General features: G+C 72.6%; 96 protein-coding genes and 1 pseudogene (1 of these 97 cut by a window edge). 46 read left to right on the forward strand and 51 right to left on the reverse strand.

Annotated elements, in window-relative coordinates; all coding sequences use genetic code 11:
* From ACZ6S0_RS30320 to ACZ6S0_RS30335, 4 genes are all read left to right on the forward strand, one after another.
* A protein-coding gene (locus ACZ6S0_RS30320) for a MarR family winged helix-turn-helix transcriptional regulator (protein ID WP_465922722.1) crosses the window boundary here: on the forward strand, positions 1 to 234 show its end. Its footprint begins 249 nt before the window's first position; the window shows 234 of its 483 coding nt (coding positions 250-483); the start codon falls outside the window, past its left edge; it ends in the stop codon at positions 232 to 234.
* A gap of 258 nt (positions 235 to 492) precedes the next feature.
* On the forward strand, positions 493 to 1923 hold the full coding sequence (locus ACZ6S0_RS30325) for a sensor histidine kinase (RefSeq protein ID WP_465922723.1): 1431 nt from the start codon (positions 493 to 495) through the stop codon (positions 1921 to 1923).
* Positions 1924 to 2155: 232 nt separating this feature from the next.
* Positions 2156 to 3040, forward strand: coding sequence for a helix-turn-helix domain-containing protein (locus ACZ6S0_RS30330; RefSeq protein ID WP_465922724.1), 885 nt, complete (start codon positions 2156 to 2158; stop codon positions 3038 to 3040).
* A 135-nt stretch (positions 3041 to 3175) separates the two neighbouring features.
* The gene (locus tag ACZ6S0_RS30335) at positions 3176 to 4435 is read left to right on the forward strand and encodes a cytochrome P450 (protein WP_465922725.1); all 1260 of its coding nucleotides are present in this window, start codon (positions 3176 to 3178) and stop codon (positions 4433 to 4435) included.
* A 6-nt stretch (positions 4436 to 4441) separates the two neighbouring features.
* On the opposite strand, the gene ACZ6S0_RS30340 is transcribed toward ACZ6S0_RS30335, so the two are convergent.
* The 9 genes from ACZ6S0_RS30340 to ACZ6S0_RS30380 form a co-directional block, all read right to left on the reverse strand.
* On the reverse strand, positions 4442 to 5836 hold the full coding sequence (locus tag ACZ6S0_RS30340; protein WP_465922726.1) for a dihydrolipoyl dehydrogenase family protein: 1395 nt from the start codon (positions 5834 to 5836) through the stop codon (positions 4442 to 4444).
* 78 nt (positions 5837 to 5914) lie between these two features.
* Positions 5915 to 6841, reverse strand: coding sequence for an alpha/beta hydrolase (locus tag ACZ6S0_RS30345; protein WP_465922727.1), 927 nt, complete (start codon positions 6839 to 6841; stop codon positions 5915 to 5917).
* Between the two features lie 197 nt (positions 6842 to 7038).
* Entirely contained in the window at positions 7039 to 8043 is a 1005-nt protein-coding gene (locus ACZ6S0_RS30350) for a cytochrome P450 (RefSeq protein WP_465922728.1), read from the reverse strand.
* 258 nt (positions 8044 to 8301) lie between these two features.
* Positions 8302 to 9972: an FAD-dependent oxidoreductase gene (locus ACZ6S0_RS30355; RefSeq protein WP_465922729.1), complete on the reverse strand. Its 1671-nt coding sequence runs from the start codon at positions 9970 to 9972 to the stop codon at positions 8302 to 8304.
* A 97-nt stretch (positions 9973 to 10069) separates the two neighbouring features.
* Positions 10070 to 10591, reverse strand: coding sequence for a phospholipase (locus ACZ6S0_RS30360; protein ID WP_465922730.1), 522 nt, complete (start codon positions 10589 to 10591; stop codon positions 10070 to 10072).
* 173 nt (positions 10592 to 10764) lie between these two features.
* The gene (locus tag ACZ6S0_RS30365; RefSeq protein WP_465922731.1) at positions 10765 to 11250 is read right to left on the reverse strand and encodes a MarR family transcriptional regulator; all 486 of its coding nucleotides are present in this window, start codon (positions 11248 to 11250) and stop codon (positions 10765 to 10767) included.
* Between the two features lie 254 nt (positions 11251 to 11504).
* Positions 11505 to 11906, reverse strand: coding sequence for a hypothetical protein (locus ACZ6S0_RS30370; protein ID WP_465922732.1), 402 nt, complete (start codon positions 11904 to 11906; stop codon positions 11505 to 11507).
* 277 nt (positions 11907 to 12183) lie between these two features.
* A complete protein-coding gene (locus ACZ6S0_RS30375; RefSeq protein WP_465922733.1) occupies positions 12184 to 12750 on the reverse strand; it encodes a TetR/AcrR family transcriptional regulator in 567 nt (188 codons plus the stop codon).
* Positions 12751 to 12967: 217 nt separating this feature from the next.
* The gene (locus tag ACZ6S0_RS30380) at positions 12968 to 15250 is read right to left on the reverse strand and encodes an esterase-like activity of phytase family protein (RefSeq protein ID WP_465922734.1); all 2283 of its coding nucleotides are present in this window, start codon (positions 15248 to 15250) and stop codon (positions 12968 to 12970) included.
* A 353-nt stretch (positions 15251 to 15603) separates the two neighbouring features.
* On the opposite strand from ACZ6S0_RS30380, the gene ACZ6S0_RS30385 reads away from it, so the two are divergent.
* Together ACZ6S0_RS30385 and ACZ6S0_RS30390 are read left to right on the forward strand one after the other, a co-directional pair.
* On the forward strand, positions 15604 to 15990 hold the full coding sequence (locus ACZ6S0_RS30385) for a hypothetical protein (RefSeq protein WP_465922735.1): 387 nt from the start codon (positions 15604 to 15606) through the stop codon (positions 15988 to 15990).
* Positions 15991 to 16013: 23 nt separating this feature from the next.
* On the forward strand, positions 16014 to 16406 hold the full coding sequence (locus tag ACZ6S0_RS30390; protein WP_465922736.1) for a hypothetical protein: 393 nt from the start codon (positions 16014 to 16016) through the stop codon (positions 16404 to 16406).
* A gap of 88 nt (positions 16407 to 16494) precedes the next feature.
* Here ACZ6S0_RS30390 and ACZ6S0_RS30395 read toward each other — a convergent pair whose 3' ends face one another.
* The 5 genes from ACZ6S0_RS30395 to aroQ form a co-directional block, all read right to left on the reverse strand.
* The gene (locus ACZ6S0_RS30395; RefSeq protein ID WP_465922737.1) at positions 16495 to 17154 is read right to left on the reverse strand and encodes a hypothetical protein; all 660 of its coding nucleotides are present in this window, start codon (positions 17152 to 17154) and stop codon (positions 16495 to 16497) included.
* On the reverse strand, positions 17151 to 17846 hold the full coding sequence (locus ACZ6S0_RS30400) for an ABC transporter ATP-binding protein (RefSeq protein ID WP_465922738.1): 696 nt from the start codon (positions 17844 to 17846) through the stop codon (positions 17151 to 17153). The genes ACZ6S0_RS30395 and ACZ6S0_RS30400 overlap by 4 nt, the downstream gene beginning before the upstream one ends.
* On the reverse strand, positions 17843 to 18328 hold the full coding sequence (locus ACZ6S0_RS30405; protein WP_465922739.1) for a hypothetical protein: 486 nt from the start codon (positions 18326 to 18328) through the stop codon (positions 17843 to 17845). Before ACZ6S0_RS30405 ends, ACZ6S0_RS30400 begins: the two co-directional genes overlap by 4 nt.
* Positions 18325 to 18864, reverse strand: coding sequence for an RNA polymerase sigma factor (locus ACZ6S0_RS30410; RefSeq protein ID WP_465922740.1), 540 nt, complete (start codon positions 18862 to 18864; stop codon positions 18325 to 18327). The genes ACZ6S0_RS30405 and ACZ6S0_RS30410 overlap by 4 nt, the downstream gene beginning before the upstream one ends.
* Positions 18865 to 19002: 138 nt before the next feature.
* Entirely contained in the window at positions 19003 to 19659 is a 657-nt protein-coding gene (gene aroQ, locus ACZ6S0_RS30415) for a gamma subclass chorismate mutase AroQ (protein WP_465922741.1), read from the reverse strand.
* A gap of 172 nt (positions 19660 to 19831) precedes the next feature.
* Between aroQ and ACZ6S0_RS30420 the strand changes: the two genes are divergently transcribed.
* From ACZ6S0_RS30420 to ACZ6S0_RS30440, 5 genes are all read left to right on the forward strand, one after another.
* Complete coding sequence (locus tag ACZ6S0_RS30420; RefSeq protein WP_465922742.1) at positions 19832 to 20245, forward strand: ribonuclease domain-containing protein; 414 nt, start codon at positions 19832 to 19834, stop codon at positions 20243 to 20245.
* 8 nt (positions 20246 to 20253) lie between these two features.
* Positions 20254 to 20613, forward strand: a complete 360-nt coding sequence (locus ACZ6S0_RS30425; protein WP_465922743.1) for a barstar family protein — start codon at positions 20254 to 20256, stop codon at positions 20611 to 20613.
* Positions 20614 to 20736: 123 nt separating this feature from the next.
* Entirely contained in the window at positions 20737 to 21564 is an 828-nt protein-coding gene (locus ACZ6S0_RS30430; RefSeq protein WP_465922744.1) for an ABC transporter ATP-binding protein, read from the forward strand.
* A complete protein-coding gene (locus ACZ6S0_RS30435; RefSeq protein ID WP_465922745.1) occupies positions 21561 to 22556 on the forward strand; it encodes an ABC transporter substrate-binding protein in 996 nt (331 codons plus the stop codon). The genes ACZ6S0_RS30430 and ACZ6S0_RS30435 overlap by 4 nt, the downstream gene beginning before the upstream one ends.
* The gene (locus tag ACZ6S0_RS30440; RefSeq protein ID WP_465922746.1) at positions 22553 to 24640 is read left to right on the forward strand and encodes an iron ABC transporter permease; all 2088 of its coding nucleotides are present in this window, start codon (positions 22553 to 22555) and stop codon (positions 24638 to 24640) included. The genes ACZ6S0_RS30435 and ACZ6S0_RS30440 overlap by 4 nt, the downstream gene beginning before the upstream one ends.
* 2 nt (positions 24641 to 24642) lie before the next feature.
* Here the strand turns inward: ACZ6S0_RS30440 and ACZ6S0_RS30445 are convergent, their stop codons facing one another.
* Positions 24643 to 25326 carry a class I SAM-dependent methyltransferase gene (locus tag ACZ6S0_RS30445; RefSeq protein WP_465922747.1) on the reverse strand — a complete coding sequence of 228 codons (684 nt, stop codon included), beginning with the start codon at positions 25324 to 25326 and terminating at the stop codon, positions 24643 to 24645.
* A gap of 298 nt (positions 25327 to 25624) precedes the next feature.
* Positions 25625 to 25903: pseudogene (locus ACZ6S0_RS30450) on the reverse strand (response regulator); the annotation flags it as partial.
* 223 nt (positions 25904 to 26126) lie between these two features.
* Between ACZ6S0_RS30450 and ACZ6S0_RS30455 the strand changes: the two are divergent.
* From ACZ6S0_RS30455 to ACZ6S0_RS30470, 4 genes are all read left to right on the forward strand, one after another.
* Complete coding sequence (locus tag ACZ6S0_RS30455) at positions 26127 to 26822, forward strand: helix-turn-helix domain-containing protein (RefSeq protein ID WP_465922748.1); 696 nt, start codon at positions 26127 to 26129, stop codon at positions 26820 to 26822.
* Positions 26823 to 27048: 226 nt separating this feature from the next.
* On the forward strand, positions 27049 to 28617 hold the full coding sequence (locus ACZ6S0_RS30460) for a phosphodiester glycosidase family protein (protein WP_465922749.1): 1569 nt from the start codon (positions 27049 to 27051) through the stop codon (positions 28615 to 28617).
* Between the two features lie 233 nt (positions 28618 to 28850).
* The gene (locus tag ACZ6S0_RS30465; RefSeq protein WP_465922750.1) at positions 28851 to 33599 is read left to right on the forward strand and encodes a GH92 family glycosyl hydrolase; all 4749 of its coding nucleotides are present in this window, start codon (positions 28851 to 28853) and stop codon (positions 33597 to 33599) included.
* Positions 33600 to 34051: 452 nt separating this feature from the next.
* Positions 34052 to 34981, forward strand: coding sequence for a hypothetical protein (locus ACZ6S0_RS30470; protein ID WP_465922751.1), 930 nt, complete (start codon positions 34052 to 34054; stop codon positions 34979 to 34981).
* Positions 34982 to 34987: 6 nt separating this feature from the next.
* Here the strand turns inward: ACZ6S0_RS30470 and ACZ6S0_RS30475 are convergent, their stop codons facing one another.
* Positions 34988 to 35824 (reverse strand): SDR family NAD(P)-dependent oxidoreductase, encoded by an 837-nt coding sequence (locus tag ACZ6S0_RS30475; protein WP_465922752.1) that lies wholly within the window; start codon positions 35822 to 35824, stop codon positions 34988 to 34990.
* Between the two features lie 148 nt (positions 35825 to 35972).
* Between ACZ6S0_RS30475 and ACZ6S0_RS30480 the strand changes: the two genes are divergently transcribed.
* The 6 genes from ACZ6S0_RS30480 (at position 35973) to ACZ6S0_RS30505 (ending at position 42132) form a co-directional block, all read left to right on the forward strand.
* Complete coding sequence (locus ACZ6S0_RS30480) at positions 35973 to 36971, forward strand: LacI family DNA-binding transcriptional regulator (protein ID WP_465922753.1); 999 nt, start codon at positions 35973 to 35975, stop codon at positions 36969 to 36971.
* Between the two features lie 138 nt (positions 36972 to 37109).
* Complete coding sequence (locus tag ACZ6S0_RS30485) at positions 37110 to 37610, forward strand: SigE family RNA polymerase sigma factor (protein WP_465922754.1); 501 nt, start codon at positions 37110 to 37112, stop codon at positions 37608 to 37610.
* The gene (locus ACZ6S0_RS30490; protein WP_465922755.1) at positions 37607 to 38494 is read left to right on the forward strand and encodes a PASTA domain-containing protein; all 888 of its coding nucleotides are present in this window, start codon (positions 37607 to 37609) and stop codon (positions 38492 to 38494) included. Before ACZ6S0_RS30485 ends, ACZ6S0_RS30490 begins: the two co-directional genes overlap by 4 nt.
* 190 nt (positions 38495 to 38684) lie before the next feature.
* Complete coding sequence (locus ACZ6S0_RS30495) at positions 38685 to 40283, forward strand: aminotransferase class V-fold PLP-dependent enzyme (RefSeq protein ID WP_465922756.1); 1599 nt, start codon at positions 38685 to 38687, stop codon at positions 40281 to 40283.
* 54 nt (positions 40284 to 40337) lie between these two features.
* Positions 40338 to 40826 (forward strand): RidA family protein, encoded by a 489-nt coding sequence (locus ACZ6S0_RS30500; RefSeq protein ID WP_465922757.1) that lies wholly within the window; start codon positions 40338 to 40340, stop codon positions 40824 to 40826.
* Positions 40827 to 40836: 10 nt separating this feature from the next.
* Positions 40837 to 42132 carry an amidohydrolase/deacetylase family metallohydrolase gene (locus tag ACZ6S0_RS30505; protein WP_465922758.1) on the forward strand — a complete coding sequence of 432 codons (1296 nt, stop codon included), beginning with the start codon at positions 40837 to 40839 and terminating at the stop codon, positions 42130 to 42132.
* Positions 42133 to 42217: 85 nt separating this feature from the next.
* On the opposite strand, the gene ACZ6S0_RS30510 is transcribed toward ACZ6S0_RS30505, so the two are convergent.
* The 5 genes from ACZ6S0_RS30510 to ACZ6S0_RS30530 all read right to left on the reverse strand — a co-directional run bounded on the left by ACZ6S0_RS30510 (position 42218) and on the right by ACZ6S0_RS30530 (position 46803).
* A complete protein-coding gene (locus ACZ6S0_RS30510) occupies positions 42218 to 43159 on the reverse strand; it encodes a LysR family transcriptional regulator (RefSeq protein ID WP_465922759.1) in 942 nt (313 codons plus the stop codon).
* A 153-nt stretch (positions 43160 to 43312) separates the two neighbouring features.
* A complete protein-coding gene (locus tag ACZ6S0_RS30515) occupies positions 43313 to 43816 on the reverse strand; it encodes a 2,4'-dihydroxyacetophenone dioxygenase family protein (protein WP_465922760.1) in 504 nt (167 codons plus the stop codon).
* Positions 43817 to 43845: 29 nt separating this feature from the next.
* A complete protein-coding gene (locus tag ACZ6S0_RS30520; protein WP_465922761.1) occupies positions 43846 to 44583 on the reverse strand; it encodes an SDR family NAD(P)-dependent oxidoreductase in 738 nt (245 codons plus the stop codon).
* A 244-nt stretch (positions 44584 to 44827) separates the two neighbouring features.
* Positions 44828 to 45478 carry an RraA family protein gene (locus ACZ6S0_RS30525; RefSeq protein ID WP_465922762.1) on the reverse strand — a complete coding sequence of 217 codons (651 nt, stop codon included), beginning with the start codon at positions 45476 to 45478 and terminating at the stop codon, positions 44828 to 44830.
* A 14-nt stretch (positions 45479 to 45492) separates the two neighbouring features.
* On the reverse strand, positions 45493 to 46803 hold the full coding sequence (locus ACZ6S0_RS30530; protein ID WP_465922763.1) for an MFS transporter: 1311 nt from the start codon (positions 46801 to 46803) through the stop codon (positions 45493 to 45495).
* Between the two features lie 218 nt (positions 46804 to 47021).
* On the opposite strand from ACZ6S0_RS30530, the gene ACZ6S0_RS30535 reads away from it, so the two are divergent.
* Positions 47022 to 47960 (forward strand): LysR family transcriptional regulator, encoded by a 939-nt coding sequence (locus tag ACZ6S0_RS30535; RefSeq protein ID WP_465922764.1) that lies wholly within the window; start codon positions 47022 to 47024, stop codon positions 47958 to 47960.
* Positions 47961 to 48060: 100 nt separating this feature from the next.
* On the opposite strand, the gene ACZ6S0_RS30540 is transcribed toward ACZ6S0_RS30535, so the two are convergent.
* Positions 48061 to 48513 (reverse strand): winged helix-turn-helix transcriptional regulator, encoded by a 453-nt coding sequence (locus ACZ6S0_RS30540; RefSeq protein WP_465922765.1) that lies wholly within the window; start codon positions 48511 to 48513, stop codon positions 48061 to 48063.
* A gap of 85 nt (positions 48514 to 48598) precedes the next feature.
* Between ACZ6S0_RS30540 and ACZ6S0_RS30545 the strand changes: the two genes are divergently transcribed.
* From ACZ6S0_RS30545 to ACZ6S0_RS30555, 3 genes are all read left to right on the forward strand, one after another.
* Positions 48599 to 49834 carry an MFS transporter gene (locus ACZ6S0_RS30545; protein WP_465922766.1) on the forward strand — a complete coding sequence of 412 codons (1236 nt, stop codon included), beginning with the start codon at positions 48599 to 48601 and terminating at the stop codon, positions 49832 to 49834.
* Between the two features lie 10 nt (positions 49835 to 49844).
* Positions 49845 to 51119, forward strand: coding sequence for a serine hydrolase domain-containing protein (locus tag ACZ6S0_RS30550; RefSeq protein WP_465922767.1), 1275 nt, complete (start codon positions 49845 to 49847; stop codon positions 51117 to 51119).
* 225 nt (positions 51120 to 51344) lie between these two features.
* On the forward strand, positions 51345 to 52571 hold the full coding sequence (locus ACZ6S0_RS30555; RefSeq protein ID WP_465922768.1) for a cytochrome P450: 1227 nt from the start codon (positions 51345 to 51347) through the stop codon (positions 52569 to 52571).
* Positions 52572 to 53128: 557 nt separating this feature from the next.
* Here ACZ6S0_RS30555 and ACZ6S0_RS30560 read toward each other — a convergent pair.
* Positions 53129 to 53944 carry an NmrA family NAD(P)-binding protein gene (locus ACZ6S0_RS30560; RefSeq protein ID WP_465922769.1) on the reverse strand — a complete coding sequence of 272 codons (816 nt, stop codon included), beginning with the start codon at positions 53942 to 53944 and terminating at the stop codon, positions 53129 to 53131.
* Positions 53945 to 54127: 183 nt separating this feature from the next.
* On the opposite strand from ACZ6S0_RS30560, the gene ACZ6S0_RS30565 reads away from it, so the two are divergent.
* Positions 54128 to 54997: an AraC family transcriptional regulator gene (locus ACZ6S0_RS30565; RefSeq protein WP_465922770.1), complete on the forward strand. Its 870-nt coding sequence runs from the start codon at positions 54128 to 54130 to the stop codon at positions 54995 to 54997.
* Positions 54998 to 55032: 35 nt separating this feature from the next.
* On the opposite strand, the gene ACZ6S0_RS30570 is transcribed toward ACZ6S0_RS30565, so the two are convergent.
* Entirely contained in the window at positions 55033 to 55365 is a 333-nt protein-coding gene (locus ACZ6S0_RS30570; RefSeq protein ID WP_465922771.1) for a hypothetical protein, read from the reverse strand.
* Between the two features lie 219 nt (positions 55366 to 55584).
* Here ACZ6S0_RS30570 and ACZ6S0_RS30575 point away from each other — a divergent pair, with 219 nt between their 5' ends.
* The 3 genes from ACZ6S0_RS30575 (at position 55585) to ACZ6S0_RS30585 (ending at position 57768) form a co-directional block, all read left to right on the forward strand.
* Positions 55585 to 56763 (forward strand): FAD-dependent monooxygenase, encoded by a 1179-nt coding sequence (locus tag ACZ6S0_RS30575; RefSeq protein WP_465922772.1) that lies wholly within the window; start codon positions 55585 to 55587, stop codon positions 56761 to 56763.
* A gap of 74 nt (positions 56764 to 56837) precedes the next feature.
* Entirely contained in the window at positions 56838 to 57476 is a 639-nt protein-coding gene (locus ACZ6S0_RS30580) for a TetR/AcrR family transcriptional regulator (RefSeq protein WP_465922773.1), read from the forward strand.
* A gap of 61 nt (positions 57477 to 57537) precedes the next feature.
* On the forward strand, positions 57538 to 57768 hold the full coding sequence (locus ACZ6S0_RS30585; RefSeq protein ID WP_465922774.1) for a hypothetical protein: 231 nt from the start codon (positions 57538 to 57540) through the stop codon (positions 57766 to 57768).
* 152 nt (positions 57769 to 57920) lie between these two features.
* Here the strand turns inward: ACZ6S0_RS30585 and ACZ6S0_RS30590 are convergent, their stop codons facing one another.
* Both ACZ6S0_RS30590 and ACZ6S0_RS30595 read right to left on the reverse strand, forming a co-directional pair.
* The gene (locus ACZ6S0_RS30590; RefSeq protein WP_465922775.1) at positions 57921 to 58769 is read right to left on the reverse strand and encodes an HpcH/HpaI aldolase/citrate lyase family protein; all 849 of its coding nucleotides are present in this window, start codon (positions 58767 to 58769) and stop codon (positions 57921 to 57923) included.
* Positions 58766 to 59953 (reverse strand): CaiB/BaiF CoA transferase family protein, encoded by a 1188-nt coding sequence (locus tag ACZ6S0_RS30595; protein WP_465922776.1) that lies wholly within the window; start codon positions 59951 to 59953, stop codon positions 58766 to 58768. Before ACZ6S0_RS30595 ends, ACZ6S0_RS30590 begins: the two co-directional genes overlap by 4 nt.
* Before the next feature lie 68 nt (positions 59954 to 60021).
* Between ACZ6S0_RS30595 and ACZ6S0_RS30600 the strand changes: the two genes are divergently transcribed.
* Positions 60022 to 60675 carry a GntR family transcriptional regulator gene (locus ACZ6S0_RS30600; protein ID WP_465922777.1) on the forward strand — a complete coding sequence of 218 codons (654 nt, stop codon included), beginning with the start codon at positions 60022 to 60024 and terminating at the stop codon, positions 60673 to 60675.
* A 16-nt stretch (positions 60676 to 60691) separates the two neighbouring features.
* Here the strand turns inward: ACZ6S0_RS30600 and ACZ6S0_RS30605 are convergent, their stop codons facing one another.
* The gene (locus ACZ6S0_RS30605; RefSeq protein WP_465922778.1) at positions 60692 to 61540 is read right to left on the reverse strand and encodes a helix-turn-helix domain-containing protein; all 849 of its coding nucleotides are present in this window, start codon (positions 61538 to 61540) and stop codon (positions 60692 to 60694) included.
* A gap of 134 nt (positions 61541 to 61674) precedes the next feature.
* Between ACZ6S0_RS30605 and ACZ6S0_RS30610 the strand changes: the two genes are divergently transcribed.
* Positions 61675 to 62403, forward strand: coding sequence for a hypothetical protein (locus tag ACZ6S0_RS30610; protein WP_465922779.1), 729 nt, complete (start codon positions 61675 to 61677; stop codon positions 62401 to 62403).
* The gene (locus ACZ6S0_RS30615; RefSeq protein WP_465922780.1) at positions 62400 to 63110 is read left to right on the forward strand and encodes an HAD family hydrolase; all 711 of its coding nucleotides are present in this window, start codon (positions 62400 to 62402) and stop codon (positions 63108 to 63110) included. Before ACZ6S0_RS30610 ends, ACZ6S0_RS30615 begins: the two co-directional genes overlap by 4 nt.
* A gap of 31 nt (positions 63111 to 63141) precedes the next feature.
* Here the strand turns inward: ACZ6S0_RS30615 and ACZ6S0_RS30620 are convergent, their stop codons facing one another.
* Positions 63142 to 65808: an ATP-binding protein gene (locus tag ACZ6S0_RS30620; protein WP_465922781.1), complete on the reverse strand. Its 2667-nt coding sequence runs from the start codon at positions 65806 to 65808 to the stop codon at positions 63142 to 63144.
* A 139-nt stretch (positions 65809 to 65947) separates the two neighbouring features.
* On the opposite strand from ACZ6S0_RS30620, the gene ACZ6S0_RS30625 reads away from it, so the two are divergent.
* From ACZ6S0_RS30625 to ACZ6S0_RS30640, 4 genes are all read left to right on the forward strand, one after another.
* On the forward strand, positions 65948 to 67033 hold the full coding sequence (locus ACZ6S0_RS30625; protein ID WP_465922782.1) for an alkene reductase: 1086 nt from the start codon (positions 65948 to 65950) through the stop codon (positions 67031 to 67033).
* On the forward strand, positions 67030 to 68343 hold the full coding sequence (locus ACZ6S0_RS30630; protein ID WP_465922783.1) for an MFS transporter: 1314 nt from the start codon (positions 67030 to 67032) through the stop codon (positions 68341 to 68343). The genes ACZ6S0_RS30625 and ACZ6S0_RS30630 overlap by 4 nt, the downstream gene beginning before the upstream one ends.
* Before the next feature lie 150 nt (positions 68344 to 68493).
* The gene (locus ACZ6S0_RS30635) at positions 68494 to 69048 is read left to right on the forward strand and encodes an EF-hand domain-containing protein (protein ID WP_465922784.1); all 555 of its coding nucleotides are present in this window, start codon (positions 68494 to 68496) and stop codon (positions 69046 to 69048) included.
* A 77-nt stretch (positions 69049 to 69125) separates the two neighbouring features.
* On the forward strand, positions 69126 to 70079 hold the full coding sequence (locus ACZ6S0_RS30640) for a terpene synthase family protein (protein WP_465922785.1): 954 nt from the start codon (positions 69126 to 69128) through the stop codon (positions 70077 to 70079).
* A gap of 24 nt (positions 70080 to 70103) precedes the next feature.
* Here ACZ6S0_RS30640 and ACZ6S0_RS30645 read toward each other — a convergent pair whose 3' ends face one another.
* From ACZ6S0_RS30645 to ACZ6S0_RS30660, 4 genes are all read right to left on the reverse strand, one after another.
* On the reverse strand, positions 70104 to 70262 hold the full coding sequence (locus tag ACZ6S0_RS30645; RefSeq protein ID WP_465922786.1) for a hypothetical protein: 159 nt from the start codon (positions 70260 to 70262) through the stop codon (positions 70104 to 70106).
* Between the two features lie 24 nt (positions 70263 to 70286).
* Positions 70287 to 71618, reverse strand: a complete 1332-nt coding sequence (locus tag ACZ6S0_RS30650) for a hypothetical protein (protein WP_465922787.1) — start codon at positions 71616 to 71618, stop codon at positions 70287 to 70289.
* A gap of 1 nt (position 71619) precedes the next feature.
* Entirely contained in the window at positions 71620 to 72540 is a 921-nt protein-coding gene (locus ACZ6S0_RS30655) for an LLM class flavin-dependent oxidoreductase (RefSeq protein ID WP_465922788.1), read from the reverse strand.
* Between the two features lie 155 nt (positions 72541 to 72695).
* Positions 72696 to 73385 (reverse strand): TetR/AcrR family transcriptional regulator, encoded by a 690-nt coding sequence (locus tag ACZ6S0_RS30660; RefSeq protein ID WP_465922789.1) that lies wholly within the window; start codon positions 73383 to 73385, stop codon positions 72696 to 72698.
* 44 nt (positions 73386 to 73429) lie between these two features.
* Here ACZ6S0_RS30660 and ACZ6S0_RS30665 point away from each other — a divergent pair, with 44 nt between their 5' ends.
* A complete protein-coding gene (locus ACZ6S0_RS30665; RefSeq protein WP_465922790.1) occupies positions 73430 to 74785 on the forward strand; it encodes a DHA2 family efflux MFS transporter permease subunit in 1356 nt (451 codons plus the stop codon).
* Between the two features lie 79 nt (positions 74786 to 74864).
* On the opposite strand, the gene ACZ6S0_RS30670 is transcribed toward ACZ6S0_RS30665, so the two are convergent.
* Complete coding sequence (locus ACZ6S0_RS30670) at positions 74865 to 75638, reverse strand: inositol monophosphatase family protein (RefSeq protein WP_465922791.1); 774 nt, start codon at positions 75636 to 75638, stop codon at positions 74865 to 74867.
* A 97-nt stretch (positions 75639 to 75735) separates the two neighbouring features.
* Between ACZ6S0_RS30670 and ACZ6S0_RS30675 the strand changes: the two genes are divergently transcribed.
* From ACZ6S0_RS30675 to ACZ6S0_RS30695, 5 genes are all read left to right on the forward strand, one after another.
* A complete protein-coding gene (locus ACZ6S0_RS30675) occupies positions 75736 to 76476 on the forward strand; it encodes a GntR family transcriptional regulator (RefSeq protein WP_465922792.1) in 741 nt (246 codons plus the stop codon).
* Positions 76477 to 76637: 161 nt separating this feature from the next.
* Positions 76638 to 77720 (forward strand): hypothetical protein, encoded by a 1083-nt coding sequence (locus ACZ6S0_RS30680; protein WP_465922793.1) that lies wholly within the window; start codon positions 76638 to 76640, stop codon positions 77718 to 77720.
* A gap of 17 nt (positions 77721 to 77737) precedes the next feature.
* Positions 77738 to 78880 (forward strand): toxic anion resistance protein, encoded by a 1143-nt coding sequence (locus ACZ6S0_RS30685; RefSeq protein ID WP_465922794.1) that lies wholly within the window; start codon positions 77738 to 77740, stop codon positions 78878 to 78880.
* Positions 78877 to 80466 carry a vWA domain-containing protein gene (locus ACZ6S0_RS30690; protein ID WP_465922795.1) on the forward strand — a complete coding sequence of 530 codons (1590 nt, stop codon included), beginning with the start codon at positions 78877 to 78879 and terminating at the stop codon, positions 80464 to 80466. The genes ACZ6S0_RS30685 and ACZ6S0_RS30690 overlap by 4 nt, the downstream gene beginning before the upstream one ends.
* A complete protein-coding gene (locus tag ACZ6S0_RS30695; RefSeq protein ID WP_465922796.1) occupies positions 80453 to 81073 on the forward strand; it encodes a hypothetical protein in 621 nt (206 codons plus the stop codon). Before ACZ6S0_RS30690 ends, ACZ6S0_RS30695 begins: the two co-directional genes overlap by 14 nt.
* A 52-nt stretch (positions 81074 to 81125) precedes the next feature.
* Here the strand turns inward: ACZ6S0_RS30695 and ACZ6S0_RS30700 are convergent, their stop codons facing one another.
* Complete coding sequence (locus ACZ6S0_RS30700) at positions 81126 to 83234, reverse strand: alpha-galactosidase (RefSeq protein WP_465922957.1); 2109 nt, start codon at positions 83232 to 83234, stop codon at positions 81126 to 81128.
* A gap of 167 nt (positions 83235 to 83401) precedes the next feature.
* Between ACZ6S0_RS30700 and ACZ6S0_RS30705 the strand changes: the two genes are divergently transcribed.
* Positions 83402 to 84304, forward strand: coding sequence for a siderophore-interacting protein (locus ACZ6S0_RS30705; RefSeq protein ID WP_465922797.1), 903 nt, complete (start codon positions 83402 to 83404; stop codon positions 84302 to 84304).
* Between the two features lie 99 nt (positions 84305 to 84403).
* On the opposite strand, the gene ACZ6S0_RS30710 is transcribed toward ACZ6S0_RS30705, so the two are convergent.
* The gene (locus ACZ6S0_RS30710) at positions 84404 to 85258 is read right to left on the reverse strand and encodes a hypothetical protein (protein WP_465922798.1); all 855 of its coding nucleotides are present in this window, start codon (positions 85256 to 85258) and stop codon (positions 84404 to 84406) included.
* Positions 85259 to 85573: 315 nt separating this feature from the next.
* Between ACZ6S0_RS30710 and ACZ6S0_RS30715 the strand changes: the two genes are divergently transcribed.
* Positions 85574 to 85897 carry an STAS domain-containing protein gene (locus ACZ6S0_RS30715; protein WP_344873518.1) on the forward strand — a complete coding sequence of 108 codons (324 nt, stop codon included), beginning with the start codon at positions 85574 to 85576 and terminating at the stop codon, positions 85895 to 85897.
* A gap of 291 nt (positions 85898 to 86188) precedes the next feature.
* A complete protein-coding gene (locus ACZ6S0_RS30720; protein WP_465922799.1) occupies positions 86189 to 87610 on the forward strand; it encodes an RNB domain-containing ribonuclease in 1422 nt (473 codons plus the stop codon).
* A 43-nt stretch (positions 87611 to 87653) separates the two neighbouring features.
* Here the strand turns inward: ACZ6S0_RS30720 and ACZ6S0_RS30725 are convergent, their stop codons facing one another.
* From ACZ6S0_RS30725 to ACZ6S0_RS30765, 9 genes are all read right to left on the reverse strand, one after another.
* Positions 87654 to 88241: a TetR/AcrR family transcriptional regulator gene (locus ACZ6S0_RS30725; RefSeq protein ID WP_465922800.1), complete on the reverse strand. Its 588-nt coding sequence runs from the start codon at positions 88239 to 88241 to the stop codon at positions 87654 to 87656.
* Positions 88242 to 88393: 152 nt separating this feature from the next.
* Positions 88394 to 90289, reverse strand: coding sequence for an ABC transporter ATP-binding protein (locus ACZ6S0_RS30730; protein WP_465922801.1), 1896 nt, complete (start codon positions 90287 to 90289; stop codon positions 88394 to 88396).
* 746 nt (positions 90290 to 91035) lie between these two features.
* Positions 91036 to 93759 (reverse strand): DEAD/DEAH box helicase, encoded by a 2724-nt coding sequence (locus ACZ6S0_RS30735; protein ID WP_465922802.1) that lies wholly within the window; start codon positions 93757 to 93759, stop codon positions 91036 to 91038.
* A gap of 235 nt (positions 93760 to 93994) precedes the next feature.
* Positions 93995 to 94930, reverse strand: a complete 936-nt coding sequence (locus ACZ6S0_RS30740; RefSeq protein ID WP_465922803.1) for a diacylglycerol/lipid kinase family protein — start codon at positions 94928 to 94930, stop codon at positions 93995 to 93997.
* Between the two features lie 83 nt (positions 94931 to 95013).
* Positions 95014 to 95949 (reverse strand): twin-arginine translocase subunit TatC, encoded by a 936-nt coding sequence (tatC, locus tag ACZ6S0_RS30745; RefSeq protein ID WP_465922804.1) that lies wholly within the window; start codon positions 95947 to 95949, stop codon positions 95014 to 95016.
* Positions 95950 to 96046: 97 nt separating this feature from the next.
* Complete coding sequence (gene tatA, locus ACZ6S0_RS30750; RefSeq protein ID WP_465922805.1) at positions 96047 to 96412, reverse strand: Sec-independent protein translocase subunit TatA; 366 nt, start codon at positions 96410 to 96412, stop codon at positions 96047 to 96049.
* A gap of 29 nt (positions 96413 to 96441) precedes the next feature.
* Positions 96442 to 96642: a hypothetical protein gene (locus ACZ6S0_RS30755; protein WP_344873534.1), complete on the reverse strand. Its 201-nt coding sequence runs from the start codon at positions 96640 to 96642 to the stop codon at positions 96442 to 96444.
* Positions 96639 to 97604 (reverse strand): helix-turn-helix transcriptional regulator, encoded by a 966-nt coding sequence (locus ACZ6S0_RS30760; RefSeq protein WP_465922806.1) that lies wholly within the window; start codon positions 97602 to 97604, stop codon positions 96639 to 96641. The genes ACZ6S0_RS30755 and ACZ6S0_RS30760 overlap by 4 nt, the downstream gene beginning before the upstream one ends.
* Positions 97605 to 97671: 67 nt before the next feature.
* Positions 97672 to 98634, reverse strand: coding sequence for a helix-turn-helix transcriptional regulator (locus tag ACZ6S0_RS30765; protein WP_465922807.1), 963 nt, complete (start codon positions 98632 to 98634; stop codon positions 97672 to 97674).
* Positions 98635 to 98672: 38 nt separating this feature from the next.
* On the opposite strand from ACZ6S0_RS30765, the gene ACZ6S0_RS30770 reads away from it, so the two are divergent.
* On the forward strand, positions 98673 to 99740 hold the full coding sequence (locus ACZ6S0_RS30770; protein ID WP_465922808.1) for a DUF3866 family protein: 1068 nt from the start codon (positions 98673 to 98675) through the stop codon (positions 99738 to 99740).
* On the opposite strand, the gene ACZ6S0_RS30775 is transcribed toward ACZ6S0_RS30770, so the two are convergent.
* The 6 genes from ACZ6S0_RS30775 to ACZ6S0_RS30800 all read right to left on the reverse strand — a co-directional run bounded on the left by ACZ6S0_RS30775 (position 99686) and on the right by ACZ6S0_RS30800 (position 105405).
* Positions 99686 to 100207 carry a DUF3291 domain-containing protein gene (locus tag ACZ6S0_RS30775; RefSeq protein WP_465922809.1) on the reverse strand — a complete coding sequence of 174 codons (522 nt, stop codon included), beginning with the start codon at positions 100205 to 100207 and terminating at the stop codon, positions 99686 to 99688. The two genes, ACZ6S0_RS30770 and ACZ6S0_RS30775, sit on opposite strands and share 55 nt — an antisense overlap.
* A complete protein-coding gene (locus ACZ6S0_RS30780; protein ID WP_465922810.1) occupies positions 100200 to 100871 on the reverse strand; it encodes a helix-turn-helix transcriptional regulator in 672 nt (223 codons plus the stop codon). Before ACZ6S0_RS30780 ends, ACZ6S0_RS30775 begins: the two co-directional genes overlap by 8 nt.
* A 42-nt stretch (positions 100872 to 100913) precedes the next feature.
* The gene (locus ACZ6S0_RS30785; protein ID WP_465922811.1) at positions 100914 to 101834 is read right to left on the reverse strand and encodes an FKBP-type peptidyl-prolyl cis-trans isomerase; all 921 of its coding nucleotides are present in this window, start codon (positions 101832 to 101834) and stop codon (positions 100914 to 100916) included.
* A gap of 169 nt (positions 101835 to 102003) precedes the next feature.
* Complete coding sequence (locus ACZ6S0_RS30790; RefSeq protein WP_465922812.1) at positions 102004 to 102942, reverse strand: FKBP-type peptidyl-prolyl cis-trans isomerase; 939 nt, start codon at positions 102940 to 102942, stop codon at positions 102004 to 102006.
* A gap of 238 nt (positions 102943 to 103180) precedes the next feature.
* A complete protein-coding gene (gene pafA, locus ACZ6S0_RS30795) occupies positions 103181 to 104539 on the reverse strand; it encodes a Pup--protein ligase (RefSeq protein WP_344873549.1) in 1359 nt (452 codons plus the stop codon).
* 242 nt (positions 104540 to 104781) lie between these two features.
* Positions 104782 to 105405 carry a hypothetical protein gene (locus ACZ6S0_RS30800; protein ID WP_465922813.1) on the reverse strand — a complete coding sequence of 208 codons (624 nt, stop codon included), beginning with the start codon at positions 105403 to 105405 and terminating at the stop codon, positions 104782 to 104784.
* Positions 105406 to 105861: the final 456 nt, after the last annotated feature.

Consider the following 105861-nt stretch of genomic DNA (forward strand, 5'->3'; position numbering starts at 1 on the left):
GACAAGGGCCTGGTCGACCGCCACCCCGACGCGGGCAACCGGCGGGTCATCCTCGCCGTGCTGACCGAGAAGGGGCGGCGGCAGACGGCCGAGGCGAAAGACCTCCAGTGCGCCGTCTACGACGAGCTCATCGGCTCCCGCCTCGACGGCCAGGACATCTCGGCGCTGCGCCGCATCCTCGGCAAGACCGGCCGCCCCGACCTCCAGCGAGCCGACCCGGCCGAGGGCCCCTGAGGCCGGGCGACGGCAGGCCGCACCGACGGCAGGCCATGGCGGGCGGCACGACCACGCCGACAGCGGGCCCACCGCGACAGCCACCACGACGGCCACGGCGACGGCCACGGCGACGCGGCCGCTGCGGCGCGGCGAGGAGGGCGCTGCGGCGCGGTGAGGAGGGCGCTGCTCGGGCGGGGTGAATCGTGGCTGCGGCTTGCGTGTGGCTTTCCGGCCCAACGAGCAGGTTTCTAGACCTGTGGTCGGGGGGAGGCCGACGTGGACGTGTGGCGGGACTGGACCGTCCGAACACGCATGACGGCGCTGTCGACGGCGGTGATGGCCCTGACCTGCGTGGGGCTGGTCGTGCTCGGCCTGGGTCTGCTGCGGGCCCACGACATGAGTCATCGCGTCTACTCGGCGTACCACAGGCTCGGCGAGGTGGTGTTCGAACACGCGCACCGGTCGGTGCCCCCGGTGATCGAGCGGGCGCCGGGGCTGTCGGCCGTTCAGGTGGTCGACTCGTCCGGACGAGTGGTGGCGGCGAGCCCGTCGCTGGTCGGCAGGCCGCGGCTGGCCTCGTTCCACCCGCCGGAGCGCTCCCGGGGCGGCGCGGACAGGGTCCTGTGCCAGGTGCCGGGTCTGGACGGATGCGTGATCGTCAACGCCCTGTGGTTGCCCGACGGCGGCCATCAGGAGCTGCTCATCTACGGGTTCACCCCCGCGACCCCCTGGTACGTGAACCCCTTCACCCTGCTCGTGCTCCTGGGCTCGGCCGGGACGATCGTGGCCCTCGTGGGGTTCGGCATCTCCCATGTGGTCGGCCGTACCCTGCGACCGGTCCAGGCCATCCGCACGGCGCTGGCCGAGATCACCACGACCGACCCGGAGCAGCGGGTGCCCGTGCCCGCCCGCCACGACGAGATCTGGCATCTCGCGGTGACCGTCAACCAGACCCTGGCGCTGCTGGAGGCCGCGTTCCAGCGCGAGCGGCAGTTCACCTCCGACGCCTCCCACGACCTGCGCACCCCCATCGCCGCGATGCGGCTGCGGGTGGAGGAGGCGATGCTGAGCCGCGAACCGGCCGACTGGTCCCGCGTGGGAGAGTCCCTGCTGGCCGGCCTGGAACGGCTGCAGGCCATCGTGACCGACCTGCTCGTCATCAGCAGGCTCGACGCCGCCGCCGTCAAGCCCACCGAGGTCGTGAACCTGAGCGAGCTGGTGACCGACGAGGTGTCGAGCCGGGCCGCGCGACAGCGGCTCATCTCCGTGATCGAGCCGGGCATCATGATCGCCGCGGACGCCGTGGAGTGCCGGCGCCTGCTGGCCAACCTCCTCGACAACGCCGAACGCCACGCCGCCTCCGCCGTCACCGTCCGGGTCACCCGCGACAACCGCGACGCCGTGCTCGAGGTCGCCGACGACGGCCCCGGCGTCCCGCCGGACCAGAGGGAGAAGATCTTCCGTCGGTTCGTCCGCCTGGCGGACTCCCGCGCCAAGGACGCCGGCGGCACCGGGCTCGGCCTGGCCATCGCCCGCCAGATCGCCGAGAGCCATCACGGCGCCCTCACCCTCGCCGACTCCGACGAGGGGGCGCGCTTCGTGGCGGCCTTTCCCCTGTACCGGGCCGCCGAGGAGGACGAGCGGGAAGGCGATCCCGCCGCCCCGGACGCCTCCCACCCGCGCCGGACGGCCCACGACGTCTCGTGAGCCGTCTCGAGACCTGGGCATGACGAAGCCGCCGCGGACGTGGTGGGAGTCGGCGACGGTTGCGGAAGAGGCGACACGTACGAGGTTCGGTGCCGGTGTGTTCCTGACCTGGGCCGCCTGCCGGGCATGTCTTCACGTTCGCGCCTGTCCCCGGTGGGCGACAGAGGCGAGTTCTTGCCTGGGAAGGAACCTGCCCTCTCACCTCCGTACGGGGCGGCGGGAGAATGAGGGCATGAGTTCGGAATCTCTCCCCAGCGAGTTCGGGGCCTTCCTGAGGGCCCGCCGGGCGCAACTGGCGCCCGAGGACTTCGGCCTGGCCGGGTCCGACTCCCCGCGCAAGGTGGCCGGGTTGCGGCGCGAGGAGGTCGCCCAGCTCGCGGCGATCAGCGTCGACTACTACACCCGGCTGGAACAGGGCCGGGTCCAGGCGTCCGCCACGGTGCTCGCCACCCTGGCCCGCGCCCTGCGGCTCGACGACGACCAGCAGAGCTACCTGTACGAGCTGGCCGGAAAGACCGACGCGCGGCCCCGCCGCCGACGGCCCGCGCAACGCGTACGGCCCGCCATGCGCCGCCTGCTCAACCAGCTCACCGAGACGCCCGCGCTCGTCCTGGGCAAGCGGCTGGACATCCTGCAGTGGAACCCGGCCGCGACCGCCCTCTACATCGACTTCTCCGAGATCCCGGCGGCGCGGCGCAACTACGTCCGCCTGCTGTTCACCCATCCGGTCATCCGCGGCATGCACCGGAACTGGGCGCACGACGCCCGTGACGCCGTCGCCGCCCTGCGCATGGAGGCCGGGCCGGACGCCGACGACCCCGAGCTGGCCCGGCTCGTCGGCGAGCTGTCGGTGCAGGACGCCGACTTCCGCACCTGGTGGGCCGAGCACCGCGTGACCAGCGCCGGTTACGGCACCAAGCAGTACCGCCACCGGCTGGTCGGTGACCTCACGCTCGACTGCGACACCTGGAGCAGCCCCGACGGATCGGGGCAGCGCCTGATGGTGCTCACCGCCGACCCCGGCACCCCCTCGTACGACGGGCTGCGCATCCTCACCTCGTGGACGAGCGACCAGTCGAGCGAGGGCGGCGTGGAGCGCGGGGCCACGCGGCGGTAGCGTCGATGTCCGGCGCGTACGAGGCGGCGTTTGGGTACGGGCCGGGCGGGCAGAAGACCGCGGTGCGCCACCGCCGATCCGACCCGGCGGCGCGCCTGCCGACCGCGCCGGGTGGGAGCCACGAAAGGTACCGCCATGGCATCGCCCAGCGTCTACGAGCAGATCCTCGACCCCGCGAGCCGGGCCGACCCGTACCCGCTGTACGCGGAGCTGCGCAGGACCCCGGTGGCACGGCAGGCGGACGGCACCTACGTGGTCAGCACGTACGACGAGGTCGTCGCGCTGCTGCACGATCCCCGGATCAGCTCCGACCCCCGCAGCCACCCCGGCATGGCGGGGGCCGCGCCCGAGGAGCCGGGGCTGCCGCTCGACTTCATCCGGCGTGACCCGCCCGAGCACGACCGGCTGCGGGAGCTGGCCAACCGGCCGTTCGGGCCGCCCCACAGCCCAGGCCGGGTCGAGGGGATGCGTCCCTGGCTGGCCGAGGTCACCGACGCGCTGATCGACGACCTGGAGGGCGGGCACCGGGCCGATCTCGTGGACGACTTCGCGTACCCGCTGCCCGTGACGGCGATCTGCCGCCTGCTGGGCGTGCCGCGCGAGGACGAGCCGCGCTTCCACCACTGGGCCGACGCGATCATCGAGACCGGTGACCCGACCACCGGCCCGTTCGCGGAACGCCAGCGCAGGCGCCGCCGGATCGGCGCCGAGGTCGGCGGGTATCTCGGCCGCCTCGCCGACGCCCACGCCCGGCGGCCTGGCGACGACCTGATGTCCGCGTTGCTCACCGGCACGGGCCCCGGCGCGCCGATGTCCCGCGCCGACGTGCTGAGCACCGGGGTGCTGCTGCTGGTCGCCGGGCACGAGACGACCGTCAACCTCATCGCCAACGGCATGCTGACCCTCCTGCGCCACCCCGACGTGCTCGACCGGCTGCGCCACGAACCCGGCCTGATCACCCCGCTGGTCGAGGAACTGCTGCGCTACGAGCCACCCGTGCAGATGCTGACCAGCCGGAGCACCCTGGCCGACATCGACCTCGCGGGGACCGTCATCCCCAAGGGCTCGCCGGTGACGCTCGCCCTCGCCGCCGCCGACCGCGACCCCGGCCGTTTCCCCGACCCCGACCGTTTCGATCCCGACCGCGCCGACAACCGGCACCTCGGGTTCGGCAGCGGCGTCCACTACTGCTACGGCGCCCCGCTCGCCCGGGTCGAGGCCCAGATCGCCCTGTCGGCGCTGGCCCGCCGGCTGGTGAACCCCCGGCTGGTCACCGACCCGCCGCCGTACCGGCCCAGCCCGACCCTGCGCGGCCCCCGCCACCTCCTCGTCGACTACGACGCCGTCGTCCCCGCCGCAGGGGCGGCCTCCGGAACGACGCGGCGTTGGGCCTAGAGGGGCCTAGAGTCCGTACGCTTCGAGCAGGCGCAACCAGACCTCGCTGACCGTGGGGAACGGCGGCACCGCCTGCCACAGGGTGGCGAGCGGCAGTTCGCCGACGATCGCGATGGTGGCCGAGTGCAGCAGCTCCTGCATGCCGGGCCCGACGAAGGTGGCGCCCACCAGCACCTTGCGGTCGTCGTCGACGACGAGCTTGCACGTGCCGGTGATCCCCACGCCCAGCACGTGAGCCCCGTCGACGTCGCCGGTGCCGGTGGTCACGGTCCGCACCGGCAGGCCGCGCTCGCGGGCCTGCCGCTCGGTCAGCCCGACCGCGCAGACCTGGGGGTCGGTGAAGGTCACGCGCGGCACGACGGTGGTCGACTCGGGCACGTCCTTGCCCATGATCACGTCGGCGGCGAGCCTGCCCTGGTACTTGCCCATGTGGGTGAGCAGCGCGCGGCCGTTGCAGTCGCCGACCGCGTACAGCCAGCCGCCCGGCACGCCGGTGGCCCGCATCCAGCCGTCCACCTCGACGAACCCGCCGGGCGTCAGGCCGATGGCCTCCAGGCCGAGTCCCTCGGTCTCGGCCCGTCGGCCGACCGCGACGAGGATCTCGTCGGCGGTGACCCGGCGGCCGTCGCCGAGGGTCGCGGTCAGGGGCCCGTCGGTGTCCTGCTGTTCGACGGCGGTCACGCGGACGCCCGTCACGACGTCGACGCCCTCCGCCTCGAACGCCTCCCGCACCTGCTCACCAGCGAACGGCTCCTCCGCCACCAGCAACCGCTCGGCCTCCTCCACCACGGTCACCTGGGTGCAGCCCAGCCGCCGGAACGCCTGCGTCATCTCCGCGCCGATGAACCCGCCGCCGATCACCAGCAGGCGCTCGGGCAGCTCCTTGACCGCGGTGGCGTCCTGGTTGTCCCACACCTGGCCGCGGCGCAGTCCGTCGATGGGCGGGATGGCCGGGCTCGTGCCCGTGGCCAGCACCACCGCCCGGCGCGCGGTCAGCCGCCGCGTCCCTCCGCCGGAGGTGGAGACGTCGACCACCCGGTCATCGGCGATCCTGCCCGGCCCGCGGACGAACAGGACGCCCTTCTCCTCGAAGGCGGGGAGCTGCGCCGCGTCGTCCCACGCGCCGACCAGCTCGTCACGGCGGGCGAACGCCTCCCGGGCGTCCAGCCTGCCCGTGAGCGCCTGCGCCGCGCCCGGCACCCGGCGGGCGGCGGCCAGGACGTCCCCCGGCCGGATCAGCGCCTTGCTCGGAATGCACCCGTAGTACAGGCACTCGCCCCCCACCAGCCGCTGCTCCACCAGCGCCACCGACAGCCCGCCGTCGGCGCACCTGGCGGCGGCCGACTCCCCCGCGGGCCCCGCGCCGATCACGATCACATCGATCTCGTCCAATGACCACACCCCTCGCGGGACCTACCCGCCGGCCAAGGGACGACACCCGGCCCCCACGCGCGCGGGGAGGGCGCGGCCGTCGTGTCCTCAGGCGGCCTCGACCAGGCTCTTCGTGAAGAACTCGGCCAGCTTCTCGACCGCGGGGCCCACGTACTGGGGCTTGTCGTAGAGGTCGTTGTGGCTGGCGCCCTCGATCCACACGAACTCCTTGGGCCCGACGGCGCGCTGGAAGGCGTCGACGGTCATCCACCTGGTGACGGCGCGGGTCCCGGCGATCATCAGCAGCGGTCGCCGCCCGATCAGCGGGATGGGGGCGAACGCGTCGAACATCGCGATCTTGTCGACGCTGGTCCAGTCGAAGAACCGGGCGCACCTCGGGTGCTCGGCCCGGGGGGTGCGGTAGTACTCGAACCCCTCGGCGGCGTACTCGCCACCGATCGCGCGGGCCTGCTCCAGCGTGTCGGGGATGATCTGCAGGCCCGGGGTCCGCTCGCCGTGCGCCGAGGCCGTACGGGCCTGCGCGGCCCGCTCCAGCAGCGCCTCGAACGCGGCCGGGTCATGCGTGCCGTCGGCGCCCAGCCGGAAGTGCCGGGAGATGTCGACCGCGCACACCGTGCCCAGGGCCTTCACCCGGTGGTCGGTGGCCGTGGCCGGCAGCGAGTAGCCGCCCGAGGCGCAGATGCCGAGAATGCCGATCCGGTCGGGGTCGACCTCCTCGCGCGTGGTGAGGAAGGACACGGCGGCCTTGAAGTCCTCGACCCGTTGCGCGGGGTCTTCGAGGCCGCGCGGCTCGCCGCCGCTCTCGCCCTGGTGAGCCGCGTCGTAGGCGAGCGCGACGAGGCCCTTCTCGGCCAGGAGCCGCGCGTACAGGCCGGACGCCTGTTCCTTGACCGCGCCGCCCTGGTGACCGACCACGATCGCCGGGCGCGGACCCGGGACGGCGTCGTCGGGGACGTAGAGGTGGCCGGCGAGCGTGATGCCGGCGCTGTCGAAGGTGACGTTGATCATGGGCATGGGGATTCTCCATCTGCGGGATCTGTCTGTGGGGCCCGCCGCTGTGGCGGGCCCCGGGGCCCGGCCCGGTTCCGGGCACACCTCCACGATCTCCGTGATCAAGGACGCGCATAAGAGTCAGGTTCCTGGCTGGGAAAGAACCTGCCCCCTCCACGTCTCCCCCGCCCCCGCGGAACCCGGCTGACCGGTCCTCGGGATCAGAGCTGCCCGGTGGCGGGGGCGAGGTCGTCGTACTCGATCAGGAGGTGGCGGGGGCCGCGCAGCTCCGGGTTGGGCCGGTACGGCGGCGGGTCGGCGACCAGCCGGGGGTTCACCAGCCGGCGGGCCAGCGCCGACAGGGCGATCTGGGCCTCGACCCGGGCGAGCGGGGCGCCCAGGCAGTAGTGGATGCCGCTGTTGAAGCTGAGGTGCGCGTTGCCGGTGCGGTCGGGGTCGAAGCGGTCGGGGTCGGGGAAGCGGCGGGGGTCACGGTTGGCGGCGGCCAGCATCAGGGCCAGCGGCGCGCCCCTCGGAATGATGGTGCCGGCGAGGTCGATGTCGGCGACGGTGCTGCGGTTCGTCCGCATCTGCACTGGTGGCTCGTAGCGCAGCAGTTCCTCGACCAGAGGGGTGATCAGGCCGGGTTCGTGGCGCAGCCGTTCCAGCACGTCGGGGTGGCGCAGGAGGGTGAGCACGCCGTTGGCGATGAGGTTGACGGTCGTCTCGTGCCCGGCGACCAGCAGCAGCACCCCGGTGCTCAGCACGTCGGCGCGCGACATCAGCCCGTACGGGCCCGGATCGGTGAGCAGCCCGGAGATCAGGTCGTCCCCCGGCCGGGCGGCGTGGGCGTCGGCGAGCGTGCCGAGGTACTCGCTCGTCTCGGCGAAGATCTGGTCTCTGCGCCGCCTGCGCTCCGCGAACGTTCCGGTGTTCGGGTCGATGGTCTCGACGACGCCGTCGGCCCACTGGTGGAAGCGCGGCTCGTCCTCGCGCGGCACGCCGAGCACGTGGCAGATCGCGGTCACCGGCAGCGGGTAGCTGAACTCGTCGACGAGGTCGACCCGGTTCCTGCCGGAGAAGCCGTCGATCAGGCCGTTGGCGACCCCGGTCAGCCAGGGGCGCAGGCCCTCGACGCGGCCGGGGGCGTGCGGCGGGCCGAAGCACCACATGGCCTGCTCGCGCAGCCGGTCGTGGTCGGGCGGGTCGAGGTTGAGGAAGGACACGGGCGCTTCTGGGCAGGCTTCCGAGGGCGGGGTGGCGCTGGGGGTCGGAGCTGACCCGCGGGTCGTGCAGCAGAGCGACGACCTCGTGGTACGTGCTGACCACGTAGGTGCCGTCGGCCTCCCGCGTCACCGGTGTCCTGCGCAGCTCGGCGTAGAGCGGGTAGGGGTCGGCGCGGTTGGCCGGGTCGAGGATCTGCTGGTAGATGCTGGCCGGTGCCATGAGCCTGCCTTTCGCCTTTCGTGGCCGCCGCGGGCGGATCAGTGGTGGTGGATCAGCTCGGCGCGGCGTTCGCTCGGGTCGTGGCCGGTCACCCGGACGGTGGCGTGCAGGTTGAGCAGGCGCTGTTCGGGGAACCGCGCCGGCCTGGGCCGCCGGTCGGCCGGCTGGTCGACGCCGTTCAGCTCGGGTGGGAACGGCGCGGCGGCCTCGATCAGACGCTGGTAGAGCTCCAGCCACTTGCCCTGGTCGAAGGCGACGGCGGCGGTGATGCGGCCGTCGCGGCCGTAGGCGGCCACGAAGCGGCGCTCGGCGAGCGAGCCCTGGGCGATGACGATCTCGTCGGCGAAGGTGGGCACGCCCACCGACTTGATGTTGACGCCGAACTGCGCCGACCAGAAGACCGGGCTGGACAGGTGCGGCCGGCGGTCGATCGGATCGCTGATCATGTTGTGCGCGGCGACCTGGGCCTGGGTGACGGCGTTGCCCCAGTGCTCCAGCGACAGGAACTGGTAGCCGTACAGCGGGTGGGGGAAGCGGGCCACGTCACCTGCGACGAAGACGTCGTCGGTGACCACCCCGTTGCTGTCGAACGCCCGGCAACCGGCGTCGCAGCCGACCCCGAACGCTCCGGCGGCCAGGCCCGAGCCCTTCAGCCATTCGGTGTTGCGGACCGCGCCCAGCGCCACCACGGCCACCTCGGCCTCGACCACGTCGCCGTCGGACAGGTGGGCGCGGCGCAGCCGTCCGGAGGCGTCGCCCTCCAGGCGGGTCACGGTGGTGCCGCAGCGCAGGTCGACGCCGTACTCGCGCTGCAGGTCGGCGGCCACCTCACCGATCACGCCGCCGAGGGCGCCGACCAGGGGCGCCTGGCCGCGTTCGACGACGGTCACCGCGAGGCCCCTCTGGCGGCAGGCCCAGGCCACCTCCGAGCCGGTGAACCCGCTACCGATGATCAATACCCGCCCTGGCCGGTCGACGAGCAGGCGCAGCAGTTCGGCGGCGTCGTCGCGGGTACGCAGCCCGACCACCCCCTCGAGGGCGGCCTCCTCCTCGTCGAACCAGGCGCGGGCGCGGGTTCCGGTCGCGATCAGCAGCCGGTCGTACTCCACCACGCCGCCGTCGCCGAGCAGGACCCGCTTGTTGACCGGGTCCAGGCCGGTCGCCGGGACGCCGAGCAGCCACCGCGCGTCGATCTCCTCGGTGTACGGCAGTCCCGTGCGGTCGGCGGGGATCCACCCGTCGAGCACCTGCTTGGACAGCGGCGGCCGGTCGTACGCCCGGTACGGCTCGTCCCCGATCATCGTCAGCGAGCCGGTGAAACCCTCCATGCGCAAGGTCGCCCCGGCGGCCAGCCCCGCCAGCGACGCGCCCACGACCACGATGCGCCCCTCGCACCGCAGCCGCTCCACCACCGCGTCCGCCTCGCCCGCCGCGCCCGCCCGACGGGACCTCTCCCGCGCCTGGACGGGCCGCTGGGTGGCCATCAATCCCGAGGGCGCGTCGGCGGGGTCGCGGGTCTCGATCCGGTCCACCCGGATGGCCTGCACCGGGCAGGCCGCCGCGGCCCGCAGCACGTGGTCGCGTTGCGCCTCGTCGGGGTCGGGGTCGTACAGCAGCGCCTCCGCGCCGTGCATCCGGAACACCTCGGGGGCGAGGAAGGCGCACTGCGCGTACGCCTGGCAGCGCGTCAGGTCCACCACAACTCTCATGACCTGCGACTTCCCGGCCCTGGTCGGCTTACGCGTCCCGCCGCCCGTCGCGGCGGTCCGGGGGCGGGGCCGCGACGGCGGCCCCGCCCCGCGGTGTTCAGGACCCGGAGTTCTGGGCGTTCAGCTCGGCCTGCCGCTGGACCTGCCGGATCTGCTCCTCCGTGACGCGGAGGTCGCCGAACTGGCGGACCGCCTGGTAGTACGTCCAGGCGAGGCCGTCACAGGTGGACTTGGGGATCCCCGAGTATCCGGCGCAGACCTGCCGCATGTCGAAGTAGAAGGCGTCGTCGATGCGGTCCTTGTTCGCCGGGAACTGGCTCACGGCCTTGTAGTTCCGGTAGCCGAAGTCGTGCCGGCGGCAGGACGTACGGAAATCGAAGCCGAGCGGTTGGTCGGGGCTGCTCGAGCACAGGTCGGTGGACCAGTCAAAGGCGTAGTCGGCCCAGGACGCCTGGTTCTGCCAGGCGCTGCGCCAGGCGGCGGCGCTCGGGGCGGTGGGCTGGGAGAAGGTGGAGAGCGCGGCGAGTTTCTGCTCCAGGGTCACCGCGTAGGCCGGTAAGGCGAACGCGATGACGCCGAGGACGACGGGGATCAGCACCGCCAGGGATCGTCTGACCATGAGAACCTGCCTCTGTTGCCCGGGAACGGGAAAACCTGTCGCGGCAAGGTTCCCCCGATTTCCTGACGCCGAAGCGAAATCTCGGGAAACAGGAATGCAGCTCTCGCTCAATCTCGCCGGTAATTGACGAAGCGTGGATTTTACCTGAGTCAGCTATTCTGTCAATGGTGTTGTCATGGCGTCGGCGGGCCGGTCCGTCCGTCGCGGGGCGTCGTGCCCGGCTGCTCGGCGGCCGCGTCGGCGAACGTGGTCAGCGCCGCCACTGCCGCGCTCCGCTGCTCAGGGGTGAGTTCGGCCAGGATGCGGGCCAGGTGCGCGTTGCGCCGCTCCGTCACGCCGTCCACCAGCGCCCGCGCTTCGGGGGTGAGGGCGATGCGCACCGTACGCCGGTCGGCGGACAGGCGGGTCCGGCGCAGGAGGCCCTTGGCCACCAGGCGGTCACACATGCGGGTCGCCGTCGACCTGTTCACGTCGAGGACCTGCGCCAGGTCGACGAGCCGCTGCGGGCCCCGGGCGCCGATCAGGACGAGTGCGCGATACTGCGACAGGGTCACGTCGGCGCCGGTCGCGTTGATGGAGCGGACCGCGACCCCCACGAGCGCCCTGCTGGCCGATTGCACCGCCTCCGCCAGCGGTTCGGCCTCCGGACGCGCACCCATCGGCAACTCGTTCACGCTGCGCCGCTTCCTCCCGTCGCGAATGGCCCCTGCGGAGGTTAGACGTACGGACCGGTCTCGACCGATGTGTGGTTCCGCTATGGCAACCTTCAGCACCAGGTAAACCCGCCAAAGGAGGAACAGCCGAGAAAGCTGAAATATGCGGATATTTCGACAAGGCGCGGAGACGCCGGAAGCCGTACCTCGCTGTTCGACGGGTACGGCCCCCGGCGGTCGTCGTGGGATACGCCCGACGGTCAGAGGACCAGCAGGTCGAAGCCACTGTCTGCGAGGCGTCCTGTCTGGATCTCGTAGACGGCGATCGTGAGGGTGTTCTGCCGCGAGCAGGTCTCCGACGGATTGCGGTACGCGATGTACGGCACGCGCCGCGCGACCCGCGGCGTGACCTGGATCAGCGACCTGGTGGCGTCCACGCGGGGAGCGAGCTGGACGCAGTACCGGCCGACGCCCGCCCGCCAGGAGGTGATGACGTTCCTGCCGGTGTTCAGCTTGCCGTCGAAGTCGACGATCGCCGCGGCGGCGTCGTCGTAGTCCGACGCGGCGCGGAAGTGCACAGAGGCGTCCGCGACGGGCGTCGCCGCCGTGACGAGACCGGCGACCGCCACCGCGAACGCACCTGAAAGAGCACGACGGAGCATTTGACTCCCTTTCGGTCGTGTCCAGAAAAGAACCACGATCGAAAGTAATTCCGCCAGGGCCGCCCAGCTCGTACGCCACCCCGGCACGGACACTCAAGAAAGGTTCATCGATCGCACTCGAAATCGTCACCATAAAGAGTGCGCGACCGCGGCCGGACAACCGGGCCGCCGTATTGGGCAAATGTACAAGCCATTCGCCCAGTTCAATGAAAAGGCCGGGCCGGGCGCCTCCGGAATGCATTGTCGGCGGTCGGCCCGGCAGTGCGGAAAGCGGGGCTCACCCCTTTCGCAGCATTCTCCGTATCGGTCCGGCCAGCGCGGCGACGTCCAGACCGCGGTCGAGGTGGCGGTGCAGGATGAGGCCGTCGATCGCGGCCCCGAGCAGCGCGGCCACCGCCTCGGCGTCGGAGCAGCCGCGCTCGGCCAGCCAGGCGGCCAGGCTCCGGCGGAAGCCGAGGACGAGCGCGGCCAGTTCGTCGTGCAGGCGCGGGATCCGGGTCGCGGCCAGGTACGTCTCCACCATGAGCAGCGACGCGGAGTCGTCGTCCGGGTAGGCCGCCACCTCCCGCAGCAGCCAGTCGACGCCGGTGTCGAGATCGGACTGCCCGGCCAGCCGCTCCAACAGCCGGCCCATCAGGTCACGGATCGACTCCAGAGAGGCGGCGATCAGCAGGTCGGTCACCGAACTGAAGTGGTAGTGCACCACGCCCGGCGCCACCCGCGCCCGCTCGGCGGCCATCCGCGTGGTCACCCGGTTCCAGCCGACCTCCCCGATCAGCGACACGGCGGCCCCCAGCAGCCGCTCCCTGGTCGCCCGGCCTCGGACGAGGGCCGTCTCCGCCATCCAGATCTCCTCGTACGTCCGCCCTGGGCAACGGCCCACAGGAAGCCGCGCTTCGTCGCGCGCAGCAGTTGCGCACGGCAAATGTTGCCATCGGCGCACGCGGCCGGCGTGCGTACCGCGTGCGGGCACGGCGCGTCGCCCGGCGCTGCCCAGATGACGAGGTCCGTGCGGCCCGGTTTCCCTCGGGCCGCACAGACCTCGGTCAGGCGGAACGGTGTCAGTCGCGCAGGCCGGGCACGTCGATGACGATCACCTCGGTGTCGTCGGCCCGCCCCGGGATGCGCCCGTCGTTGCCCGGGAAGTTGTTGTCGTTGGCCACCACGACCCGGTCACCGCTCAACGGCAGCACCGACTCCACCGACTGCAGCGGGAACGAGAACAGCGGCCCGACCCCGTACTCGCCCGGCCGGGCCGGGGTGGAGACGCCCTTCGGGTCGGCCAGCCGCATCAGGTCCACGGCCGTGCGGCGGGGCAGCACGCCGTCCGGGCCCGCCTCGTCCAGGTCGGTCACCACCAGGCGCTTGACCTGGGACGACGGTCCCATCGCGCTGTCCCGCTCGATCAGCAGCAACCGGCGGTCGTCGAGCACCGCCGCGTCGCCGACCAGCAGCCCCGGATCGTCGACCAGGAACGACCAGGTGCGCCCGGTGTAGGCGTTCGCGCGCACGTCGAACTCGTAGACCACGCGCCGGCGCTGGTCGGCGTCGCCGGTCCTGGCGCCCTCCAGGATCGGGTACAGGGTCCAGCCGTCCTCGCTCACCGCCATGGCCTCGAACCCGCGGCTGGCCGGCAGCGTCGGGCTCTCCCCCGGGACCAGGTCGGGCGACTGCGGCGACTTCGTGCCGTCCGGGAGCGGGATCGGCGCCTGCAGCACCTTGCCGGTCCCGTCGGTACGCACCAGGTACGGCCCGAACTCCTCACCGATCCACAGGTCGCCGCGGGCGTCCCTGGCCAGCGACTCGACGTCGAAGTCGGCCCCGGTCAGCAGCCGGTCGCGAGTGTCCTGGTTGACGATCGGGAACGGCACCCTGCGGTCAGGGTCGCGGAAGTCGAGGTGGTCGCGTACCCGGATCCGGTGGTCGCGGTAGTCGGGCTCGATGAAGTAGGCCCGCAGCAGGAAGTCGGGCGAGTTGTCCTTCGAGCCGAACCCGTTGTCCGGCATGGCGAGCAGCCGGTCGGCGGAGCGGGAGCGCGCGCCGGCCGTGATGACGGCCGAGAAGCCGGGGATGGGCTGTCCGGCGAACGGCGGGGTGACGCCGTTGACGGTGTCAGGCGGCAGCTTCGTGCCCGACGTGGGGCCCGGCTGGTAGGCGGTCGCGGACAGCAGGGCGCGGGCGGTCAGCCGGGCCTCGTCGGGGAGCCGGACGCTCAGCGCGTACAGGCGGGTGGTCTGCGTGGCGTTGTTGTTGTCGTCGGACAGCAGGTAGAGGGCGTGCCGGTCGCCGGACAGCCGGCCGCCGAGCGCCATGCCCTCGATGTTGTCCAGCAGCGGGTTCGGCTGGGGCTGCTTGCTGGTGGCACCGGACGGCGGGCAGTCGGCGACGTCGGCCAGCAGTCGCTTGCCGAGCCAGGCGCGCTGATCGGTGAGGGTGGCCAGCGAGCCGACGCCGGAGACGTCGGTCGCGCCGGTGGCCGAGACCCGGTAGACGCGTACGGTGTTGCCCACCCCCGGGGTGAAGCCGCGTTCCAGGGAGAGGAACTGGTCGTCACCGAGTGCCACCAGCTCGACCAGGCCGAGGCCGGGGTCGGTGCGGTAGGCGTACTGGGCGGCGGGCCGGTAGGCGCCGCCGGGCCTGCCGTCGTAGCGCAGGATCCGCTGCAGGCCACGGCCCTCGGCGTCACGGCCGTCGGCCGACAGCGGCCCCTCCATGCCCGCGTACAGGGCGCGGCCGTCGGGGGTGGCGGCCAGCGCCTCGAACGTCTGGTTGGCCGTCGCCTGCCCGGCCGGGGCGACCCGGAAGCGCTGCGGCACCTCGAGGTCGGCGACCTGGCGGCCGTCGGAGAGCCGGAAGCGCCGGATCGACGGCTCGCTCTCGGAACCGGCCAGCACGCTGCCTCCGCCGCGCTCGGCGACGAGTCCCTCGCCGTCGAAGTCGGCGCCCGTGTACGGGACGCCGTCCGGCCGCCGCAGCGTCGTCATGCCGCGTACCTCGGCGGACAGGTGTTTGTTCCGGCCGTCGATGACGGCCAGGTCGTAGAGGCGGGCGGGGGTGGTCCCGACGTTGTCCACGAGCGCGAGGGCCCGCGAGTTCCCGGTGAACGCCAGCGCGGACAGGCCGGCCGCGGGCGTGTCCTCGAAGGTGGTTTTGTCCAGGGCGTCGGTGAAGCCCAGCAGGGACGCGTCCGGCGAGCAGCGCCCGCCGGACTCGCGGGCACCGGCCGCACCGGCCGCGCCGGCCGCCGGGACGGCGACGCCGAACATGACGACGGGCATGGCGCCTGACATGACGATGGCGGCCGCGGCGGCGAGGGCCGGGATGGACCGCCTGGTGCTGCGCACGAGGACCTCCTGAAGAACGATGGGAGCGGAGCGCCTGCCCCACGGGGGTGATCGAAGTCCGCACGGCCCGCCGGGGGCGAACGGGACGTGGAACACCCCGTGAAGAGCAGCCGTATGACTGGCGACGCCCGGCCGCACGAACCACCGCGGCCAACCCACGGGGACGCGCCCCGGCGCGCTCTCCAGCATGCTCTCCGGACGGCCGCGGCGCCGCCCGTCCGGGCAGGTCCGGGCGGCGGAGGGTCAAGATTCCTTGAACGTCGTGGTGCGGGGTGGTTCATGGCGTCGGCGCCTCCCCTGACTTACTTTTTCCGCTGCAGATCACTTCTGCGGGTAAACCGAAGGGGGTTTCCATGCTGCGTCACATCCTGGCCGGCGCGCTCGTCCTGGCCGCCGCCGGCGGCGTCATGGCCGCTGGGTCCACCGCGCACGCCGAGATCTACGCGCCCTACGCGCGGGCGGGCGCCATCGTCGACTCCGACGGCCGGCTGAACCTGTTCAAGAACGTCATCTCCTCCCAACGGGTCTCCACCGGCCGGTACTGCGTCCGCGTCGCGGACTTCGTGGACGTGACGAAGGCGCTCATCCAGATCACCCCGCGCCGCGAGCTGCGTCTCCCGTACATCGCTTTCCGGAACCCGTCGTCCACCTGTCATGAGCGCAACACGCTCGCCGTCCACGTCACCAACCCCCACACGGGGGAACTGGCCGACGGCGGCTTCGACCTGACCATCGCCTGAGTCGGACCGAGAGAGGACACGCCATGAACACCATCAAGCACCTGACGGCCGCCACGCTCACCGCGGCCGCCGTCCTGGCCCCGGCCGCCGTCGCGCAGGCCGACACCCCGTACGCCCAGGCGTCGGTCGTGGTGCAGGAGAACGGTTCGGCCCACGGCATCAGCAAGAACGTCGAGCGGACGTGGCGGGTCAAGGAGGGGCTCTACTGCATCACCCTCAACGACAACGTCAACCTGGAGGGGCCCGTGGGGGCCCACGTGACGCCGGTGGGCCATTACCGGCACCCGCGGTGGGTGTCGATCTCCCGGAACGTGTGGGACTGCGGCCACTCCGACCACGCGGCCACCATCGCCGTCCGCAGCATCGACACCGACGGCCAGCCGCGCAACGTGGCCTTCATCCTGACCGTTTCCTGAACGATCCCAGCACACCCTCTGCAGCCGCCATTCACGGCTGCAGGGGTTCCCTCCGTGACCTCGCCTCCGTGACCTCACCGCCGTGACCTCATGCGTGCCGCCGTACCGCCAGCAGGGCCAGGGCGGCAAGAGCGAGGGCCAGGACCAGGTAGAGGGCCGTCTCGGCCCGCTGGACGACCCAGTACGACGCGTCCGCCCGCTCCCTCAGCATCCGCCCGCCGAGCTGGACGACCCCGGTGAGCAGCATCGACAGCGGCACGGCGATCCGGGTGTGACCGCTCACCGCGCCCACCGCGACGCCGAGCATCAGCGCGAACACCACCCGGGCGTACGGGACCAGCCCGTGGCTCTCGTAGTACGCCCAGGCCATCGGGTCACCCCGGTACGCCGGGAGCGCCCAGGCCAGCAGCACCCCCAGCGCGCCGGTCGCGGCCAGGGCGCCGGTCGCCGCGACCGCCACGGCGGCGGCCAGCCACCGGCCCCGTGACAGGCTCTGGGTCCAGGCCAGCCGGTGGGTGCCGGTCTCGAACTCGCGGGCGACCAGCGGAGCGCCCCACAGCAGGCAGACCGCCCCGGGCAGGAACCCGGCGAGCTGGACGGTCAGCCCGCTCAGCCCTGGGTCGAGTCGTTCGGCCGCGGCGCAGGCGGCGTACAGCGGGATCAGGGCGGCGACGGCGGCGGCCTGCGCGCGCTGCCCGCGCCACGCCGCCCACAGCGCGCCCCTCGTGATGGACAGTGCCCCGCTCATGAGACGGGCTCGGGGCCGCGCAGGTGGTCGAGCACGAGGTCCTCCAGGGTGGCGGCGGAGTGGGCGCCCAGCAGCGCGGCGAAGCCGCCGCACAGCCGGACGCGGCCCGCGCGCAGCAGGATCAGGTGATCGCACACCCCCACCAGGTCGGCCAGGATGTGGGACGACAGCAGCACGGTCGCCTCCAGCTCGCGCACCACCCCCATCACCTGCACCCGGGCCAGCGGGTCCAGCTCGGCCAGCGGCTCGTCCAGCACCACCAGGTCGGCGCGCTTGCCGACCGCCAGCGCGAGCGCGAGCAGCGTACGCTGGCCGCCCGACAACCGCCCGGCCCGCTCGCCGGGGTCGATGTCGTACGCCGCCAGCAGCGACCTGGCCCGGCCGCCGTCCCAGCGCGGGTTGGTGGCCGCGCCGAAACGCAGCAGGTCGGCCACGCTCCAGCGGCGATAGAGCGGTTTGTCCTGGGCCACGAAGGCGACCCCGGCCAGCTCCAGTGGCCGCCCGAAGACGCGTACCGTGCCGGTGGTCGGCCGCAGCAGCCCGGTCACGACGCTCAGCAAGGTCGACTTGCCCGCCCCGTTCGGGCCGACGAGCGCCGCCCGCGCCCCGGCGGGCACCTCGACGGCGGCCTCGCGCAGCGCCCAGCGGCGCCGGTAGCGTTTGCCGAGCGCCTCGGTCTCCAGCGCGTTCACTCCTCCTCCCCGCCCATCAGCTCCCGCTTGCGGCGCAGGAGCGCGGCCCGGCGGTGGTGCGCCCGTACGGTCAGGGCCAGCGCCGCCGCCACGAACAGCCCGCCGACCGCCAGCGCGGGGCCCACACCCGCGCCCCGCTGGACGGTGACGACGGCCACCAGGCCGGTCGTGACCGCCGAGGCCACCAGCGCGATCCAGGCGGCGATCACCCGGTCGGTCGCGAACAACGGCACCCGGCGGGTCAGCAGCCATCCGCCGTACCCGGCCCAGGCCAGGCAGAACACGGTGAACATCCCGAACGCCAGATGCGTACGGAGGGGCAGCGGCCCCGGCTCGCCACCCCACAGCGCGGTCACGAACACCGTGCCCGCCAGCCCGGCCACCAGCGCCGCCAGCGCCCGCACCCGCCTGCGCGGCGACAGCTCGGGCTCCAGTCGTTCGATCAGCTCGCGCGCCGACAGGCGCGGCTCGTCCTCGGTCATGGCCGGTACCCCTTCTCCTCCAGGTGCTGACGCAGCAGGCGACGGGCCCGGTCGAGTCGCGACTTGACCGTGCCCTCGGGGATGCCGCAGATCTGCGCGCAGTCCTCCACCGGCAGGTCCTCCAGGTAGTACAGGACGATGATCTCCCGCTCCCGCACCGGCAGGCGCGACAGGGCGGCGGCCAGCTCGGCGCGGTCCATTGCGGCCTCGACCGGGTCGTCCGCCGCCGGGCCGCCCTGGTCGAGCGCGTCCTCCTCGCGGGCGTACTCCTCGCGGGCGTACTCGGTGCGCAGGCGGTCGGTCACCGACCGGCGGGCGATCGTGAACAGCCAGGGCGCGAACCGGGCGGGCTCCCGCAACCTGGGCAGGCCGCGTACGACGGCCAGCCACACCTCCTGGCTCACGTCGTCGGCCCGCTCGGCGTCCAGCATGCGCCGCACGTACGTCCACACCGGCGCCCGCCAGCGGGTCACGAGCTCGGCCAGGGCGGCCCGCTCACCCAGTTGCGCGCGGACCACCAGCAGCTCATCGGTCATCTCGTCCTCCCGTCACCCAGCACAGTCGGACGAGAAGCCGCTCAGGTTCACGCCTTCCCGCCTTCGCCCCTTCCAGGATCGCCGGACCACCTATGGAACGGGCGGTCTCCGGGACGGACGGTCATGGGGACGGGTGGTCTATGGGGACGGCGGGCAGACGGGGGTGAGGGCCAGCTCCAGGGCGTGGCGGTGCAGCCGGTCGAGGCGGGTGCGGGACTCGGCGGCCTGCCGGGCCGTGGTGAGGTCCGCCTGGCAGCGGGCGGGCGTCGCGCGCAGCGGCTCGGCCTGCTTGAGCAGGCGCAGGAGCTGCGGGGTGAGCCGGTCGAGTCGCGGGCGCACCTCGGTGGCCAGGTCGGGCTGTCGGCTGGGGCGCAGGTCCGGGCGTATCCGCCAGCGGGCGTGCAACCCGCGTTGCACGAGCTTGCCCGCCGCGATCTGGACCCGGAAGAAGCGCACGCCGGTCTGCGGGAGCAGGCCGGCCTCGGACGACTGGGTGGCCACGGAGTCGAGCAGGGCGCGTTCGCGTTCGAGGTCGGTGATGGGGCTGCCGTCGGCGTACTTGGCCGCCGCCACCTCGTCGGCCAGCAGCAGCCGCCGCGCCGCCAGCTCGGCCAGCTCGGACATCGCCTGCCGGGCGGCCGGTGACGCCACGCTCGCGGAGGGGCGGGCGGGCACGGCCGCCAGGGCGGACGTTCCGGCGAGGACGGGCAGGGTACAGGTAGACACGCCACAGGTGGGCAGGGTGACGGCGAGCAGGAGTGCGGCGGCCGTGGTGGCGCGGCGGGCCAAGGACATGAGGACGACTCCGGTGTGTGACGATGAAATGACCATCCGTACGTGCCCGTTCCGGCCGGTGGGTAGCCGTGCGCGAAGAGTTCACCGTTCTTTTGACCCCGTTTGCCTTCCTTTGACGGGAAATCAGCGGCGATCATGACAACGTCGGTCACATCCCCCGCAAGGAGGCTTCGTGCACGCTCTGCCGCACTCCCGGCCGTCGTGGGCCGTACGGCTCGCCGCGGTCCTCGCCGCCGCCATCTCCCTCGTCGCGCTGACCGGCGTCGTCCCCGCCGACGCCGCGGTCTACAACTCCTGCACCATCTCCCGGTGCGCCGACGCCCGCAACGCCCGCTCGGTCTGGGCCGGCAAGGGCTTCCCCACCTCCGCCGGCTGGTACACCTGGCCCGACGGCCGCTACAACTACACCGGCGGTCGCCACTACAACCGCGAGGGCCAGTTGCCCACCAACGCCACCTACTACGAGTACGACGTCTACTCCCGCACACAGGGCGCCGCCCGCGACGCGTACCGGATCGTGGTCAACCGCAGCACCGGCGTGACCTGGTTCTCGCCCAACCACTACACCGACTTCTACCGGCTCTAGGGGCTTCCATGACCGCCGCCGCGCGTCCGCTGCCGCACTGGCTGACCGTGTCCACCGGCCCGGCGCCGGCGGTGGTGGACGGCCGGGCCGGCCGGACCCGTGCCGCCTTCTTCGAGGAGGTGGCGCGGGCCCTGCGCCTGCCCGGATACTTCGGCCGCAACTGGGACGCGCTCACCGACTGCCTGCGCGACCTCGACCCCCCGCCGCCCCTCTTCTTCGAGCACGCCGAGGAGTTGCTGGTCGACGAGCCCGACCGGCAGTTCGCCATCCTGCTGGAGGTGCTCGGCGACGCCGCCGCGGCCGGGATGACCGTGACGCTGTGCACCGACCCCGCCCACGAGGCCGAACTCCGCGCCCGGCTGCCTTGAGCCCTGCCGCCTTCCACCAGGCCGCCTTCGACCCGCCGCCGACGCCCGCCGTCTTGGGTCCGGCATGACCCGGCCGTGACCCCGCCATGGCGTTGACGACAAGGTTAGCCTAACCTTAGTGCCATGACCGAGGAGATCTCTCTCCGCGGCGCGGAGCTTTGCCTCAGCTACCACGGCACCACCGTGGTCGAGGACGGTCGCATCACCCTGCGGCCGGGCCACGTGACCGCCCTGGTGGGCCCGAACGGCAGCGGCAAGTCCACGCTGCTGCGCGCCCTGGCCAGGCTGCACCGCCCCGACCGCGGTGCCGTGACCCTGGGAGACGGCGCCGACGCGCTGAGCCTGTCGGCCCGTGACTTCGCCCGCCGGGTGACGCTGCTGGCCCAGAGCCGTCCCACCCCCGGCGGCGTACAGGTGCGCGACGTCGTCGGCTACGGCCGCCACCCCTACCGGCGGCGCTGGAAGTCCGGCGACCCCGAGGGCGCCGCCGCCGTCGCCAGGGCGATGGAGCTGACCGGCGTGAGCGACATGGCCGAGCGGCCGGTGGACGAGCTGTCCGGCGGCGAACTGCAGCGCGTCTGGCTGGCCACCTGCCTGGCCCAGGACACCGGCGTCCTGCTGCTGGACGAGCCCACCACGTTCCTCGACCTGCGCTACCAGGTCGAGCTGCTGGAGCTGATCCGCGATCTGGCCGACGAGCACGACGTGGCGATCGGCGTGGTCCTGCACGACCTCAACCAGGCCGCCGAGATCGCCGACCACGTCGTGCTGCTGCACCGGGGCCGGGTACGCGCCGACGGCCCGCCCGCCCAGGTGCTCACCGAGAGCCTGCTCTGCGACACCTACGGTCTCCGCATCGAGGTCGGCCACGACCCCCGTACGGGAATCGTGACCACCCGCCCGATCGGCCGCCACACCCGACGCGACACCAGCGTCACCGTAACGACATGACAGGAACCACCATGCGCAGTGCCCTGACGGCCATCGCCGCCCTCGTCGTCCTCGCCGCCTGCGGCACGACCGAGGCGCCCGTACCCGAGGCCGCCTCCGGCAGCGCCGCGCCGCCCTCCGCCGCGCCCGTGACCGTCACCGACAGCCGCGGCAAGCAGATCACGCTCGACCGCCCGGCCACCCGGGTCGTCAGCCTGGAGTGGGGCGAGACCGAGATGCTGGCCGGACTCGGCGTCATGCCGGTGGGCGCGGCCGACGTCAAGGGGTACGCCACCTGGGTCACCGCCGCCAAGCTCGACCCCTCGGTCAAGGACGTCGGCACCCGGCAGGAGCCCAGCGTCGACTCCATCAGCGCCCTGCAGCCCGACCTGGTCGTCATGGAGACCGGGCGGGACGCGGCGCTGGTGGCGCAACTGGAGAAGTTCGTGCCGGTGCTGGTGGCCAAGGGCAGCGACGCGGCCGACAACCTCAAGCGCATGCGCGACGACCTCAACATGATCGCCGCGGCGGTGGGCAAGACCGACGCGGCCACCAAGCAGCTCGCCGACTTCGACGCGGCCCTCGCCGCCGGCAAGCAGAAGATCGCCGACGCGGGCGCGGCCGGCCGGCCGTTCGTGATGGCCGACGGGTGGAAGCAGGGCAGCACGATCTCGGTCCGCCTGTTCGGCAAGGGCTCGCTGGTCTCGGAGGTCGCCGGGCAGCTCGGCCTGGAGAACGCCTGGACCGGCGAGGTCGACCCCGAGTGGGGTCTGGGCAACACCGACGTCGAGGGCTTGACCGCGCTGAAGGACCCCGACCTCCGCTTCTTCTACAACGCCTCGGACGGCGACGACGTCTTCGCCGAAGGGCTGGCCGGCAACGCCATCTGGAAGTCGCTGCCGTTCGTCGAGAAGCAGCAGGTGACCAAGCTGCCCGACGGCATCTGGACGTTCGGCGGGCCGCTGTCGTCCCTGCAGTACGCCGACGCGCTGGTCAAGGCGTACACGGGTTGAGCACGGACGTCCTGGCCCCGGCCCCGCCCGCGACGCCGCTGCGGCGGCTGGGCACCGCCGGGGTCCTCCTCCTCGCGCTGGCGGCCACCGTCCTGGTGGCCGCGGTGCACGTGACGCAGGGCACGTCGTCGGTCGGCGCGTTCGACCTGCTGGCGCTGCCGTTCGGCGGCAGCGACGAGGCGGCCCGCGTGCTGCTGGCCTCCCGCCTGCCCCGGCTGCTGGCCGGGGCCTGCGTGGGCGTCGCGCTGGGCGTGGCGGGCGCGCTGCTGCAGGCGGTGGCCCGCAACGCGATGGCCTCGCCGGACACGCTGGCCGTGAGCGCGGGCGCGTACCTGGCGGTCGCGGCGGCGGCGGCCTTCGGGCTGGTGCTGCCGGTGCCGGTGACGGGCGGGCTGGCGCTGTTCGGCGGGCTGGCCGCGGCCGCACTGGTGCTGGCGCTGTCGGCGGGCGGGCGCAGCGGCACCACCCGGCTGATCCTGGCCGGGTCGGCCACGGCCCTGGCGCTCAGCTCGCTGACCAACCTGTTCATGATCCTCTTCGAGCAGGAGACGACCGGGCTGTTCGCCTGGGGCAGCGGCTCGCTCGTGCAGAGCGACCTGGACGCCGTCGCCAGGTTCGGCCCGGTGATCGCGCTGGCCCTGGGCGCGGCGGTGCTGGCCGGGCCCCGGCTGGACATCCTCGGCCTGGGCGACGACACCGCGACCGTGCTCGGCGTGAACGTGCGGCGGCTGCGCCTGTGGCTGACGCTGCTGGCGGTGCTGCTGTCGGCCGCGGCGGTGACGATCGCGGGGCCCATCGGGTTCGTCGGGCTGTGCGCGCCGGTGATCGTACGGCTGCTCCCCCGGTCGATTCCCGGCCTGCACCGGCACCGCGTGCTGCTGCCCCTGACGGGGCTGGCCGGGGTGCTGGTCGTGCTGGGCTCCGACATCGCGCTGCGGGCCGTGCTGGGCGGGGGCGCGGGCGTCGAGGTGCCGCCCGGCGTGGTGACGACGGTGCTCGGCGCCGCGGTCATGGTGTGGCTGGCCCGCCGTTACCGCGACGCGGGCCCGACCCGGCAGCCGCCGGCCGTGCGCACGGGCGCGACCCGTTCGCGGGCCGCCTTCCTGGCCGTCGTCGCCGTCTGCGCGGCCCTGCTGGCGGGCGCGCTGGTGCTGGGCATGCTCGGCGGTGACCGGTGGCTGATGACCGGCGACGTGGCCAACTGGCTCCAGGGCCGCAGCGGGCGGGCGCTGACGTTCGTGCTCGACCAGCGCTGGCCGCGCGTGCTGGCCGCCGCGCTGGCGGGTACGGCGCTGGCCGTGGCTGGCGCGGCGGTGCAGGCCGTGTGCCGCAACCCGCTCGCGGAGCCTGGCGTGCTGGGCGTCACGGCCGGGGCGGGGGTCGGCGCGGTCGGGCTGCTCACGCTGGCGCCGCTGGCGGGCGTCTGGCCGATGTCCGCGGCGGCGGGGCTGGGTGCGCTGGTCGCGTTCGCGCTGGTCTATGGGCTGTCGTGGCGCGGCGGGCTCAGTTCCGACCGGCTGGTCCTCATCGGGGTCGCCGTACAGGCCGCCTGTACGGCCGTCACCGTCCTGATCATCGTGCTGTCCGACCCGTGGAACACCGCCAAGGCCCTGACCTGGCTGTCCGGCTCCACGTACGGCCGTGTCCCTGCGCAGCTCGTCCCGGTCACGCTGGCGCTGCTGGCCGTCGTCCCGCTGCTGGCCTGGCTGCGCCGCGACCTCGACCTGCTCTCCCTGGACGAGGACACCCCGCGCGTCCTCGGCGTCCCCCTGGAGCCGGTACGCCTGGGCGCGCTGGCCGGGGCCGTCCTCCTGACCTCCACGGCGGTGTCGGCGGTCGGGGTCGTCGGCTTCGTCGGCCTGGTGGCCCCGCACGCCGCCCGCGCGCTGGTCGGCGCCCACCACACGCGGGTGCTGCCGGTGGCCGCGCTGCTCGGCGCGCTGCTGGTCAGCCTGGCTGACACGCTGGGGCGTACGGTGATCGCGCCCGCGCAGGTGCCGGCCGGGCTGGTGACGGCGCTGCTCGGCACGCCGTACTTCGTCTACCTGCTGTGGCGGGCCCGCGCCCGCGGCGAGTCGGGCTGACGCTACGGCTGCCCAGCGGCGTCGGGGCCGGGCCGCGACTGGAAGACGGTGACCGAGAAGGGGCGGTGCGCGTCTTCGTCGACGTGGTGCAGCAACCGGGTCATGGGGTCGCCGAGGTAGGTGTAGAGGCGGTCGGCCTCCGGCCACGGGTGCACGAGGAGCAGCAGGCCGCCGGGCCGGACGAGCTCGACGAGGCGGGCAGAGGCCAGGCGGAGGCGGTCGTCGCGGCCCAGGTAGTAGAGGGTCTCGGCGCACACGACCAGGTCGAACTCGCCAGGCTGCCCGTAGGCGATCAGGTCGGCGCGGGTGAAGTTCAGCAGCGGCGGCCCCGGGCGGGCGCGGGCCCGGTTGAGCGCGCGTTCGGAGATGTCCACGCCGGTGACCTGCGCCTCGGGGTACTGGGCGGCGATCAGGTGGGTGAAGGCGCCCTCGGCGCAGCCCACGTCGAGGATGCGGCGGTAGGGACGGTCGGGCAGCATCTGCAGCGTGGTGGCGTATTTGCGCTGCTCGTACGCGTCGGTCTGCAGCCGCCACGGGTCGGGCGAGCGGTGCCACCAGTCGAAGTAGCGGCGCAGCACCACCGCCTGCCCGCCGGGCGGGAGCAGGGAGACCCCCTTGAACAGGGCTCGGTGGAGCAGCTCGGGGATGGGCTGCGGGCCGGTTTCTCGACGAGGCTGGCGGAGCATGATCACAATCTACGCAGTGCGCGGCACATCCGTCATGGGTCTCAAGACGTAAAGACGCGCTCATACTCAGGTAGTAGTGAGCGGGGACAGGGCCGTTCGTCAGCACCTCCACCTCGCGCTCGCTCAGCTCCCCGACGTGCCTGGCGGCCGGGACGGGCGCCCTGAGCCGGGCGAACTCGTCGATCAGCCGGCGCGTCACCGACGGCGCGAGCAGCGCCTCGCCGGCCGCCACGACCCGCACCGCGTCGCCCAGCTCGCGGGCGCCGGCCTTCTTCAGCAGGAAGCCGCTGGCGCCCGCGTGCAGCGCCTGGTAGACGTACTCGTCCAGGTCGAACGTGGTGAGCACGACGACCTTGGTCCGCCCGGCGACCTGCCGGGTGGCCTCCAGCCCGTCGAGCACCGGCATGCGCACGTCCATCAGCACGACGTCGGGCCTCAGCTCGTCGACCATGGCCACGGCCTCGCCGCCGTCGGCCGCCTGCCCCACCACCTCGATGTCGGGCTGCGCGTTGAGCAGCACCACGAGGCCCTCGCGGACCATGGCCTGATCGTCGGCGATCAGCACCCGGATCGTCATCCCTCTTCCCTCCCCGCCAGCGGCAGCCGGGCCAGGACCCGGTAGGTGGTCGGTTCAGGCGCGAGACGGGCCCTGCCGCCCGTCTACCAGCGAGCCTGCCGTATGGGGATACCAGCGAGCCTGCCGCATACGGACGCCGAACGCGCCCGTCCGCCGCGGCCTAAGCTGGTCCACGGGCACTTCGGACGTCTTGCATCAAATGGGAGGAATGACCCTTATGGGGTTGGAAGTCGAGAGCCGGCCGTCCGACTCTCCGTACATCGAGCGGGTGTGGCGCAGCCGCAGCGACGGCGTCGGCCGGATGACGGCGGTCGCGGCCTCCCGCTGGGACCTGGTCTTCTGGCAGCACCGCGGGCAGGTGAGCGCAGCCGTGGCCGGGCCGGAGACGAAGGCGAGCCAGGCTCCGGTGCCCGAAGACGCCACGTTCTTCGGCATCACCTTCGTCCACGGCGCGCTGATGCCTCACCTGCCGGTCGAGCAGGTCGTCGACAGGCAGGTGGAGCTCCCGGGCGCGACCAGCCGATCGTTCCGGCTGCACGGCTCGTCCTGGCACCTGCCGGGCTACGAGGACGCGGAGGCATTCGTCGCGCGGCTGGTGCGCGAGGAGATCCTGGTCCGCGACCCGATCGTGCCGGCGGTGCTGGACGGGGCGGCGCCGGAGGTGTCCGTACGCACGCTCCAGCGGCGTTTCCTGGCGGCGACCGGGCTGACCAGGGCCGCCATCCGGCAGATCGACCGCGTCAGGAGCGCGGCGGTGCTGCTCCAGGAGGGCGTGCCGGCCCACGACGTGATCCACCGGCTCGGCTACTACGACCAGCCGCATCTGGCGCGGTCGCTGACCCGCTACGTCGGGCGCACCGCCACGCAGCTCACCGACCCCGGCCCGGCGGAGCCGCTGTCGCTGCTGTACCAACCCTGAGCCACCGGCTTCCGCGACCCGAGCCGTCTCCCGGCCTCGGGCGTTCGTACGAGACTTGAGCCGTCCCGTTCCCCCGGCGGCGGCGGTGGACCGGGCGGGAGCTGTCGCACCGGCCCGGTGCTGTTCACCTGGCTGCTCCGCGCACAGCGCCCGCCGTTCGGCCCGACGCCATCCGCAGGTCCTTGACTGCCGGGGCACACAATTCGCTGGCGAATCAAGGATGTACATGCACCGCAACACCCTCTCCGCCGTCGCGGCGGCCGCGATCCTGCTGGCCGGGAGCGCGCCCGCGGTGGCGGCCACCCCGCAGGACTCGTTCTTCGGCGGACGGCTGCCGCTGAGCGCCCCGCCGGTGACCTCGACCGTGGCGCCGGGCGTGACGCTGACCACCATGTCGCTCGGGGCCAAGGACGACGGCGACTACTGGACCGTACACGTCTACCTGCCCGGCACGCCCGACGGGCCGCTCAACACGGCCGGCACCGCGCTGGGGGCCAGGGAGATCGCCGACCGGGTGGCCAGAGCGGCCCGGGAGAAGGGCTTCGAGCCGCGGATCGAGGAGGTCACCGCGCCCGCGTACGCCGACCGTCCGGCGGGCACGCTCGGCTGGACCGTCAGGGTCGGCCGGTACGCCACCTCCGCCGAGGCGTCCGCCGCGCTCTCCAAGCTCAGGGCGGCGGGTTTCGCCGGCGGCACCCGCTACACCGCGCAGGACGGCACCGACCCCAGTGCCCCGCAGAAGGTGCACGTGCTGCGGGTGGACTTCCGCGAGTTCGGCGGCACGGTCGGCACCGACTTCGGCGCGACGCTGAACGGCACGGAGAAGCTGACCGACCTCGCCGCCGCGGCCGGTGCGGTCGCCGGGATCAACGCGCAGTGGTTCTACAACAGCGCCCCCGGCGGCATGTACGTCAAGGACGGCAAGCTGATCGGCTCGGCCACCCAGGGCAGGGGCGGCATCAAGATCACCAAGGGCGGGCGCTCCGTCGACGTGGACGCCTACACCGCCCACGTCACCCTGCGCGCCGGCCGGGAGAACGTGGAGATCGACGGCGTCAACCGGGTGCCGGGCGAGATCTACAACTGCGGCGGCGTGGGCGGCGACCAGCCCACCGAGAAGCCGCAGCACGACCTGAAGTGCACCGACGACAGTGAGCTGGTGCTGTTCACCCCCGAATGGGGCACCCCGCCGTCCGGCGCGGGCGCCGAGGCGGTGCTGGACGCGCGCGGCACGGTGACGGCGGTCAACGCCTCGCGCGGCGCGGCGGTGCCCGCCGGCGGGTCCACGATCCAGGCCATCGGCGACAGCGCCGCCTGGCTGCTCGAACACGCCAAGGCGGGCGAGCGGCTGCGGGTCGGCGAGCGGGTCGAGGACAGCAGGGGCCGGCGGGTCGCGCTGACCAAGGACACCACGATCCTCCAGGTCGGGCCCACGCTCGTACGGGACGGCCGGGTGTCGGTGAACGCGGCGGCCGACGGCCTCGTCCGCGAGGGCACCGACCAGACGTTCACCTACAACTGGACCCTGCGCGCCAACCCCCGGTCGATGATCGGCATGGACGACCGCGGCCGCCTCATGCTGGTGGTCGTCGACGGGCGGCAGGACGGCTACAGCGAGGGCCTGGGGATCGCCCAGACGGCCGAGCTGATGAAGCTGCTCGGGGCGCGCGAGGCGATGAACCTCGACGGCGGCGGCTCCAGCGTCATGGTCACCTCGGGGACCGGCATCGTGAACCGGCCCTCGGACGCGACCGGCCAGCGCTCGCTCGGCAACGTCTTCCTGGTCCGCCCGTAGCGAAGGCACTCCTCACCGCTCTCCTCGCCAGGGCCCGGCCCGCGACCACCACCGCGCGCCGGGCCCTGGCGCGTGCGCCGGGCCCGTCGGGTGGGCCAGGCGCTGGCGTCGGCGGGACCGCCGGATGACAACGCTGTCTTGACAGCGCGCCCCCGGCTTGAAACTTTCGTAGCAAATCGGGGTGACAACGTTGTCAAATCATCGGCCACCGACGTACGAAAGGCACCCCCCGAGTGAAACGCCCTATCCTGACGGCGGTCTTATGCCCCGTCGTCGCGCTCCTGCTCGCCACCCCCGCCGCCTACGCCCTCACCTCCAGCTCCGGATCGGATCCCGTGCAAAATCCCGGCCCGTCGGGCACCCCCGCCCCCGGCCCCTCCTCCAGCCCGCCACCCGACCCCGGCCCGGCCGAGCCCGCCCCCTCGACCGAGGAGCTGCGGCGGGCCGCCCTCGACGGCCAGTCGCTGGCCAAGTCGGAGGGGGCGGCCTTCGCCACCTCCTTCGAGCCCGGCGATCCCCAGCCGACCTGGCTCAACACCGCCGAGAGGTCCCGTGACACCACCGGCACGCTGCCCGGCGGCATCGAGGGCGGCATCTCCGACCAGGTCGCCCGGGTCTCCGCCAGCGGCGAGTACGCCTCCGCGGGCGAGGTGAAGGAGAACCTGGCCGACGGCGACGCCAACACCAAGTGGCTGGTCTTCACCGCCACGGGCTGGGCCCAGTACACCCTGCACGCCCCCGTCGCGGTCGTCCACTACGCGCTGACCTCCGCCGACGACTCCCCCGAACGCGACCCCCGCGACTGGCAGCTCCAGGGCTCGCAGGACGGGCAGACCTGGACCACCCTGGACACCCGCACCGGCGAGACGTTCACCGCGCGCCACCAGCGCAAGGAGTACCGCTTCCCCGGCACCACCGCCTACGCCCACTACCGGCTGAACGTCACCCGCATCGGCGGCGGCTCCACCCTGCAACTGGCCGAGTGGGAGCTGTCGGACGGCCGGAGCGGCCCCCGTCCGCCCAGCGACATGCGCAGCCAGGTGGGCACGGGACCGACCGGCGGCTTCGTCTCCAAGCCCCGCGCCGGCTTCACGGGACTGCGCGCGCTCCAGTACGCCGGCAGCACCACCGGCCAGAACGGCGGCCACTCCTGGAACAAGGTGTTCGAGGTGGACCTCCCCGTCACGTCCGCCACGGAGCTGTCCTACGTGGTCTTCCCCGAGTTCACCGCGGCCGACCCGCGCTATCCCAGCACGTACGTCTCGGTGGACCTGGCCTTCGCGGACGGCACCTACCTGAGCGACCTGAAGGCGGTCGACCAGCACGGAGTGCGGCTGTCCCCGCGCGCGCAGGGCGAGTCCAAGACCCTCTACGCCGACCAGTGGAACTACAAGCACGCCAGGATCGGCGAGGTGGCCAAGGGCAAGCGGATCACCCGCGTCCTGGTGGCCTACGACAGCCCCGCCGGGCAGGCCGGGTTCCGCGGCTGGGTGGACGACATCAAGATCGTCTCGGAGCGGAGGCGGGAGCCGTACGAGGGCCGCGAGGAGCGGCGGGCCGGGCTGACGCAGTACGTGTCGACGACCCGCGGCACGCACTCCACGGGCGGCTTCTCGCGCGGGAACAACTTCCCCGCCACGGCCGTGCCGCACGGGTTCAACTTCTGGACGCCGATGACCAACGCCGGCTCGACGAGCTGGCTGTACGAGTACCACCGGGCCAACAACGCGGCCAACCAGCCTGAGATCCAGGCGTTCACGGCGAGCCACGAGCCCAGCCCGTGGATGGGCGACCGGCAGACGTTCCAGTTCATGCCCTCGGCCGCCGAGGGGACGCCGGACCCGTCGCGCACGGCGCGGGCGCTGGCCTTCCGCCACGAGCGGGAGATCGCCCGGCCGCACCTGTACGCCGTCACCTTCGACAACGGGCTCACCACCGAGATCGCGCCCACGGACCACGCGGCGCTGGCCCGCTTCACCTTCCCCGGTGACGCGGCCAAGCTGGTCTTCGACAACGTCGACAACAACGGCGGCCTCACGCTCGACATCGCGAACGGCGTGGTCACCGGCTACTCCGACGTCCGCAGCGACCTGTCCACCGGGGCCACGCGGATGTTCTACCACGCCGTCTTCGACCGCCCGGTCACCGGCGGCGGCAGGCTCACCGGCCAGGGCCGCGACAACGTGCTGGGCTACCTGTCCTTCGACGCCGGCCAGAGCCGCACGGTGAGCATGCGCATCGCGTCCTCGCTGATCAGCGTGGAGCAGGCCAGGCGGAACCTGGAGCTGGAGATCGCCGCCTCCGACACGCTGGAGACGGTCGGCGAGCGGGCCCGCCGGGCGTGGGAGGCCAAGCTGGGCGTCATCGAGGTCGAGGGCGCCACCCGCGACCAGCTCGTCACCCTCTACTCCAACCTCTACCGGCTGTTCCTCTATCCCAACTCCGGCTTCGAGAACACCGGCACCGCCGCCGCCCCCGTCTTCCGGCACGCCGTGCAGTCGTCCACGACCACCCCGCCCAGCACGCCCACCCACACGGGGGCGCCGGTGGCCGACGGGAAGGTGTACGTCAACAACGGCTTCTGGGACACCTATCGCACCACGTGGCCCGCGTACGCGCTGCTCACGCCGGAGGCGGCCGGTGAGATGGCGGACGGGTTCGTCCGGCAGTACGAGGACGGCGGCTGGATCGCCCGCTGGTCCTCTCCCGGCTACGCCGACCTGATGGTCGGCACCAGCTCCGACGTAGCCTTCGCCGACGCCTACCTGAAGGGCGTGGGCGGCTTCGACGCCGAGAAGGCGTACGAGGCCGCGGTCAAGAACGCCACCGTCGCCGCGCCCACCCGCCACGTGGGCCGCAAGGGCCTGCCGACCTCGGTCTTCCTCGGCTACACCAGCGTCGAGTCGACCGGCGAGGCCATGTCGTGGGCGCTGGACGGCTACATCAACGACTTCGGCATCGCGAACATGGCCAAGGCCCTGGCCGAACGCGCCACGGGCGCCGAGCGGGCCCGTTACCTGGAGGAGCACGAATACTTCAGGAACCGGGCGCTCAACTACGTGCACCTGTTCGACCCGGCGGCCGGCTTCTTCCAGGGCCGCGCCGCCGACGGCTCCTTCCGCCGCACGCCCGGCGCGTACGACCCGCGTACGTGGGGCTTCGACTACACCGAGACCAACGGCTGGAACATGGCCTTCCACGTCCCGCAGGACGGCCGCGGCCTGGCCAACCTCTACGGCGGCGCGGACGCGCTGGCGGCCAAGCTGGACGCGTTCTTCGCCACGCGGGAGACGGCGCTGTTCCCCGGCTCGTACGGCGGGATCATCCACGAGATGCGCGAGGCCCGCGACGTCCGGATGGGCCAGTACGGGCACAGCAACCAGCCCTCGCACCACATCCCCTACATGTACGACTACGCGGGGCAGCCGTGGAAGACCCAGGCCAAGGTGCGCGAGGCGCTCTCCCGGCTGTACCTGGGCAGCGAGATCGGCCAGGGCTACGCGGGCGACGAGGACAACGGGGAGATGTCGGCCTGGCAGATCTTCGGCGCGCTGGGCTTCTACCCGCTGCAGATGGGCAGCCCGGCCTACGCGATCGGCTCGCCGCTGTTCGACAAGGCGACGGTGCGGCTGGAGAACGGGAAGAAACTCGTGATCAGGGCGCGGGACAACAGCGCGCGCAACGTGTACGTCCAAGGGCTGAAGGTCAACGGCAAGGCGTACGGGAAGACGTACCTGCCGCACGAGCTGATCGCCAAGGGCGGCGAGCTGGAGTTCGAGATGGGGCCGCGGCCGTCGCGCTGGGGCACCGGCAAGGACGCCGCGCCGCCCTCGATCACCCGTGACGACCGCGTGCCCGCGCCGCTGCACGACCTCACCGGGCCGGGGCGCGGCACGGCGACGGGGGCGGGCGGCGCCGACGTGAGCGCGTTGTTCGACGACGACTCGGCCACCCGGGCGGCGCTGCCCTCCTGGGTCGGGTACTCGTTCCCCGGCGAGCGGGAGGCGCGCTTCTACACGCTCACGTCCGGCGCGGGGCAGCCGGGCGAGGATCCGACCGGCTGGGTCCTGGAGGGCTCCGCCGACGGCGCCTCGTGGACGGCGCTGGACGAGCGGTCGGGGCAGGGCTTCGCGTGGCGGTCGCAGACCCGGCCGTTCAAGATCGCCACGCCGGGTGCGTACGCCCACTACCGGATCCGGTTCACCGGCGGGACGTCGCTGGCGGAGATCGAGCTGCTCGCGCCCGCGCCGCCGGAGACCTCGCCGCTGGTCGTCGAGGCCGCCCCGGCTCTCGCGGGGGCGGGCGAGACCGTGCCGATCCCGGTGAAGGTGTCCAACCACGGCGCCCGTCCGGCCGACGGGCGGCTGACCGCCACCGGGCCCGAGGGCTGGACGGTCCGGCCCGCCGCCGCGGACTTCGGGCCCGTCGCGCCGGGCGCGTCGCAGACGGTGACGTTCGAGGTGGCGGTGCCGGGCACGGCCGCTCCCGGCGCCTACCCCGTACGGTTCTCGGCGGCCTCCGGCCAGGGCCCGGCCACCGAGCAGGCGACGGTCACCGTGCTCGGCGACACCGTGCAGTTCACCCCGGGCACCGCCGCCGAGGAGCCCTGGCTGCTGGAGGAGGGCGGGTCCCAGCTCGACGGCGAGGTGTTCGACGGGCGGGCCCGCTTCACCGACGGCGACCGCCACGCCGTCTACCGGTTCGCGCTGCCGGGGCAGGTGAGCGGGGGCTCGCTGACCCTGGACCTCGGCAACCAGTTCCTCGTCCAGGTCTCGGCCGACAACCAGACCTGGCGGACGGTGCTGGAGGAGACCGAGAACGTCCGCGACCTGTCCAACCGGGGGCCGCGCACGCTCGACCTGGCCGACCTGCGGGGTCAGGGAGGCACGTTCTACCTGCGCCTCGGCGACAGCCGGCCGGCGGACGGCTGGGGGGCCTGGCTGGCCAGGGTCCGCCTCGACCTGCGCCGCGCCCCGGCCTAGCTGTGGCGACCGGCGGAGGCGCCCGGGGCCGCGCTCGCCCCGGGCACCTCCGCAGGTGCTGGAGTGCGGGGGTTCATCGAGACCACCGTCCATGGACGGGACCGCCCAGCCTCTTGATCGTGATCTCCCGAGAAGAGGACGCGATGAACATGCGGAGCGATCACGACCTGCCGCCGGGCGTGCCGTGCGCGATGAGCCCGAGTGCCCCGTACCACCTCGGCTACGTGGTGCCGGACATCGAGCGTCGGGTCCTGGGCCGACGGGATCGACGCCTGCGCACGGCGTCTCGCCGAGGACGGCTACCCGCTGGACTTCGACGCCCGGCCGTACGGCCGCCCCTGGGCCGCTGATCGTCCCTCGGACGAAGGCCGGTGGCCCGCACCGCGTCCCGGCCGAAAGCCCGTCCCGCCTAGTCTGTTCACATCCCGATCGCACAGGGCACCGGAGGGACGATGAGCCTGGCCAGCCTGGGGCTGACCGCCACGCAGGAGCGGCTGTACCGCTACCTGCTGCGCACCGCGCGCGCCGACCTCGACACCGCCGCCGCCGAGCTGCCCATGCCCGGCGTCCGGGAGGTGGCCGGCGAACTGCGCGCGCTCGGCCTGGTGGACCACGCGCTCACCGCGGTCACCCCCGCGGCGGCCGTGGACCTCCTGGTACGGCGGCGCATCGAGCACACACAGCGCCAGCTCACCGAGCTGACCCTCGCCTGGGACGTGCTCACCGAGCTGTCCGAGGAGCACCGCAGCGGCCGTCCCGTCCAGATGGTCGAGCACATGCCCGACGGCCCGTCCGTGACCCGCCGCATGGCGGGGCTCCTGGCCGACGACCCGGGTGAGCTGATGCACCTGAAGGCGAAGGCCCTGTTCAGCGGGAGGGGGTACCAGGTCAACCGGTTCAAGGGGTTGCTGGCTCGCGGGTTGCGCAGCCGTACCCTGTTCTCCGCGCACGCCCTGGACGACCCCGAGCAGGAGCCGTACGCGCGGTCCCTGAACGAGCTGGGCGACCTGCACCGGGTGACGACCGAACCGGTCCGGCACCTGGCCGTCGTCAACCGGTCGATCGCCTTCGTCCAGGCCGATCCCGCCGACGCGACGGCGGGCGCGCTGCAGATCCGCCAGCCGGGGGCGGTCGCGATGCTGGCGGACGTGTTCGACGGCATGTGGGCCCGCGCCCGAGACCTGGACGACCTGCCCCTGTCCCCCATCGAGCAGCAGGTGCTGCACGCCCTCACCTCTCACGACACCGACGAGGCCGCCGCCCGCTCGCTGAACGTCTCCGTACGCAAGTTCCGCACCCACGTCGCCGACCTGATGTCCCGGCTCGGCGCCGGCACCCGTTTCCAGGCCGCCCTGCGCGCCAAGGAACGCGGCTGGCTCTGACCCGGCTCACCACGGGCCGGGTGCGCGCCGATCCCGGCGGCGCGTGGCGGCTGCCACGGCCACGGGGATCGTCCTGGCCTCCGGGTCGTGGGCGAGCACCGTACGGCCGCCGTCGACCGGGAGGGTCGCGCCGGTGACGAAGCCGGCCTCGGGCGACAGCAGGTAGGTGATGGCCGAGGCGACCTCGTGGGCGTCCGCGACGCGGCCCAGCGGGTGCACGGCGGCCATCTGCTCCTCGATCCGGGCGGCGGCCTCCTGGCCCTGGGCGGCCAGGTAGGCGGCGTAGCGCTCGGTGTGCACCGAGCCGGGCGCGACCGCGTTCACGCGGATGCCGCGCGGGCCGTACTCGACGGCCAGCGCCCTGGTCATCCCCTCGATGGCCGCCTTGGCGGTCACGTACGGCAACGAGCCGGGGACCGCCTGCCGCGCCTGATGTGAGGAGACGTTGACGATCGCCCCAGGGGATCGGGCGGCGAGGAACCGGCGGACCGCGGTCGCGCAGCCGGTCAGTGCCAGGTCCAGGTGCACCGCGATCAACTCGGACACCTGCCGGGCGGCGGACGAGTGCACCGAGGCGTCGCGGAACACGGCGGCGTTGTTGACCCAGCCCGCCAGGGGCGCCGCGGCCTCGGCCGCGTCGGCGGCCAGCTCGGCGACGCGGGGGTCCGCGGCATCGCCCGCCAGCCCGATCAGCCGCCCTTCCCCGGCCTGCCCTTTCGTCCAGGCCAGGCCCGCCGGATCCCGGTCGATGGCCACCACCGTGCCGCCCGCGGCGACCAGTCGCTCGGCCACGGCCCGGCCGATGCCCCGGCCACCACCCGTGACCACGTAGGAGCCGTTCATACTGCGCCTCGCTCTCTGGGCCTGATCTGTGCCGGCTGTCTGGCGTCGTACCAGGAGACGTGACGATCGCCCGGACTGTCAAGTGCTTGCATGGAAGCACTTTCCAGGTAAGGTTCCGTTCGCCGGCATCGAGTGAGGGAGCGCGTTCGTGACCAGCCCGCCGACCATCTACGACGTGGCCAGCAGGGCGGGCGTCAGCATCTCCACGGTCTCGCGGGCGCTCAACTCGCCCGGCAGGGTCAGCGAGCAGACCCGTCGCAAGGTGCTCGCCGCCGTGGACGCGCTCGGGTTCACCCCCAAGCCGGACGCCGTGGCCAAGGCCCGCCGCGGTGTCGGCCGCATCGGCGTGATCGCGCCCCACACCTCCTACCCCTCGGTGGCCCGCCGCCTCAACGGCATCCTGAGCGCCATCGGGCCGCGGCCGATGGAAGTCGTCCTGTTCGATCAGGAGTCGGCGGCGGAGAGCGCGTCTCCCCTGCTGGCCAGCCTGCCGGTCACCGGCAGGCTCGACGGGCTCATCGTGGTCAGCCTCCCCCTCGACGAGAGCGTCGCCGACCGGCTCACCGGCCTGGGGCTCGCGACCGTCCTGCTCGACGTACGCCACCCCGGCTTCGACGCCGTGCACACCGACGACACCGCCGGAGGCCGCCTGGCCGCCGGTCACCTGCTGGAACGCGGCCATCGCCGCCTCGGTTTCCTCGGCGAGGCCCAGCTCTCCGACCGCTACGTCTCGCCGTCGCGGCGCAGGCTCGAGGGATACCGCGCCGCGCTCGCCGACGCCGGCCACCCCCTCCGCGACGAGGACGTCCGGCTGGTCCGCCATCGCGCGCGCGAGGCCCTGGCGGCCGCCCACGAGTTGCTGTCCCGGCCGGAGCGCCCGACCGCCGTCTTCGCCGCGGACGACACGCTCGCCGCCGGGGTCCTGCGGGCGGCCCGCGACCTCGGCCTCACCGTGCCCCGCGACGTCGCCGTGGTGGGCTTCGACGACGGCGAACTCGCCGAGGTCATCGGCCTCACCACGATCCGCCAGCCGCTGGAAGACTCCGGCCGCGCCGCCGCGGAACGCCTCATCCAGCAGCTCGACCACCGCACCACCGCCCGTGACCTGGCCCTGGAGCTGGAGCTGGTCGTTCGCGGAACGACCTGACCGACGATCCCTCGTAGGCCATCGGTCGGCCTGGCGGGAAAGCTCCTCCGCGGCCCGCGAAGTACACGGCGTCGAGGTCCGGCACTCAACCTCCGGGCGGGTTCGCGCGTTGGGAGGAGCGAAAGGAGGCCCTCATCGATGACGGACGATGACGAAGCGAACTTCGACGTGTTTCTCGCCACCAGGAGCACCGCTTTACTGCGTACCGCGATCCTGATCTGCGGGATGGCCAGACATGACGCCGAGGACCTGGTCCAGCACGCGCTGGAGAAGGTCTACCGGAACTGGCGCCGCATCAGGCACGACAATCCCGAGGCGTACGCGAAGAGGGTCGTCGTGAACGCGGCGATCAGCAAGGCCCGGCGGCGCAAGGTCGTCCAGGAGGTCATGTTCGCCCGGCCGCCCGAGACCGCGGCCCACTCCCCCGACCTCGACCTGCGCGACACGCTCATCGGCGAGTTGCGCAGGCTGCCGCCCCGGATGCGGGCGGTGCTCGTGCTGCGCTACTGGGAGGACCAGTCGGAGCAGGCCACCGCGGCCCTGCTCGGCTGCTCGGTCGGAACGGTCAAGAGCCAGGCGGCGCGGGGGCTCGCCAGGATCCGCGAAAACCTGCAAGTCGCAGAGGAAGTGAACAGATGACCATCGAGGACGACCTCGCGAACGCCATGGCGGAGCACGTCCGCGACGTCCGGGCCGCGCCGGACCTGGGCAGCGCCATCCGCCGCGGGCATCGCGCCCACGTGATCAGGTTCCGCGCGGCGGGGGCGGCGCTCGTCACGGCGGCGGTCATGGTGGCCGTGCCGGTGACGCTGAACTCCGGCGGCCCGGCCGGCAGCCCCGACGCCGCCGCCGGCCAGGACCGTGCCGAAGTGCGCAACGACGTGACCGTGCCCGACATCACCGGTCGGCCGACCACCGAGGCGGTGCAGGCGCTCCACGCAGCCGGGCTGAAGGCAGCGCTGACCGGAACGCAGGTACGCGGAGGTCAGGTGACGGCGCAGGAGCCCGCCGCCGGCACGGTCGTCCCGTGGGGCAGCCTGATCACGCTCGACGTACAGCTCCCGGCCGCGCCGACGCCACAGGCCCTGGGAGATCTCGGCGACGGGCGGCAGTTCGGCGGCATCCGGCTCACCTACCTGCCCGAGGGGCTCGAATGGGGCCGGTGGTCGGACAACGACGTGATCGGCGACGGCAAGAGCTACACCACCAGCTACCGGAAGCCGGGCCTCCCCCAGGGCGAGTACTCCGTCCAGGTGATCGTGGCCCACGACGCGTCCGCGGACGCCCTGTACGCCTTCGCGCCCGAGCACCGGGACGAGAGCGTGGACATCGGCGGCAGGCCGGCGCGGCTTTCCCTGGGCGGCGACTCCGCCGTCGACGGCGGGCCGAGCACGCCCACGATCACCTGGAAGATCCGTGACGACCTGGCCGTGAAGGTGTTCATCAGCCCCGCGTACGCCGGGGAGGTCGACGGCCCCGGCGAGCTGAAGAAGATCGCGAAGGGCGTCCGCGCGATCAAGTGAACGCACCGGCGTGCCGCCCGGACCCCGACCGGGCGGCACGCGATCGCGGACGGCGCGTGACGGCGACCTTTCCAGGTCCCGCCACTATCTGAATGCCGAATAGTGTCATCGAAAAGACGCGCTTAACATGGGTCGCGCCACTACCTACCGTTTGGTCAGGCCGATAAGACATGGACTGGCTGGGGGTCACGTGGCCGTTGATGCTGTCTCTCGACGTAACATCCTGCGACTCGGCGCCGGCATGGGCGGCGCGCTGGCGCTGGGCCCGATGTTGGCCGGCCCCGCGGCGGCGGCCGTGGCCGCCGCCGCGACGGCGACCGCACCCCTCGGCACCTTGGACCAGGCCAAGGACGTCTACCGGGCGATCGGCGTGCGACCGCTGATCAACGCGCGCGGCACGTTCACGATCCTCAGCGGCTCTCTCATGCTGCCCGAGGTCCGCGCCGCGATCGACGCGGCGGCCAGGCAGTACGTGCACCTGGACGAACTGGCGGATGCCGTCGGCAAGCGCCTGGGCGAGCTGACCCGTACTGAGTTCGGCCTGGTCAGCTCGGGCTGCGCCGCCGCGCTCACGCACGCCACGGCGGCCTGCGTGGCCGGCGGCAACCCCGACCTGCACGTACGCATCCCCGACCTGACCGGGTTCAGGAAGACAGAGGTGATCATCCCCAGGCACTCGCGCAACGTCTACGAGGCGGCGGTCAGCGCGGTCGGGCTGAAGGTCGTCGAGGTGTCGACCCGCGCCGAGCTGGAGGCGGCGATGGGCCCGCAGACCGCGCTGGTCTACATCATGGCGGGGCCCAGGGTGGACGACAGCGAGATCAGCACCAGGGTCATCGCCGAGGTCGCGAAGCCCAAGGGGGTGCCCGTCCTGGTGGACGCCGCCGCCGAGATCCTCACCATCCCCAACGTGCACCTCGGCCACGGCGCTGACCTGGTGGCCTACAGCGGCGGCAAGGCCATCCGCGGCCCCCAGTCGGCGGGCCTGCTGCTCGGCCGGGAGGACCTGGTCAGGGCGGCGTGGGTGCAGAGCGCCCCGCACCACGGGTTCGCCCGCGGTTTCAAGGTCGGCAAGGAAGAGGCCATGGGGATGCTCATGGCGGTCGAGATGTGGGTGCGCCGCGACCACGACGCGGAGTACCGGCGGTGGACCGGGTGGCTGCGGGACATCGCCGGCAAGGTGTCCGGCATCCCCACCGTGACCACCTCGATCGTGCAGCCCGAGGGGCTGTCCAACCGGACCCCGTCGCTGACCGTGCTCTGGGACGGTGAGCGGCTCGGCGTGTCGGGCCAGACCGTGACGGACACCCTCTACCAGGGCGAGCCGCGCATCGCCCTGAACGCCACGAGCCGCGACGGCAGGACCGGCGTGTCGATCACGCCCTACATGCTGACGCCCGGCGACGAGAAGGTCATCGCCCGGGAACTCGTCGAACTCCTGAAGGACCCCCCGGAGCCGCCGGAGCCGGCCGAGCCGCCCACGGTGGACGTCAGGCGCGACTGGTCGCTGAAGATCAAGTATCTGGCCGGCGCCTCGGACGCGCACCGGCTGCGGCTCTCGCAGGACGGCGCCACCGTCACCGGCTCGCACACCGGCGACTTCGTCACCCGGGACCTCACGGGCACGGTCAGCGGTGACACCGTACGCGTCCGCAGCACCTACGGCGAGGAGCACGGCGACTCGCTCTCCTTCACCTTCACCGGGACCGTCCAGGGCGATGCGATCAGCGGCGAACTCGACATGGGCGAGTACCTCAAGGCGACCTGGACGGCCGCGCGCGGCGGCTGACCCCGGCCGCACCGACGTCGTTTCCCCAGCAACCCCACCCCCAAGGAGAACCTGTTGTCCGAAAACCGCCGGGACTTCATCCGCAAGGCCGCCCCCGCCGTCGCCGCCGCAGCCGCGGTACCGGTCATCGCCGCCGCCACCCCGGCCGCCGCGAGCGACCACGACCCGGGCGGCCGCAGGCCGAAGAAGAAGGTCCACTACCCGGGTTCGGAGCCGCCGGAGAACCCCCTGTTCAGCCCCGTCGTCACCTACGGGAACCTGGTCTTCCTGTCCGGCATCGGCGCGCACTTCGAGGGCGACATCCGCGCCCACACCGACCACGTGCTGACCGAGCTGGAGCGGAACCTGGAGGCCGTCGGCTCGTCCATGGCGAAGGTTCTCAAGGTGAACGTCTACCTGAACGATCTCGCCGACTACGACGGCATGAACGCGGTCTTCCTGGGCCGGTTCGGCCCCGAGCCGGGGGTGCGTACCACGATCGCCGCGGCCGGGGGCATCCCCGGCGACTCCCTCGTCGAGATCGACTGCATCGCCGTCATCTGAAAGGACGGACATGAATCTTCGAGCGCGGGCCGGTTGGGCCGTCGTTCCCACGGTTCTCTCTCTGCTGGTCGGCGTCTCCGCCGCCGCGGCGGGCACCACGCCGGCCGCGCGGGAGCCCCAGTACGACCTTCTGATCCGCCGAGGCCACGTCATCGACCCGAAGAACGGCACCGACGCGGTCAGGGACGTCGCCGTCAAGGACGGCAGGATCGCCAAGGTCGCGGAGCGCATCGACGCCCGCGAGGCCGGGCGGACGGTCGACGTCGCGGGCAAGTACGTCACCCCGGGCCTCATCGACCTGCACGCCCATCTGTTCACCGGCCCTGAGGGCGCCTACGCCGACGGCTTCCAGAGCGTCGCGCCGGACGGGTTCACCTTCCGCTCGGGCGTGACCACCGCCGTCGACACCGGCTCGTCCGGCGCGTCGAACTTCGCCCAGTTCAAGAAGAACGTCATCGACCGTTCGAAGACCAGGGTGCTGGCCTTCCTCAACATCGTCGGCAAGGGCATGGCCGGGGGCGACTTCGAACAGGACCTGAACGACATGCGGGCGGGCCCGGCGGCGGAGGTCGCGCTGCGCTACCCCGAGGTCGTCGTCGGCATCAAGACCGCTCACTACGAGGGCCCTGAGTGGGACGCGGTGGAGAGGTCCGTCGAGGCCGGGGAGAAGGCCGGCATCCCGGTGATGGTGGACTTCGGCGCCAACCGCCCCGAGCGGCCGCTCGCCCAACTGCTGACCGAGAAGCTGCGGCCGGGTGACATCTACTCGCACGCGTACTCGGGCAACCGCGGCGAGCTGGGCGCGGACGGCAAGCTCAACCCCGGCCTGCACGCGGGCCGCGAGCGGGGCGTGCTGTTCGACGTCGGCCACGGCGGCGGCAGCTTCGCGTGGGAGGTCGCCGTACCGGCCATGAAGGAGCGGTTCCAGCCCGACACCATCTCCACCGACCTGCACGTCACCAGCATGAACGGCGGCATGAAGGACATGGCGAACGTCATGTCGAAGTTCCTCGCCCTCGGCATGCCGCTCAAGGACGTGGTGGCGGCGTCGACCTGGCGGCCCGCCCAGGCGATCGGGCACGAGGAGCTGGGGCACCTGTCGGTGGGCGCGCCGGCCGACCTGTCGGTGTTCACGCTGGAGAAGGGCAGGTTCGGGTTCGTCGACAGCTTCGGTTTCAGGATCGACGGCAAGCAGAAGCTGCTCTGCGAGCTGACCGTGCGCGGCGGCGAGGTGGTCTGGGACCTCAACGGCAGAGCCGCGCAGGTCTGGAAGCCGGGCTCGGGCCAGGGCGACGGCGAGCACTGACGGCCCTCGCCCCGCACGAACGGGCTCCCGTCCGCACCGCACCTGGACGGGAGCCCTTCCGCGTGCTCGGACCTGCCGTGGTTTCTCAGAGCGGCTGCTCGTCCCAGGGCCAGCGGGGTGCGGGCAGGGTCGTGAGGGTCCGGCGGACGGCCTCCACCGCCGGGGACACCACCGCGTTCGAGCGCCACCAGACCGCCACGACCCGCTCGCAGTACGGCTCGGCGACCGGGACCAGGACGACCCCCTCGGTGTTGGCCGTGGTCATGGCCAGGCTGTTGGTGACCCCCGTGCCCATGCCGTGGCGTACGAGGGAGATGAGGGTCTGCGGCTGGTTGGTCTGGGCGATGATGACCGGGTTGAGGCCGGCCATGGCGAAGGCGAGGTTGGCCTCGTACTGGCGGCCGTGCCCCTCGCCGCTCTCGCCGATCGTCACCACCGGGAGGGAGGCGATCTGCGCGAGCCGTACGCTGCGGGAGCGCGCGAGCGGGTGGTTGTCGCGGAAGACCGCCACCAGCGGCTCGCGCCAGAGCACCCGGCTGACCACCTCGTCGGAGTTGACCAACGGCTGGAGCGGCCGGATCGCCAGGTCGACGCCGCCTTCGACGAGGTCGTCGCCGAGCGCCACGCTCGGCCCCTCGCGCAGCACGAGCCGCACGTGCGGGTGCGTCGCGCGCAGTGCCCGCACGGCGGGCGGGTAGAGGTAGGAGGCGGCGCTGGGGTAGGCGCCCAGCCGCACCTCCCCGCGTACGACGCCGCCGGTCAGCTCGGCGAGCAGGCTGAGCCTGCGCAGGACCTCCTCGGCGTGCGGCAGCAGCGCGCGGCCCTCCGGCGTGAGCGCCGCGGGCTGCAGGGAACGGTCGAGCAGCCGCGCGCCGAGCAGGCGTTCCAGCTCGGCGACGTGGCTGCTGATCCGGGGCTGCGAGCGGTAGAGGGCCTTGGCCGCGGCCGAGAAGCCGCCGTGGTGGGCGACGGCCACGAAGCTGACGATCCAGTCGATCCGGTAGGGAAGCACGTTTCGGATGTCCATCAGCCCCGCTCTCTCGTCGCGGCTCCGGGGATCGCCGCGAGGTTCACGTTCGGGGCATACCCTGATCGGACGGTCCACCCGGCCGCCACGAGAAGCGGCCCGTCCAGGCCATGGCTCGACCGATGGCCTCGACGGGCGGGCTGAGGGGCGGGATCAGCGGATGAACTGGTCGACGTAGCCGGCTCCGAGCCCGACCTTCTCGTAGTGCCTGCGACACATGTCGATCTTGGTGAAGGTGTCCTCGTAGCCGATCAGCGCGCCGTTCTCGTCCACGTACGCCATCGCACCCGTGATGTTGAAGTACGTGATCATCTCGGAGCAGTCGTCGGGCACCGCGAGCGTGTGGATCTCGCCCGGTGGCTCGTAGACGAAGTGGCCGGCCTCGGCGACCCACTCGTGCTCGTGGTAGTGCCACCTGCCCTTGATCACGTATCCGAAGACCACGCCGGGATGGCGGTGCCTGGAGACGATGCCCGCGGCGGTGACCTTGAGCAGGTTGCACCACTGCCCGGTGACCGTGTTGAACATCAGTGGCCGGAACCACACGTCGGGCGCCTGCGGCACCCACACCCGCTCGTCCTCGGGGACGGCGGCGACGGCGATCTCCGGCGGCACCGCGGAGGAGATCGGGATCGTTGGGGCCTGCGTACCGGTCATGAGCCGCTCCTTCTGTGTCGGTCTGAACGTCAGGCGGCCAGGTAGCCGCCGTCCACGGGGAGCACCACGCCCGTGATGAACCGGGCGTCGGGGCCGCACAGGAACACGACCGCCCCCGCCACGTCCGCGGGCTCGCCCCAGCGGCCCATCGGGGTACGGTCCACGATCCGTCGCGCCGCCGTGCCGTCCTCGTGCAGGGCCGCCGTCAGCGCGGTACGGATCCAGCCCGGGGCCACCGCGTTCACCCGGATGCCCTCCCCCGCCCACGCCACCGCCAGCGCCTTGGTGAGCTGCATGACCCCGCCCTTGCTCGCCGTGTACGCGGGCGACTTGGGACCGCCGACGAAGCTGAGCATGGACGCGACGTTCACCACGCAGCCCCGGGAGCGGCGCAGCAGGTCGCGGGCCGCCACGCAGGCCCGCATGGTGCCGGTCAGGTTGACCTCCACCACGCGGGCGAACACCTCCGGGTCGTACTCCTCGTTCCTGGCGATCACCCCGGCGGCGTTCACCAGCACGTCGAGCCTGGGGAGCCCGCCCAGGAACCCCTCCAGCGCCCCGGCCTCGGTCAGGTCCAGCTCGACCGGCCGCACGGCCCCCGGGCGGGGCGAGGACGGCGGGGCCGGGTCCGCGCCCAGCCCGGCGGCGATCACCTCGGCCCCCGCCGCGGCGAAGCGCTGGGCCACGGCCGCGCCGATGCCGCTGGTGCCGCCGATGACGACCACGGTGCGGCCGTCCTCGGTGCCGCCCGGATGTACTTCGTTCACAGTGATCCTCTCCGCTGATCCTCGCCACCGAGGTGTCGGCAACTGCGATTCAACCGCCGACCCGCCGCTCCGCCATCGATCATGCGGGACGAGGATGAGGGCCATTCGAAGTAGGACGGGTGGCCTTTTCCGCCGCATCAGGGCGTGGCCGAAGGCGGCGGCGTCCGCCGGCGGGCCCTGGGTCGCGGCGTTGAACTCCAGCAGCGGCTCACCGAGGGCGAGGATCCGCGGATGGGGCATCGGCTCAGATCCGGTTGTACTCGGCCAGACCGCTGCGCAGCGAGCCCGAGTCGAGGATGAGCCGGGTCTGCTCCTTCTCCCGTCGCTCGATCTCCTCGGCGGAGCGCAGCACGTCCGCGACGAGCGCCCGCGGGACGCGAACCACGCCGTCGCGGTCGGCCACGATGAGGTCGCCCGGGTGCACGGTCACCTCGCCCAGCACGACCGGTTCGTTGAGTGAGACCGTGCTGTAGCGGCCGACGGTGGTGGCGGGCACGCTGTGGCGGGCGTACACGGGGAAGCCGGGGAAGTCGCGCAGGATCTCGGTGACGTCGCGTACGCCGCCGTCGAGCACGCAGCCCGCGATCCCGCGGGCGACCGCGCCCGCCGTCATCAGCCCGCCCCACACGGCCACGTCGGCGCCGCCCGCGTCAATGCACACCACGCTGCCCTCGGGGGACTCGTCGATGGCGGTCAGCGCGTGGGTCGGCGGCTCCGTCTCCGACGACGGGACCTCCCGTACGGTCACCGCGGGCCCCGCCAGCGTGCGTGCCCCGGGTGTGACCTGCCCGACCGCGCCGGCGAGATGGCCGCGCGCGCCGTGCTGCTCGACGGCGTCGGCGACCGACGCGGTGGAGATGCGGCGGAACGCCTCGAGGACGTCCTCGGAATACATGCGTGAGGTCTCCTTCAGGTGGTGGGGGTGGGGGTTTCGCTGCCGAGCGGCACGATCCTGCGGATGACCAGGCCGTACACGAGCGCGCCCAGGAGGGACACGCCGCCCGCGACGGCCAGCGGGACGATGTACGAGCCGCCGGAGGCGTCCAGCAGGATGCCGACGACGAGCGGGCTGACGAATCCGGCCACGTTGGACGCGAATCCTTGGATGCCGGCCAGCGATCCGACGTTCGCCGTGGTGGGGGCGACGTCGGCGGGCAGCGCCCACAGGCTGGAGGCGGCGAAGCAGAGCGCGCTCTGCGACAGGGCGAGCAGCCCCAGCGCCAGCCAGGCGTGCTCCACGATCCCGGCGAACACGATCACGGACGACAGGACCAGCCCGATGACCAGCGGGAACTTGCGGGCGTAGGTGACGCTGCGGCCCTGGCTGATCAGCCGCGTCTGCACCCAGCCGCCGAGCCACTGCGCGGGCATCGCCAGCAGCGCCGGGATCATGCCGAAGAAGCCCAGCGTGAGCAGATCGAAGCCGCGCGCGTTCACCAGGTAGGAGGGGAACCAGGTGATGAAGAAGTAGAGCACGAACGACAGGCAGAAGAAGCCCAGGACCATGCCCCACACCGTGCGGTGGCGGAACAGGTGCGCCCACGGCATGGGTGGCACGGCCTCGCCGACCTCCTTGCCGCCGCCGTCACGGATGTAGGCGCGCTCGCCGGGCGTGAGCTTGGGGTGCTCGCCGGGGTCGCGGTAGAACTTCAGCCAGATCGCGCAGTAGATCAGCCCGACCACGCCGGCCGCGACGAACGAGCCGCGCCAGCCGAGGAACGCCACGATCGCGGTGGTGATCGGCAGCGCGAACGCCGTGCCGGCCCGGCCGCCGCTGTCGAAGATCGAGGCCGCGAGGCCGCGCTCCCTGGTGGGGAACCAGCGGGCGACGATCTGCGAGCTGGACGGGTACGCGGGTGACTCGACGGCCCCGAGCAGCAGCCGTACGAGCAGCAGCACGACGAACCCGGTCGCCGCGCCGACCAGCATCGTGGCGATCGACCAGGCGGCCAGGGCGAGCGCCATCATCCTGCGCGGCCCGAACCGGTCGACCAGCCACCCCGCACCGGGCAGGAAGGCGGCGTACGTCCAGAAGAAGGCCCCGAGCAGCAGCCCGGTGGCGGTGTTGGACAGGTCGAGGTCCTCGGTCATGTACGGCAGCGCCACCCCGAGGTTGGCGCGGTCCAGATAGTTGATCGTGATGGAGCCGAAGGCGAGCCAGATCATCGTCCATCTGACCCGTCCCGCGGGTGTCGTGTTCGCGGCGGAGGATGCGGCCATGCGGGCTCCTCGGGGGGTTGTGCACCGTCCACGGGAATCCGGAGGGACGGCAGGGGGGCTTGGGTTTCCGGAGGGAGCGGATGTCAGCGAGCCTATGAGGGCCCACGTTTTGTGTTAAGCGCACGTTACGTATACGGCTATTCGGAAAACGGATCCTGACGTATTCGCTTCCGCGGCCGGGCCTTGTCGCCGTTCCCGGGGTGGGTTAGAGCAAGGGCATGTTGCGACCGGAAGTCCGTCTTGAGTGGTTCGTCTCGTTCCTTGGCGTCATCGACACCGGTAGTTTCAGCGCGGCCGCCGAGGCCGTGCACCGTTCACAACCACGGGTGAGCACCCACGTGGCCGCGCTGGAGCGGGAGGCCGGCGTGTCCCTGTTCAACCGCAGCAAGCGGCCGGTGGAGCTGACCGAGGCGGGCGCGGTGCTGGCCGAGCACGCCCGCGCCATCCTGCACCAGCTCGGCGACGCGGAGGCGGCCATGGCCGCGCGGCGCGGATCCGCCCGCAGGGTGGTGACGCTGGGCAGCCATCCGAGCGCCGGCGCGGCGTTCGTGCCGAGGCTGCTCGAACACCTGGCGCGCACCCGGCCCGCCATCAGGGTCGTGCTCGTCGAACGGGCGACGCTGGAGCTGGACGCGGCCCTGACCGCGGGCGAGATCGACGTCTGCCTGCGCCCGATGGCGCCACCCGCCGGGCCCTCCGTACGCTGGCGGCCTCTGTGGCACGAGACGCTCGCGGTCGTCCACCCTCCCGATCACCCGCTGGCGGCGTTACCCGACCCGCTGCCGGTGGCGGCCGTGGCCGCGTACCCGCTGATCACGATCGGCCGCCTCGGCTCCTCGGCGGCGCTCGGCTTCGAGACCTACCAGGCGTTCAGGGAGCAGGGTTTCGAGCCCGAGGCCGTACAGGCCACCAACCAGCCGCAGACGCTGATCTCCCTGGTACGCGCCAACCTCGGGATCGGCGTGACCAACCGGCTGGCGGTGTCCACGGCCGACACCCGCGGCGTGCGCGTACGCCGCCTCGACGCACCCGGCGGCCGGCGCGTCGCCGTGCACTGGGACGCCACCCGCCCCCTCACCCCGGCCGCCCGCACCCTCCTGCGCGAGATCCTCGCCACGCCGGTGCCGCCGGACACAGAACCGCTCGTACCCGACTGACGCCGGCGAGGTGGCGGAATCTGAGTGATCCGTCGCGCCGGCCCTGTACGGCATCGCGTACCTGGGCGGCGGGCTCGGCTCGTCGGCGCGGGGGTGTGGCTCAGGCGGTCTTCCTGACGTGCGTCGCCTCGGTGGAGAGCGGCGCGCCGTCCTGGCCGAGCGGGTGGAGCCGGGGAAGCTCGCGGCCCTGGTCGTCGAGGAGGACGGAGTGCGGCTCGTCCGGGGCGAAGGCGTGGCGCTCGCCCCATTGCCGCAGGGCGACGACGGCCGTGAAGAGGTCCCGCCCGGCCTCGGTGAGCCGGTAGGTGTGTCGTCTGCCGTCGGCGGCGCCGCCCTTGTCGAGGATGCCGTGCTCGACGAGCTTGCGGAGCCGGTCGGTGAGGATGTTGCGGGCGATCCCCAGCCGCTGATGGAACTCGGTGAAGGCGGTCGCCCCGTCCATCGCGTCACGGATGATCAACAGGCTCCACCGGTCGCCGATCAGGTCGACGGTCCGTGCGACCGGGCAGGCCGGGTCGGTCCAGGCGCCTCCCCCGGCGAGTGTGACGTCCACTGGCCCCCTCCATGATGAGTTGCAATCTGAAACCATTATGCCCTAACCTCCGATAAGTTGCATTTTGAAACCTATTGGAGGGTGTATGTCGTCAGGACTGAAGGGGAGGCAGCGGGTCGTGCTCGCGCTGGTGTGCGCGGTGGCGGTGTCGACCGTCTACGGCATCCAGCCGGTCCTCGAGGCCGCGGGCGAGGACCTCGGGCTGGGGGAAAGAGCGCTGGGGTGGCTGGTCGCCGCCGGGCAGATCGGCTATCTCGCCGGGCTGGTGCTGCTGGTCCCGCTCGGCGACCTGTTCGACCGGCGCCGGCTCATCACAGTGCACCTGCTGCTCACGGCGGTGGGCGCGGGGGTGGCCGCCGCCGCGCCCGGCGGCGGCGTCGCGATCGCGGGGCTGGCCCTGGCCGGGCTGTTCGCCGTGGTTGTCCAGATCACGGTGGCGTACGTCGCCGCCGTCTCACCGGCCGGCGAGCGTGGCCGCAACATCGGAGCGGTCACCTCGGGCGTGGTCATCGGGATCCTCGGAGTACGGGTGGTCGCGGGCGCGCTGGGCGAGCTGGCCGGCTGGCGTCTGGTCTACGTCGTCATCGCCGGGCTCTGCGCGATGCTGGCGCTCGCCGCCCGGTTCACTCTCGACGCCGACCTCCGCCGCCCCCGGGCCCGGTACGGGAATCCGCTGTCCTCGCTGGGCCGTCTGGTCGCCGGTGACCGGCTGCTCCTCAGCCGGGGACTGGTCGCGTTCTTCCTGTTCGCCTCCTTCGGCACGCTGTGGAGCGGGCTGGCGCTGCCGCTCGGCGACGCGCCGTGGCACTTCGGCACCACCGAGATCGGATTGTTCGGACTCGCCGGTCTCACCGGGGCGCTGGGCGCGGCCAGGGCCGGCCGCTGGGCCGACCGGGGCCTGGCCCACTCGGTCACCGTCTGGGCGCTGGCCCTGCTCGCAGGCTCGTGGCTGCTGATCGCCCAAGCGGGGGCATCGCTGTGGCTGTTGATCGTCGGTGTCGTCGTCCTGGACTTCGCCGTGCAGGCCGTACACGTCAGCAGCCAGCACCTGCTCACCGCCGCCCGACCCGATCGGAGCAGCAGCGTCATCGGCGCCTACATGACCTTCTACTCGCTCGGCTCCGCGCTCGGCGCGATCACCACCACTTGGGCCTACAGCATCGCGGGATGGCCGGCCGCCAGCCTGCTCGGCGCGGTTTACGCCGCACTCGGACTCCTCGTCGCCGCCAGGTCCCGCCCCCGCTCGGCCACGACCCCAGGTCACCGCGGCCAGAAGGGCAAAACCACTGAAACCAGCTCAACGACGCCGCTGATCCACTAGACATCAGGTCATGACGACGATCGAACCGCATCGCCCGATGCCGAACGACCTGAGCAGACGGCGTTTCCTGACAGTGGGCGCCGCCACGGTGCCCGCCCTCACGCTGGGAACGTCCCGGCCGGCGCTCGCCGCGACGGTCCAGACCGCGGGAGTGGCGCCGGCCGCGCTCGCCGGCTTCGACAACGTGCTGAAAACCTACATCGTGGAGCGCCGGATCTCCTGCGCGCAGCTCGCCATCACCAAGAACGGCAAGCTCGTGCTGGCCAGGGCCTACCGCTACAGTGACGACCCCTCCGTGCCGAAGTTCACGCCCACCTCACTGTTCCGCATCGCGAGCCTCAGCAAGCACATCACCGCCGTGGCGATCATGAGGCTGGCGCAGGACGGCAAGCTGAACCTGGGAACGTCCGTGGCCGCGCTGCTCGGGCTGTCGACCACGGCCGACCCCCGGCTGGCGAACGTGACGGTGTGGCGGCTCCTGCAGCACACCGGCGGATGGGACCGCGACCTCGCGGGCGACTACCTGTACATGGACCACACCATCTCCCGGTCGCTCGACCTCTCCCTGCCGATCACGCGCGAGCACATCATCCAGTACGCCGGCGACCGTCCACTCGACTTCGCCCCCGGCAGCAGGTACGCCTACAGCAACTACGGCTACCTGCTGCTCGGCCTGATCGTGGAGAAGGCGTCGGGCCTGGCCTACGAGTCGTACGTGAAGCAGAAGATCCTGACGCCCGCCGGCATCAGCAGGCTGCGGCTCGGGCGTACCCTCAAGGCGCACGCCGCGCCCGGCGAGATCGTCTACGAGTCGGCGCAGACGAGCAGGACGGTCACGGACGCCTCCGGTACGACGGTCCCGGCTCCGTACGGCGGCTTCAGCATGGAGAACCGCGGGCCCGGCGGCGGCTGGCTGGCCTCGGCGGTGGACCTGGTGCGGTTCGCGAAGATCCTGGACGCTCCCGGCGCGGTGCTGAACGCGACCTCCATCGGCAGGATGCTGGCCAAGCCGGAGACCGGCGTCACGGAGAACGGCTCGTGGTACGGGGCCGGCCTGTGGGTCCGCCAGGTGACGGGACACCTCAACACCTGGCACAGCGGCGGACTGCCCGGGACCTACACCTACACCGCCAGGCTCCAGAACGGCTTCACCTACGCCGCCCTGTTCAACCGGAACGAGGAGAGCGGGTCGCCGGACTTCGACGTGCTCAGCCCGCGCATCAACGCCGAGATCGGCAAGGTGACGACCTGGCCGACGACGGACCTGTTCCCGCGCTATCTCTGATCGGGCGCCCGGGGCAGGAGGCGGTGCGCCGGGCGGACGGGGACGGCCTCGCCGGTGGCGGCGGGAAGGCTTGGCGGGGAAATGGCCCCCGGGTGTCACAAGGGGCGGTCACGCGGTGTCTTGATGCCGAGCGGGCAGCCTAGCCGGGCCTTCGTGGGGAAGCTGTCCCTGGTCGGGGCCGGGACCCCGCTCGAAGAGCCCGGAGCCAGCACTGGGAGGTCATTCATGACGAAGATCGTCGCCGCCGAACGCGCCGACGTGGAGATGCCGGTCGAACGCGGCTGCCCGTTCGCCCCGCCCGCCGAGTACGAGCGACTGCGCAGGCAGGCGTCGATCAGCAGGGTCCGCCTGGTCAGCGGAGCCGAGGTGTGGTGGGTCTCCGGGCACGAGGAAGGCCGTGCCGTGCTCGCCGACCGCCGCTTCTCCTCCGACCGGCGCAGGGACGGTTTCCCGTTCTTCCTGGCCGACGCGGCGGCCGTGGAGCAGTTCCGCGGCCAGCCGCCGTTGATGGTCGGCATGGACGGCGAGGAGCACGCCGCGGCCCGGCGTCCGCTGATCGGCGAGTTCACCGTGAAGCGGCTGGCCGCGCTGCGCCCGCGGATCCAGGAGATCGTCGACCGGGCCGTCGACGACCTGCTCGCCGCCGACCGGCGTCCGGCCGACCTGGTGCGGGCGGTGTCCCTGCCGGTGCCCTCCCTGGTGATCTGCGAACTGCTCGGCGTCCCGTACGCCGACCACGACTTCTTCCAGCACCGCACGACGGTGGTGGTGCGCAGGAGCACGTCGCCGGAGGAGCGCGGGCGAGCCCTGACCGAACTCCGCGGCTACCTCGGCGACCTGGTCACCCGCAAGGAGTCCGAACCAGGTGACGACCTGATCAGCCGGCAGATCGCCAGGCGACGCCAGGAGGGCGACCTCGACCACGCGAGCCTGGTGAGCATGGCCTTCCTGCTGCTCACCGCCGGGCACGAGACCACCGCGAACATGATCTCGCTCGGCGTGCTCGCGCTGCTCACCCACCCGGAGCAACTGGCCCTGGTCACGGCCGACCCGGACAGGACGCCCATGGCCGTGGAGGAGCTGCTGCGCTACTTCGCCATCGCCGACGGGGTCACCTCCCGGGTGGCCACCGAGGACGTGCGGATCGGCGGGGTGCGCATCAGGGCCGGCGAGGGCGTCATCGTCTCCGGCCTGTCGGCCAACTGGGACCCCTCGGTGTTCGAGAACCCGGACGTCCTGGACGTCGGGCGCGGGGCCCGCCACCACCTCGCCTTCGGCTTCGGCCCGCACCAGTGCCTCGGCCAGAACCTGGCCAGGACGGAACTGGAGATCGTCTTCGACACGCTGTTCCGCCGCGTCCCCACCCTGCGGCTCCCCGTACCGATCGAGGACCTGCCGCTGAAGACGGACTCCGTCATCTACGGCGCCTACGAACTCCCGGTCACCTGGTGACCACGACGTTAACCCGCGGACAGAAGCATCCTGACAAAGATCTTCGTGGCCGATCCTGATCGGCCGCCGCACCGACCGAGTCTTCCCCCCGACCCGCGAGGACCGCATGCCCGTGCCATCCGTGGAATCGCCGCGCCCGCACGACGGCGGACGGCGCGAGTTCGGGGTACGGGTGGCCCTCGCCGACGTGTACGCGACCGTGACCGGCTTGGCCCGGTCGCTCGCCCGGTCGCTCGATGACGCCGACCCCGCGCCGCGACCGGACGCGACGGCGGACGAAGCCGACGCGCGGACCGATCCTGAGCCTGCCCGCGACGCCGCGCGCGGGCTCCCGCTCACCGCGTTCCAGCGGGACGCCTGGCTGGCCGAGCAGTTCCGGCCGGGCACGCCGCTCGACACCCTGGGCGTGCGCCACCGGATCACCGGCGCGGTCACGGAGGCGGACGTCGCCGCGGCGCTGCGGCGGGTGATCGCCCGGCACGACGCCCTCCGGGCGCGACACCGAGCAGCGCCGCGCCGACGAACGGCTGACCAGCAGCGGGGTCTGAGTGCGCGGGCTACGACCAGGCGCCGGTGGCCGCCACCCGGGTCGCGTAGTCCCCGAAATCGATCGGGTCCCGGCCCAGCACCTGCCGCACCCCGTCGGCGGGCTCGGCCAGGTGCCCCTCACGGTGCAGAGCGAAGAGGGCGTTCAGCGAGTCGGCGACGACCTCGGGGTAGCCCTCGGCGAGCAGTTCCTCCCGGTAGCGCTCCGGAGTCAGCTCCTCGTAGACGATGGGGCGGTCGGCGGCGCGCGCGATGATCTCGACGGCCTCGCCGAAGGTCAGCCCGCGGGGTCCCGACAGGTCGTACACCCGGCCCGCGTGCCCGTCACCCGTCAGCGCGGCGACGGCGACCTCGGCCACGTCCTCGAGGTCCACGAACGGCTCGGGCGTCGCCCCGATCGGCAGGGCCAGCCGTCCGGCGCGCAGCGGTGCGTGCCACAGGTCCTCGTCGAAGTTCTGGTTGAAGTTGTTGGCCCGCAGGATCGTCCACTCCGCTCCCGATTCGCGCGCGGCCCGCTCGGCGGCGATCATGCCCTCGCCGAAACCGGGGCCCGCCTGGTCGATGCCCCGGCCCGACAACACCACGAACCGCTGCACGCCGCCGGCCTTCGCGACGAACTCCTGGATGGGGGCCGGGTCGTCGGGCGCGACGAGGTAGACCGCCCGTACGCCGTGAGCCGCGTCGGCCCACGTGCCGGGCTCCGTCCAGTCGAACCGGACGCGGCTGGAACGGGAGGCGGGACGTACCGGCGCGCCCTGGGCCTCCAGCAGGCGCACCACGCGGCGGCCGGTCTTGCCGCTCGCTCCCAAGACAAGGATCTCGTTCATGCCGTCCAGCCAACCGGCCCGGCGGGCGGGCGGCCATGGGCGAGCGTACGCGGGACCTGTCCGATCGTCCGGACGTCGCCGCGCCCGTCTGATCGTGCGGAACCGATCGTCCAGGCGTCGCCGGACCCGGCCGGACGTCCGGACATCGACGGACCTGTCCGATCGTCCGGATATCGTGGCGGCGTGGATCCCTATGACGACCTGCTGAGAGGTGTTCGCGGCGAAGGGTCGGTGCTCGGCGTCTCGTCGCTGTCGCCGCCGTGGGCACTCAGGTTCGCCTCCGGTGCGCCCCTGACCCTGTGCATCCCCATGCGGGGCGACGGCTGGATCGTCCAAGGGGACGTCGCCCGCCCCGTGAAGGTCGGCGAGACCGCGATCGTGCGCGGGCCCGAGCCGTTCGTGTTCGCCGACACCGACTCGCCCCGGTCGGCGATGGACGTCCGGCCCGAGGGCGCCGACGGGGACATGAGCGCGCACACCGTCCTGCTGACCGGCACGTACGAGCTGGGCGGCGAGGTGACGCGCCGCCTGGTCCAGGTGCTGCCGCCGGTGATCGTGGTGGCCGACGACCACGACTGCTCCTCGATGCGCGACTACCTGGAGATCCAGCTCCTGCGGCGTCGGCCCGGCTACCAGATCGTGCTCGACCGGCTGCTCGACTGGATGCTGGTCTGCACGCTGCGCGACTGGTTCGACCGGCCGGAGGCGCAGGCGCCGCGCTGGTACCGTGCGCTGGCCGACGACGTGGTGGGCCCGGCCCTGCGCGCCATCCACGACGCCCCGGCCGACCCCTGGACGCTCGCCTCGCTGGCCACCCTGGCGGGGGCCTCCCGTACCACGCTGGCCAAGCGGTTCACGGAGCTGGTGGGTGAGCCGCCGCTGGCGTACCTGACGGGGTGGCGCATGGCGCTCGCCGCCGACCTGCTGTCCGAGCGCGACGCCACCGTCGCGTCGGTGGCCCGCCGGGTCGGGTATTCGGACGGGTTCGGCTTCAGCGCGGCGTTCAAGCGGGTCAAGGGGGTCAGCCCGAGCGCCTTCCGCAGCGGCCGATGATCCGGCCGGGCGGACGAACCGCCACGCTCAGGCCGTCATCGCTGGAGGTGGACCTTGATGGCGACGCTGGTCAGGGCGAAAAGTAATTGGAGGTCCGATTCGCTGTCGAGGCGCAGGAGGAGCCAGACCCGGTCGGGGCAGACGCTGACCTGCGCATAGGGCCGTAGGTGTGGTTCGAGTCGGTCGATGACCGGTCCGGTCAGGCGCAGCATCGCCCGGTCGACGCCGCTCAGCCGGAGGATCTCGACACCGCCGACGGAGAAGGACGTGCCCGTGTCGCTCTCTTTTGCCGACAAAGCGGGCCAGGGATGCAATTCAGTGGCGGCCCAGGCCGCGTAAGATCGCTGTCGCGACGCGGGCGGGCGCATGACGAAAGTCCCTGCCACAGTCTTCAGATTGATGCATGCATCACCGTGGCGTCACCGTCCGTTCCCCAACTGTTATATCTGTCCAGCGCCCGGTCACCGGTGTGCGGATCATGGTCAGCACCGCAGCCCTGGACTCGCAGGGGGGCGGCATCGGCGCCTCATCACCACCTGCTACTCTCTGTAGTGGATTGATGACATTTCGTGTGGTGAGGAGCTCTTGTGAAGGTCGCCTGCGTCGGCGGCGGACCCGCCAGCCTGTACTTCTCGATCCTGATGAAACGGGTCGACCCCTCCCACGACATCACCGTCTACGAGCGCAACCCGGCCGGTTCCACCTACGGCTGGGGCGTGACCTACTGGGAGGAGCTGCTCGGCTACCTGCACGACGTCGACCCCGACTCCGCCCGTGCCATCAGCGAGGCGTCGCTGCGCTGGGACACCTGGACCGTGCACGTCCAGGACCGCGCCACGGTGGCGATCGAGAACGGCGACGAGGGCTTCGGCGTCGGCCGCAGGAGGATGCTCGCCGCCCTCACCGAACGGGCCTGCTCCCTCGGCGTGAACATCGAGTACGACCGGGAGATCACCAGCGAGCACGAGCTGACCGAGTTCGACCTCATCGTGGCCGGCGACGGCGTCAACAGCGTGCTGCGCGACCGGCACGCCGAGCACTTCGGCACCGAGATCGCGGTCGGCCGCAACCCGTACATGTGGCTGGGCACCACCAAGGTGCTCGACTCCTTCACCTTCGCCTTCACCGAGACCTCGCACGGCTGGACGTGGTGCTACGGCTACCCGTACAGCCAGAGCCACAGCACGTTCATCGTCGAGTGCGCGCCCGAGACCTGGCGCGGGCTGGGGCTGGACGAGTCGAGCGAGGCCGACGCCCTGGCCCTGCTGGAGAAGCTCTTCGCCGACGTGCTGGACGGGCACGAGCTGATCGGCCGCACCCAGTCCGACGGCAGCGCCCACTGGCTGAACTTCCGGACGATCACCAACAGGACGTGGTACCGGGACAACGTCGTCCTGGTCGGGGACGCCGCCCACACGACGCACTACTCCATCGGCGCGGGCACCGCCCTGGCGCTGGGCGACGCCGCGTTCCTGGTGACGGCTCTGCACGGGGACGTACCGCTGGAGACGGCGCTGGCCCGCTACGAGCGTGCGCGCAGGTCCGCGATCCGGGTCTCGCAGAAGGCGGCCCGCCGCAGCGCCCAGTGGTACGAGAACCTCCCGCGCTACATCGACCTGCCGCCACGGCAGTTCGAATCGGTGCTCAACCAGCGGCATTCGGCGCTGCTCGCGCACATCCCGCCGCGGCTGTACCACCGGCTCGGGCAGGGGATCGAGCAGTTTTGGACGCTGGTCTCCAAGGTGACGCGGTTCGGGCGGGGCTGAGCCGGGCATGGTCATCCGGCCCTGACGACGCGAGCTTGTAGAACGGAATCCTACGTTCCCTTACACTGGGTCATATGAGCAGCGCACCCATGAACGGCCGCAAGGCGCAGGCCGCGCGTAACGACGAGTTGATCCTGCGGGCGGCGCGGGCGGTGTTCACCGGCGATCCCGGCGCCCCCGTCGCGGCCGTGGCCGAGCGGGCGGGCGTCGGGATCAGCGCGCTCTACCGCCGCTACCCCAGCAAGGAGGCCCTGCTGCAGAAGCTGTGCGGCGACGGGCTCAAGCTCTACATCGAGGTCGCCGAGCGGGCGCTGGCCGACGACGGCGACCCGTGGGAGGCGTTCGCGGGCTACCTGCGCGGCATCGTCGACGCCGACGTGCACTCGCTGACGATCAAGCTGGCGGGCTCCTTCACCCCCACCGAGGAACTGTTCCGCGACTCGACCAGGGCCTCGGAGCTGGCCGTCGCGGCGCACCACCGGGCGGTGGCAGCGGGGGTGCTGCGTCCTGACGTGACGGTGGCCGACGTCGCCCTGCTGTTCGAGCTGATGGCCTCGATCAGGCTGGGCGACGAGGAGCGTACGGCGCAACTGCGCCACCGCTACCTGACGCTGACGATGGACGCGCTGCGCGTGCCCCCCGCCCACGGCAACCTGCCGGGCCCACCCCCACAGGACGCCGAACTGACGGCCCGCTGGACCCCCTCGCCCTGACAAACCCCGCCCCAGCCGTCCCCGGCCGCCCATCTGGTGGCCGCGTGAAATGCTGTTCGCCATGTCTGAAATCGACGAACAGAAAGCCGACGTGCCGCGTCCTGCCACAATTGGGCACATCGGGAGTGCCGCTATCGTTGCCGGCGTCGCCCTCGCGCTGATCCAGGTCAATATCGGCGGTGCCAGGGGCGCTTCCCCTTTATGGGTTGCCATCTTCATCGGAGTTTCCCTGGTCGGAGTCGGCCTCAGGATCGAGGCGGCGATCCGAGATCATTCACGTAACCAGAGGTGAGATCACGTGGCGACCTGACTACATGTTTCGCACTCATCGAAGTCTCTTGTCGGTCGTTCGCTGAGGAAAGCGGGATGGTGATCCTGGATCAAAGGGTTTCGCGTTGCTCTTCAGCATTTCCCGACCGCGGGACCGGCGCCCGTACCTGGCGCTCACGCGGATGAGTCCGGGCCGCTGGAGCTGGGTGGGTCGGTGAGGTGGTGGGCGAGGGCCAGGGTGCGGCGGGCTCTGGCGACGACGGGGGCGTCCACGAAGCGGCCGTCGGGCAGTGCCACCGCGCCGACGCCCGTCCGTTCGGCCTCCTGCGCCGCCGCCACGATCTCGGCGGCGCGTGCGGCCTCCTCCTCGGTCGGCCGGAAGGCCCGCCTGATCACGGGGATCTGGCGCGGATGGATCGCGGTACGGCCGAACAGGCCGAGCGCCCGCCCCGCCCGGCAGGAGGCCAGCAGCCCGGCCTCGTCCTTGACGTCGGGGTAGACCGACATGGGCACGGGCGGCAGCGCGGCCGCGGCGGCGGCCAGCACGACCTGGAGCCGGAGGTGGTTCATCGCCTGCTCGCCGGTGATGCCCAGCTCGGCGGCGAGGTCCTGCTCGCCGAGCGCCACGCCCGCCACGTTCGGGTGGGCGGCGATGCGCCCGGCCGCGACGACGCCGGCCGCCGATTCCAGCAGCGCGTACGCGGGCACCCCGTCGAGCCCGTCGAGCACGGCGGCCGACTCGACCTTCGGCAGCCGTACGGCGTCGGCGACCTGCGCGACCGCGGCCAGGTCGGCGCGCCCGCGGGCGGTGGCCGGGTCGTTGACCCGTACGTGCACCTGGACCCCGGGCTCTCGGGGGCCGCTCAGGTAGGCGACGGCGTTCCGCCTGGCCGCGTCCTTCGCGGCGGGGGCGACCGCGTCCTCCAGGTCGATGATGACGACGTCGGCGCCGGAGGCCACGGCCTTGCCGAAGCGCTCAGGACGGTCCCCGGGCACGTACAGCCAGGTGACGGGGGCGTTCACGCGATCACCCCGTCCTCGCGCAGCGCGGCGATGCGGTCGGCGGGGTAGTCCAGCTCGCCGAGCACCTCGTCGGTGTCCCGCCCGAGCGGGCGGCCGGGCCAGCGGATTTCGCCGGGCGTGTCCGAGAGGCGGAACAGCACGTTCTGCATGGTGAGCGAGCCCAGCTCCTCGTCCGGCACCTCCACGAACGTGCCCAGCGCCGCGTACTGCGGGTCCTCGGCCAGGTCGGTGACGTCGTAGATGGGCGCGACCGCGGCCTGCGCCTCCTCGAACCGGGCGATGACCTCCGCGGCGTCGCGCTCGGCGATCCAGGAGGCGACGGCCTCGTCCAGCTCGTCCACGTGCTGCACGCGGCCGTGCCCGCTGCCGAACCAGGGCTGCTCGACCAGGTCGGGACGGCCCACGAGGGTGACGACGCGCTCGGCGATGGCCTGGGCGCTGGTGGAGATCGCGAGCCAGCGTCCGTCGCGCGTGCGGTAGGTGTTGCGCGGCGCGTTGCTGCTGGAGCGGTTGCCGGTGCGCCGGGGCACGACCCCCAGCGCCTTGTACGCGCTCATCTGCGGCCCGAGCAGCCCGAGGATCGGCTCGATGATGGCCAGGTCGATGACCTGTCCACGCCCGGTCCGCTCGCGGGCGTGCAGGGCGACCATGACGGCGTACGACATGGCCAGGCCCGCGATGCCGTCGGCCAGGGCCAGCGGGGGCAGCGTGGGCGGCCCGTCGGGCTGGCCGGTCATGGCCGCGAAGCCGCTCATGGCCTCGGCCAGCGTCCCGAACCCGGGCTGCCCGGACATCGGCCCGAACTGCCCGAACCCGGTCATCCGCGCCACGATCAGCCGGGGGTTGAGCTCCAGGAGGTCGTCCGGGGCGAGGTTCCAGCGTTCGAGGGTGCCGGGGCGGAAGTTCTCGATCAGCACGTCGGACCGCTCGGCCAGGCGGCGCAGGATCTCCTGCCCCTCGGCCCGCGACAGGTCCACGGCCGCCGTGCGCTTGTTGCGCGACAGCGTCTTCCACCACAGGCCCACCCCGTCCACGGAGGCGCCGTGCCCGCGCGAGGGGTCGCCCCGCCGCGGGTGCTCGATCTTGATCACGTCGGCGCCGAAGTCGCCCAGCATCATGGCGGCGGAGGGACCGGCGAACAGCGTCGCCGCGTCGATGACTCGCAGGTCGTCGAGGCTCGTCATGAAGATATAACTTATAAGAAATATGTCATAGGTCAACAGATGTACCAATTTTTGCGAGACTTGGTGATATGTCATCCAGCGACCCGCGGCCGCCCCTGAGCAAGGCCGACTACGTCTACAACGTCCTCCTCGAGGAGATCCGTACGGCGCGGATCCCCGGCGGGACGGCGTTGCGGGCCGGAGAGGTGGCCAAGCGCCTCGGCGTCTCGGTCACCCCGGTGCGCGAGGCGCTGCGCAGGCTGGAGAAGGACCGGCTGATCAGCTACGAGGCGCACCACGGCGCCACCGTGGTGGATCTCGGGGACGAGGCGCTGGCCGAGTACTACGGGCTGCGCTCGGTCGTCGAAGGGCTGGGAGCGCGCCTGGCGGCGGAGCGGATCACCGCGGAGGAGCTGGCCGGGCTGCGCGAACTGCACGCCGCGATGGCGGCGGACGCCTCACAGGGCAGGACGGAACGGCTGGGCGACCAGAGCAGGCGGTTCCACCTGCGCATCGTCGACATCGGCGGGCCCGCCTTCCTGGGCGCGCACGCCAGGTCGGTGCGCAACAGCTTCCCCGTGCCCGCCGAGGCGTCGCTGTGGCTGGACGAGACGCAGGTCAAGGCCCAGTTGGACGCGCACGAGAGCATCCTGGCGGCGCTGGAGTCCGGCGACGGGGAGAGCGCGGAACGCATCATGATCGAGCACGTACGCCGCGCCGGCGAGTTCCGCCGGCACCACTGAGCCGCGCCCCCACGGATCACGGATCGACGCGAACCCCGTCCAGCACGTCGGGTGTGGCGTCCACGGGCAGCGCCGACAGCGACAGCCGCGCGAACGCCTGCTGGTGCTCCTCCACCCGCCGCCGGTCCTCGATGACGACCGGGGCGTGCAGCAGGTGCAGCACCAGCACGTCGGCGCGGTCACGCTCGCCGAAGCGCAGCAGCGTGAACGGCGGCCCCTGGTAGAGATAGCCGCACTCGGCGGCGGGCCGGGCGATCTGCACGGCGACGTGCTCCTGTTTGGCGGCCATGACGAGCGCGTCGATCTGGTCGCGCCGGTCCTCGGCCCGGCACAGCGGCGGGTCGAGCAGCGCCGTCCGGTCGAGGACCGCCCACAGGCGCGGCCCCCCGTGCCGGTCGAGGACCCGCTGCCGGGCCGCGACCAGCCCCGCGGCGCTCGCGGCCCCCTCGTACGTGGCCCGCTCCTCGTACGGGACGCCGACGGGCAGCGTGGCCAGCGCGACGGCCAGCGCGTACGCGGGCGTCTGGAGCAGCGGCGGCACCTGCCGCGGGCAGTAGGTGTAGACGATCTGGGCCCGGTCCTCCAGCTCCAGGAACGCCGAGTGGCCCAGCGGCACGCCGGGCGCGTCGTACCAGCCGGGCACCCGCTCCTCGCGCAGCAACGACAGCAGGCGCGGCGCGTGCTCGCCCTCCCCGTACAGCTCCAGGAGGATGCGCACGGTCGCCTCGCGCGGCGCCACGAGACCGTGCTCGATGCGGAAGATGGTGGAGGTGTTGAGCCCGGCGGCCTGGGCCGCGGACTTCATCGACAGACGGCTCCCGGCCCGCAGCGCGGACAGCCGGGCCGCCACGACGCTCAACTGCATACGTCTGTCACAGCCGCCGATGACAATAATCAGCGTTTGCAACCGGTCTATTGCAACGGAGTGACGGCTGATGCACGATGGCCACTCTAGTGGCCTGACACGCTGCGCATACGCGGATCGGAAAGGCAGGGACCGTGCCGGACACGTGGAGCCTCCATCCCGACTACCGGACCCCGCCGATCCCTCCGGGAACAGCCCTCGATCCCGGCCCGTGGCGCCACCCCGACGACGGCCAGGTCATGAACGGCACCTACGAGCGTCCCCTCCCCCGCCGCCGGGTCGAGGTCGTGACCGTCTGGTACGGCCACGCGCTCAGCCACTGGCGCGGCCCGCTCATGCCGCGGTTCAGCAGCCCCATGGTGTCGGCCTGGAACCCGGTGCTGGCACAGGGCCTGACCGTCGACCGCCGGGCGCCGACGCCGTACCTCGACGGGTGGTGGTGCGACCGGTGGATCGCCGAGGCCCTGCTGTACGGGCGCAAGCCGTACGGGGCCTTCACCCTGCCGGTCGACGAGGCGATGCACTGGTTCGCCAAGAGCGGCGGCACGAACCTCGTCTACCGCGCGCAGCAGACGGAGGACGACCTGGTGCGGGTGGTGGCGGGCACGTCGGAGCGGTACGCGCAGCTCTTCGACCTCGACGCGCTGATCTCCGACTACCGTGAGGCGCTGCCGCGCGAGCCGGCCGAGCGGGAGGCGCAGGCGCTGGAGGCGCACCGGTCCTGCTCGCCCGCGCTGTCGTACGTGCTGAGCGAGCACGCCGAGGCCCTCTTCGCGCAGGCCGCGCTGTCGGTGCGCGGCCTCACCCTCGGCTACCCGCCCCGCGAGACGGCGACCCGGATAGCCGCGGGAGCCGCCCGGTGACCGGCCGCCGCTCCCCCGTCAAGGGCGTCCTGTTCGACCTCGACGGCACGCTGCTCGACCATCGCGGCGCGGCCGACGCCGGGATCGTGGCCTGGCTGGAGGCGCGGGCGCCAGGACATCCGCGCCTGCCGGAGGTGCCCGCGCTGTGGACCGCTCTGGAGGAGCCGTACCTGGCGATGTGGCAGGAGGGCCGCTGTTCGGTGCAGGAGCAGCGGCACCTGCGCCTGGCCGCCCTGTGCACGGAACTGGACATCGCCGTGCCGGCCGACCTCGACGCGGCCTTCGCCGACTTCGTCGGTCACTACCGGCGGCACTGGACGGCCTACCCCGACGTGGCGAAGACGGTGGCGGAGCTGGGCGGGTACGCGCTCGGGGTGCTCACCAACGGCGTGCAGCAGATGCAGGAGGACAAGGTCCGCGCGATCGGGCTGGAGGGCCTGGTCGGGCCGGTGCTGACGCGCGAGGTCCTGGAAGGCCACGCCAAGCCCGCGCCCGCGGCCTACACGGGGGCCGCCGCGGCGCTGGGGCTGGAGCCGTACGAGGTCGTGCTGGTGGGCGACGACGTGGACAACGACGTGACGGGCCCGGCGGTGACCGGGATGCGCTCGGTCTGGCTCGACCGCCTCGGCGCCGAACCCGCGCCCGCGGGCTTCCCCCGCATCACGTCCCTGACCGAGCTGACCGACCTCCTGGCCCCGGCCGCCTGAACCCCGGGACTGTTGACCGCGGTGCGGACGGTCAGGCCAGGTCGAGGCGCGACAGTTCGCGGCGGGAGCGGATGCCGAGCTTGCGGAAGGCGCGGTAGAGGTGGTGCTCGACGGTGCGCGGGCTGAGGAAGAGCTGGGCGGCGATCTCCCTGCTGGTGCCGCCGTCCGCGGCCAGCCGGACCACCTGGTGCTCCTGGGAGGTGAGCCGGTCCAGCGGGTTGGCGGCGGTCGGCTCGGCCGGGACGAGAGTCTCCCCGGTCGCCTTCAGCTCGGTACGCGCCCGCTCCAGCCAGGGGGCCGCGCCGAGCCGTTCGAACGTCTTCAGCGCGTCGCGCAGGGACGCCCGCGCGTCGCCACGTCGGCGGGCGCGGCGCAGCCACTCGCCGTAGAGCAACTGGGTGCGCGCCTGTTCGAACGGCCTGCCCGCGTTCTCGTGGAAGCCGAGGGCGCGCAGGTAGTCGTCCTCGTCGTCGGTCAGCAGGGCCTGGACGCGAGCGGTGAGCGCGTGCGCCCACGGCTGCCGGCCGGCCCGCGCCCACGCCTCCAACCGGCGCAGCGGCTCCTCGGCCCGGTCCTGCGCGCCCAGCCGTACGGCGGCCTCGGCCTGGTCGGCGCCCGCGGCCACCAGGGCGGAGGCGTGCCGCAGCGGCCCCCGCGTGGCCGTCTCCAGCCGCTCCAGCGCCGCCTCGTACCGGCCCAGCCCGAGGTCGAGCAGGCTGAGGGCGACGAGGCCGCTGATGCCGCCGGTGTCGGGCTCACCGCCCGCGAGGCGTACGCAGCGCTCCTCGTCCCCTTCGATGGCGGCGACCCTGGCCAGGACCGAGTTCAGCCGCGGTACGCGCTGCCGCAGGCCCGCGGCGTGGACGATCCTGATGGCCTCGGCCACGGAGTCCTCGGCGTCGCGGTGCCGTCCTGCCTGCACCTGCGCGCCGGCCAGGTCCTGGAGCACCTGCGGCAGCGCGCCCACGAGCCCGTGACGGCGGCAGTGCGCGGCCTGGGCCTCGGCCAGGTCGCGGGCGGAGGCGTCGTCGCCGAGGATCATGGCGCAGAAGGTGGCCCAGGTCATGGTGGTGTCGGCGGGCGGCGCCGTCGCCCCGTCGAACGACAGGGAGCGGGACGCGTTCGCCATGAACTCCGCCAGCAGCGGCAGCCCGCGCGCGTAGTCCTCCTCCATCAGCCGCGCCATCCCCAGCACCATCGGGTCGGGCCGGTTCAACGCGTGGAGCCGTCCCGCGGCGTCCCTGAGGGCGTCCCTGTCGCCGCTGAACCAGGCGTATCCGGCGCCGGTGCGCAGCATGGTGACGGCCGAGTCGGCGTCGGCGTCGGCGTGCGCGGAGCGTTCGACCAGCACCCGGGCGGCGCGGCGGCGCTCGCCCAGCTCGAACTCCACGGCCGCCCGCACGGGCGCCAGCCTGACCAGCGACGCGGGATCGTCCACCAGGCCCTCGGCCTGGGCTGCCAGGTGCGCCGCCTGCGCGGCGTGCCCGGCCGACAGCGCGAGCGCGGCCGCCTCGCCCAGCCGGGAGGCGCGGTCGCGCAGGCCGGGAGAGAGGTTCGCGGCCTGCTCGTACAGGCCCGCCGCGGTCGCGTGCGCGGTGCGGGCGCGGGCGCGCTCGGCGGCGCGGACGACCTCCGCGGCGACCCCTTCGTCGGCGGAGGTGCTGGCGGCGGCGAGGTGACGGGCCCGGCAGTCCGCGTCGGTCGCCGCGTCCGCGAGCGCCTGGTGCACGGCGACCCGCCGCGCGAGCGGCGCGCCGTGGTAGGCGGCGGTGCTGATGAGCGGATGGCTGAAGGCGACCACGTTCGCGCTGACCTCGACGAGCCCGGCCTTCTCGGCCTCCGCCAGGTGCTCCAAGCCCACGCCCAGCGCCTCGGCGGCCCCCAGCAGCGTCGGCAGGTGGCCGCGCGCCTCGGCGGCGGCCGTCAGCATCATCAGGCGGGTCTGCTCCGGCAGCCGCCCGATCCGCGCCCGGAAGGACGCGAGCACCCGGTCGGTCACCGGCAGGGGCCCCGCGACGGTGTGGTGGCGGCGCTGTGCCGCGGCGAACTCGATCAGCGCCAGCGGGTTGCCCGCCGACTCCTCGATCACCTGCTCACGCGAGGGGGGCGTGAGCCCCCGATCCTCCAGCAGCCGCGCGGCGTCCTCGGACGGCAGCCGCGCGGGCCGCAGCTCCGGCAGCCCCGTCGCGGGCAGGCCCTCCTCCCGGGTCGCGAACACCATCGCCACCCCTTCCGCGGCCAGCCGGCGCGCGGCGAACAGCAGCGCGTCGGCGCTCGCCCGGTCCAGCCACTGCGCGTCGTCCACCAGGCACAGCACCGGGCCGTCATCGGCCACCTCCGCCAGCAGCGTCAGCACCGCCAGCCCCGACAGGAACCGGTCGCCTCCCGCCGGGTCCCCGGCACCGAGCAGCGCGCGCAGCGTCCGCGCCTGCGGATCCGGCAGCGCGTCGAGCCGGTCGCGCACCGGCCAGACCAACTGGACCAGGCCCGCGAACGCCAGGTCGGCCTCCGCCTCGACGCCGGTGACGCGGAGCGTCGTCAGCCCCGCGCCGCGGGCGTACTCGGCGGCCCAGGTCAGCAGCGTCGACTTGCCGATCCCCGGCTCGCCGCGCACGACGAGGCCACCGCTCCGGCCGGCGCGCGTCGCATCGACCAGGTCCCTGATCGCCGCCTGCTCGCCCGCCCTGCCGTAGAGCACCGGCCCTCCCCTGTCCTTAGGTACGTACGTACGGCACACCTTCCGTAGCCAGATACGGAAACTGTACCGATTCGGCGAGTAATTCCCCGTCCATAGCGTCGGACCGGCACGAACACCCGTACGCACATGGGAGACAGACGTGAACGAACTCCTCCAGCCGGTGACCGTGGGGGACCTGACCCTGCCCAACCGCCTCGTCATGGCGCCGATGACCCGCAGCCGTGCCCGCGGCGGCCTGGTCCACGAGCTGACCGCCGAGTACTACGGCCAGCGCGCCGGCGCGGGCCTGATCATCACCGAGGGCACGCAGCCGTGCGTGATCGGGCAGGGCTACATCGACACCCCCGGCCTGCACGCGCCGGAACAGGCGGCGGCCTGGCGGCGCGTCACCGGCGAGGTGCACCGGGGCGGCGGGCGCGTCTTCGTCCAGCTCATGCACTCAGGGCGGATCGGCCACCCCGTGCTCTACCCCGGCGGCGAACTGCCGGTGGCGCCGTCGCCGATCCCCTCGGGCGAGCGGCTGTACACCCCGGAAGGGCTGCTGGAGCACCCCACGCCGCGCGAGATGACCATGCCGGACATCGACCGCGCCGTCGAGGACTTCGCCACCGCCGCCCGGTACGCCCTGAGCGCCGGGTTCGACGGGGTCGAGCTGCACGGCGCCAGCGGGTACCTGATCCACCAGTTCCTGTCGGACCACACCAACCGGCGCGCCGACGCCTACGGCGGTTCGGTGGCGGGACGCGTCAGGTTCGCCGTGGAGGTGGCCCGGGCGGTCGCGGATGCGATCGGGGGCGCGCGTACCGGGATCCGGATCTCGCCGGGGATCACCTACAACGGCATGGACGAGAGCGACCCCGAGACCCTCTACGCCGAGCTGGCCCGCGCGCTCGCGCCGCTGGGCCTGGCGTACCTGCACGTCTCCGAGAACGACACGCGCGCCGTCACCAAGCGGCTGCGCGCCGAGTGGCCGGGCACGCTGATCCTCAACCCGCATCCCCGGAGCGACGACTCCCCCGCGCGGGCCGAGGAGGGCGCCGAGGCGGTGCGCTCCGGGCTCGCGGACGCGATCGCCTTCGGGCGGCTGTGGCTGGCCAACCCCGACCTGCCCGCGCGGATCGCGGCAGGCGGCCCGTACGCCGAGGCCGACCCCGCCACCTTCTACGGCGGCGACCACCGCGGCTACACCGACTACCCGGCCCTGGCGGAAGGGACTCCCCGATGACCGGCGACCCGGCGCCCCGGCTGGAGGACCGCACGAGCCCGGCGGGCGAGCCGGGCGGCGGCGCGGGCGCTCCCGGCGGCGGTCCGGCGGGCAGGCCGGACGGCGACACCCTGGACGGGCCGGGCGGTGGTCCGGCGGGCGGGGCGGGGTCCGGGGTTCCCGCCGGGTGGCTGGCGGTGCTGGCCGGGCCGTTGTCGTTCGGCATCGCCGGGCCCGCCCTGATCCTCCAGGACGTCGCCCGCGACCTCGTCCTCACGCCCGCCACGGTGACGTGGATCGTCACCGCGTTCGGCTGGGCCATCGCGGTCGGCACCCCGCTCATGGCGGGCCTGCAGAGCCGCCGCGGCACCCGTACGGCGCTGGTCGTCTGCGCCGCGCTGGTGCTGCTGGGCGGGGTCCTGGTCCTGGCCGCGCCGGTGCTGCCGGTCCTCGTCACCGGCAGCGCCCTCCAGGGGCTCGGCACGGCCGGGTTCACCACCATCGCGATGAGTCTCGCGCGCTCGGCTCGCGCGATGGGGCTGGTCGCGGCGTCGCTGGCGACGGTCGGCTCGGCCGCGCCGCTGGCGGGCGACGTGGTCGCGGACCTGCTGGGCTGGCCCGCCGCGCTGGCGCTGCCCGTGCTCAGCCTGCTCGCCGTGGCTCCCGTGCTGCGCCGCCGGCCGGTCACGGCGCTGTCCGCCGCCCGGTTCGACGCGCCCGGCGCGGCGCTGCTGACCGCGCTGGTCACGGCGCTGGTGTTCGTGCCGCATGCCTGGCAGGTGGCCGTCCCCGTCGCGGTGGCCGCCGGGGTGGCGTGCGCCGGGTGGCTGCGGCGGCGGCCGGACGGGTTCGTACCGGCGGCGGTGGTGCGCTCTCCGGTGTTCCTGGTGGCGGCGGGGACGGCGTTCCTGCTGGCGGTGGTCAACTTCGGCACGATGTACGCCCTGCCGCCGCTGCTGACCGAGCGGGCCGGTTGGAGCGGCCAGCAGGTCGGCCTGGCCATCACCTGGCCGCTGCTGTTCGGCGGGATCTCGTCGTACGTCGTGATCGCGGTCACGGCGAGGACGCCGTTCAGGTTCGTCGCCCTGCTCTTTCCCGTGACGGCCGGGGCGGGGATCGTCCTGGCCGGGCTGTCGACGGCGCCCTTCGCGCTGCTCGGCGCCCAGGCCCTCACCTCGATCGCGGCGGCCTCCGGCCAGGGGGCGCTGGCCACGCGTGCCGGGGCCGCCGTGCCGGAGCCGTCACGGCCGGCCGCGATGGGCCTGTTCAATCTGGCCTATCTGCTCGGCGCCGCGTTCGGCCCGGCGATCGCCACGCTGTTCCTGGCCTGACCCGCGACCGCCGCGCTCCTGCCAGTAGCGCGGCGGTCGGAGCGCTGCCGTCGCCGGGTAACGATCTTGTCACCGGACGGGTACCTAGCGTGCTTCGCCGAATGCGTAAGGTGAGGTCCGGAAATCGCACCACCGGCGAAGGGACGGCGTATGGCCACTGATCTGCAGGTGCTCAAGATAGACCGGTCGTTCGGCCACATCGACGTCGACGGCAACGGCGTCATCACCCGTGACGACCTGCAGGGCCTGGGCGCCCGGCTGCTCGTGGGCTTCGGCGCCTCACCCGCCGGGGCCCAGGGCCGCCGGGTGGCCGACTCCTTCGACGACCTGTGGGACACCCTCGCCGCCGCCGTCGACCTCGACCGCGACGGCAGCATCACCCCCGACGAGTACCGCACTTCGGTGATCGCGTCGTTCATCGACGGCGACCGCTTCGAGCCGATCTTCCGCCCGGCGATCGAGGCGGTGCTCGCGCTGGCCGACACCGACGACGACGGCCTCATCCAGCCGCAGGAGCTGCAGTTGGTGCACGAGGCGTTCGGCCGTTCCGAGCAGGACACCGAGCACGCCTTCGCGGCGCTCGACCACGACGCCGACGGCGCGCTCGACCGCGGCGAGCTGCTGCACGCCGTGCGCGACTACTACACCTCCGCCGATCCCGGCGCGGTCGGCAACCTCTTCTTCGGCAGGCTCCCCGCCGCATGACGACGACCCCGGTCGATGCCCGGCCTCATCTGGCATCCCTGCTTCAGCGCGTCCCCGCCCTGGCCGGCCGGTGCCGTATGCATCCGCGCACCGAGGCGGCCGGCCGGGAGGTGCTGCGCTGGGCCGAGGAGTCCGGGCTGACCGACACGCCCGCGGAGGTCCGGCGGCTGCACGCCTTGTGCGGCCACCGCATGGCCGGGAGGGTGTTCACCGACTCCAGCGACGACAAGCTGGTGCTGTTCACACGCTGGCTCACCTGGGTCGTGCTGCTCGACGACCACTGGGACGAACGGTCCTGCCCCGCCCCCGGGCAGATCGACCACACCTACGACCGGCTGCTCCAGGTGGTCGACCACGATCGCGAGCCCGTGCGCGCCGACCCCATGGAAGCCGCCTTCACCCAGCTCTGGCTGGTCACGGCGGCGCGGATGGGCCCCGCCTGGCGCGCACGGTTCCGCGCCCACCTGGAGCTCAACCGGCACAGCACCCACTGGGAGGCCCGCGCCAGGCGGACCGGACGGTTCAGCCCGCTGGCCGAATATCCGCGCCACCGCCGGGTCGCCTCCGCCTCGTTCATCTTCGACGCCGGCGAGGCCGTCCTCGGCACCGAGCTGTCCCCGGCGCTGATGGCGCTGCCGGCCTGGAGCGCCCTCGCCGACGCCGCCAACGACGTCTCCACCTGGATGAACGACGTGCTCACCCTGGACAAGGACCAGCGCGAGGCGGATCTGTCCAACTACGTCCTGGCCGCCCGATACCATCGCGGGCTGTCCCTTCCGATGGCCGTCTCCTGGGTGATCGACCGCATCGCCGTCCGCGAACGCGACCTGACCCTGGCCGCCCGCGCGCTGCCCGCCGCCTACCGCGACCTCGGCCTGTCCCACGGCGCCGCCCGCGCGGCCAGCAAGGTCGCCTGCGCCTACCTCGCGCTCCCGCACGCCAACCTGGAGTGGATCTGCGAAGCGCCCCGCTACCGGTTGTCGCCCGGCGGCCCGCCAGGAACCTGGCCACGACACTGGCCCCGACCCTGACCACTGCCCTGACGGCTGCCCACCTCACGGGTACGGATGCGGTTCGCGATCGAGGTCCTCGGGCCCTCGGGGGCAGGCGCAGGGCGCGTCGGGGTGTTCGGCGTAGACCCGGTGGCCGCCGAGCATGGGCAGGCTCTCGTCCGCGTACAGCGGTTGCAGGCCGGGGACCATGACCTTCACCACGTGGAACCAGAGTGAGCCTGAGAGCTAGTAGAAGATGGTCCTCCTGTCCAGGACCTTGCCCTTCGCGTCGTACGCGACGAAAACGGCCGCGAACGGGTCGACTCCCTCGGCGACGGCGAACCACCTTCGCCCGCCAGGCACCGATGGCGGCCCGAGCACCACGGTGGACGCTCGCCTACCGGGTGGGCCCTCGATCTCCAGACGCGCGACATCGCTCCGGACGGCCCCGACCGGGACGTGCCGGTCGAGAGTGATGCCGATGCCGCTCACGATCTCGATCGCGCCCCGCAGGTCGTCGGGGTTGACGTCACCGTCGCTGTCAAGACTGTGATCGCCGCCCACGGAGCGTAAGCTCACCTGCACGCGGTCGTCGCGCTCCTTGACGCCCACCGCCCATACGCCCGTCGCGGTGCGGCCGGAGGCGGCCATCCGCAGACCTGCGTCGAGCAGCTTCCGCGCCGGATAGGCGGTCACCGTGGCGCGGATCCGGTCGAGGTCGCGTGCGTCCACCTCCCGCAGCCCTTCCACCAAGGCATCGACGTCCTCCTCCGGAACCCCCTCGGCGCGCAGGACGGCCAGCGTGTCCTTCTCCCGCCAGACGCGGGCCGTGGGGGTCCGGTCGTACGACTCGGCGAACGGCGGCGGCCCGGCCGCGCCCGTCACACCCCGCATCGGTCGTGGCCTGCCAGGAGACAGGGCGCCCATCAGCGCCTCCGCGAGCGGGGTGTGGCGGACCAGGGTCAGCTCCAGCCGGGCGCCCGACCGGCGGTCGCTCCACGTGAGCGTCGTTCCGGCCCCCGGGGACATCTCCCAGAACTGGCCCAGGCTTATCCCGCCGGACGCGAGCGGGCCCAGGTCGCTCGGCACGCCCTCGGTACCGATGGTCGGCCGCGAACCGTTCTGGACGAGCGCCTTCGCGGCCCGGATGAGCTCGCCGTCCGACAGGCCGCGCCCGAGCACCCCGTAGAAGACGGACTCCATGGCGCCGAACGGCCGGACCGGCCAGGTGATCCACCGATGCGGGCCCGTCCCGCCGATCTCGGCGTCCGCAGGTCCGCCGGGCAGCGGGCGGCCCCCGCGCGGCTGCGCGCCCGCCCAGTCGGCACTGGCGTGATAGAGGGCCGTCAGCAGCCGTCCGTGCAGCACCTCGCCGGGACGGCCGTAGACGGCGAGGTCGTCGCCTCCGATGAGCGAGTGGGTGGAGACGGACTCCAGGTGGAGGCCGGGCGGCGGCGCGGCAGGGGCCAGGGCTGACAGCGGAGCCCGCACCTCGGTGTGCGGCACGGGGAGGTCGCCCGGCGCCGCCGACCCGACAGCCAGCAGCAGCACCGTGACCGCGACGACGGCGCGGACCACTTCAGTCCTTCTGCAGCTTGGGCAGGATCGTGGTCAGCGCGTCAAGTGCGCCCGCGCGTACCGCGTAGCGCGTGATGCCCCAGCGCCTTTCGTGCTCCCGTACGGCGGCCAGGATCTCGTCCTCCGTGCCGACGAGCACGAACGGCGCGGCCAGCGCCTCCGACTCGGTCATCCCGAGGCTCCGGGCGAGGTCCGCGACCGCGGCGCCGGCGTCGTCGGTCACCTGGAAGCGCTGGACGAGAGCCTCGAGGGCCGGAGCCGCCGCCCGCCCTGCCGCTCCCGCGGCGACGTGGTCGAGTTGCGCCTCCAGCTCGTGGGCCCGCCAGCGCACCTCGTGGTTGTGGCCGTCGCCGAGTGTGCGCCCGAAGCCGGTGAGGCCGACCGTGTCGGCATGCTCGCCGGCCCAGCGCAGCAGCCGTGCGTTGCTGCCGCCGATGGTCAAGGGGATCTTCGCCTGCACGGGTCTCGGCCGCTCCAGCCGGGCAGAGCGGGCCACCAGCTCCGGCGTGTCGACGTCGACCTCCTGGCCGTCCAGCAGCGCGCGAACCGCCTCGGCCACGGCCACACACCGCCGCACCCGGCCCCCGACGTCCGGGCGGCTGCGACCGACCGCCTCCCACTCGGCGGGCGTGTGGCCCGCCCCCAGCCCGAGGCGGGCCCGGCCGCCGGACAGCACGTCAAGAGTGGCGAGGTCGGTGGCGAGCAGGATGGGCTCGCGGATCCCCGCGTTCGACACGTAGGAGCCCAGGCCGATCTCCGAGGTGACCGAGGCCGCCGCGGCCAGCGCGACGAACGGCGAGGCCGCGACGCCGGGGTGGTCGGGGGCGAGCAACGCGTCAACTCCGATGGCCTCGCATCGTCGCGCCAGGTCGGTCCAGGAATCGACGACGGCAGGGTCGGCTTGAACGGAGAACTTCGTCATTCACCCAGCTTGCCGTCACCTCAGAGGTGGTTTCGGGGGTTTCCGCTGTCGGCAGATCGCAGGCTCGATCACGGCGGGGACACGGCGGAGGCGCGGCGGAGGCGCGGCGGGGGCACGGCCCGCGGGTGCGCGGCCGGGGCTGCCGTCAGACGGCTCTATGTCTGAGGGAGCACGCCTTCGATGCCGTCGAGCACCAGGTTGAGGCCGCGTTCGAAGTTGTCGTCCGCGCCGCGTACCCCCTCCTCGATCATCGGCGCGAGCCGCGGGAACTCCCCGCCCGCGACCAGCTCCCCGATGTACGGCTCCGCCAGCGCGGCCCGCTCCTCGTCGTTGATCCCCTCGGACCTGGGCGCTCCCCGTTCGAGCGCCTCCCTGATCACGAACCCGGTCATGTAGTCGTTGAACACCGCCAGGAACCGCCAGCACGTCAGCCGGTCGAGGCCGAGCCCGTCGAAGGCGGACAGCTTCTGCTCCACGTGCCGCAGCCCGTTCGGCCCCACCGCCACCCGCTGGGAGATCAGCTCCACCCGCCACGGGTGGCGCCGCACCAGCTCGCGCTCCCGCCGGGCCATCAGCAGCAACGCCTCCCGCCACGAGGACGGCAGCGGCTCCTCGACCAGCACCTCCGCGCTCACCTCGTCGAGCATCAGCGCGAGCAGGTCCTCCTTGCGCTCGATGTAGGAATAGAGCGTCATCGCCCGCGCGTCCAGCTCGGCGGCCACGCGCCGGATCGAGACCGCGGCCAGCCCTTCCGCGTCGGCGACCGCGACGGCCGCGGACACGATCGCCTCCCTGGTCAGCGCCGGGCGGCGGGGTGGCGAGGGACGCGACCAGATCGAGCTCACCCGCCCGATTCTAGACACCGTACGGAAGTGCTACGGTGTACGACATGCGATACAGCGTACGAACCCCGCTCTGGGCCACCGGCCTGGTCGTCCTCCTCGGCGTCGTCATGACGATGCTCGACACCACGATCGTCAACGTCGCGCTCGGCGTCCTGACCAGCGAGTTCCGCGCCACGTTCGCCACCATGCAGTGGGCGGTCACCGGCTACCTGCTGGCCCTGTCGATGACGGTGCCGGTCACGGGGTGGGCGGTGGGCAGGTTCGGCGGCAGGAGGGTGTGGCTGGTCTCGCTCGTGCTGTTCGTCGCGGGGTCCGCGCTGAGCGCCGCCGCCTGGTCGGTCGGGAGCCTGGTCGCCTTCCGCGCGGTGCAGGGGCTGGGCGGCGGGCTGCTGCTGCCGGTGGGCCAGATGATGCTGGCCCAGGCGGCGGGCAAGGAGCGCATGGGGCGCGCGATGGCCGCGATCTCGGTGCCCGCCATGCTGGCGCCGGTGCTCGGGCCGCCGCTGGGCGGGGTGATCGTGGAGGGGCCGGGCTGGCGGTGGCTGTTCCTGGTCAACGTGCCGGTGTGCGCGGTGGCGCTGGTGGCGGCGTACGTGCTGCTGCCGCGTACGCCGGCCGCGAGCCCGCGGCGGCTCGACGTGCCGGGGCTGGCGGTGTTGTCGCCGGGGCTGGCGGCGGTGGTCTACGGCCTGGCCGAGATCGGCAACGGGGCCTCGCCCCTGCATCCCGCGCTGTGGGCCGGGGTGGCGCTGCTCGCCGCGTTCGCGGTGCGGGCCCTGCGGAGCACGGAGACGCTGCTGGACCTGCGGCTCTTCGGGAACAGGGCGTTCGCCACGGCGGTGACGGCGCTCGTGTGCTATTCGGCGGCGATGTTCGGCTTCACCGTGCTCGTCCCCCTCTACAGCCAGCTCACCCAGGGCGGGACCGCGCTGGAGGCCGGCCTGCTGATGGCCCCGATGGGCATCGGGGCGGCGATCACGACCCCGCTCGCGGGCAAACTCGCCGACGCCAGGGGAGCGCGCGGCGTCGGCGCGGCGGGCGTGGTCGTGGCGGTCGCGGGCATCGCGGGATTCGCCGCCTTCGCGGGCCCCGTGCCGATGTTCGTCCTGGGCCTCGGGCACGGGCTGGTGTCGACCTCGCTGATGGCGGCCGCGTTCAGGACGCTGGAGCCGGTGACCATACCGGCCGCGACCACGTTGAGCACGATCGCGGTACGCCTCGCCGCCCCGCTCGGGGTCGCCGTGCTCGCGGTGCTGCTGCAGGTCTTCACCAGGACGGGCGTCGAGCACCCCTTCTGGTACGCGTTCGGCGTCACGATCGTGCTCGCGGCCGCCTCGCTGGCCCCGATCGCGCTCATGGGGCCGAAGGCGTGGCGATGCTCCGCGTCGGCGTCCGCCTGACGGACCGCCCGCGCCCCGGCCGTCCCGCTTCGGGGGGCGCGGGTCAGCCCCCGCTCGCCGTGGAGTGACGCGCCCGTGGTCAGGCGGGGGTCAGTTCGGCCAGTGCCGAGCCCTTCAGGTCGAACCCGCCCACGTGCGCCAGGTAGTCCCCCTTGGTCAGCGGGTCCCCGACGTACACCCCGCCCGCCTGCCGCACCAGCAGCGCGCCCGCGGCCACGTCCCATGGGTTGGCGCGCGTCCCGTAGGCGGCGTCCGACCAGCCGGCGGCGACGTGCGCGAGCTTCAGCGCGGCGCTGCCGACCCTGCGTACGGCGGCGAACGAGTGCACCAGCCGCCCGTAGCGCCGCAGCGCGTCGTCACCGTCGGTGTCGAGGTCGAGCGGCGTCGGGTAGCCGGACAGCAGCATGGCCTCCCGGTCGCCGCGCGCCCCCTTGCTGCGCAGGGGCGTGCCGTTGTGCCAGGCGCCCTCGGTGGTGGCGGTGAACTCGTCCTCGCGTACGGGGTCGTACACGATGCCCGCCACGAGTTCCCCGCGCACGGCGGCGGCGACGGAGACGCAGAAGAACGGCAGCCCGGCGGCGAAGTTGGCGGTGCCGTCGATGGGGTCGACGTACCAGACGAGGTCGCCGGAGCCGGTCGTGCCGCCCTCCTCGCCCACGACCGCGCTGCCGGGGGTGCGGGCGTCGATGACGGACCGGATGGTGTCCTCGGCGGCCCGGTCGTGTTCGGTGACGGGGTCGTGGAAGTCGCGCTTGGTGGCCACGCCCGGCCGGGACCTGAAGGCGGCGCGCAGCCGGGGACCGACGGCCCTGGCCGCCTCGGTGGCCGTGTCGAGCAGATAAGTGACGTCCATGCCCTTTCCCCTACCTCACGTACGCCCGCGGCACGCGCCCCCAACCCCAGCACGACGCATTTGTCTGGACATTATGACCTCGGTTAAGCTGATCAGCATGACCGCCAACCTCGCCATCGACCTGGACCGATCCAGCCCTGTGCCGCTCTACTTCCAGGTGGCCGAGCAGATCGCCGAGGCGATCCGGCGAGGTGACCTGGCCCCGGGCTCGCGGCTGGACAACGAGATCCTGCTGGCCGACAAGCTGGGCCTGTCGCGGCCCACGATCCGGCAGGCCATCCAATACCTCGTGGACAAGGGCCTGCTGGTGCGCAAGCGCGGGGTGGGCACGCAGGTGGTGCACGGGCAGGTCAAGCGTTCGGTGGAGCTGACCAGCCTCTACGACGACCTGCGGCGGGCGGGGCAGGAGCCGGCCACGCAGGTGCTGGCGCTGGAGCCGCGCCCGGTGGAGGAGGACGTCGCCCAGATCCTGGGCGTGGAGCCGGGCGCGCAGATCCTCTACCTCGAACGGCTGCGCTTCGCGGCGGGCGAGCCGCTGGCCGTGCTGCACAACTGGCTGCCGCTGGGCCTGGCCCAGCTCACCGCCGCCGACCTCGAGGGCCGCGGCCTGTACGAGCTGCTGCGCGGCGCGGGCGTACGGATGCGGGTGGCCAACCAGCGCATCGGCGCGCGGGCGGCGACCCAGGCGGAGGCCCGGCTGCTGGAGGAGCGCCGCGGGGCGCCGCTGCTGACGATGATCCGCACGACGTACGACGACCAGGGCAGGGCCGTCGAGCACGGCTCGCACATCTACCGGGCCTCGCACTACTCCCTCGAGGTCACGCTCATCGAGCGCTGACGGGGGCGAGGAGGGCCACCGGCGCTCGCCACCGAGGAGGGCCCTCCGCCCGCCGTGAACGGCGCATGAATTCTGACGTACGGTCTCCTTTCGGACCGCGCGGGCCCGTGATCACCCTTCCATAATTTCCTCATGGGGGTCATTTCACGAAAAGGGGCTCGATGAAGCGGTGGGTCGGTGTCATTCTGGCGGTGGTTCTGGCCGGGGTGGCGGCGGTCGCCATCATCGTCGGGAACCAGAGTGACGACCCGCCCGAGCTGGTCGCCGTGCGCGGCGTGATCGGCTCGGAGAAGAAGCCGTTCTTCGACGACCCGCGCGTGCGGGCGGCCTTCGCCAGGCACGGGCTGCGCGTCGAGGTGGACACCGCCGGCTCACGGCAGATCGTCTCCGGCGTGGACCTGGGCGGGTACGCCTTCGCCTTTCCCTCCAGCGTTCCGGCCGCCGAGAAGATCAAGCGTGACCGCGGGGCGACGACCACGTACTCGCCGTTCTACTCGCCGATGGCGGTGGCCACGTTCGAGCCGATCGCCGAGCTGATGACGAAGGCCGGCGTGATTCGCGACTCCGGCAGAGGCTATCAAATCCTCGACATTAAAAAATATCTGGACTTAGTAGCTAAAGGCACCCGATGGGATGAAATTCCGGATAATTCGGCTTATCCGGCGCGCAAGCGGGTGCTGCTCACCACCACCGACATCCGTACCTCCAACTCCGCCGCGATGTACCTGTCGGTGATCGGTTACGTGGCCAACGGCGAGGACGTCATCAGCTCCGACGCCCAGATCGACAAGATCGCCCCCGTCGTCGCCCCCGCCGTGCTCGACCAGGGCTTCTCCGAGTCGACCAGCGAGGCGTCGTTCGACGACTATCTCGCGCTGGGCGCGGGCAAGACCCCGATGCTGGTCGCCTACGAGGCGCAGTACCTGGCCCACGTCTTCGCCGGCGACGGCGCCATCAAACCCGACATGCGCCTGGTCTACCCGTCGCCGACCGTCCTCAGCAAACACACGCTCGTCCCCCTGTCCGCCGACGGCGGCCGGGTCGGCGAGCTGCTCACCAAGGACCGCGAGCTGCAGTCCCTGGCCGCCCGGTACGGCTTCCGCACCACCGACCCGCAGGCGTTCGCCGGCCTGGTCGCCCAGACCAGGGCGCCGGCCGCCGCCGACCTGGTGGACGTCGTCGAGCCGCCTGCCTACGAACGGCTCGACCGGCTCATCACCACCATCGACAGAACCAGGCCCTAGCAAGGAGATCCCGCAACGTGTCCGATCTGGTGCTCACGCCGCCCGAGCCGGTCACCCCGGTCCCCGCCGAGACGGCGGCCACGATGCTGCCGATGGCCGAGGAACGCGCGGCCGAGCTGACCGCCAAGGCGCGCGAGTTCACCGGGGAGCTGGACGGCATCGACCCGCGCTCACCGGAGTTCTCCCGCAAGGTGCACGACATCTCCTCGATGGGCGACACCGAGATCAAAGCCGCCTCCCAGGTGGCCAACCGCATGCTCAAGCGGCCGGTCGCGGCCCTGGACGCGGCCCGCGGCGAGGGCGCCGACGCACAGTCCAGGGTCGCCGACGGCCTGGTGGCGCTGCGCCGCACGGTCGTGGACCTCGACCCGAAGCAGGCGTCCGGCGGAACGCGCAAGCTGCTGGGGCTCATCCCGTTCGGCGACCGGCTGCGCGACTACTTCGCCAAGTTCCACTCCGCGCAGAAGCACCTCGACGACATCATCCGCGCGCTCAAGTCCGGCCAGGACGAGCTGCTGCGCGACAACGCCGCCATCGAGGGCGAGAAGGCGAACCTGTGGGAGGCCATGACGCGGCTCCAGGAGTACGCGATCATGGCCAAGGCGATGGACGCGGCCCTGGAGGAGCGCATCGCCGTCGCGAGCGAGGAGCAGGCCACCGCGCTGCGCTCCGACGCGCTGTTCGCCGTCCGCCAGAAGCACCAGGACCTGCTCACCCAGCTCGCCGTCTCGGCGCAGGGCTACCTGGCCCTCGACCTCGTACGCAGGAACAACCTGGAGCTCAGCAAGGGCGTCGACCGCGCCACCACCACGACGGTCTCGGCGCTGCGCACGGCCGTCACGGTGGCGCAGGCGCTGGCCAACCAGAAGCTCGTGCTCGACCAGATCACCGCGCTGAACGCGACGACCAGCGACCTCATCCTGGCCACCAGCGAGATGCTGCGCACGCAGGCCGGCGCGATCCAGAACCAGGCGGCCTCGACGACCGTGGACCTGGACACCCTGCGGCGGGCGTTCGACAACGTGTACGCCACCATGGACCTGATCGACGACTTCCGCGCCAAGGCCGTGGACAACATGGCGGTCACCGTCGACAGCCTGTCGTCGGAGCTGGAGCACGCCAGGACGTACGTGGAGCGGGCCAGGGAGTCCGGTCAATGACGAGCCGACGAGTCCGGCCGATCGGCGGGAGACGGCCCGCCCTGCTCCCCGTCCTGCTGCTGACCGCCACGTTGGCCGCCGCCTGCGGCACCGGCCAGGAGGAACCCGCCGACGGCCCCGGCGTGCTGCGCATCCTGGCCGGCAGCGAGATCAAGGACCTCGAACCCCTGCTCCAGCGCGCGGAACGCGAGGCCGGTGTCCAGGTCAAGCTCACCTACACCGGCACGCTCGACGGCGCCGAGCAGGTCGCCGCCGGTCGCGCCGACGGCTCGCTCGACGCCACCTGGTTCTCCTCCAACCGCTACCTGTCCCTCATCGACGGCGCCCAGGCCAAGTTGTCCACCCAGACCAAGATCATGGTCTCGCCCGTCGTCCTGGGCCTGAACCCGGCCAAGGCCATCGAACTCGGCTGGAAGGACAAGCCGGTCACGTGGGCCGACATCGCGACGGCGGCCAAGGACGGCAGGTTCAGCTTCGGCATGACCAACCCCGCCTCCTCCAACTCGGGGTTCTCCGCCCTGGTCGGCGTGGCCGCCGCGCTGGCGGACGCCGACGGGGCGCTCAGCGCCGAGCAGGTCGCCGCCGTGACACCCCGGCTCAAGGAGTTCTTCTCCGCGCAGCGGCTGACCGCCGGCTCCTCGGGCTGGCTGGCCGACGCCTTCGCCCGCGACTCCCGCGTGGACGGCATGGTCAACTACGAGTCGGTGCTGCTCAGCGGCGGGCGTCCGCTCACGCTCGTCTACCCGGGCGACGGCGTGGTCAGCGCCGACTACCCGCTCACGCTGCTCGCCTCCGCCCCGGAGGCCAAGAAGACCCTGTACGGCAAGCTCACCGCCTGGCTGCGCACCCCCGCCGTGCAGAAGGAGATCATGACCGGCACCAACCGCCGGCCGATCGCCGGCGGCGTCCCGCTGGACCAGCGCTTCGGCGCCGCCCAGCTCATCGAGCTGCCCTTCCCCAACCGGCGCAGCACGGCCGACGAGCTGATCGCCACCTACCTCAACCAGGTGCGTGTGCCGCCGGAGACCAGGTTCGTGCTGGACACGTCGGGCTCGATGAAGGGCGAGCGGATCGAGGCCCTGCGGCAGGCGCTGGTGGCGCTGACCGGCGCCGACACCTCCGCCTCCGGCGCCTTCACCCGCTTCAGCAACCGCGAGTCGGTGACGATGATCCCCTTCAGCGGCTCGCCGCGCAGCCCCGTGCCGTTCACCGTCCCGGCGGGCGACCCCGCGCCCGTGCTCGCCGACATCAGGAGCTTCGCCGAAGGGCTCGAGGCGGCGGGCGGCACCGCCATCTTCGACAGCCTCAAGGCCGCCTACGACCAGCCGGTCACGCCGGGCCACTACAGCTCGAACGTCCTCATGACCGACGGCGAGAACACGGACGGCGCCATTTACGCCGACTTCGAGGCGTACTACCGGTCCCTGCCGGAGGAGCGGCGGCACACGCCGACGTTCGTGGTGCTGTTCGGCGAGAGCGACGTCGACGAGATGCGCCGGGTGGCCGAGCTGACCGGCGGCGCCGTGTTCGACGCCCGCAGCACCTCGCTGACCAGCGTGTTCAAGGAGATCCGTGGCTACCAGTGAGCGGATCCTGCGCTACCTGGGCTCCACCAGGAACATCGTCGGCTCCTGCCTGGCGCTGCTCGGCCTGCTGGGCCACTTCCTGGGGCTGACCGGCGCGCTCTGGCCGGTCGTCGTGGTCGCGCTGTACGGGGCCGGCGCGCTGCTGGCCCCGCCCGACCGGGTACGGCTGACGATCTCGCACGCCGAGGTCGAGACGCGCGCCCTGCGCGAGGACCTGGACGGCCTGCTGCGCCGCGTCGAGGGCCGCTTCCCCGACGACGTACGGGCCGCCGTGCACGCGCTGGCCGACGTCATCGGCGGCGTGCTGGCCAGGGCCGAGCAACTGACCGCCTCCCCCGACCAGTTGCACGTGGTCTCCCAGACGATCCGCCGCTACCTGCCCGCCAGCCTGGAGGCGTACGCGAACCTGCCCCGCCGCTACGCCCTCACCCGGCGGGCCGGGCGGGAACGCAGCGCGCACGAGGAACTGCTGGCCCAGCTCGCCCTGCTCGACGCCCAGATGGGCAAGGTCGCCGAGGCGATCCACCGGGGCGACGAGCAGGCGCTGCGCGATCAGGGCCGCTTCCTGCGCGACCGCTTCGGCGGCTCCGACCTCGACCTGAACTGACCCGCGCCCCGGCCCACGCCCCGGCCCGCGCCCCGGCCCGCGAGCGCGCGGGTCAGACCCGTTCCGCCTCCAGCAGCAGCACCGACGCCGGCCGCAGGGCCGGGGCGGGCAGCCCCAGCTCGGCCAGCACCGAGCCCGGCACCCGGACCGGGGCGGCGGCCCACTCCGGCATCGCCGCGCCGCCGGGGACCGGCCCGGACGGGCGGACCTCGTACCGGGCGGCGGGGTCGAGACCGGGCAGCCGCAGCGGGGCGGGCGCCGACTCCACCCGCGAGGTGAGCTGCGCGTAGGCGAACACCGCCCGCTCGGGCAGCACCACGCCGTGCAGCAGCGCCGACGGGTCGGGGTGGTCGGCGCGCACCACGCGTCCCGCGTGCAGCAGCGGACGCAGCCGCTTGTGCAACGCGATCCAGACGGCCAGCCCCTCCAGCTCCTCCCGGCTCGCCGAGGTCAGGTCCCACTCCACACCCATGTGCCCGAACAGCGCGGTCGCGGCGCGGAAGTCCAGCGGCAGCGACCGGCCGGTGACGTGGTCGTGCGGCGCGCCCACGTGGCAGCCCATCCGCTCCGGCGGCACCAGCAGCCCGGTCCAGCGCTGGATCGCCTGCCGGTCGAGCGCGTCGTTGCTGTCGGAGGTCCACACCCGGTCGGTGCGCGCCAGGATGCCGAGGTCGACGCGCGCGCCGCCGGACGAGCACGACTCGATCTCCAGGCGGGGGTGGCGGCCACGCAGCTCGTCCAGCAGCCGGTAGGTGGCCAGGGTCTGCGCGTGCACGCCGGGCACACCGCCGTGCACGGGTTCGGCGATGTCGCGGTTGTGGTCCCACTTGATGTAGTCGAGCGCGTACTCGCCGACCAGGGCGTCGAGGCGCTCCAGCAGGTACGCGTACGCCTCGGGCCTGGCCAGGTCGAGCACCTGCTGGTGGCGCTGCGGCGGCGGCAGGCGCTCGGCCCGGCCCAGGATCCAGTCAGGATGCTCGCGGGCCAGGTCGGAGTCCGGGTTGACCATCTCGGGCTCGAACCACAGGCCGAACTGCATGCCCAGCTCGCGTACCCGGTCGGCCAGCGGGTGCAGGCCCCGCGGCCAGACGTCCGCGTCCACGTACCAGTCGCCCAGCCCGGCCCGGTCGTGGCGGCGGTGGCGGAACCAGCCGTCGTCGAGCACGAACCGTTCGATCCCGGCCGCCGCGGCCCTGCTCGCCAGCTCCAGCAGCCGGTCGAGGCCGTGGTCGAAGTAGGTGGCCTCCCAGTTGTTCAGCGTGACCGGGCGCACCGGCAGCGGACGGGCCGCCCGCTGGTGGTCGTGCAGCCGGGCGCTCGCGTCGTCCAGCCCGCCGCCCGACCAGGTGAAGTACACCCACGGCGTACGGTAGCTCGCGCCCTGGGCCAGCACGACCTCGCCGGGTTCGAGCAGCTCGCCCGCCGCCAGCAGCGACACACCCCCGGGCAACCGCTCGGCGTAGTGGACGTGGTCGCCGCTCCAACCCGCGTGCACCCCCCACACCTCGCCCGTACGGAACCCGAACCCCCTCGTGCCCGCCACCAGCAGCCCGGTGCCGTCGTGCCCGGTACGGCCCCGCCGGTTCTCCCTCGACCACACCCCGTGCGCGAACGCCCTGCGCTGCGGCACCTTCTCCAGCGCCCATCGCCCGGTGAAGTCCAGCAGCTCATCGGCCCGCGCGGGCACGGGCAGCGCGCACACCAGCCCCGCCACCCGGAACGGCGTCCCGGCCGCCGCGCCACCCGGCGTGTTCGTCAGGGTGTGGCGCATCCGGACCAGGCCGCCGCCGTCCATCAGCAGTTCGGTGACCAGCCCGAGACCGGCCCGCTCGTCGGCGGCCACGACGGTCACCGTGCCGCCCGAGCCGGGCTCGGCGTCGACGTCCAGGCTCCGCACGGTCCACCGGACCGGCCAGTGCTCGCCGTCCCGTCCGCCGGACAGGCCCGGCCGCCCGTACCAGGAGTCCCCTTGGGCGGGCAGCAGCGGCACGGCCGGGACCGCCAGGACTGGCACGAGATCGGCCCCGGCCACGCCGTCGGACGTGCCGCCGTGAGCGCTAACGTGAGCGCTGCCGGGATCGGCGCCGAAGTGCACCACGCGCGGCAGTCCTGGGCCGGAGTCGTCGAGCACCAGTGCGGCGCCCGCCGCTGAGAGGATCACGGGAGACAAGTGGGGCTCCTTACTCGGGGGGCAGGCGTGGGGGCCTGTCTCTGTTTCCAGCGCTATGACGCTACCGCGCGCCCCCCGGGCGCTCGAAGGGCGAGTGGCCGAAACCCGCGCCATCGTTTAGGTTAGGCTCACCTAAATAGAGAACGGAGATTTCGGGGATGACCGAGCCTTTTCGCATGTTCGACGTACGGGTGGACCGGCTCGAACGGCTCAGCCCGACGTTCCTGCGGGTGACCTTCACCGGTGACGACCTGCACCTGTTCGCCGACAACGGATTCGACCAGCGGATCAAGCTCATCCTCCCGATCCCCGAGCACGGCTTGGCCCACCTGCCGACCGGCCCCGACTGGTTCACGCGGTGGCGCGGCCTCGACTCCGCCCGGCGCAACCCGATGCGCACGTACACCGCCAGGCTCGTCCGCCCGCGATCCGCCGAGGTGGACGTGGACGTCGTCATGCACCCCGACGGCGGCCCGGCCGCCCGCTGGGCCGAAGGCGTGCGGCCCGGCGACGTGGCCGTCCTCTTCGGCCCCGACAACCGTTACGAGGCCCGTCACGGCGGCCTGGAGTTCCACCCGCCCGCAGGCACCGGCTGCGTGCTCATCGCCGGCGACGAGACCGCCGTGCCCGCCATCTGCGCCATCCTCGAACGGCTGCCCGCCCACCTGAGCGGCGAGGTGCTCATGGAGGTGCCCTGCGACGACGACGTCCTGCCGGTCGACTCCCCCGCCCCGGTCAAGGTGACCTGGCTGGCCAGGAACGGCGGCGAGCGCGGCGCCGCCCTGATCCCCGCCGTCAGGGCCGCCGCCGCCCGCCTCCTCCCGCCGCCGCCCGCCTCCGCTCCCGCCCCCTTCGACGACGTGGACGTCGACGCCGAGGAACTGTGGGAGGTGCCACCGGAGGAGCCCGCCGATCACGGGCCGCTGTACGCGTGGCTGGCGGGCGAGGCGGGCGTCATCAAGACCCTGCGGCGGCACCTGGTGGCCGAACGCGGCATGGACCGGCGGTCGGTGGCCTTCATGGGCTACTGGCGTCTGGGCCGCTCCGAACAGAACGAGTGACACCTCACAGAACGAGTGACGCCCGACAGAACAAGTGACACCCGACAGAACGAGTGACACCCGGCGGGCGGGACCAGGGCCCGGCGCCGCGTGCCCGGCTCAGGTCAGGCGCGGTTCCGCCGAGCCGCCCAGCACCGCTCGCAGTTCCGCAGGGGTGGGCGGCTTCGCCCAGGTCACGCCCGGCCCTCCGGCGGTGATCAACTCGGGCACGATCTCGCGCAGCAGCGTCCCGGCCGTGGCGTCCGGCCGGGCTTGGCGGGCCGCGCGGTACAGGTCGAGCACGCGGGCCAGGTCCAGCATCATCGTGTTGCCCTCACCCGCCGGGGCGGGGCCGGCCGGGGCGCCGTCAGGCGCCGTGGGGACGGGCACGCGCACCATCAGCGACCCGGACTCGGCCGCGCCCGCCCCGGACGCGGCGGCCCCCGGCCCGGGGACACCCACGGCTGCGGCTGGCCTGGGGACCCCTGCGGCCGCGCCCGGCCCGGGGACGCTCAGGGCCGCGCCCACCTCGGCGGCGAACCCGGGGGCGTCCAAGCCGTCGACCTCGCCCTCCAGCCAGCCGGGCCGCAGGTGCAGCACCCCCGGCCGCTCGGCCCCCGCGACGTGCTCCATCAGCGCGGCGACCGTCCCCTGCGGGTCGTGCATCGCGGCGTCCCCCCGGGCCGCGAAGGCGTCGGCGAACAGGTGCAGGGAGATCAGGCGCGGCGGATCGTACGTGGTGAGCACGCCCAGCTCCCTTTCCAGCCGTACCTGGTCGCCGCCCTCGTGGCAGGCCCGCAGCCCCTCCAGGAACGCCGCCTCCGCCTCCGGGGTCAGCAGGAACTCCCAGTCCCACGTACGCTCGGGCTCGAACCCGCCCTCGGCCTCACCGCCCACCCGGTCCCGGCGGAGCCACCACACCACCACGCCCACGACGGCGGCGCTCAACAATATGACGGCGAATGCGAATAACACGGTGTTCGTCCCCCTAAATGCATGTCCCCGCGTACAAATCAGGGCTAGCAGCGTAGTGTGATCAATCCCATCAAGCTCGGAAATTTCCCCAAAATACGATCAGCCGTACCGGCCCGGCCACGAACCAGCCGGGAATTCCCTCGTCCCGGATTCAAGAGCCGCCCTCACAATGTACGGAGTCCGGCATGTACACTCCATTCCGGAAGCACACGGTCGCTCTAAGTGACACAACGCAAGACATCTGGTGCCTACGACAAGGGCGGGTCAGCGCCACCGGCACGGTGATCCCGGCCCTGGGAGAGCGCGGAGCCGGAGATGGATCCACTGCACCTGACCACCAGCCGCCACGACGGCACCCTGACCGTGAACGTGTCCGGCGAGCTGGACATCGCCACCACCGAGATCCTGCGCAGCCACCTGCTCGGGCTGCTGCGGGAGGCCGGGCAGTCCCGGCGCGGTGACATGGCGCTGGTCGTCGAGGTGAGCGGCCTGACCTTCATCGACGCCGCCGGGCTCGGCATCTTCGTCTGCGCCCGCAACCAGGCACTCGACCAGCGCACCCCCTTGCGTATCGAGGGGGTGCCGCCCGGCATGCGCCGACTCCTACGCATCACGGGCCTCGACCAGCACCTCACCTGACCGCCCCACCCCCTACCGGCCAGTCCCCTCCCGCCCGCACCCCTACCGGCCAGTCCCCTCCCGCCCGTACCCCTCGCTCCCAGCCCCGCCCCGCCAGTCCTGTCCCGCCTTCGCCCCTGTGTCTCGTCCTGTCCCACCCGCCGTCCAGTTCTGTCCCACCTCCGCCCCTGCGTCCGGTCCTGTCCCCGCCTCTGCCGTCCGCGCCTGCCCTGCCCGCGCCTGCCGCGTGCCTCGGGTCACCCCGCCCCACCCCTCGCCCCGCCTTCAGCGGCGGCCGGTAAGTTATCACGCGTGCCAACGATTCAGGTTCCCGATGAGATACCCCCCAGGCTCGAAGACGGGTTCGACCGGATCAGGCGGGAGCTGAGGCTGCCCGGCGGTTTCCCCCGCGCCGTGCTCGACGAGGCGGCCTGGGTGGCCAAGGTGCCGAGGATGGACGCCAAGGACCTGTCCGACCTGCCGTTCGTGACCATCGACCCGCCCGGCTCGATGGACCTCGACCAGGCCCTGCACCTGGAGCGGCTGCGCGCCGGATACCGCGTCTGGTACGCCATCGCCGACGTCGGCGCCTTCGTACGCCCCGGCGGCGTCATCGACACCGAGGCCCGTACCCGGGGCGAGACCGTCTACCTGCCCACCGGCAAGGTGCCGCTGCACCCGCCGGTCCTGTCGGAGGACGCCGCCAGCCTGCTCCCCGGCGCCCTGCGCCCGGCCGTGGTGTGGTGCGTCGACCTCGACTCCGACGGCCGCACCGTGGGCACCGACGTGCGGCGCGGCCTCGTACGCAGCCGTGAGCGCTACGACTACGGCTACGTCCAGGCAGTACACGACACCGGCACCGCGGACGGCGTCCTGGAGCTGCTGGCCGAGATCGGCGAGCTGCGGCTGGCCCTCGAACGCGAGCGCGGCGGCGTCACCCTGCCCACCCCCGACCAGGAGGTGGTGCACGACGACGGCGGCTACCGGCTGGAGTTCCGTCCGCCGCTGCCCGCCGAGGCGTGGAACGCGCAGATCTCGCTGCTGGCGGGCATGGCCGCGGCCGCCATGATGCTGGACGCCGAGATCGGCATCCTGCGGGTGCTGCCCCCGCCGCAGCCCGGCGACCTCGGCAAGGTCCGCCGGGTGGCGCGGGCGCTGGACGTGCCGTGGCCGGAGGGCGCGGGATACGGCGCCGTGGTGCACGACCTGGATCCGAGTCAAGGGCGGCACGCGGCGTTCCTGCACGAGTCGAAGGTGCTGCTGCGCGGCGCCGGTTACGTGGCCTTCGACGGCGCGCCACCCCGGATGGCCGGGCACGCGGCGGTGGCGGCACCGTACGCGCACGTCACGGCCCCGCTGCGGCGTCTGGCCGACCGCTACGCCACGGAGGTGTGCCTGGCGATCGCGGCGGGCGAGCCGGTGCCGTCCGACGTGCGGGCGGCGCTGCCGGTCCTGCCGGAGCTGATGTCCACCTCCGGGCGGCGGGCCGGGTCGGTGGAGCGCGCGTGCGTGGACCTGGTGGAGGCGTTCCTGCTGCGGGACCGGATCGGGCAGGCGTTCGAGGCGGTGGTTATCGACGTGGACGAACGGCGCGGCGGCGGACAGGTGCAGCTCGTCGACCCGGCCGTGATCGCCCGCTGCGACGGGCAGCTCCCCTTGGGCGAGCAGGTCACGGTACGCCTGACCCAGGCCGACCCGGCCACCCGCGAGGTCCGCTTCGCCCTGAGCCCCTGAGCCACTGACCGCCCCGAGGTGGCCGACGAGCCGCCCGGCCCGTTCAGCCGGTACCGGCCGGTGGCCGCATGCCTTCGCAGACCACCTCCGCCAGCCGTACCGCCCCGCCCCTGGCCCGCGCTCTCCGTTCGGCGGCCAGGCAGCCCCGCAGCAGGTCGTGCACGTCCTGCGCGGTCAGGTCGGCGCGCACCGCGCCCACCCGCTGCGCCCGCGACAGCAGCCTCGCCAACGCGGCGCCGAAGTCGGCCGCCAGCGTGGAACCGGGCCGCAGCGTCATCCCTGAACCGCTCTCCAGCATGTCGCAGAGCGCCTGGTTCGAGGCGGCCTGATCGACCACCTCCGCGAACCAGCCGAAGAACGCCCGGCCCGCGTCCTCGGCGGTGGCCCGCGCCCGCGCGTCGGCCACGAACCGCTCGACGCGCCCCACCAACACCGCCTCGACCAGCGCCTCCTTCGTCGGGAAGTGCCGGTAGACGGTGCCGACCCCGACCCCGGCCTGCCGCGCGATCTCGTCGAAGGAGGTGGTGAGGCCGTCGCTGGCCAGCGCCTCCTGCGCGATCTGCAGGACGCGTTCGCGGTTGCGCCGGGCGTCGGCGCGCAGCGGCCTGGCGGCGCTGTGATCGTCGCCCATGACCTCGACCTGCTTTCGACCTGCGGCGCGGCAAACGGAGCGAACTCTCCGATTCTATCCGGAGATTCCCGGACATACAGCCGTAAAGTGGCCGCCAGACGTGACGGCACCCGCCCCGTGGATCGGGACGGGTGCCGCTCCGCGACCACACCTCAGGGCGACGCGCCCGGACGGCTGCGGCCGTACGACCACGCATCCGAACGAACCCCAGCCGGAGCCACCTCGGAACCGGTCCCCGCCGGAGAAACCGCCGGAGACCCAGCCGGGGACCCAGCCGGAGACTCAGCCGGACCAGGTGGCGGCGCACCCGTCCCCGGCTCGGGCGAAGACCCACCGGACCCGGACTCGGGCGGACGTGCCCCCGAGCCGCCGCCCGGCGCGGACGTGCCAGGACGTCCGGCGCGGGAGTGCGCGCCGACCCGCCTGAGCCGGATGCGCTCCTCGCGCGGCACCGGCTCCAGCTCCAGCACGCGCGCCCCCTTCGGCGCGTACCGCAGGTCGTGCGTGATGAGCAGCGTGGCACGTCCGGCCATGAGCCGCCGCATCGGCCGCATCACATGGCCGGCGGTGGCCACGTCGAGCCCGGTCATGGGCTCGTCGAGCACCAGCACGGGCGTGTCACGCAGGATGGCCCTGGCGATCGCGATCCGCTGCCGCTGCCCGCCGGACAGGAGCCGTCCCCGCTGCCCCACCGGCGTGTCGTAGCCCTGGGGCAGCATCTTGACGAAGTCGTGCACCCCGGCGGCCTCGGCCGCCCTGATCACCTCGTCGAGCGAGGCGCCGGGCCGGCCGTAGGCGATGTTGTCGCGTACCGACCCGGAGAACAGCAGGGTCTCCTGGTGCAGGACCGTGACGTTCTCGCGCAGCGACTCCCGCGTCAGGCCCCGGACGTCGGCGCCGTCCAGCAGGATGCGGCCGGAGTCCGGGTCGTAGAAGCGCAGCAGCAGCTTGGTCAGCGTGGACTTGCCGGCCCCGCTGGGCCCGGTGACGACCACGACCTCGCCGGGCTCGATGGTGAACGACACGTCCCGCAGCGCGGGACGTCCCCGGCCCGGGTAGGTGAAGCCGACCCCCTCGAACGCGATCCGGCCCGCGCTCCTGCCCGCCGCCACCGCGTCCTCGGCGTCGGCGACCGCGGGCCTGGCCCGCAGGACCTCGATGACGCGATCGGACCCCGCCGCCGCCTCCGACACCGTCAGGGCCAGCTCGCCCAGCCCTTGCACGGCCGGGTAGAGCAGGGCCAGGTACGCCGCGAAGGACAGCAGCCCGCCGAGCGTCAGCCGGCCCGCCGCGATCTCCCACGCGCCGAACCCGAGGATGACGATCAGGCAGACGGTCTCGATGACCTGCACCGCCGGGTTGTAGAGCCCCGACAGCCAGGCTTGGGACATGTTGGCCCGCAGCCAGCCGCGGCCCTCCACGTGCAGCCGCCGCGACTCGGCGCCCTGCCGGTTGTACGCCTGCACGAGCGGCTGGTTGGACAACCCCTCCTCCAGGACGCTGTTCATGGCCCCGTTGCTGGCGCGTTCGCGGGCCGCGGCCGTCCTGAACCGGCCCGCGAACGCCTTGGAGACCACCAGGAAGAGCGGGATCAGCGCCATCGTCAGCAGCGCGAGGTCCCACCGGATGAAGAAGGCGGCACCGGCGAAGAAGACGACGCTGGCGAGCGTGGTGATGACCTTGACGAGTCCGGACCCGACGAGTTCCTCGATGGCCTCGACGTCGTCCGTCATGCGCGCCATCAGGTCGCCCAGCCGCCGCTTCTCGGAGAAGTCGGGCGTGAGCGTCTGCAGGTGCGCGTACACCCGGTCGCGCAGGGCCAGCAGGAACCGTTCGCCGCCCAGCGCGGTCGCGTACGCTCCCGCGAAGGACGTCACCCCGGCGATCGCCGCGAGCCCGAGCCAGATGAACGCGGGACCCCAGAAGGCGGTCAGGTCCCGGGTCGTCAGCACTTCGTCGGTGATGTGGCCGAACAGGCGGATCGCGGCGACTTCGCAGAGCGCTGCCAGGATGGCGAACAGCACCCCGGCCACGAATAGCCGGCGCAACCCGTGGGTGTCCGGCCAGAACTCGCGAAATGTACGGCGAACGGAAATCGCCGGCGCGAGTTCACGGCCGGAGACGTTCAATGAGAGCCGGCGGCTCAGCCGCCGGCTCTCAACGGGGCGTTCTAGCACCCCCACCACCTACGCGGGGCGCAGCAGCACCACCGCCGCCAGCGACGCCGACGGCGACAGCCCCATCCTTGCTGGAAGCCGACCTGAGTCAGGTGGGTGTTCGCCATGATTCCTCCCCCGTTGGCGGAACACTGACAAATCGGACGTTAGCACCCCAAATGCGATAAATCAGCAGATATTCTCTGATTTCAGGAAGGCTTGACCGGTAAAACCCGACCGGAAAGGCGATGTCGACAAACGCGTAAAGCCGCCCACCAAGAGGTAAAAGCACAGAACGAGGTCACCCCACAGCAAAAGATGCTCTTGAGAACAACCACCCAAGAGCATCCCGGCCCAGCCCTCCGAACCCGCCCGCCAACCGCCGACGACACCACCCCAAAAGCAACCTCAGGCCAGGACGACATCAGGCGAATGGCGGCGTGCGGCCCGAACGCCGTCAGGCGATAAACGACGCCAGGCCGGAACCACCTCCGGCCACGACGGCGTCCGACCGGAATGCGCCCCCACCGAAACGACGTCAGGGCGGAAACCGACCTCCGCCCGGAACGACGTCAGGCCGGAACGACGTCAGGCCGGAACGACGTCAGGCCGGAACGACGTCAGGCCGGAAAACGACCTCAGGCCAGCGACGAGTAGGCCACCACACCCCGCCGCATCGCGTCCATCGCCTTCACCGACGTCTGCCTGATCTTGCTCCCCGGCGGCGCCGCGTTCCCGAGCTGCCCGAGCAGGTCCATCAACTGCTTGATCCAGCGCACGAAGTCACCGGCCGCCAGCTCGTTGCCGTTGACCCCCTCCATCAGCACCGCGTCGAGAGTGTGCCCCTTCGTCCACCGGAACGCCGCCCACGCGAACCCCAGATCCGGCTCCCTGATCGTGGACAGCCCGTGGTCGGACTCGATCCCCTCCAGCTCTCCCCACAGCCGGATCATCGCCGACAGCGCGTCCTGAGCCCGCCCCGCCGGGATCTTCGGCCGCCGGGTGTCGTCGGACGCCCGCGACTCGAACACCAGCGCCGACACACACGCCGCCAGCTCCGCCGGCTCGAGCTCCTCCCACAGCCCCTTGCGCAGGCACTCCGCCGTCAGCAGGTCCAGCTCGGTGTAGAGGCGGCCCAGCCGCCGCCCCTCGTCGGTGACCGTCTCGCCGTCGAGGTAGCCGAGCTGCTCCAGCACCGTGCAGATACGGTCGAACGTACGCGAGATGACGTGCGAACGCCCCTCCACCCGACGCCGCAGCCCCTCGGTCTCGCGCAGCAGCTTGTAATAGCGCTCAGCCCACCGCGCGTGGTCCTCCCGCTCGTCACACCCGTGGCACGCGTGCTGGCGGATGCGCCGGCGCAGCTCGTTGACCTCGTCGTCCTCGACCGTGTGATCACGCGCCCTGGCCGGCTTGCCCAGGTCACGGTCACCGAGCTTGGCCAGCAGCGTCGAGACCAGGTTGGCGCGCTCCTTCGGCGAGCGGCCGTTGAAGTTCTTCGGGATGCGCAGCCTCTCCAGCGGCTCCACCGGAACCGGGAAGTCCGCCGGATCGAGCTTCTTGACCTGCTTGCCGATCGTCAGCACCAACGGGCTCGGCCCCTGCCCGCGCGGGTTGCGCCCCGGATCCAGCACGATCGCCAGCCCCGCCCGCCGCCCGCCCGGCACCCGGATCACGTCACCCGGCTGCAACGCCTCCAGCGACCGCACCGCCGCCGCCCGCCGCGCCGCGCCGCGCTGCCGCGACAGCTCCGCCTCGCGGTCGGACAGCCGCCGCCGCATCGCCGCGTATTCAGTGAAGTCGCCCAGGTGGCACGTCATGGCCTCCTGGTAGCCCTCCAGGGCCTCCTCGTGCTTGCGCAACTGCTTGGCCAGCCCCACGACCGCCCGGTCGGCCTGGAACTGCGCGAACGACTCCTCCAGCAGCGCCCTGGCCCGCTCCCGCCCGAACTGCCCGACGAGGTTGACCGCCATGTTGTACGAGGGCTGGAAGCTCGACCGCAGCGGATACGTACGCGTGCCCGCCAGCCCCGCCACCGACAGCGGATCCATGCCCGGCTGCCACAGCACCACCGCGTGGCCCTCGACGTCGATGCCGCGCCGCCCCGCCCGCCCGGTGAGCTGGGTGTACTCCCCCGGCGTCAGGTCGGCGTGCGTCTCGCCGTTCCACTTGTCCAGCTTCTCGATCACCACGCTCCTCGCCGGCATGTTGATGCCCAGCGCCAGCGTCTCGGTGGCGAACACCGCCTTGACCAGCCCACGCGTGAACAGCTCTTCGACGACCTCCTTGAACGCCGGCAGCATGCCCGCGTGGTGTGCCGCCAGGCCCCGCTCCAGGCAGTCGCGCCACTCCAGGTAACCCAGCACCGCCAGGTCCTCGTCGGGCAGGTGCGCGGTGCGCTCGTCCACGAGCTGCCTGATCTCGTGGCGCTCCCGATCGTTCGTCAGCCGGATGCCCGCGTAGAGGCACTGCTGCACGGCCGCGCCACACCCGGCCCGCGAGAAGATGAACGTGATCGCGGGCAGCAGCCCCTCGGAGTCGAGCTTCTCGATCACCTGCACCCGGTCGGGCGGGCGCGAGCGCTGCGGCCGGCCATAACCCCGCCGCCCCCGCCCGGCGGTCAGCCGCTCGGCGTCGCGCGTCACCCGCATCAGCGTGGGGTTGATGCGCGGCGTCAGGTCGTCGGTCATGAACAGGTCGTAGACCAGGTTGCCGACCATCATGTGCTGCCACAGCGGCACCGGCCGGTGCTCGTCGACGATCACCGTCGTGTCGCCGCGCACCTCGCCGAGCCACTCGCCGAACTCCTCGGCGTTGCTCACCGTCGCCGACAACGCCACCAGCCTGACCGAGTCGGGCAGGTGGATGATGACCTCTTCCCACACCGCGCCCCGGAACCGGTCGGCCAGGTAGTGGACCTCGTCCATCACCGCGAACCCGAGCCCCGCCAGCGTCGCCGACCCCGCGTACAGCATGTTGCGCAGCACCTCGGTGGTCATCACCACGATCGGTGCCTCGCCGTTGACGCTGTTGTCGCCGGTCAGCAGGCCGACCTTGGCCGTGCCGTAGCGTTTGACCAGGTCGTTGTACTTCTGGTTGGACAGCGCCTTGATGGGGGTGGTGTAGAAGCACTTACGGCCCTGCTCCAAGGCCAGGTGCACGGCGAACTCGCCGACCACCGTCTTGCCCGACCCCGTGGGCGCCGCCACCAGGACCCCGTCACCCGCTTCCAGGGCTCGGCAGGCGTCGAGCTGGAAGTCGTCCAGCTCGAAGTCGTAGAGCCCTCGGAACGATGTGAGAGCGCCCCCGTCGTCCCCGTGTTTCTGACGGAAGGCCGCGTAGCGTTCCGCTGGCGTTGTCATACCCGTCAGCCTACCGAAATCGCCATTCCGGTCCGTCCCGCCCATTCCGGCGCGGGCAGCCGCTTCGCCCCATCCGTCACGGCCTGACGTACTTTGTCGTTCCTGCCCATGGCGGCCCGTCCCGCCTCTCCGTCTCGTGCCCGGCTCCGTCGCCGCGAAGTGGCCTGCGGGGAGGGCGAGTGCCCGTCCCCTGGTCAGCACGGCGCTCCGGCCCGACGCCTTTACATTGTAGATTTCAAACGATGACCCGCAGCGCACCCGGGCGGACCTCGCACCGCATCGGCACCTCCCCCACCCGTTCGCCATCGGCGTAGGCCACCACGCCCGCTCCCCCGGCCTCCGCCACCTCCACCAGCACGCCGCGCACCCGCCAGACTGACACAGCCCGGTGTCCGACATGCGTCCCCCGGTAGACCTTGGGGAACACCCGCAGGAACTCCGCCGTGGACACGGCCCCCACCATGACCACGTCCAGCAGCCCGTCGTCCGGCCGGGCGCCGGGCGAGACCCGCATCCCCGCACCGTACGAGCGCGTGTTCGCCACCGCCACCAGCATGGCCTCCCGCTCGACCACCTCGCCCCCGTCGAGGGTCACCCGGAACGGGATCGGCCGGAACGACCGCAGCTCCTGCGCGGTCGCCACCACGTACCGCGCCATGCCCGGCGGCCAGGTGAGGCGGTTGGCCCGTTCGTTGACCCGCGAGTCGAACCCGCAGCACACCACCCCCGCGAACAACGCCTCCACCGGGCCGCCCCCGCCCGCCGAAGCGCCCGCCTTGACGCCCGTCTCGATGTGCGCGGCGTCCACCAGCCGCGTCTTCATGCGCAGCACGGTCCTGGCCGCAGCCATGACGTCCCTGCGGGGCAGGCCCAGCGCGGTCGCGATGTCGTTGCCGGTCCCGGCCGGGATGATGCCGAGCGGCACGTCGGTGCCGGCCACCGCCTGCACGGCCAGGTGCACCAGCCCGTCGCCGCCGAACGCCACCAGCGCGTCGGGGCGCTCCGAGACGGCGGTGCAGGCACGGGCGAGCGCGTCGGCGGCGTCATCGCCGACGATCACCGACAGCTCGGCCCCTCCGGCGCGCAACCGGCGCGCCACGGGCTCGAGCAGGCGCAGCGTACGCCCGCCGCGGGCGGCGGGGTTGACGAGCAGCACGATATGTGGGGACACGCCCGGAACTTATCGCCATTCACGCGAATCCGGAACGGCCTCCCGCCCTCCGTCAAGACCGCGGGCCCAGACTCGGCCCAGGGTCAGGACTGCGGCTTGTCGTCGGCAGGCTTTTCGTCGGCGGGCTTGTCGGTGCCAGGCTTGTCTGTGCCGGGCTTGTCGGTGCCGGGCTTGTCGGTGCCGGGCGGCTCCTCGTCGAGGGGCGTGGGGTCGTCGTCGAGGGGTGTGGGAGCGTCGTCGAGCGGCGAGACGTCCTCGGCCAGCGGGGATGCCTCGTCGTCGGACAGATGGGAGAAGTCCTCGCCGGCGGGCCTGCGCCTCTCGCGCAGGAACATGAACAGCTCGGCCAGGAAGTAGAGCAGGATCATGGGCGCGGCCAGCGCCATCATGGTGAGCGGATCGCCGCCGGGCGTGATCACGGCGCCGAAGACGAACATGACGAAGATGACCGTGCGGCGGTGCTTCTTCACGGTCCCGTGGGGGAGCACCCCGATGATGTTGAGGAAGACCAGCAGCAGCGGCAGCTCGAAGGAGACGCCGAAGATCAGCAGCATGATCAGGACGTAGTCGAGGTAGTCGTCGATGCCGATGGTGGCGACGGTGCCCTCGAGCGAGAACCCCAGCAGGATGCCCAGGCTGGTGTCCATGATGAGGTAGGCCAGCGCCGCGCCGAGCACGAACAGCGGGACGGCCAGCCCCATGAACGCGATCGAGTAGCGCTTCTCGTTGCGATAGAGCGCGGGCGTGACGAACGCCCAGACCTGGTAGAGCCAGACAGGCGACGCCGCCACCAGGCCGATCATCAACGAGACCTTCAGCGTGATGAAGAAGGACTGGAAGATGCCGCTGTAGGTGAGGCTGCAGGCTCCGGTGAGCTGTTTCGCCTGGTCGGTCTCGCAGTAGGGCGCCTTGAGAATCTCCCAGACCGGATTGAAGAAGATCCATCCGATGACGATGCCGACGATCACGGCGGCCAGCGCGATGAGCAGCCGGTTGCGCAACTCACGCAGGTGCTCCATGAGGGGCATGCGGCCCTCGGGATCAGACGCGGGCTGACTTGACCGTTTGAGCAGCGCCATCTAGCAGTCCAGGTGACGAGGAGGGACAGGGGAGGTGTCAGGCGTGCTTGTCGGCCTGCGCGGCGTTGGCACGCAGCCTGGCGGCCTGCTCCTCGAGCTGGCGGGCCTGCTCCTCGGCCGACACACCCGGAGCGGGCGCGGGCGCCGGACCCGAAGCGGACGGGATCTGCTGCGGCTGCGGGGGCTGCGGCTGCGCGTAGGGCTGCGGCTGCACGGGCTGGGCCTGGGCCTGGACCGTGTGGCGCTGGTCGTCGTCCTCCTCGCGGAGCTTGGAGGTCTCCGACTTGAAGATGCGCAGCGACCGGCCGACCCCGCGGGCCATCTCGGGCAGCTTCTTCGCACCGAACAGCAGCACGAGCACCAGTGCGATGATCAGAAGTTCTGGAACTCCGAGTTGCGACATGAAACGCCCTTTTCTAGCGAGTGCCTGTTTCAGCCACGATCGTACGCTGCCCGGGGCGTGGTCTCATCCCCCCGGTCCGCCGATCCGGCCGGTCGCGGCTCCAGTCTGGCTTTCGCCGCGACGATTTCCCCCCTCAGCGTACGTGCCGCGGAGACGACCCGGACGCCCGCGAACGCGAGCACGACCAGCCCGGCCACGCCCAGGCCCGACGACAACAGGATCCATGTCATGACCGGTGAGCGTACAGGGCCAGGGTGCGCTCGGCCTCGGCGCGCACGGTCTCGGCCATGTCGGGCGGCGAGACCACCCGGCCGGTGTCGCCCAGGCGCAGCGCCAGCCTGAGTATCCAGTCCTCGTCGCGGGCCCGCAGCGACACCCGCAGGCGTCCCTCGCCCAGCTCGGTGACCTCCTCGCACGGGTAGTACTCGGCCACCCACCGCCCGGCGGCGCTCAGCTCCAGCTCCACCAGTTCGTCGGTCGGGGAGGGACGGAAAACGCCGCGGGTGACGTCGATGGGCTCGGCCTCCTCCGGCGGGTCGGCGAGCACGTCGAGCACCTCGACGCCGAGCATCCGGTCGAGCCGGAACATCCGCATGTCCTCGGCCCGGTAGCACCAGCCCTCCAGGTAGGCGCGGCCGTCCACGACCACGACCCGCATGGGGTCCACCTCGCGCGGGGTCACCTCGTCGCGGCCGGGCACGTAGTAGCGCAGCGACAGGCGGCGGCCCTTGGTGAGGCCCTCGCGCACGCGCGGCAGGGCGTCGGGGGCGGCGTCCACGTCGACGGCGAACTGGCTGCTGACGGTGGCGGCGCCCTCTCCCGCGGCCCGCTCCAGCTTGGCCATGACGCGGGGCAGCGCGTCGCCGGGCACCTCGGCCAGCTCGGGGGTGGCGGCCAGCATGCGCAGCGCGATCAGCAGGGCGCTGGCCTCGTCGATGCCCAGCCGCAGGGGCCTGGCGATGGTGTCGGCGTTGTCGATGATGATCTCGCCGCCGTCCCAGGACACGTCGATCAGGTCGCCGGGGGTGTGGCCGGGCAGCCCGCACATCCACACGAGCTGGAGGTCGTCGATGAGCTGCTTCTCGCTCAGCCCGAAGACCGCGGCCACCTCGTCGACCTGCGCCCCCGGATGGGACATCAGGTACGGCACCAGCGCCAGCAACCTCGGCAGCCGATCGGCCGACCCGCTCACGCGCCCTCCCCCGCCCGCCGCCCGAGCGGCCCGCCGCCACACCCGTTGACGTGCCCGCAGCGTTCCCTCATGCCATTGCCCCCTTCAGTCTGCGGATGACGACCTCGCGGACGTCCGGCGGCTCGACGACCTCGACGTCGGCGCCCAGGCTGGCCATCCATCCGGCCAGCCGTTCCGGGTCGGTGAAGGCCAGCTCGGCCTCGTCCCACCCGTCGGTGCCGGGGCGCACGGCCCTGGCCAGGCCGCGCAGCCCCTCGCACGCCCCCTGGCGTACGCGGACGACGGCGACCCGCTCGTCCGTCGGCTCGTCGGGGAAGCCCACCATGGCCCGCAGGTCGACGCCCTCGGGCACCTCGACCACGCCCGGCCTGCCGACCGGGACGACCTGCCCGGAGATGCGGCTGAGCCGGAAGGCGCGCGGGGCGTCCCTGTCGCGGTCGAACCCGGCGAGGTACCACCGGCCGCGGCGGCTGACCACGCCCCACGGCTCGACGGTGCGGCTGCGTACGGTCTCGCTGCCCGAGGCGCGGTAGTCGAAGCGGACCACGCGCCGGTCGCGCACCGCGTCCCACAGCGCGGGGAAGGCCGGGTCGCGGGTGTCGACGCGCAGCTCCAGCGCGCCCCCGCCCATCGGCCCCGCGACGGGCTGGTCGGTGGCCACGCCCCCGGCCCGCAGCTTCAGCAGCGCCCCCGAGGCGGCCTCGGCCAGGCTGGCCCGCTGCCACACCTGCGCGGCCAGGCCCAGCACGGCGGCCTCGTCGGGCTCCAGGGTGATCTCGGGCAGCTCGTACGACTCCCGCTCGATCCGGTAGCCCGGCTCGTCCTCCCACGGGTCGCGGACGACGTCGATCGGGATGCCGATCTCGCGCAGCTCGTTCTTGTCGCGCTCGAACATGCGCTGGAACGCCTCGTCGCCATCGCGGTCGTATCCGGGGACGGCCTGGCGGATCTGCTCGGCCGACAGCGGGCGCCGGGTGGCGAGCAGGCAGATCACGAGATTGAGCAACCGTTCTGTCTTCCGGCGCGACATCTGCCTCACTCCTCCTTCATCGACGCTACCCTGCCCCCGTGATCAGATGGCGCAAGGGCGAGGTCGTACGGATCCGACGCGAGTGGCCGGGAGCGGTGGAGCTGGACGTCGCCGTCCCCGAGGGCGAGTGCCGGGCGCTGGCGTACCCGCCACTGGTGGGGCGCCCGGAACCCGGCGACGAGGTGCTGCTCAACACGACCGCGCTCGCGATGGGTCTCGGTACGGGAGGTTACGCCATGGTGGTGGCCGTCCCGAACCGTTTGCCGCAAGACCCCTCGGGACCGGGGCACCTGGTGAAGGCGAGGTACACGCCGCTGCAGGCCACGGTGCACGGAGCCGACGAGCAGGATTCCCCCTACCACGACAGATTGCGCGAGGCCGACTCCCTCGACGGCATGCCGGTGGTGGTGGCCGACCTGCACTCGGCGCTGGCCCCGATCCTGTGCGGCCTGTACGCGGCCAGGCCGGGCGTGCGGGTGGCGTACGTGATGCAGGACGGCGGGGCGCTGCCCGTCTGGTTCTCGATGGCGGCGGCCAGGCTGCGCGAAACCGGCTGGCTGGCGGGCGTGGTGACGGCGGGGCAGTCGTTCGGCGGCGATCTGGAGGCGGTGACCGTCCACACCGGGCTGCTGGCGGCCCGGCACGTGCTGGAGGCCGACGTGGCGATCGTCGCGCAGGGGCCGGGCAACCTGGGCACCGGCACGCGGTGGGGGTTCTCGGGCGTGTCGGCGGGCGAGGCGGTGAACGCGGCCGGCGTGCTGCTGGGGCGGCCGGTGGCGGCGCTGCGGGTCAGCGAGGGCGACCGGCGCGAGCGCCACTACGGCGTCTCCCACCACTCGCTGACCGCCTACGGCCGGGTCGCGCTGTCGCCGGCGGAGGTGCCGGTGCCGGTGCTGCCCGGCGAGTTCGGGGAGCGGGTCAGGGACCAGGCCGAGCTGCTGGCCGTACGGCACCGGCTCGTCCCGGTCCCGGTGGAGGGCCTGCACGAGGCGCTGCGGGAGTCGCCGGTCAGGCTCTCCACGATGGGCCGGGGACTGGAGGAGGACCTGGCCTACTTCCTGGCCTCGGCGGCGGCCGGCCGGCTGGCGGCCTCGCTGCTCACGTAGCCGCCACCGGAGTCGTAGCGGTCCTTGAACGTGAACGCCTCGGGGCCCGGCCCCTCGCTCCTGAGACGCTCCAGCCGCCGCATGCCCTCCGCCAGGGAGGGGACGTGACCTTCCTGGATCCACCACATCACCGAGTACGGCTCGGCCACGCGCAGGAACCACTCCCTGCGCCGGCGCAGCACGCCCAGGTGGACGCTGCGGTAGGCGTAGTCCCACAGCGTCTCCAGTGACTCCCAGACCGAGAAGTTGACCAGCAGGAGGTCGCCGTAGTCGTGCTGGACGGTCGCGGTGGGGTCGCTCTCGCTCTCCTTGAGCCGCCAGACGAACCCCGGGGCCTGGTCGGCGACGGCGTTGACGGGTTCGAGCAGGGCGACGAACTCGGCGAGCTGAGGGCTGTCGATGGGCGCGCGCAGGTGGGCGACGTTGAGCTGGGCGAGATGCATGCGGCTCAGCACACCATCAGCCATCTTCTATGTCAATATCCGTTTGTTTTAGAGTGGGCTCCGTGAGGGACACACAGCACTCCCCCGGCCGCGGATCCAGCCTCGCCCTGTCCGGATCGTCGCCGAGCCCTTCGAGCAGGCCCTGGCACAGGGCCAGGTTCATGGAGCACACCAGCAGCGGCTGCTCCCCGGCCAGCGCGTGGAAGGGACAGTTGCGCAGCCGCAGCGCCCCGCCCTCGGCGTACGGCTCGTACCCGCGCCCGCGCAGCACCCGCTCCACCGGCTCGCCCCGGTGCCGCCGGGCGATCCTGGCGCCCGCCTCGCGCGCCGCCCGTTCGGCCCGTTCCTCGGCGCCGAGCCCGTCCACGACCTCGGCCAGGACCGAGGCGAGGGTGACGTAGTCGCGCGGCGGCAGGCTCACCGACCGCTCGCGCCCGGCCCTGCGGTAGACCTTCGCGGGCCGGCCGCTGCCCGGCCCCTTCCGCTCCTGCCGCCGGAAACCGCTCTCCAGCAGCCCGGCCTCGACCAGCTTGTCGAGGTGGTGACCGGCCAGTGTCCTGGACACGCCCGCGGCCTCGGCGGCCTCGCCGCGGCCCACGTCGCCGCCCCGGGACGCGACGGCGTCGTACAGGCTGCGGCGGACGGGGTCGTGCAACAGGGCCAGCGCCTCCAGGTCGTCGCTACTCACAGCGGGAGTCTATGGCGGCGTCGCGCGCAGGGCGGCCGGCGGTCAGTACGCGGCGATGAGGTCCACGACGAAAACGAGCGTGTCGGAGCCCTTGATCCCGTACGCCGCGTGACCGGCCGGGCCGTACCCGTAGGCGGGCGGGACGATCATCGCGACCCGGCTGCCCACCGGCACGCCGACCAGCGCCTTGTCCCAGCCCTTGATCACGCTGCCGTCGCCGAGCCTGAACGCCTTGGGCCCGCCGGTGCTCCAGGTGGCCTCGAAGACGCGGCGGCGGCTCCAGACGGCGCCCTCGTACTGGGTGACCACGAGCTGGCCCGCCCGTGCCCTGTGCCCGTCGCCCATGGACAGCACCTTGGCGGTGAACCGGGCGGGCGGCGCGGCCTCGGGCACGGACAGCGCGGGCTCGGCGCCGCCCTCGATCCGCACCCCGGCCAGCGTGCCGGCGCCCGCCTCGACCGAGACGCCCTTGTGGTGGGTGCCGAGGATGTCGACGACGTAGAACAGCTCGTCCTCCACGCCGACGCCCTTCGGCGGGTTGGCCCCGAACCCGTCGGCGGGCGGGATCGCGGCGATGACCCTGCTGCCCACCCTGCGGCCCGTGAGCGCCCGTTCCAGGCCCGGCAGCAGCTCCCCGACCGGGAACGCGGCCGGGGCGCCCCGGTTGAAGCTGGAGTCGACCAGGCGGTTGTCACGGCCGTCCCAGACGTGGGCGGTGTACTGGACGATGGCCACGTCGCCGACGCCGAGCCGCTCGCCCTGGCCCGCGGCCAGCTCGTCCACCCGCAGGCCGCCGACGGGCCTGCCGTCGGGGAAGACGATCGTCGGACGGGCCCCGAACGCGCCGCCCACCGTCAGGTCCAGCTCTCCCGCGGCCGGCCCGCCCGTGCAGCCGGACACCAGCGGGGCCGCCAGCAGTGCGGCCAGTAGTGGGAGCCGCGGCAGCGAGGCACGGCGGCGCATCGGTCCTCCCAGTCGTCCCAGCCCCTCCGAGCCCTTCCGAGCCCTTCCCGGCCCTTCCCGGCACAGAGCGGCCCGGCGGCAACCGAGCCGCCGGGCCTCGCGATGCTACCGCGTGGTAGGACCGTCCGTCAGCACGCCGCGGAAACCCCTCGGGGTCCCGGCCTGCGGCTCAGTAGGCGCCCAGCACGTCCACCACGAACACGAGCGTGCTGTTGGCGGGGATGCCCTGCTGCTCCTGGCTGCCGTAGCCCAGGTCCGGCGGGATGCTCAGCACGACCCGGCTGCCGATCGGCACCCCGGCCAGGCCCTTCTGCCAGCCCTGGATCACCTGGGCCAGCGGGAACTCGGCCGGCTGCCCCCGCTCCCAGCTCGAGTCGAACTGCTTGTCGGTGCCCCAGATCTTGCCCGTGTAGTGGACGACGAGCGTCTGGTCGGCCTCGGTCTTCTTGCCGGTGCCCTCGATGACGGTCTTGACGACGAGGTCCTTCGGCGCCTTCTCGTCGGTCTTGGTGGTCAGCGTGGGCGCCTTCTCACCGCCCGGGTTGTCGACCTTGACGCCCTCGATGGACTCGTTCTTCTCCTTGCCCGTGGCGGCCTTCAGCGGCGGCGGCTGGGTGCCGACCACGTCGAACACGAACACCTTGGTCGGCTCGGCCGGCGTGGTGGCCTGCTGCTCCGCCGGGACGGTGTCGTTCGCCAGCACGGCCAGCAGTCGGCCGCCGTGCTTGATCTTGGTGAAGCCCTCCTGGAGGACCTGCGGGAGCTGCTCGTTCACCGCGATCGTCTCCGGCGCCTTGGTGTCGTACGAGGAGCCCTGGACCGCGTTGCCCTGGCCGTCCCAGTTGTAGACGGTCAGGTTGACGATGACCCGATCGCCGGATTTGACGCCGGTGCCGCCGCCGGGCTGGATCACCTCGTACGACGACGTGGTGGCGGGCTTGCCGGAGGGGAAGGTCACCGTGGGCTTGGCCCCCACGTTCCCGGCGACCTTGACCCCGGACGACCCGCCGGAGGGGGCGGCGGCGGTCGTGGCACCGTTTTCGGAGCCGCACGCGGCGGCGAACAAGATCAATGGCACGGCGGCCAGAACGGCCAGAGCGCGGCGCATGAGTTTCCCTCGGAAAGACGTCAGGTTCGCGTCACCTTACCCGACTTCCCGGTAGGGCCGAGGTAAACGGCCTGCCAGTTCCCGGTATGCCCACATGCGGCGGCACCGGGGTGGCGAGACCCGCCAGGCCCGAATTGTCGCCGCCCGCCGCAAGACCGCTCCCCGTCGCGCGGGGCCGGTCGGCCGCGTCCCGCCCCTGGCGTCCGGCCGGGACGGGACGGGACGTCCGCGCGTGGGCTCACATTCCGGCGATCAGCTTGTCCACCCGCTCGTCCACGCTCCTGAACGGGTCTTTGCACAGCACCGTGCGCTGCGCCTGGTCGTTGAGCTTCAGGTGCACCCAGTCGACGGTGAAGTCGCGCCGCTTCTCCTGTGCCTTGCGGATGAACTCGCCGCGCAGCCGCGCCCTGGTCGTCTGCGGCGGCACCGACTTGGCCTCGAAGATCTTCAGGTCGGACGCCACCCGCTCCACCGAGCCGCGCTTCTGCAGCAGGTAGAACAGGCCGCGCTTGCGGTGCACGTCGTGGTAGGCCAGGTCGAGCTGGGCCACTCGCGGCGAGGAGAGCGGCAGGTCGTACTTGCGCCGGTAGCGCTCGATGAGCTGGTATTTCGTCACCCAGTCGATCTCGCGGGCGACGAGGTCGAGGTTGCCGGTGTCGACCGCGTGCAGCGTGCGCTCCCACAGCTCCAGCACCCGGTGGGCGATGGCGTCGCCGCCGCGGCGGTCGACGAAGTCCTTCGCCTTGGACAGGTATTCCTGCTGGATCTCCAGGCTGGACGCCTCACGCCCGTTGGCCAGGCGCACCCTGCGCCGCCCGGTCATGTCGTGGGAGACCTCACGGATGGCCCTGATCGGGTTTTCCAGCGACAGGTCGCGCATCACGGTGCCCGACTCGATCATGCGCAGCACCAGGTCGGTGGCGCCGACCTTGAGCAGCATGGTGGTCTCGCTCATGTTGGAGTCGCCCACGATGACGTGCAGCCGGCGGAAGCGCTCGGCGTCGGAGTGGGGCTCGTCACGGGTGTTGATGATCGGCCGGGAACGGGTGGTGGCGCTGGAGACGCCCTCCCAGATGTGCTCGGCCCGCTGCGAGACGCAGTAGACGGCGCCGCGCGGCGTCTGCAGCACCTTCCCGGCCCCGCACACGATCTGCCGGGTCACCAGGAACGGGATCAGCACGTCGGCCAGCCGCCCGAACTCCCCGTGCCGGCCGACGAGGTAGTTTTCGTGGCAGCCGTAGGAGTTACCGGCCGAGTCGGTGTTGTTCTTGAACAGATAGATGTCACCGGCGATGCCCTCTTCGCGCAGCCGCTTCTCGGCGTCCACGAGCAGGCCCTCGAGGATGCGCTCGCCCGCCTTGTCGTGGGTGACGAGCTCGATGACGTTGTCACACTCGGGAGTTGCGTATTCAGGATGGCTGCCCACGTCGAGATAGAGACGCGCGCCGTTGCGGAGGAAGACGTTGCTCGATCGGCCCCAGGACACGACCCGCCGGAACAAGTAGCGCGCGACCTCGTCGGGGGACAGCCTGCGCTGGCCCCTGAACGTGCAGGTCACGCCGTACTCGTTCTCCAGCCCGAAGATGCGACGATCCATCACCTCACACTATGCTCTCGGATCGGCGAGCGGGAGAGATCTTTCCCAGGTGTTTCCCATCGGGCCCCGCACGGCCCTGGTATGACCCCGTTCGTCCCCTACGTTTCTCCCCCGCCGCCGCGTCCTTTCGCGCCCCCGCCCTCACGTACGCATCCGCCCCCGCGTACGCGCTCGCGGGCGCCCCTCCACGCACTCTCGTCGCCCGCGCCCGCCCCCACGGGGCACGGATCCCGCGGCGCGCGTCAGGGGGTGTAGATCTCCTGGACCTGGACGATCTGCCCGTTGTGAACAGTGATGAGCGCGGGCTGCCGACTGCGGTCGTGCCGCTCGAGCAGCGTGGCCCTGGAGCAGCGCTTGGCGCCGAGGCCGGTGTCGCGGTCGACGGTGAGGTCGGTCGCCGAGGCCGCGCACCCGTACGCGGACAGGAAGATCACGTTCTTGGCGACGGGCGAGGAGTAGGCCGTGACGTCGCCCTCGGGCGGGCCCTCGAAGTGGCCCTCGGTCTTGGTGCCCTTCCGCCACCGGATCGGCTCGTACTCGGCGACGCCGCCGTTCACGTAGGTGATCCAGCCGCGCAGGATGCCGTTGCGGCGAGAGCTGATGTGCTTGGTGAAGTCGTGCCCCGGGTCGGCCTGGAAGGTGGTCCCGAACACCTTCGGCGCCTTGTACTTCGGGAACGCCGTCGACGTGCCGGACGCCGCGGACAGACGGGACACGGCCGACCCGGCTGACGTGGCTGACGTGGCTGACGTGGCTGAAGTCGTGGACGCGGCTGACGCGGTGGCGGCCTGTGCGGTCGCACCGGAGCTGAGCATCACGGCCGCCGCGGCACCCGCCGCGAGCAGGCCAGGCAAGTAGGTCTTCACGGATGTTGAGATCCTCGGCCACCCGAACGGGTTCAGGTGTCGGAGAGTGATTCAGCTCACACCGTCAGCCACCCTCACCCCCACCTCCAGCACGCCCACCTCCCCCACCAACAGCACCCCCACGGTGACGGTCCGTCGACTGCCCAAGGCTGGGCGTGTTGGCTGCCCACGGGGAGGGCCGGGCCGGTCGGCAAGGCGCGGGTTCGCTGCCTGCGAGAAGGGCCGGGCGGTCGGCGGGGCGCGGGTTCGCTGTCTTCAGGGAGGGCTGGGGCGGCGAGTCGGGGGTGCTCGCTGCGCGCAGGGAGGACCGGGACGGCCGTGCAGGGGCGCGGGCGGCGTGTCGAAGGCGCGAAGACGCGGAGGCGCGAAGACGCGGAGGCGCGAAGACGCGAAGACGCGGAGGCGCGGAGGCGCGAAGACGCGGAGGCGCGAAGACGCGGAGGCGCGGAGGCGCGA

Source organism: Nonomuraea sp. NPDC051298, from assembly GCF_055586305.1.

Coding starts and splice junctions, on each gene's coding strand:
- ACZ6S0_RS30330 (WP_465922724.1), top strand. CDS start 2,156: ATGAGTTCGGAATCTCTCCCCAGCGAGTTCGGGGCCTTCCTGAGGGCC.
- ACZ6S0_RS30335 (WP_465922725.1), top strand. CDS start 3,176: ATGGCATCGCCCAGCGTCTACGAGCAGATCCTCGACCCCGCGAGCCGG.
- ACZ6S0_RS30345 (WP_465922727.1), bottom strand. CDS start 6,841: ATGCCCATGATCAACGTCACCTTCGACAGCGCCGGCATCACGCTCGCC.
- ACZ6S0_RS30355 (WP_465922729.1), bottom strand. CDS start 9,972: ATGAGAGTTGTGGTGGACCTGACGCGCTGCCAGGCGTACGCGCAGTGC.
- ACZ6S0_RS30360 (WP_465922730.1), bottom strand. CDS start 10,591: ATGGTCAGACGATCCCTGGCGGTGCTGATCCCCGTCGTCCTCGGCGTC.
- ACZ6S0_RS30365 (WP_465922731.1), bottom strand. CDS start 11,250: ATGGGTGCGCGTCCGGAGGCCGAACCGCTGGCGGAGGCGGTGCAATCG.
- ACZ6S0_RS30370 (WP_465922732.1), bottom strand. CDS start 11,906: ATGCTCCGTCGTGCTCTTTCAGGTGCGTTCGCGGTGGCGGTCGCCGGT.
- ACZ6S0_RS30375 (WP_465922733.1), bottom strand. CDS start 12,750: ATGGCGGAGACGGCCCTCGTCCGAGGCCGGGCGACCAGGGAGCGGCTG.
- ACZ6S0_RS30385 (WP_465922735.1), top strand. CDS start 15,604: ATGCTGCGTCACATCCTGGCCGGCGCGCTCGTCCTGGCCGCCGCCGGC.
- ACZ6S0_RS30390 (WP_465922736.1), top strand. CDS start 16,014: ATGAACACCATCAAGCACCTGACGGCCGCCACGCTCACCGCGGCCGCC.
- ACZ6S0_RS30395 (WP_465922737.1), bottom strand. CDS start 17,154: ATGAGCGGGGCACTGTCCATCACGAGGGGCGCGCTGTGGGCGGCGTGG.
- ACZ6S0_RS30405 (WP_465922739.1), bottom strand. CDS start 18,328: ATGACCGAGGACGAGCCGCGCCTGTCGGCGCGCGAGCTGATCGAACGA.
- ACZ6S0_RS30410 (WP_465922740.1), bottom strand. CDS start 18,864: ATGACCGATGAGCTGCTGGTGGTCCGCGCGCAACTGGGTGAGCGGGCC.
- aroQ (WP_465922741.1), bottom strand. CDS start 19,659: ATGTCCTTGGCCCGCCGCGCCACCACGGCCGCCGCACTCCTGCTCGCC.
- ACZ6S0_RS30425 (WP_465922743.1), top strand. CDS start 20,254: ATGACCGCCGCCGCGCGTCCGCTGCCGCACTGGCTGACCGTGTCCACC.
- ACZ6S0_RS30430 (WP_465922744.1), top strand. CDS start 20,737: ATGACCGAGGAGATCTCTCTCCGCGGCGCGGAGCTTTGCCTCAGCTAC.
- ACZ6S0_RS30435 (WP_465922745.1), top strand. CDS start 21,561: ATGACAGGAACCACCATGCGCAGTGCCCTGACGGCCATCGCCGCCCTC.
- ACZ6S0_RS30445 (WP_465922747.1), bottom strand. CDS start 25,326: ATGCTCCGCCAGCCTCGTCGAGAAACCGGCCCGCAGCCCATCCCCGAG.
- ACZ6S0_RS30460 (WP_465922749.1), top strand. CDS start 27,049: ATGCACCGCAACACCCTCTCCGCCGTCGCGGCGGCCGCGATCCTGCTG.
- ACZ6S0_RS30470 (WP_465922751.1), top strand. CDS start 34,052: ATGAGCCTGGCCAGCCTGGGGCTGACCGCCACGCAGGAGCGGCTGTAC.
- ACZ6S0_RS30475 (WP_465922752.1), bottom strand. CDS start 35,824: ATGAACGGCTCCTACGTGGTCACGGGTGGTGGCCGGGGCATCGGCCGG.
- ACZ6S0_RS30485 (WP_465922754.1), top strand. CDS start 37,110: ATGACGGACGATGACGAAGCGAACTTCGACGTGTTTCTCGCCACCAGG.
- ACZ6S0_RS30490 (WP_465922755.1), top strand. CDS start 37,607: ATGACCATCGAGGACGACCTCGCGAACGCCATGGCGGAGCACGTCCGC.
- ACZ6S0_RS30505 (WP_465922758.1), top strand. CDS start 40,837: ATGAATCTTCGAGCGCGGGCCGGTTGGGCCGTCGTTCCCACGGTTCTC.
- ACZ6S0_RS30510 (WP_465922759.1), bottom strand. CDS start 43,159: ATGGACATCCGAAACGTGCTTCCCTACCGGATCGACTGGATCGTCAGC.
- ACZ6S0_RS30515 (WP_465922760.1), bottom strand. CDS start 43,816: ATGACCGGTACGCAGGCCCCAACGATCCCGATCTCCTCCGCGGTGCCG.
- ACZ6S0_RS30525 (WP_465922762.1), bottom strand. CDS start 45,478: ATGTATTCCGAGGACGTCCTCGAGGCGTTCCGCCGCATCTCCACCGCG.
- ACZ6S0_RS30530 (WP_465922763.1), bottom strand. CDS start 46,803: ATGGCCGCATCCTCCGCCGCGAACACGACACCCGCGGGACGGGTCAGA.
- ACZ6S0_RS30535 (WP_465922764.1), top strand. CDS start 47,022: ATGTTGCGACCGGAAGTCCGTCTTGAGTGGTTCGTCTCGTTCCTTGGC.
- ACZ6S0_RS30545 (WP_465922766.1), top strand. CDS start 48,599: ATGTCGTCAGGACTGAAGGGGAGGCAGCGGGTCGTGCTCGCGCTGGTG.
- ACZ6S0_RS30550 (WP_465922767.1), top strand. CDS start 49,845: ATGACGACGATCGAACCGCATCGCCCGATGCCGAACGACCTGAGCAGA.
- ACZ6S0_RS30555 (WP_465922768.1), top strand. CDS start 51,345: ATGACGAAGATCGTCGCCGCCGAACGCGCCGACGTGGAGATGCCGGTC.
- ACZ6S0_RS30560 (WP_465922769.1), bottom strand. CDS start 53,944: ATGAACGAGATCCTTGTCTTGGGAGCGAGCGGCAAGACCGGCCGCCGC.
- ACZ6S0_RS30570 (WP_465922771.1), bottom strand. CDS start 55,365: ATGCGCCCGCCCGCGTCGCGACAGCGATCTTACGCGGCCTGGGCCGCC.
- ACZ6S0_RS30580 (WP_465922773.1), top strand. CDS start 56,838: ATGAGCAGCGCACCCATGAACGGCCGCAAGGCGCAGGCCGCGCGTAAC.
- ACZ6S0_RS30585 (WP_465922774.1), top strand. CDS start 57,538: ATGTCTGAAATCGACGAACAGAAAGCCGACGTGCCGCGTCCTGCCACA.
- ACZ6S0_RS30595 (WP_465922776.1), bottom strand. CDS start 59,953: ATGACGAGCCTCGACGACCTGCGAGTCATCGACGCGGCGACGCTGTTC.
- ACZ6S0_RS30600 (WP_465922777.1), top strand. CDS start 60,022: ATGTCATCCAGCGACCCGCGGCCGCCCCTGAGCAAGGCCGACTACGTC.
- ACZ6S0_RS30605 (WP_465922778.1), bottom strand. CDS start 61,540: ATGCAGTTGAGCGTCGTGGCGGCCCGGCTGTCCGCGCTGCGGGCCGGG.
- ACZ6S0_RS30630 (WP_465922783.1), top strand. CDS start 67,030: ATGACCGGCGACCCGGCGCCCCGGCTGGAGGACCGCACGAGCCCGGCG.
- ACZ6S0_RS30635 (WP_465922784.1), top strand. CDS start 68,494: ATGGCCACTGATCTGCAGGTGCTCAAGATAGACCGGTCGTTCGGCCAC.
- ACZ6S0_RS30640 (WP_465922785.1), top strand. CDS start 69,126: ATGCATCCGCGCACCGAGGCGGCCGGCCGGGAGGTGCTGCGCTGGGCC.
- ACZ6S0_RS30655 (WP_465922788.1), bottom strand. CDS start 72,540: ATGACGAAGTTCTCCGTTCAAGCCGACCCTGCCGTCGTCGATTCCTGG.
- ACZ6S0_RS30665 (WP_465922790.1), top strand. CDS start 73,430: ATGCGATACAGCGTACGAACCCCGCTCTGGGCCACCGGCCTGGTCGTC.
- ACZ6S0_RS30670 (WP_465922791.1), bottom strand. CDS start 75,638: ATGGACGTCACTTATCTGCTCGACACGGCCACCGAGGCGGCCAGGGCC.
- ACZ6S0_RS30675 (WP_465922792.1), top strand. CDS start 75,736: ATGACCGCCAACCTCGCCATCGACCTGGACCGATCCAGCCCTGTGCCG.
- ACZ6S0_RS30680 (WP_465922793.1), top strand. CDS start 76,638: ATGAAGCGGTGGGTCGGTGTCATTCTGGCGGTGGTTCTGGCCGGGGTG.
- ACZ6S0_RS30690 (WP_465922795.1), top strand. CDS start 78,877: ATGACGAGCCGACGAGTCCGGCCGATCGGCGGGAGACGGCCCGCCCTG.
- ACZ6S0_RS30705 (WP_465922797.1), top strand. CDS start 83,402: ATGACCGAGCCTTTTCGCATGTTCGACGTACGGGTGGACCGGCTCGAA.
- ACZ6S0_RS30715 (WP_344873518.1), top strand. CDS start 85,574: ATGGATCCACTGCACCTGACCACCAGCCGCCACGACGGCACCCTGACC.
- ACZ6S0_RS30725 (WP_465922800.1), bottom strand. CDS start 88,241: ATGGGCGACGATCACAGCGCCGCCAGGCCGCTGCGCGCCGACGCCCGG.
- ACZ6S0_RS30735 (WP_465922802.1), bottom strand. CDS start 93,759: ATGACAACGCCAGCGGAACGCTACGCGGCCTTCCGTCAGAAACACGGG.
- tatC (WP_465922804.1), bottom strand. CDS start 95,949: ATGGAGCACCTGCGTGAGTTGCGCAACCGGCTGCTCATCGCGCTGGCC.
- tatA (WP_465922805.1), bottom strand. CDS start 96,412: ATGTCGCAACTCGGAGTTCCAGAACTTCTGATCATCGCACTGGTGCTC.
- ACZ6S0_RS30755 (WP_344873534.1), bottom strand. CDS start 96,642: ATGACATGGATCCTGTTGTCGTCGGGCCTGGGCGTGGCCGGGCTGGTC.
- ACZ6S0_RS30765 (WP_465922807.1), bottom strand. CDS start 98,634: ATGTCGCGCCGGAAGACAGAACGGTTGCTCAATCTCGTGATCTGCCTG.
- ACZ6S0_RS30775 (WP_465922809.1), bottom strand. CDS start 100,207: ATGGCTGATGGTGTGCTGAGCCGCATGCATCTCGCCCAGCTCAACGTC.
- ACZ6S0_RS30785 (WP_465922811.1), bottom strand. CDS start 101,834: ATGCGCCGCCGTGCCTCGCTGCCGCGGCTCCCACTACTGGCCGCACTG.
- ACZ6S0_RS30790 (WP_465922812.1), bottom strand. CDS start 102,942: ATGCGCCGCGCTCTGGCCGTTCTGGCCGCCGTGCCATTGATCTTGTTC.
- pafA (WP_344873549.1), bottom strand. CDS start 104,539: ATGGATCGTCGCATCTTCGGGCTGGAGAACGAGTACGGCGTGACCTGC.